The 115,343-nt window shown below is 73.1% G+C and carries 83 protein-coding genes and 7 pseudogenes (1 of these 90 running past the window's edge); 42 read left to right on the forward strand and 48 right to left on the reverse strand.

Annotation, left to right across the window (positions count from 1 at the left end; translation table 11 throughout):
* The first annotated feature begins 105 nt into the window (after positions 1-105).
* Entirely contained in the window at positions 106-630 is a 525-nt protein-coding gene (locus AC0VYN_RS21900; protein WP_475532336.1) for a PadR family transcriptional regulator, read from the forward strand.
* Here the strand turns inward: AC0VYN_RS21900 and AC0VYN_RS21905 are convergent.
* Positions 616-1,512, reverse strand: a complete 897-nt coding sequence (locus AC0VYN_RS21905) for an oxygenase MpaB family protein (protein ID WP_475532337.1) — start codon at positions 1,510-1,512, stop codon at positions 616-618. The genes AC0VYN_RS21900 and AC0VYN_RS21905 overlap by 15 nt on opposite strands.
* 97 nt (positions 1,513-1,609) lie before the next feature.
* Here AC0VYN_RS21905 and AC0VYN_RS21910 point away from each other — a divergent pair.
* From AC0VYN_RS21910 to AC0VYN_RS21920, 3 genes and pseudogenes are all read left to right on the forward strand, one after another.
* Positions 1,610-1,907, forward strand: a pseudogene (locus AC0VYN_RS21910) (hypothetical protein).
* 139 nt (positions 1,908-2,046) lie between these two features.
* The gene (locus tag AC0VYN_RS21915; protein WP_475532338.1) at positions 2,047-2,940 is read left to right on the forward strand and encodes a hypothetical protein; all 894 of its coding nucleotides are present in this window, start codon (positions 2,047-2,049) and stop codon (positions 2,938-2,940) included.
* Positions 2,941-3,086: 146 nt separating this feature from the next.
* Entirely contained in the window at positions 3,087-4,475 is a 1,389-nt protein-coding gene (locus tag AC0VYN_RS21920) for a tannase/feruloyl esterase family alpha/beta hydrolase (RefSeq protein WP_475532339.1), read from the forward strand.
* A gap of 4 nt (positions 4,476-4,479) precedes the next feature.
* On the opposite strand, the gene AC0VYN_RS21925 is transcribed toward AC0VYN_RS21920, so the two are convergent.
* A complete protein-coding gene (locus AC0VYN_RS21925) occupies positions 4,480-4,662 on the reverse strand; it encodes a hypothetical protein (protein WP_385465909.1) in 183 nt (60 codons plus the stop codon).
* Between the two features lie 257 nt (positions 4,663-4,919).
* Here AC0VYN_RS21925 and AC0VYN_RS21930 point away from each other — a divergent pair.
* Positions 4,920-7,794 (forward strand): annotated as a pseudogene (locus tag AC0VYN_RS21930) (DEAD/DEAH box helicase).
* Positions 7,791-9,080, forward strand: coding sequence for an SWIM zinc finger family protein (locus tag AC0VYN_RS21935; RefSeq protein WP_475532340.1), 1,290 nt, complete (start codon positions 7,791-7,793; stop codon positions 9,078-9,080). The pseudogene AC0VYN_RS21930 and the gene AC0VYN_RS21935 overlap by 4 nt, the downstream one beginning before the upstream one ends.
* Positions 9,081-9,215: 135 nt before the next feature.
* On the opposite strand, the gene xylA is transcribed toward AC0VYN_RS21935, so the two are convergent.
* Positions 9,216-10,379 (reverse strand): xylose isomerase, encoded by a 1,164-nt coding sequence (gene xylA / locus AC0VYN_RS21940; RefSeq protein WP_451690793.1) that lies wholly within the window; start codon positions 10,377-10,379, stop codon positions 9,216-9,218.
* A 197-nt stretch (positions 10,380-10,576) separates the two neighbouring features.
* Between xylA and xylB the strand changes: the two genes are divergently transcribed.
* From xylB to exaC, 5 genes are all read left to right on the forward strand, one after another.
* Entirely contained in the window at positions 10,577-12,022 is a 1,446-nt protein-coding gene (xylB, locus tag AC0VYN_RS21945) for a xylulokinase (protein ID WP_475532341.1), read from the forward strand.
* Positions 12,023-12,302: 280 nt separating this feature from the next.
* Positions 12,303-13,514: an ROK family protein gene (locus tag AC0VYN_RS21950; RefSeq protein ID WP_475532342.1), complete on the forward strand. Its 1,212-nt coding sequence runs from the start codon at positions 12,303-12,305 to the stop codon at positions 13,512-13,514.
* 342 nt (positions 13,515-13,856) lie between these two features.
* Complete coding sequence (locus AC0VYN_RS21955) at positions 13,857-14,465, forward strand: N-acetylmuramoyl-L-alanine amidase (protein WP_475532343.1); 609 nt, start codon at positions 13,857-13,859, stop codon at positions 14,463-14,465.
* A 108-nt stretch (positions 14,466-14,573) separates the two neighbouring features.
* Positions 14,574-15,845: a GAF domain-containing protein gene (locus AC0VYN_RS21960; RefSeq protein WP_475532344.1), complete on the forward strand. Its 1,272-nt coding sequence runs from the start codon at positions 14,574-14,576 to the stop codon at positions 15,843-15,845.
* Between the two features lie 120 nt (positions 15,846-15,965).
* Complete coding sequence (gene exaC, locus AC0VYN_RS21965; protein ID WP_475532345.1) at positions 15,966-17,489, forward strand: acetaldehyde dehydrogenase ExaC; 1,524 nt, start codon at positions 15,966-15,968, stop codon at positions 17,487-17,489.
* 360 nt (positions 17,490-17,849) lie between these two features.
* On the opposite strand, the gene AC0VYN_RS21970 is transcribed toward exaC, so the two are convergent.
* From AC0VYN_RS21970 to paaA, 9 genes and pseudogenes are all read right to left on the reverse strand, one after another.
* Positions 17,850-19,109 carry a kynureninase gene (locus AC0VYN_RS21970; protein WP_475532346.1) on the reverse strand — a complete coding sequence of 420 codons (1,260 nt, stop codon included), beginning with the start codon at positions 19,107-19,109 and terminating at the stop codon, positions 17,850-17,852.
* Complete coding sequence (locus AC0VYN_RS21975) at positions 19,106-19,954, reverse strand: alpha/beta hydrolase (protein ID WP_475532347.1); 849 nt, start codon at positions 19,952-19,954, stop codon at positions 19,106-19,108. The genes AC0VYN_RS21970 and AC0VYN_RS21975 overlap by 4 nt, the downstream gene beginning before the upstream one ends.
* Positions 19,944-20,792 carry a tryptophan 2,3-dioxygenase gene (locus AC0VYN_RS21980; protein WP_475532348.1) on the reverse strand — a complete coding sequence of 283 codons (849 nt, stop codon included), beginning with the start codon at positions 20,790-20,792 and terminating at the stop codon, positions 19,944-19,946. Before AC0VYN_RS21980 ends, AC0VYN_RS21975 begins: the two co-directional genes overlap by 11 nt.
* Positions 20,793-20,817: 25 nt before the next feature.
* Positions 20,818-21,594, reverse strand: a complete 777-nt coding sequence (locus tag AC0VYN_RS21985) for an SDR family oxidoreductase (protein WP_398366743.1) — start codon at positions 21,592-21,594, stop codon at positions 20,818-20,820.
* A 72-nt stretch (positions 21,595-21,666) separates the two neighbouring features.
* On the reverse strand, positions 21,667-22,800 hold the full coding sequence (locus AC0VYN_RS21990) for a 2Fe-2S iron-sulfur cluster-binding protein (RefSeq protein WP_475532349.1): 1,134 nt from the start codon (positions 22,798-22,800) through the stop codon (positions 21,667-21,669).
* Positions 22,801-22,808: 8 nt separating this feature from the next.
* On the reverse strand, positions 22,809-23,330 hold the full coding sequence (paaD, locus tag AC0VYN_RS21995) for a 1,2-phenylacetyl-CoA epoxidase subunit PaaD (protein WP_475536955.1): 522 nt from the start codon (positions 23,328-23,330) through the stop codon (positions 22,809-22,811).
* Positions 23,324-24,116 (reverse strand): annotated as a pseudogene (gene paaC / locus AC0VYN_RS22000) (1,2-phenylacetyl-CoA epoxidase subunit PaaC). Before paaC ends, paaD begins: the two are co-directional and overlap by 7 nt.
* A gap of 10 nt (positions 24,117-24,126) precedes the next feature.
* On the reverse strand, positions 24,127-24,438 hold the full coding sequence (paaB, locus tag AC0VYN_RS22005; RefSeq protein WP_125188764.1) for a 1,2-phenylacetyl-CoA epoxidase subunit PaaB: 312 nt from the start codon (positions 24,436-24,438) through the stop codon (positions 24,127-24,129).
* Positions 24,435-25,460: a 1,2-phenylacetyl-CoA epoxidase subunit PaaA gene (gene paaA / locus AC0VYN_RS22010; protein ID WP_475532350.1), complete on the reverse strand. Its 1,026-nt coding sequence runs from the start codon at positions 25,458-25,460 to the stop codon at positions 24,435-24,437. The genes paaB and paaA overlap by 4 nt, the downstream gene beginning before the upstream one ends.
* A 421-nt stretch (positions 25,461-25,881) precedes the next feature.
* Between paaA and AC0VYN_RS22015 the strand changes: the two genes are divergently transcribed.
* The 3 genes from AC0VYN_RS22015 to AC0VYN_RS22025 all read left to right on the forward strand — a co-directional run bounded on the left by AC0VYN_RS22015 (position 25,882) and on the right by AC0VYN_RS22025 (position 28,425).
* Entirely contained in the window at positions 25,882-26,130 is a 249-nt protein-coding gene (locus AC0VYN_RS22015; RefSeq protein ID WP_077799511.1) for an acyl carrier protein, read from the forward strand.
* Positions 26,130-27,614 (forward strand): class I adenylate-forming enzyme family protein, encoded by a 1,485-nt coding sequence (locus AC0VYN_RS22020; RefSeq protein WP_475532351.1) that lies wholly within the window; start codon positions 26,130-26,132, stop codon positions 27,612-27,614. The genes AC0VYN_RS22015 and AC0VYN_RS22020 overlap by 1 nt, the downstream gene beginning before the upstream one ends.
* A 181-nt stretch (positions 27,615-27,795) precedes the next feature.
* Positions 27,796-28,425 carry a 4'-phosphopantetheinyl transferase gene (locus tag AC0VYN_RS22025; protein ID WP_475532352.1) on the forward strand — a complete coding sequence of 210 codons (630 nt, stop codon included), beginning with the start codon at positions 27,796-27,798 and terminating at the stop codon, positions 28,423-28,425.
* A gap of 49 nt (positions 28,426-28,474) precedes the next feature.
* On the opposite strand, the gene AC0VYN_RS22030 is transcribed toward AC0VYN_RS22025, so the two are convergent.
* The 4 genes from AC0VYN_RS22030 to AC0VYN_RS22045 all read right to left on the reverse strand — a co-directional run bounded on the left by AC0VYN_RS22030 (position 28,475) and on the right by AC0VYN_RS22045 (position 42,517).
* Positions 28,475-28,672, reverse strand: coding sequence for an antitoxin (locus tag AC0VYN_RS22030; protein WP_475532353.1), 198 nt, complete (start codon positions 28,670-28,672; stop codon positions 28,475-28,477).
* A gap of 67 nt (positions 28,673-28,739) precedes the next feature.
* Positions 28,740-29,969: a crotonyl-CoA carboxylase/reductase gene (ccrA, locus tag AC0VYN_RS22035; protein WP_475532354.1), complete on the reverse strand. Its 1,230-nt coding sequence runs from the start codon at positions 29,967-29,969 to the stop codon at positions 28,740-28,742.
* The gene (locus tag AC0VYN_RS22040) at positions 29,935-33,882 is read right to left on the reverse strand and encodes a type I polyketide synthase (protein WP_475532355.1); all 3,948 of its coding nucleotides are present in this window, start codon (positions 33,880-33,882) and stop codon (positions 29,935-29,937) included. The genes ccrA and AC0VYN_RS22040 overlap by 35 nt, the downstream gene beginning before the upstream one ends.
* On the reverse strand, positions 33,875-42,517 hold the full coding sequence (locus AC0VYN_RS22045) for an amino acid adenylation domain-containing protein (protein WP_475532356.1): 8,643 nt from the start codon (positions 42,515-42,517) through the stop codon (positions 33,875-33,877). The genes AC0VYN_RS22040 and AC0VYN_RS22045 overlap by 8 nt, the downstream gene beginning before the upstream one ends.
* 474 nt (positions 42,518-42,991) lie before the next feature.
* On the opposite strand from AC0VYN_RS22045, the gene AC0VYN_RS22050 reads away from it, so the two are divergent.
* Together AC0VYN_RS22050 and AC0VYN_RS22055 are read left to right on the forward strand one after the other, a co-directional pair.
* Positions 42,992-44,299 (forward strand): phthiocerol/phthiodiolone dimycocerosyl transferase family protein, encoded by a 1,308-nt coding sequence (locus AC0VYN_RS22050; RefSeq protein WP_475532357.1) that lies wholly within the window; start codon positions 42,992-42,994, stop codon positions 44,297-44,299.
* A 62-nt stretch (positions 44,300-44,361) separates the two neighbouring features.
* Positions 44,362-44,880: an RNA polymerase sigma factor gene (locus AC0VYN_RS22055; protein WP_475532358.1), complete on the forward strand. Its 519-nt coding sequence runs from the start codon at positions 44,362-44,364 to the stop codon at positions 44,878-44,880.
* Between the two features lie 100 nt (positions 44,881-44,980).
* Here the strand turns inward: AC0VYN_RS22055 and AC0VYN_RS22060 are convergent, their stop codons facing one another.
* Positions 44,981-45,661 carry a PAS domain-containing protein gene (locus AC0VYN_RS22060; RefSeq protein WP_475532359.1) on the reverse strand — a complete coding sequence of 227 codons (681 nt, stop codon included), beginning with the start codon at positions 45,659-45,661 and terminating at the stop codon, positions 44,981-44,983.
* Between the two features lie 689 nt (positions 45,662-46,350).
* Between AC0VYN_RS22060 and AC0VYN_RS22065 the strand changes: the two genes are divergently transcribed.
* Both AC0VYN_RS22065 and AC0VYN_RS22070 read left to right on the forward strand, forming a co-directional pair.
* On the forward strand, positions 46,351-47,697 hold the full coding sequence (locus tag AC0VYN_RS22065) for a helix-turn-helix domain-containing protein (RefSeq protein WP_475532360.1): 1,347 nt from the start codon (positions 46,351-46,353) through the stop codon (positions 47,695-47,697).
* A gap of 243 nt (positions 47,698-47,940) precedes the next feature.
* On the forward strand, positions 47,941-48,216 hold the full coding sequence (locus AC0VYN_RS22070) for a DUF3253 domain-containing protein (RefSeq protein ID WP_451690782.1): 276 nt from the start codon (positions 47,941-47,943) through the stop codon (positions 48,214-48,216).
* Positions 48,217-48,305: 89 nt separating this feature from the next.
* On the opposite strand, the gene AC0VYN_RS22075 is transcribed toward AC0VYN_RS22070, so the two are convergent.
* Positions 48,306-49,445, reverse strand: coding sequence for a PucR family transcriptional regulator (locus tag AC0VYN_RS22075; protein ID WP_475532361.1), 1,140 nt, complete (start codon positions 49,443-49,445; stop codon positions 48,306-48,308).
* 86 nt (positions 49,446-49,531) lie between these two features.
* On the opposite strand from AC0VYN_RS22075, the gene AC0VYN_RS22080 reads away from it, so the two are divergent.
* Both AC0VYN_RS22080 and AC0VYN_RS22085 read left to right on the forward strand, forming a co-directional pair.
* Positions 49,532-50,587, forward strand: a complete 1,056-nt coding sequence (locus AC0VYN_RS22080) for a ferredoxin reductase (protein WP_475532362.1) — start codon at positions 49,532-49,534, stop codon at positions 50,585-50,587.
* Between the two features lie 7 nt (positions 50,588-50,594).
* On the forward strand, positions 50,595-51,716 hold the full coding sequence (locus AC0VYN_RS22085) for a fatty acid desaturase family protein (protein WP_475532363.1): 1,122 nt from the start codon (positions 50,595-50,597) through the stop codon (positions 51,714-51,716).
* A gap of 952 nt (positions 51,717-52,668) precedes the next feature.
* On the opposite strand, the pseudogene AC0VYN_RS22090 reads toward AC0VYN_RS22085, so the two are convergent.
* Positions 52,669-53,161, reverse strand: a pseudogene (locus tag AC0VYN_RS22090) (IS5 family transposase); the annotation flags it as partial.
* Between the two features lie 261 nt (positions 53,162-53,422).
* Positions 53,423-53,719 (reverse strand): DUF7489 domain-containing protein, encoded by a 297-nt coding sequence (locus AC0VYN_RS22095; protein WP_475532364.1) that lies wholly within the window; start codon positions 53,717-53,719, stop codon positions 53,423-53,425.
* 1,197 nt (positions 53,720-54,916) lie between these two features.
* On the opposite strand from AC0VYN_RS22095, the gene AC0VYN_RS22100 reads away from it, so the two are divergent.
* The 3 genes from AC0VYN_RS22100 to AC0VYN_RS22110 all read left to right on the forward strand — a co-directional run bounded on the left by AC0VYN_RS22100 (position 54,917) and on the right by AC0VYN_RS22110 (position 63,006).
* The gene (locus AC0VYN_RS22100) at positions 54,917-59,530 is read left to right on the forward strand and encodes a tetratricopeptide repeat protein (RefSeq protein ID WP_475532365.1); all 4,614 of its coding nucleotides are present in this window, start codon (positions 54,917-54,919) and stop codon (positions 59,528-59,530) included.
* Positions 59,531-59,534: 4 nt separating this feature from the next.
* Positions 59,535-61,079 (forward strand): AAA family ATPase, encoded by a 1,545-nt coding sequence (locus AC0VYN_RS22105; protein ID WP_475532366.1) that lies wholly within the window; start codon positions 59,535-59,537, stop codon positions 61,077-61,079.
* 241 nt (positions 61,080-61,320) lie between these two features.
* Complete coding sequence (locus AC0VYN_RS22110) at positions 61,321-63,006, forward strand: ribonuclease J (RefSeq protein ID WP_475532367.1); 1,686 nt, start codon at positions 61,321-61,323, stop codon at positions 63,004-63,006.
* 119 nt (positions 63,007-63,125) lie between these two features.
* Here AC0VYN_RS22110 and AC0VYN_RS22115 read toward each other — a convergent pair whose 3' ends face one another.
* The 4 genes from AC0VYN_RS22115 to AC0VYN_RS22130 form a co-directional block, all read right to left on the reverse strand.
* Positions 63,126-63,614 (reverse strand): GNAT family N-acetyltransferase, encoded by a 489-nt coding sequence (locus AC0VYN_RS22115; RefSeq protein WP_475532368.1) that lies wholly within the window; start codon positions 63,612-63,614, stop codon positions 63,126-63,128.
* A gap of 140 nt (positions 63,615-63,754) precedes the next feature.
* Positions 63,755-64,162 (reverse strand): (R)-mandelonitrile lyase, encoded by a 408-nt coding sequence (locus AC0VYN_RS22120; RefSeq protein WP_475532369.1) that lies wholly within the window; start codon positions 64,160-64,162, stop codon positions 63,755-63,757.
* A gap of 53 nt (positions 64,163-64,215) precedes the next feature.
* Positions 64,216-64,983 carry a glucose 1-dehydrogenase gene (locus AC0VYN_RS22125; RefSeq protein ID WP_475532370.1) on the reverse strand — a complete coding sequence of 256 codons (768 nt, stop codon included), beginning with the start codon at positions 64,981-64,983 and terminating at the stop codon, positions 64,216-64,218.
* Positions 64,984-65,038: 55 nt separating this feature from the next.
* Positions 65,039-66,055 carry a zinc-dependent alcohol dehydrogenase family protein gene (locus AC0VYN_RS22130; protein ID WP_475532371.1) on the reverse strand — a complete coding sequence of 339 codons (1,017 nt, stop codon included), beginning with the start codon at positions 66,053-66,055 and terminating at the stop codon, positions 65,039-65,041.
* A gap of 234 nt (positions 66,056-66,289) precedes the next feature.
* Between AC0VYN_RS22130 and AC0VYN_RS22135 the strand changes: the two genes are divergently transcribed.
* A complete protein-coding gene (locus AC0VYN_RS22135) occupies positions 66,290-67,177 on the forward strand; it encodes a helix-turn-helix transcriptional regulator (RefSeq protein WP_475532372.1) in 888 nt (295 codons plus the stop codon).
* Positions 67,178-67,268: 91 nt separating this feature from the next.
* On the opposite strand, the gene AC0VYN_RS22140 is transcribed toward AC0VYN_RS22135, so the two are convergent.
* From AC0VYN_RS22140 to AC0VYN_RS22205, 14 genes are all read right to left on the reverse strand, one after another.
* Entirely contained in the window at positions 67,269-68,501 is a 1,233-nt protein-coding gene (locus AC0VYN_RS22140; protein WP_475532373.1) for a lytic transglycosylase domain-containing protein, read from the reverse strand.
* A gap of 36 nt (positions 68,502-68,537) precedes the next feature.
* Positions 68,538-69,293, reverse strand: a complete 756-nt coding sequence (locus tag AC0VYN_RS22145; protein WP_475532374.1) for a hypothetical protein — start codon at positions 69,291-69,293, stop codon at positions 68,538-68,540.
* A 26-nt stretch (positions 69,294-69,319) separates the two neighbouring features.
* Positions 69,320-69,862: a nuclear transport factor 2 family protein gene (locus AC0VYN_RS22150; RefSeq protein ID WP_475532375.1), complete on the reverse strand. Its 543-nt coding sequence runs from the start codon at positions 69,860-69,862 to the stop codon at positions 69,320-69,322.
* 26 nt (positions 69,863-69,888) lie between these two features.
* A complete protein-coding gene (locus AC0VYN_RS22155) occupies positions 69,889-70,677 on the reverse strand; it encodes a hypothetical protein (protein WP_475532376.1) in 789 nt (262 codons plus the stop codon).
* Positions 70,674-71,192: a hypothetical protein gene (locus tag AC0VYN_RS22160; protein WP_475532377.1), complete on the reverse strand. Its 519-nt coding sequence runs from the start codon at positions 71,190-71,192 to the stop codon at positions 70,674-70,676. Before AC0VYN_RS22160 ends, AC0VYN_RS22155 begins: the two co-directional genes overlap by 4 nt.
* Positions 71,189-72,478, reverse strand: a complete 1,290-nt coding sequence (locus AC0VYN_RS22165) for an MCE family protein (protein ID WP_475532378.1) — start codon at positions 72,476-72,478, stop codon at positions 71,189-71,191. Before AC0VYN_RS22165 ends, AC0VYN_RS22160 begins: the two co-directional genes overlap by 4 nt.
* A complete protein-coding gene (locus AC0VYN_RS22170; protein WP_475536956.1) occupies positions 72,475-73,698 on the reverse strand; it encodes an MCE family protein in 1,224 nt (407 codons plus the stop codon). Before AC0VYN_RS22170 ends, AC0VYN_RS22165 begins: the two co-directional genes overlap by 4 nt.
* Positions 73,699-73,817: 119 nt before the next feature.
* Entirely contained in the window at positions 73,818-74,849 is a 1,032-nt protein-coding gene (locus AC0VYN_RS22175) for an MCE family protein (protein ID WP_475532379.1), read from the reverse strand.
* On the reverse strand, positions 74,849-75,943 hold the full coding sequence (locus tag AC0VYN_RS22180) for an MCE family protein (protein ID WP_475532380.1): 1,095 nt from the start codon (positions 75,941-75,943) through the stop codon (positions 74,849-74,851). The genes AC0VYN_RS22175 and AC0VYN_RS22180 overlap by 1 nt, the downstream gene beginning before the upstream one ends.
* The gene (locus AC0VYN_RS22185) at positions 75,940-76,998 is read right to left on the reverse strand and encodes an MCE family protein (protein WP_475532381.1); all 1,059 of its coding nucleotides are present in this window, start codon (positions 76,996-76,998) and stop codon (positions 75,940-75,942) included. Before AC0VYN_RS22185 ends, AC0VYN_RS22180 begins: the two co-directional genes overlap by 4 nt.
* Positions 76,995-78,248, reverse strand: coding sequence for an MCE family protein (locus AC0VYN_RS22190; RefSeq protein WP_475532382.1), 1,254 nt, complete (start codon positions 78,246-78,248; stop codon positions 76,995-76,997). Before AC0VYN_RS22190 ends, AC0VYN_RS22185 begins: the two co-directional genes overlap by 4 nt.
* A 1-nt stretch (position 78,249) precedes the next feature.
* Positions 78,250-79,056, reverse strand: coding sequence for an MlaE family ABC transporter permease (locus AC0VYN_RS22195; RefSeq protein ID WP_475532383.1), 807 nt, complete (start codon positions 79,054-79,056; stop codon positions 78,250-78,252).
* A 5-nt stretch (positions 79,057-79,061) separates the two neighbouring features.
* Positions 79,062-79,826 carry an MlaE family ABC transporter permease gene (locus AC0VYN_RS22200; RefSeq protein ID WP_385466115.1) on the reverse strand — a complete coding sequence of 255 codons (765 nt, stop codon included), beginning with the start codon at positions 79,824-79,826 and terminating at the stop codon, positions 79,062-79,064.
* On the reverse strand, positions 79,823-80,848 hold the full coding sequence (locus tag AC0VYN_RS22205; protein ID WP_475532384.1) for an ABC transporter ATP-binding protein: 1,026 nt from the start codon (positions 80,846-80,848) through the stop codon (positions 79,823-79,825). Before AC0VYN_RS22205 ends, AC0VYN_RS22200 begins: the two co-directional genes overlap by 4 nt.
* A gap of 736 nt (positions 80,849-81,584) precedes the next feature.
* Between AC0VYN_RS22205 and AC0VYN_RS22210 the strand changes: the two genes are divergently transcribed.
* The 5 genes from AC0VYN_RS22210 to AC0VYN_RS22230 all read left to right on the forward strand — a co-directional run bounded on the left by AC0VYN_RS22210 (position 81,585) and on the right by AC0VYN_RS22230 (position 87,117).
* Entirely contained in the window at positions 81,585-82,217 is a 633-nt protein-coding gene (locus AC0VYN_RS22210; protein ID WP_475532385.1) for a hypothetical protein, read from the forward strand.
* Between the two features lie 115 nt (positions 82,218-82,332).
* On the forward strand, positions 82,333-83,919 hold the full coding sequence (locus AC0VYN_RS22215; protein ID WP_475532386.1) for a DUF6801 domain-containing protein: 1,587 nt from the start codon (positions 82,333-82,335) through the stop codon (positions 83,917-83,919).
* A 44-nt stretch (positions 83,920-83,963) separates the two neighbouring features.
* Positions 83,964-84,914, forward strand: coding sequence for a hypothetical protein (locus AC0VYN_RS22220; RefSeq protein WP_475532387.1), 951 nt, complete (start codon positions 83,964-83,966; stop codon positions 84,912-84,914).
* Positions 84,915-85,126: 212 nt separating this feature from the next.
* A complete protein-coding gene (locus tag AC0VYN_RS22225) occupies positions 85,127-86,335 on the forward strand; it encodes a PucR-like N-terminal domain-containing protein (protein WP_475532388.1) in 1,209 nt (402 codons plus the stop codon).
* Positions 86,336-86,613: 278 nt separating this feature from the next.
* Positions 86,614-87,117, forward strand: a complete 504-nt coding sequence (locus AC0VYN_RS22230) for a MarR family winged helix-turn-helix transcriptional regulator (RefSeq protein WP_475532389.1) — start codon at positions 86,614-86,616, stop codon at positions 87,115-87,117.
* A 71-nt stretch (positions 87,118-87,188) separates the two neighbouring features.
* On the opposite strand, the pseudogene AC0VYN_RS22235 reads toward AC0VYN_RS22230, so the two are convergent.
* The 4 genes and pseudogenes from AC0VYN_RS22235 to AC0VYN_RS22250 form a co-directional block, all read right to left on the reverse strand.
* Positions 87,189-87,614, reverse strand: a pseudogene (locus AC0VYN_RS22235) (ATP-binding protein); the annotation flags it as partial.
* A pseudogene (locus tag AC0VYN_RS22240) lies at positions 87,614-88,020 on the reverse strand (STAS domain-containing protein). The pseudogenes AC0VYN_RS22240 and AC0VYN_RS22235, both read right to left, overlap by 1 nt.
* On the reverse strand, positions 88,017-88,913 hold the full coding sequence (locus tag AC0VYN_RS22245; RefSeq protein ID WP_475532390.1) for an STAS domain-containing protein: 897 nt from the start codon (positions 88,911-88,913) through the stop codon (positions 88,017-88,019). The pseudogene AC0VYN_RS22240 and the gene AC0VYN_RS22245 overlap by 4 nt, the downstream one beginning before the upstream one ends.
* A 139-nt stretch (positions 88,914-89,052) precedes the next feature.
* Entirely contained in the window at positions 89,053-90,216 is a 1,164-nt protein-coding gene (locus AC0VYN_RS22250) for a PP2C family protein-serine/threonine phosphatase (protein ID WP_475532391.1), read from the reverse strand.
* A gap of 184 nt (positions 90,217-90,400) precedes the next feature.
* Here AC0VYN_RS22250 and AC0VYN_RS22255 point away from each other — a divergent pair, with 184 nt between their 5' ends.
* Both AC0VYN_RS22255 and AC0VYN_RS22260 read left to right on the forward strand, forming a co-directional pair.
* Positions 90,401-90,835: a MarR family transcriptional regulator gene (locus AC0VYN_RS22255; RefSeq protein ID WP_475536957.1), complete on the forward strand. Its 435-nt coding sequence runs from the start codon at positions 90,401-90,403 to the stop codon at positions 90,833-90,835.
* 339 nt (positions 90,836-91,174) lie between these two features.
* Positions 91,175-91,309, forward strand: coding sequence for a hypothetical protein (locus AC0VYN_RS22260; RefSeq protein ID WP_475532392.1), 135 nt, complete (start codon positions 91,175-91,177; stop codon positions 91,307-91,309).
* Between the two features lie 36 nt (positions 91,310-91,345).
* On the opposite strand, the gene AC0VYN_RS22265 is transcribed toward AC0VYN_RS22260, so the two are convergent.
* A complete protein-coding gene (locus AC0VYN_RS22265; RefSeq protein ID WP_451690732.1) occupies positions 91,346-91,876 on the reverse strand; it encodes an SRPBCC family protein in 531 nt (176 codons plus the stop codon).
* A 180-nt stretch (positions 91,877-92,056) separates the two neighbouring features.
* Here AC0VYN_RS22265 and AC0VYN_RS22270 point away from each other — a divergent pair, with 180 nt between their 5' ends.
* From AC0VYN_RS22270 to AC0VYN_RS22320, 11 genes and pseudogenes are all read left to right on the forward strand, one after another.
* Positions 92,057-93,274: a phospholipase D-like domain-containing protein gene (locus AC0VYN_RS22270; RefSeq protein ID WP_475532393.1), complete on the forward strand. Its 1,218-nt coding sequence runs from the start codon at positions 92,057-92,059 to the stop codon at positions 93,272-93,274.
* Between the two features lie 82 nt (positions 93,275-93,356).
* Positions 93,357-94,439, forward strand: coding sequence for a DNA polymerase III subunit beta family protein (locus AC0VYN_RS22275; RefSeq protein ID WP_475532394.1), 1,083 nt, complete (start codon positions 93,357-93,359; stop codon positions 94,437-94,439).
* Positions 94,440-94,513: 74 nt separating this feature from the next.
* On the forward strand, positions 94,514-95,368 hold the full coding sequence (locus AC0VYN_RS22280; protein WP_475532395.1) for a DUF4132 domain-containing protein: 855 nt from the start codon (positions 94,514-94,516) through the stop codon (positions 95,366-95,368).
* A complete protein-coding gene (locus AC0VYN_RS22285) occupies positions 95,365-100,584 on the forward strand; it encodes a hypothetical protein (protein ID WP_475532396.1) in 5,220 nt (1,739 codons plus the stop codon). Before AC0VYN_RS22280 ends, AC0VYN_RS22285 begins: the two co-directional genes overlap by 4 nt.
* Positions 100,585-100,616: 32 nt before the next feature.
* Entirely contained in the window at positions 100,617-101,786 is a 1,170-nt protein-coding gene (locus tag AC0VYN_RS22290; protein ID WP_385470696.1) for an ATP-binding protein, read from the forward strand.
* A 5-nt stretch (positions 101,787-101,791) separates the two neighbouring features.
* A complete protein-coding gene (locus AC0VYN_RS22295) occupies positions 101,792-105,511 on the forward strand; it encodes a vWA domain-containing protein (protein ID WP_475532397.1) in 3,720 nt (1,239 codons plus the stop codon).
* Positions 105,508-107,427 (forward strand): hypothetical protein, encoded by a 1,920-nt coding sequence (locus AC0VYN_RS22300; RefSeq protein WP_475532398.1) that lies wholly within the window; start codon positions 105,508-105,510, stop codon positions 107,425-107,427. Before AC0VYN_RS22295 ends, AC0VYN_RS22300 begins: the two co-directional genes overlap by 4 nt.
* A 176-nt stretch (positions 107,428-107,603) precedes the next feature.
* A pseudogene (locus AC0VYN_RS22305) lies at positions 107,604-108,745 on the forward strand (glycoside hydrolase family 12 protein).
* Positions 108,746-108,924: 179 nt separating this feature from the next.
* On the forward strand, positions 108,925-110,004 hold the full coding sequence (locus AC0VYN_RS22310) for a lytic polysaccharide monooxygenase auxiliary activity family 9 protein (protein WP_475532399.1): 1,080 nt from the start codon (positions 108,925-108,927) through the stop codon (positions 110,002-110,004).
* A 133-nt stretch (positions 110,005-110,137) separates the two neighbouring features.
* Complete coding sequence (locus AC0VYN_RS22315; RefSeq protein WP_475532400.1) at positions 110,138-110,530, forward strand: luciferase domain-containing protein; 393 nt, start codon at positions 110,138-110,140, stop codon at positions 110,528-110,530.
* Between the two features lie 89 nt (positions 110,531-110,619).
* Complete coding sequence (locus AC0VYN_RS22320; protein WP_385466278.1) at positions 110,620-110,988, forward strand: DUF779 domain-containing protein; 369 nt, start codon at positions 110,620-110,622, stop codon at positions 110,986-110,988.
* Between the two features lie 49 nt (positions 110,989-111,037).
* On the opposite strand, the gene AC0VYN_RS22325 is transcribed toward AC0VYN_RS22320, so the two are convergent.
* From AC0VYN_RS22325 to AC0VYN_RS22345, 5 genes are all read right to left on the reverse strand, one after another.
* Positions 111,038-111,232 carry a hypothetical protein gene (locus AC0VYN_RS22325; RefSeq protein ID WP_385466275.1) on the reverse strand — a complete coding sequence of 65 codons (195 nt, stop codon included), beginning with the start codon at positions 111,230-111,232 and terminating at the stop codon, positions 111,038-111,040.
* A 114-nt stretch (positions 111,233-111,346) separates the two neighbouring features.
* Positions 111,347-112,210 carry a phosphatidylinositol-specific phospholipase C/glycerophosphodiester phosphodiesterase family protein gene (locus tag AC0VYN_RS22330; protein ID WP_475532401.1) on the reverse strand — a complete coding sequence of 288 codons (864 nt, stop codon included), beginning with the start codon at positions 112,208-112,210 and terminating at the stop codon, positions 111,347-111,349.
* 184 nt (positions 112,211-112,394) lie between these two features.
* Positions 112,395-113,474: an acyl-CoA dehydrogenase family protein gene (locus tag AC0VYN_RS22335; protein ID WP_475532402.1), complete on the reverse strand. Its 1,080-nt coding sequence runs from the start codon at positions 113,472-113,474 to the stop codon at positions 112,395-112,397.
* Positions 113,471-114,652, reverse strand: coding sequence for an acyl-CoA dehydrogenase family protein (locus AC0VYN_RS22340; protein ID WP_475532403.1), 1,182 nt, complete (start codon positions 114,650-114,652; stop codon positions 113,471-113,473). The genes AC0VYN_RS22335 and AC0VYN_RS22340 overlap by 4 nt, the downstream gene beginning before the upstream one ends.
* A protein-coding gene (locus AC0VYN_RS22345; protein ID WP_475532404.1) for an NADPH:quinone oxidoreductase family protein crosses the window boundary here: on the reverse strand, positions 114,649-115,343 show its 3' portion. Its footprint extends 277 nt past the window's final position; 695 of the gene's 972 nt are visible here — the last part of the coding sequence; its start codon lies off the right edge, out of view — the gene reads right to left on this strand; it ends in the stop codon at positions 114,649-114,651. Before AC0VYN_RS22345 ends, AC0VYN_RS22340 begins: the two co-directional genes overlap by 4 nt.

The raw sequence follows: 115,343 nt of genomic DNA on the forward strand, positions 1-115,343 counted from the left end.
ATCGTTCCCGATGTATGAGTCAGTCGAGGTATCCGTGAGTGGGGGTACGCGTGGACCGAGGCAGGAGATGGCCGATGTACAGCGGACGTGCGCGAGAATGCTGGCATGCTCGAGCTCGCCATCCTCGGTTTCCTCCACGACGCCCCGCTGCACGGCTACGAGCTGCGCAAGCGCATCAGCGCACTGACCGGACACGTGCGTCCCGTCGCCGAGAGCACGCTCTATCCGGCGATCAAGCGGCTGGAGAAGGCGGGGCTGCTCGCGCGCACCACGCAGCCCGGCTCGGTCGCCGCCCCACGGCACGTCCTGACGCTCACCGAGGAGGGCGGACGTGAACTGCGCCGCCGGCTAGCCGACCCCGAGCGGCGGGACATCACCGACGAGAACCGCTGGTTCACGGTGCTCGCCTTCCTCAGGCACCTGGACGACGCCGCCTCCCAGGCGGCCGTCCTGCGCCGCAGGCTGGCCTTCCTGGAGGAGCCTGCCAGCTTCTTCTACGACGGCGACCGGCCGCTGCGCGCGGAGGAGCTGGACGATCCGTTCCGGCGCGGCGTGCTGACCATCGCGCGGGCGACCTCGCGTACCGAACTGGCCTGGCTGCGGGAGACGCTCGGTTCACTCGACGGCTGACGTACCGATGTGGCGTACGGGGCAGCCCGCCACACCGGGGACCGGGCGCGTGCCCAGGTCCGCCAGCCGGTAGCCGTCGGGGTACCCCTTGACCTCCCGGTTCTGCCGGGCGTGGTGCGGGACGCGCCGCGGTGGCATCAGGCGGACCGCGCGCCCCCGCAGCCGTAGCGCACGGCGCACGGCCGCACGGGCGGCGGGGCCCGGCGGGGCGTAGCGGAAGGCCCGCAGGAGGGGCTCGTCGAGCAGGGCCAGCGTGCCGGTCCGCAGCAGGGGCGCGAGGGGGCGCGGGTACCAGGAGGCCATGAGGTCGAGCGTGGCGTCGGAGACCCGGCGCGCGCCCTCGTCCCACGCGAAGTGCGCCTGCTCGTAGGCGTCGAGGCAGGCCTCGAACTCCTCGTAGGACTCCGGGATGTCCTTGATGCCCATATACCGCCCGAGGGTGCGGTAGTGGACGGCGCAGGCGACGGTCTCGTGGCCGGACATCCGGCGCCATCCGTAGGCGTCGATCCAGCGCTTGGGCATCACGACGAAGGTGCACAGGACGTATCGCATGTCGTCGGCACTGATGTCGTAACTGCGGTGCATCCGGTTGATGCGGCGGATCGCCGTGCGCCCCTCCTCGCCGGCGAAGCCGTGCTCGACGACGGCGTCGAGGAGCAGCACGGTGTCGTCGTACCGCTTCTGGGGACGGTCCGTGAGCTCCGCCGTCTCCGCCAGCAGCCGGCCGATGCTCGGCACGGCGTAGGTGCGGTACAGGGCGAGTTCCAGCGCGCGGGTGTAGTCCCACGGGAACTCGTAGGCGGAGGACAGCCGATAGATCTCCGACGCGTCCCGGTACGGGTCCATCCGCCGGATCTCCTCGAGCCGTTCGAAGCGCTTCACCGTGGGTGTCCCCTTCTGCCGTCGACACTTCAACTCTACTTTGAGTAGCGGGAGATGCACGATCAGCCATGACGTTTGCAGGGGGAGGGCGGTCAGCATGTTCGGCAGGATCCGCAAGGCATGGGGCGGACGGGGCGGCACCCGGCGCACGGAGGGGGGGAGCGGAGCGGGACACACGCTCGCACAATCTGTTCGAGGCCGCCGCCGCGTACGTCTCGGCATGCGCGGACGACGACCGGGACGGCATCGACGAGGCTGCGGGCTGGGTTTCGCCGGAGGCCCTTTCCTTCGGGGTGAACGAGCTGGCGTGCCGGGCGGTCGTCGCGCTCGCACGGGAACGCGGCATGTCGCCGCGGGAGGTGGCCCGTGCGCTGCTCGGGCTTCCGGCGGGGTGACCCGCACGGCCCTCCGAGGTGGTCGATTCGCCCCCGTCCAGCCGGAAAACTGCAGCTCGGCCGGGTCCGGGGCTCGTGACAAGGGCCTCCTGGTCGCACTAGGGTGCGCGCCGTTGGACGAACCGATGGGGAGGCTGGGATGGCAGGGACGGAAGAGGACACCGTCGCCGCCGCGGACGATGCGCTCTACGTGCTCACGGCGGTGCTGCTGACACCGGCGAAGTTCCCGAGTGTGCTGGGCGACGACTATCCGGAGGCGTGCGCCGCGCTCGGTCTCCCCCCGCTGGCCGAGGGCTACGGCCTGGTGCTCGGTCAGGACGGGGACGGCGCCCGGTGGACCGTCGTCGTCGACGACGTCTCGCTGGTCGCCGTCGCCGTGGCCTCCTGGGACTGCGGGATGGAGTACGACCTGTCGCCGGACGAGCGCACGGTCGTCACCGCCCTGCCCGGCTGGCCCCTCGCCGTCGCCGTGGCGGCCCCGGACGTGCCCGCGCCGCACGACCCCGGCCCCGAGTCCGCCGACCGGCCCCCGCTGGCGCCGCCGGACACCTCGGTGTGGGGGCCCGCCCAGCGGCGTCTGGGGGCCGACGAGATCGCGCTCCAGTGGACGCAGTGGCGGGAACAGGTCGACGACGCCGACTTCCCGGCGCCGGCCGGTGAGTCCGGCCCAAAGGACGACGCGAAGCGGGAGGGCGGGACAAGCTCCGCGGACGCGGACGCCTCCCCGGTGTCCGCCGGCGCGACCGCCGCGGCCGGGGTCCCGGGACACGGTGGTGTCCGGAGGGTGCTCGCGGAAGCCCGCGCCTATGTCGGCACGCCACCGCCGCTCGGCCGGGTCCGGTCGTCGTTCGCGCCCGGCGACGCGCGGACCCTGCGCGCCGACGGCCCCGGCTGGTCCCTGGTGGCCAGAACCGACGACATCGCCTTCGTACTGCTCGACGACGAACCCGGCGAGGTGCTGCCGGTGGGCCGGGGGACCGAGCTGCCCGGCCTTCTGGACGCCCTCGACAAGATGGCCGTCCGGCCCAGCTGACCCGGGGGCCGACGCCCCCGCTGTATTCAACCTCTATGCGCAGCTCTCCTTCCATGTGGCTCCAACCCATGGAGGAGCACGGGGTGGGCCATCACGATGGGGCGGCCATCGGCTTCACTACCCCGTCGCGCCCCTGGAGGTCTTCCATGCGTCTGTCCCGTGCCGTCCCGTTGCTCGCCGCCGCGATGACGGCGGCGGCGCTCACCGGGCCGTCGCCCGCCACCGCCGCCGAGGGCGGCGGGCACTGCGGCCGCCAGGAGCGCGTGCGGGTGCCGGGCGCCGCCCTGGAGCGGAGCGCCTGCCTGGCCGACCTGACGACCACCGGACTGGCCGGCACCGTGTACACGGACATGGCCGACCAGGCCGGCCTGACGGCCGCGGGCACCCTCACGCCGTCCGGGGTCCCGGGCATCCAGATCGACGGCTACTTCCCGGACTCCTCGCGCTTCAACACCACGCACGGCTGGCAGCACGACGCCCAGTTCGTGATCCGGCTGCCCGACCACTGGAACGGCGGCCTCGTCGTGACGGGCGCGCCGGGCACCCGCAAGCAGTACGCGACGGACACGGCGATCTCCGACCGGGCCCTCGCCCAGGGATACGCCTACGCGGCGACCGACAAGGGCAACAGCGGGCCGGACTTCTACCGGGACGGCAAGCGGCCCGGGGACGCGGTCGCCGAGTGGAACACCCGGACCACCCAGCTCACCCGGGCCGCACGGCGCGTGGTGGCGCAGCGCTACGGACACGCGCCGCGCCGCACGTACATCGCCGGCATCTCCAACGGCGGATACCTCACCCGCTGGCAGCTGGAGAACCACCCGGAGCTGTACGACGGCGGCGTGGACTGGGAGGGCGCGCTGTGGACGGCGGACGGCCCCAGCCTGCTCACGTCGCTGCCCACGGCGGTGGCCCACGGCCTCGGCGCGGCACGGGACGAGGACATGTACGCTGCGGGGTTCGCCCGCGGCTCCGAGTTCCTGTGGCCGTACCACGAGAAGGCCTACTGGGGTCTGACCCAGAAGGTCTACCGCGCCGAGTTCGACCCGGCCTACGATCCCGCCTGCCCCGGCCCGTCCGCCGGATCCTCACTGGAGGAGATCCTGGCGCCGTGCTCCTCCGACGCGGCCTACGACTACGCGGCACGTCCCGCGTCCGTCCACCGCGCCGTGGCCCGGGTGGCGCTGACGGGGCGCATCGGGAAGCCGATGATCACCCTGCACGGCGACCTCGACGCGCTGCTGCCCCGAACGGCCGACTCCGACGTGTACGCGCGCATGATCGACGCGAGCGGGCGGGGCCGGCTGCACCGTTACTACACGGTCGAGGGCGGCACTCACGTCGACGGGCTCCACGACACCCATCCGACGAGGCTGCGCCCGATCCTGCCCTGCTTCCGGTCCGCGTTCGACGCTCTGACCGGATGGGTGGAGCGGGGCACCACGCCGCCCGCCGACCACGCGATCGGCAGGCCGGCGGACGGCGACGTGGTCAACTCCTGCGCCCTGGCCGAGCGCACCTCGGCGCGGCGTTAGCGGGTCAGCGACCGAGCTCCTTGCGCGTGGCGCGGCGCAGCCTGCGCCGCTGCGAGGGGTCCAGCGTGAGGTACGCGGCGGCCGGGACTCCGAGGACGATCAGCAGGGCGGCCCACCAGGGCAGCCAGATGAGCAGGACGAGTCCGGCCGCCACACCCCCCGCGGCGATCTTGGCGTTCTTCGACATGATGCGCCTCCACTTCGCGGCCACTGCCGCTCTCTGTCCTGGGAACGGGCCCGCGCTTCCCGCAGTTCCGCACTCCGCCCCTGAGAGGACCCCGAGATCCGACCCCGGCACGACCCCGAGACGCCGCGGGTGACGGCGCCCGGAGCACCCTCGGCCGGGCAGTGACCCATTGCACAGCATTGTCGCACCTCGCGGTGTCTTCGTACCTGTACAATCGGCGACCGCATCCCAAACTAGTCAAATTTGAGGACTTCGCCATCGCTGCGCAGACGACCCTCCCGGCAACCGCCCTCCCCGTGCCTGAACTCGCCCGGTGCCGCGCCGTGTTCCTGCCCGGCGATCCCGCCCGTGCCGGCGCGGTCGCCTTCTGGCGCCCCGCCGGCGAGGACCCGCCGCCGGTCCCGTCGGCGTCGGCCGTGGACCTGACGGTCGTGGTCCCGGACGGCGACGGAGTGAAGCCGGCTCGCGTGCCGGCCGTCCTGCTGCCGGTTCGGGAGGCGCTGCCGGTCCTCACGCGCGCGCGTGCCCACCCGGACGGGCACCCGACGGCGGTGTTCTGGGGCGCCGTCGCCCTTGAGGCCCTGCACCTGGTGGCGCGGGGGCTGTTGCTGCCCGGTCTGTCCGGGACCGACCACGACGCATGGCGTGCGGGGCCGCTGGACGCACGGGAGACCGAGCGGATCCGCCACCTCGCGGCCGCCATGCCCCCCGAGGCGCACGCGGTACCGGTGGACGGCACCGGACCGCTGCGGCTCCCCGACCCGGAACGGCTGGTGCGCGCCTTCCTGGACGCCGTCGCCGACGCCCTGCCCCGCTCCCCCGCCGCCGCGCTGGTCACGGGCGGGCCCGCATACGCGGCGGTGGAGCCCCGGAGACTGCCCGAGCTGCGTGGCTGGGCCGCCGACGTCGCCGCGGGGCACGACATGGGCGTACGCCTGTCGCTACGCGTCGAGGTGCTCGACCTGCCGGCCGCCTCCGAGGACGCGTCGCCGCTGTTCCGGGCCGTGCCGCAGGTGCACAGCGTGAGCGACCCCGCGCTCGTCGCGGATGCCGCCGAGGTGTGGTCGAACGCCGTGGGCGACGCGTTCGGCACGCGCGCGCGGACGGACACCCTGCTCGCGCTGCGCCGTGCGGCACGGGCCTGGCCGCCGCTCGCCCCGCTGCTGTCGGCCGCCGTGCCGGAGGCCGTCGAACTGGCCGACGAGGAGATCACCGAGCTTCCTCGGGGCGGGCGCCCGCGCCCTGTCCGGCGCCGGCGTCGACGTGCACTGGCCACGGGAACTGTCCCGCGACCTGACCACCCGGGTGGAGGTGGGGCCGTCCGACGGCGAACCGGTGCCGGGCGGCGCGTCCGGGGACGCCGGGCCGTCGTTCCTGTCCGCCGACGCGCTGCTCGCCTTCGACTGGTGGATCGCCCTGGGCGACGAGCGGCTCACGCGCGAGGAGCTCGACCGGCTCGCCGAGGCCGGACGGCCCGTGGTGCGGCTGCGCGACCGGTGGGTCCTCGTTGACCCCGAGGAGGTCCGCCGGGCCCGCGCGCGACAGGACCGCAAGGTCACGCCCGTCGACGCGCTCGCCGCGGCCCTGACGGGCTCCACGGAGGTCGACGGACGCCGCGTCGAGGTGCGGCCCACCGGATGGCTCGCGGCCCTGCGGGAGCGGATCGCCGATCCCGAGGGACAGGACGCCGTCGCCCAGCCGGCCGCCCTGGCCGCCACCCTGCGCGACTACCAGCGGCGGGGCCTGAACTGGCTGGCCCGCATGACGTCCCTGGGTCTGGGCTGCTGCCTCGCCGACGACATGGGCCTCGGCAAGACGATCACGCTGATCGCCCTGCACCTGCACCGGCAGACCGACGCCTCGGCCGCCGGTCCCACCCTGGTCGTCTGCCCGACGTCCCTCATGGGCAACTGGCAGCGCGAGATCGAGCGGTTCGCGCCCGGCACGCCCGTGCGGCGCTTCCACGGCCCCCGGCGCGACCTCGCGGACCTGGCCGACGGCGAGTTCGTGCTCACCACCTACGGCACCATGCGTCTGGACGCGGAACGGCTGGCCGCGGCGGAGTGGGGCATGGTCGTGGCGGACGAGGCCCAGCATGTGAAGAACCCCTACTCGGACACCGCGCGGCAGCTGCGTTCCATCGGCGCACGCGCGCGCGTGGCGCTCACGGGCACGCCGGTGGAGAACAACCTCTCGGAGCTGTGGGCCGTCCTGGACTGGGCCACCCCGGGGCTGCTGGGCCGGCTCGGCACCTTCCGCAGGCGTTACGCGGAGGCCGTCGAGAGCGGCCAGGACCCGGCCGCGGCGGAGCGGCTGGCCCGGCTCGTGCGCCCCTTCCTGCTCCGGCGCCGCAAGTCTGACCCGGGGATCGCGCCCGAACTGCCTCCGAAGACCGAGACGGACCATCCCGTGTCGCTGACCGCGGAGCAGACGGGCCTGTACGAGGCGGTGGTGCGCGAGGCGCTGGCGGAGATCGCCGGGGCCGACAGCATGGCGCGGCGGGGACTGATCGTGAAACTGCTGACGAGTCTGAAGCAGATCTGCAACCACCCGGCGCAGTACCTCAAGGAGGAGCGCCCCGGCGGGCCGGTGATCGCGGGCCGCTCCGGGAAGCTGGAGCTCCTGGACGAGCTGCTCGACACGATCCTCGCCGAGGAGGCGAGTGTGCTCGTGTTCACCCAGTACGTGCGGATGGCACGGTTGCTCGAGCAGCATCTGGCGGCCCGCGGCGTGCCGGCGCTCCTCCTGCACGGCGGTACGTCCGTCGCCGGACGGGAGTCGCTGGTACGGCGGTTCCAGGACGGCGAGGTCCCCGTCTTCCTGCTGTCCCTCAAGGCCGCGGGCACCGGACTGAACCTCACGCGTGCGGAGCACGTCGTGCACTACGACCGCTGGTGGAATCCGGCCGTCGAGGCCCAGGCCACCGACCGTGCCCACCGCATCGGCCAGACCCGGCCGGTACAGGTGCACCGGCTGATCGCCGAGGGAACCGTGGAGGACCGCATCGCGGCCCTGCTGAGCCGCAAGAGCGCGCTGGCCGACGCCGTGCTGGGTGCGGGCGAGGCGGCGCTCACGGAGCTGACGGACGCCGAACTGTCCGATCTGGTCGACCTGCGAGGGGGTGTCCGATGACCCGGCACGACGGTGACTGCGCGTTCGAGGGCGGGAACGGCGACGAGGAGCGGACCTTCGCCCCGCTGCCGCCCGCGCACGGCAGGGGGTTCGCGCGGACCTGGTGGGGACAGGCCTGGCTGAAGGCCCTGGAGGACGCGGCCCTGGACGGGTCGCAGGTGAAGGCGGGGCGACGTCTCGCGCGCGCGGGAGCGGTGGGAGCGGTCTCGGTGCGGCCGGGCCGCATCACGGCGGTGGTCCAGGACCGGGACCGTACGGCACACCGCGCCGACGTCCTGCTGGAGGAGCTGCCACCCGAGCAGTGGGATCGCTTTGTCGACATGACGGTCGAGCGGTCCGGGCATGTCGCGGCGTTGCTGGACGGGGAGATGCCCCCGCATCTCGTCGAGGACGCGGCGTCGGCCGGCATCGACCTGCTGCCGGGACTGGGTGACCTGGAACCGGAGTGCGACTGCGGCGCCTGGGACCACTGCGGGCACACCGCGGCGCTCTGCTACCAGGTGGCGCGGCTGCTGGACCAGGATCCCCTCGTCCTCCTGCTGATGCGCGGGCGCGGCGAGAGTGCCGTGCTGTCCGCCCTGCAGGCGCACGACGGCACGCCCGCCGAAGCGCCGGCCGCACGGCCGGAAGGGGTGGACGCCGCCGAGGCGTACGCGGCCGGACAGATACTGCCCCCGCTGCCACCGCCGCCCCTTCTGCCGGACGGACCGGGAGAGCCGCCCGCCCTGGACACCGAGACGGCGCCCCCGTCCGGCGTCGACCCGGCGGCGCTGGTCTTCCTGGCCTCCCGTACCGCGGCGGAGGCGCACCGTCTGCTCGGCGACGCCCTGCGCCCCGGGCACGACCGGCAGCCGCACGGCCCGGAGCCGACGGCCGCGCAGGACGCGGTCCGGCTCGCCGCGGGCGGCCCCGGGGCGGCCGTGCGGGACCGGCTCGGCGACGGCTCGGGGCGCGGCCCCGAGGCGCTGGCCGCCGCCGTGCGCGCGTGGCGGCTGGGGGGCGGGGCGGCGCTGTCGGTGCTCGAGGAGGAGTGGACGGTGCGGGGCGACGCGCTGGCACGCGCGCGTGCGGCACTGGACTCGGCGTGGGACGGGGAGGAACGGCCGGCCCTGCGGGCGCGGGCGAACCGGTGGACCGCCGTCGGTTCTCCGCACCAGCTCCGCCTGGACCGCGCCGGCCGCTGGTGGCCGTTCCGCGAGGAAGGCGGCCGCTGGGTTCCGGTGGGCGGTCCGGCGCAGGACCCGGCGACGGCCCTGGCCTCGGCGGCGGCCGGGGACGAGCCGTGACGCCGTGACCACCCGCGGCGGCGGGGGCGTCGGATCCGGCACCCGCGCGTCGCGGGGCGGGTGCCCCACGACGGCCGCTCCGGCCTCGTCCGGTGGAGACGGACGAGGCCGGAGCGGTCCTTTCGGGCGCAGCGCTCAGCGGGCGCCGAGGAGGTGGTCCATGGCGAGCTGGTCGAGGTGCTCGAAGGCCATGCCGCGGGCGGCGGCGGCGTCGACGTCGAACGTGTCGAAGGCCGCGGTGTCCTCGAGGAGGCCCTTGAGCCCGTCGGGGGCGGTGGGCTGGGCGAGTTCGTCCAGGCGGGCCGCGGCGAGCGCCTCCTGCACGGCGGGATCGGCGCGGAAGGCGGCGGCCCGGTCCTTGAGGATGAGGTAGTTGCGCATGCAGCCGGCCGCCGACGCCCACACACCGTCGAAGTCCTCGGTCCGCGGCGGCTTGAAGTCGAAGTGCCGCGGCCCCGCGTACCCGGCGCGCTCCAGCAGGTCGACGAGCCAGAACGCGGCGCGCAGGTCACCGGCGCCGAAGCGGAGGTCCTGGTCGTACTTGATGCCCGACTGACCGTTGAGGTCGATGTGGAACAGCTTGCCCGCCCAGAGGGCCTGCGCGATGCCGTGCGGGAAGTTCAGTCCGGCCATCTGCTCGTGGCCGACCTCGGGGTTCACGCCGTACAGCTCGGGGCGCTCCAGCCGCTCGATGAACGCGAGCGCGTGTCCGACGGTGGGCAGCAGGATGTCGCCGCGCGGCTCGTTCGGCTTCGGCTCGATGGCGAACCTGATGTCGTAGCCCTGACCGGTGACGTACTCACCCAGCAGGTCGAAGGCCTCCTTCATGCGGTCGAGCGCGTCCCGCACGTCCTTGGCGGCCCCGGACTCGGCGCCCTCGCGGCCGCCCCAGGCCACGTACACCGACGCGCCCAGCTCCACCGCGAGGTCGATGTTGCGGATCGTCTTGCGCAGCGCGTAGCGGCGCACGTCGCGGTCGTTCGCCGTGAAGGCGCCGTCCTTGAACACCGGGTGCGTGAACAGGTTCGTCGTCGCCATCGGCACCTTCATGCCGGTCGCGTCCAGCGCCTGGCGGAACCGCTTGACCGTGGCCTGCCGCTCCGTGTCGCTCGAGCCGAACGGGATCAGGTCGTCGTCGTGGAACGTGACCCCGTACGCGCCCAGCTCGGCCAGCCGCTGCACCGACTCGACCGGATCGAGGGCCGGACGGGTGGCGTCACCGAACGGGTCCCGGCCCTGCCAGCCGACCGTCCACAGACCGAAGGTGAACTTGTCCTCGGGAGTGGGCTGGTAGTTCATTCCACGGCTCCTTGCTCGCTGGCGACTATTTCGTCATGGCGGTTTACAAATTAGTATGCACACGCGGTCCGGGGAAGGGAACCAGGTGCCCCCGACGGATCGTGTCCGGGTCCCCGCGACCCGGTCCCGCCACAGAACCCCAGCTCAGGCCGCCCTGAGCCAACAGAGCCGCAAGCCCCGGAAGAGGGAGTAGCCCGATGTCAGCAGCCGAGGGTCCGCTCGTCGTCGGCGTGGACACGTCCACCCAGTCCACGAAGGCGCTGGTCGTCGACGCGGCCACCGGCCGGGTCGTCGCGAGCGGCCAGGCACCCCACACGGTGTCGTCCGGGGCCGGCCGCGAGAGCGACCCGCGGCAGTGGTGGGACGCCCTGCGCACGGCCCTGGACCAGTGCGGCGACGCGGCCCGCGAGGCCGCCGCCGTGTCGATCGGGGGCCAGCAGCACGGACTCGTCACGCTGGACGCCGACGGCGAACCGGTGCGCCCGGCCCTGCTGTGGAACGACGTGCGCTCGGCGCCGCAGGCCCGCCGGCTGATCGAGGAGCTGGGCGGCGCCAAGGCCTGGGCGGAGCGCACCGGCAGCGTGCCCGGCGCCTCCTTCACCGTCACCAAGTGGGCCTGGCTGGCCGAGAACGAGCCGGAGGCGGTCCGCGCCGTCAAGGCCGTGCGCCTCCCCCACGACTACCTCACCGAGCGGCTCACCGGCGAGGGGACCACCGACCGCGGCGACGCCTCCGGCACCGGCTGGTGGGCGTCCGGGACCGAGTCGTACGACGAGGAGACCCTCGCGCACGTGGGGCTCGATCCGGCGCTGCTGCCCCGGCCGGTCGGGCCCGGTGAGGTGGCCGGCACCGTGCGCGACAGCCACGACCTGCCGTTCAGCAAGGGCACCCTGGTCGCCGCGGGCACCGGCGACAACGCGGCCGCCGCGCTCGGCCTCGGGGTGCGCCCCGGAGTGCCGGTGATGAGCCTCGGCACCTCCGGCACGGTGTACGCCGTGTCGCGGCGGCGGCCGGCCGACCCGACGGGCACCGTGGCGGGCTTCGCCGACGCCCGCGGCGACTGGCTGCCGCTGGCCTGCACCCTGAACTGCACGCTCGCCGTCGACCGCGTGGCGGCCCTGCTGGGCCTGGACCGGGAGGCCGTCGAACCCGGCACGGACGTCACGCTCCTGCCCTACCTGGACGGCGAGCGCACCCCGAACCTGCCGCACTCCTCCGGCCTGCTGTACGGACTGCGCCACGACACGACCGCCGGCCAGCTGCTCCAGGCCGCGTACGACGGCGCCGTCCACTCGCTGCTCGGCGCGCTCGACCTGGTCCTCGACGCGGACGCGGACCCCTCCTCGCCGCTGCTGCTGATCGGCGGCGGTGCGCGCGGAGCGGCGTGGCAGCAGACCGTGCGGCGCCTCTCCGGGCGTCCCGTCCAGATCCCCGAGGCCAGGGAGCTGGTGGCGCTCGGAGCCGCGGCCCAGGCGGCCGGCCTGCTCACCGGCGAGGATCCGGCGGCCGTCGCCCGGCGCTGGGACACGGCGGCCGGGCCGGTGCTCGATGCCGTGGAACGGGACGAGGCGACGCTGGCCCGGATCGCCGGGGTAGTCTCCGACGCGGCGCCGCTCCTGGGGCGGAACGGGGGCACCCGCTGACGACGTGTCCGCGCGGGGCGGCGGCGCCACCGCCGGACACGGTCACGCGCCGCCCCGCCGGTCGCCTCCGGGCGTCCCACCGACGGAGCCGGTGGGACGCTGGGACTGCCCCGGTCACCGGCCGAGGCCGCCGGCCCTGCCCGGACCCGGGCAGGTGCGTGGCCGGGGGCGGACGCGTGGCCGGGGGCGGACGCGTGGCCGGGGGCGGGTGAGGCCGCCCCGAGGACCGACGAGCACCGACCGAGCAGCGCATACGTACCGACCGAGGACTGACGGAGGCATGACCGCACCCCCGCACGAAGCGCGACCGGCCCGCCGCGGCCGTGCGCTGCCGGACACCCAGCAGGGCATGCGCCGCCGCAACCTCTCGCGGGTGATGCACACCGTCGGCGCCGAGGGGCCGCTGTCCCGGGCGGCCGTCGCCTCCCGGATCGGGCTGACCCGCGCCGCCGTGTCGACCCTCGTGGACGAACTGATCCGCTCGGGCCTGCTGGAGGAGCTGGGCCCCGAACGTCCCGGCCGGGTGGGCAGGCCCGGATCCGCGCTCGCCGTCAGCGCGAAGGGCCCGGCCGGGATCGGCGCGGAGGTCGGCGTCGACCACCTCGCGGTCTGCGCGGTCGACCTGCGCGGCCGAGTACGGGCGCGGGCCGTGCGCTACGGCAGCAATCGCGGCCGCTCGCTCGAGCCGGTCGTCGAGCAGCTCACCGGCCTGGTGCGGGCGGTCGCCGCGGAGGCGGAGGCCGAGGGCTTGTGGCCGGCCGGGCTGGCCGTGGCCGTGCCGGGTCTCGTGGCGCGGGACGGGCGGACCGTCGTACGCGCCCCGAACCTCGACTGGCACGACGCCGACCTCGGCGCGCTGCTGCCCTCCGACGTGCCGCTGGCCGTGGACAACGAGGCCAACTTCGGCGCGCTCGCCGAGCTCTGGCTCGGGGACGGCGCCCCGCGGGACTTCCTCCACGTCTCCGCCGAGATCGGCATCGGCGCGGCCGTGGTCGTCGACGGGCGCCTGCTGCGCGGGACCCGGGGCTTCGCGGGCGAGCTGGGACACATGCCGGTGCATCCGGACGGGCCGGAGTGCGCCTGCGGGGGCCGCGGCTGCCTGGAGCAGTACGCCGGTGAGAAGGCGGTGCTGCGCGCGGCCGGTGTGGAACCGGGCGAGGACCGGGTCGGGCTGCTCGCGGGACGCGCCGCCGACGGGGACGAGGGCGTACGACGCGCCCTGTGCGAGGCGGGGACCGCGCTGGGCATCGCACTGACCGGGGCCGTCAACCTGCTGGATCCCGAGAGTGTGGTGCTGGGCGGGGCACTGGCCGGGCTCGCACCCTGGCTGCTGCCGTCCCTGCGGGAGGAGCTGGCCAGGCGCACGGCCGGCCCGGCCTGTCCCGTGTCCGTGTCGGAACTCGGCCCGCAGGGACCGCTGCTCGGCGCGGCGCACTCGGTGATCCGGGGCGTGCTGGACGATCCCGCGGCCGCGGTGGCCGACCGGGTATGAGACCGGCGGGCCGGCCGGGCCGGAGTCCGGGAGCAGCACCCGGCATCCCACCGCCCTCACTCGTTCGAGTGAGGGCGGTATCCACAACACCGCCGTCGTCCACCGGACCACGACGCACTCTTATGCCCAACCCGCGTCCCTCGTACGGTGGTTCACGCGGAGCCCCGCGTGACCGCAGCGCAGGGGCCTCGTGACGTCCAGACCGCTCCTCGGCGTTCGGCCCCGGTCCTCGCAACCAAGCCGTCGCAGCACCGTTGGCCACCGTGTGCGGCACGGCGCCGCGCCGTGGAACCGCGCACCCCCACCCGCGCACCACCCCCACCCACGAAAGGCGGTCCTCCCGTGGAAACGGAAAGGGCAACACCTTCCCCGACCAGACGACGCCTCCTCCAGGGCGCCGCACTCGCCACCGTCTCCTCCGCGCTGCTGTCGGGCACGCGGGCCGCCGCACGGCCCCTGGCCGCCGTCGACTACCCGTCGACCGAGTGGCAGCCGGCGAGCACGTCGAACTACAGCCGGTCCAGCCGCCCCGCCACCTACCCCGTCGACTACGTGGTCGTCCACGTCACGCAGGAGACGTACGCCGACACGCTCTCCATCTTCGGCAACCCCGACAGGCAGGTGTCCGCCCACTACGTCGTCCGGTCCGCCGACGGACACGTCGCGCAGTGCGTCCGGGAGGCCGACATCGCCTGGCACGCCGGGAACTGGGACTACAACACCCGCAGCATCGGCATCGAGCACGAGGCCTGGGTGGACCGGCCGGAGTACCTCACCGACGCGCTGTACGAGCAGTCGGCGCGGCTCACCGCGGCGATCTGCGCCACGTACGGCATCCCCATGGACCGGGCGCACATCATCGGGCACTACGAGGTGCCGGGCAGCGACCACACCGATCCGGGTCCGCTGTGGGACTGGACCCGGTACATCAGGCTGGTCAATTTCGCCTGACGCGTGGCGGACGGCCACGTTCGGGTGATCGGGCCGGTCGAAGTGGTTGTCCGAGCCCATCCGCGGAGTGACGATGTCCCCGTCGTATCGCTCTCCGGGGAGGCCGAGTTGACCGATTCATGGCTGGCTCTGGAACCTGGGGCCGATCCCGTCGAACGCGCGCGGACGCTGCGCCGCGCGCACGCGACGTTCACCGAGGCGGGCACGGTGCCGCGGCCCGTGCGCGCCGTGGTGGCCGAGTCGTGGCGGCGGTCCGTCCGGGCGGGTGTCGGCCCGGACGGCACCGCGAGCGTCGAGCTCATGGACGGTGACCTCGGCTCCTACCGCGCCGAGCACCCGCTGGCACGGGTGATGCCGCTGTTCCGCGAGCTCCTGGGCGCGTTCGCGGCCGACGGCGAGCATCTGCTGGCGGTGTGCGACGCGCACGGCAGGCTGCTGTGGGTCGAGGGTGATCCGGCCACCCGGCGCCGGGCGGGGCGGATGAACTTCGTGCCGGGAGCCCGGTGGGCGGAGTCCGCGGTGGGGACTAACGCGCCGGGCACGGCGGTGGCCGTCGGCCGGCCGGTCCAGGTCTTCGCGGCCGAGCACTTCATCCGGCGGGTGCAGCCGTGGACGTGCGCCGCGGCTCCGGTGCACGATCCGCGCACCGGGCGGGTGCTGGGCGCCGTGGACATCACGGGCGGGAACGGGCTCGCGCATCCGCACAGCCTGGGCTTCGTCCAGGCGGTGGCCCGTGCCGCGGAGTCCCAGCTGGCACTGCTGACGCCGGAGCGGCCCGCCGCAGGCACCGCCGAGCTGACCGCGCTGGGCCGTGACGAGGCGCTGCTCGGCCGCGGCGGCGAAAGGATCCGGCTCAGCCGACGGCACAGCGAGATCGTGGTGCTGCTGGCACAGCACCCGGAGGGTCTGACCGGCGACGAGCTGCTGTGCGCGCTGTACGAGGACGAGACGGTGCCGCCGGTGACCCTGCGTGCCGAGCTGGCTCGGCTGCGCGGGGTTCTGGGGCCTGGGGTGCTGGCGTCCCGCCCCTACCGGCTGACGCTGCCCGTCGAGTCCGACGTCGCCGTGGTCGAGCGCCGGCTGCGGGCGGGGGGCGTGACGGCGGCCTCGGCGGCGTACGCCGGTCCGCTGCTGCCCGGTTCGCAGGCCCCGGCGGTGGCACGGCACCGGCGCCGGCTCGCCGACGGCCTGCGCACCGCGCTGATCGCCTGCCGTGACCCCGACCTCCTGGCCGACTGGGCGCACGCGCCGTGGGGCGAGGACGACCTGGACGTCTGGCGTGCGCTGGCCGCGGTCCGGCCCACCGCGGCGGTGGTGTCCCGGCTCGCCGCGCTGGAGTCCGAGCTGGCGGCGCCGCGCGCGGTGACGTCCCGAAGGTGAACGGCCGGCGCGCGTGCGGGGCGGCCGCCCCGCACGCAACGTCCCCGCAACGTCGCGCTCCCTAGCGTCCTGGGGAGCTGTCCAACGGCGGGCAGCGCACGCTGAGGGAGGCAGACCACGATGACCCGTTACGCGGCGCCCGGTACCGAGGGCGCGATCGTCTCCTACGAGTCGCGCTACGACCACTTCATCGGTGGGGAGTACGTGCCGCCGGTGCGCGGGCAGTACTTCGAGAACCCGTCCCCGGTGAACGGGCAGCCGTTCACGGAGATCGCGCGCGGTACGGCGGAGGACGTGGAGCGGGCGCTCGACGCGGCGCACGGGGCCGCCCCGGGCTGGGGCCGCACGTCGGTGACCGAACGGTCCGGGATCCTGCTGAAGATCGCCGACCGCATGGAGGCGAACCTCGAACGCCTGGCGGTCGCCGAGAGCTGGGAGAACGGCAAGCCGGTACGCGAGACGCTGGCGGCCGACGTCCCGCTGGCCATCGACCACTTCCGTTACTTCGCGGGCGCGATCCGCGCGCAGGAGGGCTCGATCGGCGAGGTCGACGACGACACCGTCGCCTACCACTTCCACGAGCCGCTGGGCGTGGTCGCGCAGATCATCCCGTGGAACTTCCCGATCCTGATGGCCACCTGGAAGCTCGCCCCCGCTCTCGCCGCCGGCAACGCGGTGGTCCTGAAGCCCGCCGAGCAGACCCCGGCCTCGATCCACTACTGGCTGAGCCTGGTCGCGGACCTGCTGCCGCCGGGTGTCGTCAACGTCGTCAACGGCTTCGGGGCGGAGGCGGGCAAGCCGCTGGCATCCAGCCCGCGGGTGGCGAAGGTGGCGTTCACCGGAGAGACCACCACCGGGCGGCTGATCATGCAGTACGCCTCGGAGAACATCAAACCGGTCACCCTGGAGCTCGGCGGCAAGTCGCCGAACATCTTCTTCGACGACGTCTGGGCGCGGGACGACGACTTCCGCGACAAGGCGCTCGAGGGCTTCACGATGTTCGCGCTCAACCAGGGCGAGGTGTGCACCTGCCCGTCCCGGGCCCTGATCCAGCGCGGCCACTACGCCGAGTTCATGGAGGCCGCGGTCGCCCGCACCGAGCTGATCACCCCGGGCCACCCGCTGGACACCGACACGATGATCGGCGCCCAGGCGTCCAACGACCAGCTGGAGAAGATCCTTGCCTACCTGGACATCGGCCGGCAGGAGGGCGCCAAGGTGCTCACCGGCGGCGAGCGCTTCGAGCACGAGGGCGAGCTGAAGGGCGGCTACTACGTCCAGCCCACGATCTTCGAGGGCCACAACCGCATGCGGATCTTCCAGGAGGAGATCTTCGGCCCGGTCGTGTCGGTCACGTCGTTCGACGACTTCGACGACGCGATCAGGACCGCCAACGACACGCTGTACGGTCTCGGCGCCGGGGTGTGGACCCGCGACATGAACACCGCCTACCGCGCGGGCCGGGCGATCCAGGCGGGACGCGTCTGGACGAACTGCTACCACGCCTACCCGGCACACGCCGCGTTCGGCGGCTACAAGCAGTCGGGGATCGGCCGGGAGAACCACCGGATGATGCTGGATCACTACCAGCAGACGAAGAACATTCTTTGTTCTTACAGCCCTCGGAAGCTTGGCTTCTTCTAGAGCCTGAAGTCGGGTTGCCTGGAGGCAATCTTGCGCTCCGGGCAACCAAGCTTGCGGCACCAAATGTAATCAATTGAACTTGTCAAGATCGAAGAGCTATAGGCCGCACAGCCCACGTCGCACGACATCCCACCTCTACCACCATCCCCGATGCGAAGTCGCCCGTGCTCGCGCCGTCGCGGCCGGACCACCGACGCCGTCAACCGTCGCACCTCGTCCACCTGACGTGCCCGTGGCGGGAGCAGCGCCCGCCTGGCGGACGTCGGTCGGCGCCCTGGTCGGTCCGGGCGCCGGTCTGGCACTGGAATCGCTCCTGCGCGGCGACGCCGAGGGTGCTGACCACACGTCCGGACCGCCCGTTCAGGTCACCGGGCCCGGGGTGGGCGGTGCCGGATCGTAGTCGGCCTTTTCGGTGAGGTCGCGCAGGCGCGTCGCGGCGGTGAGCATGTCCCGGTGGCTGGTGTAGAGGGCGTTGACGCCGAAGCGGAGCAGGTCGGGCGCGCGCATGTCCGCGATGACCCCGACCTCCGCGAGGGCGACGGCCAGACCGCGGGCGTGGGCGTGGCGGAGGGTGACCTGACTGCCGCGGCGGCCGGGTTCGGCCGGGGTGGCGGGGGCGAAGCCCAGAGGGGTCAGGAGTTCGTCCGCGCAGCGCAGGAAGAAGCCTGTCAGCGACAGGCTCTTGGTACGGAGCCGGGCCAGGTCGACGCCGTCGAAGGCGGTGAGGGCAGCTTCCAGGGCGAGCAGGGAGAGGATCGGCGGGGTGCCGATGCGGGCGCGGGCGATGCCGGCGGCAGGCGTGTAGGAGTCGGCCAGGGCGAAAGGATCGGTGTGGCCGGTCCAGCCCGGCAACGGGGTTTCCAGCGTGGTGTGGTGGCGTCGGGCGACGTAGAGGAAGGCGGGAGCGCCGGGGCCGCCGGAGAGGAACTTGTAGCCGCAGCCGACCGCCAGGTCCACGCCCAGGCCGTCGACGTCCAGGGGCAGGGCACCGGCGGCGTGGCACAGATCCCACAGCGCCAGGGCCCCGGCGTCGTGCGCGGCCCGGGTCAGCATACGCATGTCGTACAGCTCGCCGGTGCGGTAGTCGACGGGCGAGTAGCTGACGACGGCGACCCGTTCGCCCTCGGCGGCGAGGAGGTCCGGAAGGTCCCCCGGGCGCACGTGCCGTACCTCAAGGTCGCGGCGGCGGGCGACCGCGTCGGCGAGGTAGCGGTCGGTCGGGAAGTGCCCGGGATCGGTGACCAGCAGCGGGCGGTCCGGGCGGAGGGCGGCGGCGGCGTCGAGGGCGGTGAAGAGCTGCACGCTGGTGGAGTCGCCCGCGATCGTCTGCCCCGGCGCCGCCCCGATGAGCCTCCCGACGGCATCGCCGACGCGCAGCGGCGCCTCCCACCAGCCGGCCGCGTTCCAGGAGCCGATGAGTCCGGTCGCCCACTGGCGCCGTACGACGTCGTCCAGGGCCGCCGGCACGGCGGCGGGCAGCGGGCCCAGGGAGTTGCCGTCGAGGTACACGACGTCCGGCGGGAGCAGGAAGCGTGCCCGGAGGTCGGCCAGGGTGTCGTCGACGTCCAGCCGTGCGGCCTGCTCGTGGAGGGTGTCGGTTGCGGAGAGTGCGGTGGTCATCGGTGTGCGGCCTCCTCGTCCGCGCGGCCGGCGTCCGCCGGGAAGTGGGCGGCCGCCATGTCCCGGAGGGTGTCGGCGACCGCGCGGGCGCCGGGTGCCCCGGGTTCGATGAGGGTGTAGTGGCCGGTGCCGGGCAGGACGACCGTCCTGAGGTCCTGGTGCACGGCCGCGTAATCGCTGAACTGCGTGAGGGGGACCTCCTCGTCCGCGGCGCCGTGCAGGAGCACGGTGGCCACGCCCGTGGCCCCTGTGCCGCGCAGCAGGGTGAGGGGGTCGACCTCGGGCAGACGGGCCGTGAAGTGCTCCTCGCCGCCGAGGAGTTGCAAGGCGGCGTCATCGCTGAGGCGGTCGCGGCGGGTGGCGGTGAGGTCGGTGATCGGGGCGAGGGCGAGCACACTCGTCGGCAGGGTGCGGGTGTACCAGCGGGAGGCGGGCGGCAGCAGGCCCCGGGCGGCGCACCACAGGGCCAGGTGGCCGCCGGAGCAGTGGCCTGCCAGGACGTAGGGGCGGCCTTCGGGCAGCGTGTCGACGATGCGGGCGATGTCGTCGAAGGTCTCGGGGTAGCCGCCCGCACCGCCGGACCGTCTGAAGCCCGGGAGCAGCACATCGAACCCCTGCGTGGACAGCCAGTCGGCGAAGGGGGTCAGGTGCATCCGGTCGTAGCGCCAGTAGCCGCCGTGCAGGAGGATCACCAGCGGGGCGTCCGGGTCCTCGGACGGCCAGGCGTCGTAGGACTGGTGGGGGTGGTCGCCGTAGCGGCCGTGCACCGGGGCCAGGACCGGCTTCAGGCTCAGGACCCGTCGCTCCTCCTCGGCCGCGAAGGCGGAGATCGGCCTAGACGTCACCGCGCACCTCCCACAGTTCGGGGAAGACCGGCCGGGCCGCGCGCTGTTCGAGCCAGGCGAGCCCGGCGGATCCGGCGCTGCCCGGTTTGGCTCCCATGGCGCGGCGGACCACCAGGACGTGGTCGAACCGCCAGCGGGTGACGAGTTCGGCGATGTCCGTGAGCAGTTCGCCCAGGGCGAGGTGGGGGTGGTGCTGCGGACCGGCGTAGACGTGCCTCCACGCCTCCACCACGCCGGGGTCTCCGTCGTAGGGGCGGATCACGTCCCGTTCGCGGACATGGGCCGGGACCGGCAGGCCCTGGCGGTGGAGGTAGGCCAGCACGTCGTCGTACAGGGACGGTTCGCGGTAGGTCTCGGCGAGCGCCTCGTGGACGGCCGGGTCGCCGCGGTGGGAGCGCAGCAGTCCGGCGGACTTGTCGCCGAGGAGGAACTCCATATGCCGGTACATCGCCGACTGGAAACCCGAGGCCCGGCCGAACGCGGCCCTGAAGCCGTTGAACTGGGCAGGCGTCAGGGCGGCGATGGGCTCCCAGGCGCCGCTCAGAGCGGTCAGCGCGCGGCGGCTGCGCACCAGCGCGTCCATGGCGGCGGGCAGGTCGTCCTTGGCGAAGGCGACCTTGGCGGTGCGCCACTCGTGCACGATCAGGGTGAACCACAGCTCCATCACCTGGGTGGTGACGAGGAAGCCCATCTCGTCCGGGGCCTCGGTGAGCGGGTGCTGCAGCGTGTTGAGGACCGAGGCGTGCACATACGTGTCGTAGGGGCTGGCGCCCTCGAAGGGGCAGGTCAGGGTGTCGTCGGTGGCCGGTGCGTCGAGGGTGGTCGTTCGGTCGTTCATCACATCTCCCAGGAGTGCGTAGGGGTCACACACCGAGGTGGGCGCCGCCGGAGGCGTCGATCCACTGACCGGTCACCCAGCGGGCGTCGTCGCTCGCGACGAAGGAGACGACGTCCGCGATGTCCACCGGGTCGCCGAGCCGGCCGAACGTGGAGGCCTCGGAGTAGCGGCGGCGGATCTCCGGGACGGCGAGGGTGGGGTTGATCTCCGTCTCGGTGTAACCGGGTGCGACGGCGTTGACGGTGATGCCCCGCGGGCCGAGCTCCTGGGCCAGGGAGAGGGTGAGGTAGTCGAGGGCGGCCTTGGTCATGGTGTAGGAGACGATCGCCGGGAAGGCGACGCGGGTCGCGACGGAGGAGATGTTGACGATCCTGCCGCCGTCCCGCAGGCGGTCCAATCCGCGCTGGATGATGAAGAACGGCGCCTTGGCGTTGATGGCGAAGACACGGTCGTAGTCGGCCTCCGTCACCTGGGCGATGGGGCGGGGTACGGTGATGCCCGCGTTGTTGACGAGGATGTCCAGGTCCGCCGGGGCGTCCTGCTGCGCCAGGGCGTCGTCGAAGGCGGACCACAGGGTGTCGGCGTCGCCGGGGACGCCGAGTTCGGCGTGGACGGGGAAGGCGCGGCCGCCGTCGGCCTGGATCTCCTTGACGGTCCGCTCGGCTGCCGTCGGGTCGTGGCCGTAGTGGACCGCGACGAGGGCGCCTTCGCGGGCGAGGCGGTGACTGATGGCTCTGCCGATGCCCCGGCTGCCTCCGGTGACCAGGGCGGTTTTCCCCGTGTGGCGGGCGGTGGCGGTCATCGTGGGTCTCCTTCGCTGAGGGGTGGCGCTGACGGACCAGGCGTCGAAGTCGAACGTGCTCGGGATGGCCGATCAGGCGTCGAAGTCGAGGGTGATCTCGGGAGTGCGGGGCCTGGCGCGGCAGACGAGCGTGTAGCCGGCGGCGCGGTCGCGTTCGTCCAGGGCGTGCTGGCCGTCCGCCGTCACCTGTCCGGACACGACCTTCGCGCGGCAGCTGCCGCAGACGCCCTCCCGGCAGGCGTAGGGCACGTCGGGGTGGCTGCGCAGCAGTGCGTCGAGCAGGACCGGGTCGTCCGGCAGGACGGTGGCGGCACGGCGGCGCCCGTCGAGCAGGGCCGTGACCCGGTACTCCCCCGCCCTCGGCGCCTGCCCGAGCGGCTCCGGCTCTGGTGGCTGCCTGTCCTCGGCGGTGAACAGCTCCCAGCGGACGAGCGAGGGATCCGCGCCGAGGCCTGCCAGCACGTGCCGGGCGGTGGCGACGAGGCCGGGCGGTCCGCACAGGGCGAACGTGGTGTCCGGGCCAGGCCGGGCGTCCACGGCGGCCAGCAGCCGGCGCACTCCGGACGCGTCCAGCCGCCGTGCGAGCGGACCGCCCCCGCTCCCCCGGTCCTCCCGCGTCAGCACGTACAGGACGGTGAAACGGTCGACGAACTCGTCCTTGACCTGCGCCAGTTCATCGGCCAGCACGGCGTCGGCGGAGGTGCGCACCGAGTGGACCAGACTGACGCGGCAGGTCGGGTCCCGGCGCAGCGCGTGGGCGGCCATCGGGGCCAGGGGGGTGATGCCGGTGCCGCCCGCGAGGAGCACATGATGGGCGCCCGGCAGCCGCGGCAGGGCGAAGACGCCGGTGGGAGCGGAGAGTTCCAGACGCGCGCCCGGTACGAGCCGGGTGGTGGCGTACTCGCCGAAGCCGCCCGGGCCGGAGCGTTTTATCACCAGGCGGAGCGCCGAGGGGGCGTGCGGTGGTGGGCAGAGCGAGTAACTGCGGCGCAGTTCGGTGCCGGAGGCCTGCCGGTGCCGGACGACGACGTGCCGGCCGGGGTGGTGGGCGAAGACATCGCGCAGGTTGGTGGGCACGTGCAGGGTGACGGCAACCGTGTCGGCGCTCAGGTGACGGACCTCGCGGACGTCCAACGTGTGCCAGCCGAAGCGGCGGGGCGGGCCGGCCGGTGCCTCGTCGAGGAGGGCGGGCGGGGCGGTGTTCACGGTGTGCCTCACAACGCGGTCAGGTGGGGAAAGGGCTCGCGGCACGCGGTGCACCACAGCACCGACTGACAGCGGGCGGGGCCGAAGGCGCTGTGCGGCCGGGTGGCCCTTGATCCGCAGTGCGGGCAGGGCACGGCGCCCAGCGCGACGGGGACCGGGCTGTCGGGTGCCGGGGTCACGGGTGGCGCGATGCCGTGCGCGGCGAGCGCGCGCCGCCCCTCGGGGGTGATGCGGTCCGTCGTCCAGGGGGGCCTCAGGACGTGCCGGACGCGGCCGTCCGGGTGGCCGCAGAAGGTCAGGACCTCCCGCACGGCGGCGGTGATCTCGGGCAGCGCGGGGCAGCCGAGGTAGGTGGGCGTGATCTCCACCTCCAGCACGCCGTCGGCGCCGGGGGCGACACGGCCCACCACGCCGAGGTCGCCGAGGCCGATCACCGGCAGTTCCGGGTCCGGGAGCGCGGCCACCCGCTCGCGCACCTCCTGGGCGGAGCGGCGGGCTGTGACCGGTGCGGGCGTGGGTGCGTTCACCAGGTACCCCCGGGGAACTGCCTGCGCACGGACTGCAGTTCGGCGATCAGTGGCCCGAACTCCTCGGTGTGCAGGCCCGCGCGGCCGCCGGTGGCCGACCAGGTGGGAGCGGGCACGGCGATGCCTGCCTCGGTGACGACGCCGGTGACCCGCCCGAGCCACGTGTCACGCAGGCGTGCCGGGGAGGGCACGGTGCCGGACGCGGCCAGGCGGCGCAGGAGGTCGTCCTCCTCGAAGAGTTCGCCGGTGTAGGGCCACACCCGCTCCAGGGCGTGTCGCATGCGGCGCGCGCTCTCGGCGGTGCCGCGCCCCAGGGTCTCCGTCCAGCGGTCGGCGTGCAGCCGGTGGAAGGCGACCTCCTTGGCGGCCCGGGCCCCGAACGCGGCGAAGCTCGGGGTCGGCGCAGTGCGCGAGGTTCTCGTAGTGGAGGACGGCGTAGTGGGTGTAGGCGAGTTGCCGGGCCACCGTCACGGCGAAGTCGCCGTTGGGCAGCTCGGTCAGCAGGGCGTTGGTGAACTCGCGCTCCGAGCGGGTGTAGGCGAAGTCGTCCTCGGTGCGGCCGGTTCCGTCGAGGCGGCCGGCGCGGGTCAGCAGCGCGCGGGCGTGGCCGATCAGGTCGAGGGCGATGTTGGACAGGGCCAGGTCCTCGTCGATGGTCGGCGCACGGGTGATCCACTGGCACAGCCGCTGTCCGAGGATGAGCGCGTCGTCGCCGAGGCGCGTCGCGTACCGGGCCAGATCGGGGTGGGCGGCGGACGGCGGCACGTCCGGCAGGGTGCCGGGGTGCACTGCCACAACGTCACTCGTCGTGCTCACCTTCGGGGCCCTTCTCGGTCAGCGGTGCGTAGTGCTCGGGGTAGCGGTACGGCTTGTGGCGGGCGCCCGCGAAGTACGGGTCGCGTTCGTCCGGGGAGGCCGTGTGCACGGCGTCGGAGCGGACCACCCACAACGACAGGGGTTCGCCCCGGCGCGTGTACAGGTCGCGGGCGGCGGCCAGTGCCGCGTCCGGGCCGGCGGCACGCACCGACCCCACGTGCTGGTGCGCCAGGCCCCTGCGGGCGCGCAGGAACACCTCCCAGGACGCCGGCGCGCCCTGTCGTGCCGCGCTCATGCGGCCGCTCCCCGCGGCTCGTCCGTCCTCGCGGCGTACGCGACGGCGGCCTCCCTGACCCAGGCGCCGTCCTCGTGCGCGGCCAGGCGGCTCGCGATGCGCTGCCGCGCCCAGTGGGTGTCGTCGCCCAGGGCCGTGCGGTAGGTGTCCCAGTCGACGGGCGTGAAGTCGTAGTGCCCGCGCTCCTCGTTCCAGCGGATCGCCGGGTCGGGCAGCGTCAGGCCGAGGCGCTCGGCCTGCGGGACGCAGGTGTCGACGAAACGCTGGCGCAGCTCGTCGTTGGTATGGCGCTTGATGCCCCAGGCCATCGCGCGGCGGGAGACCGCGGCCCCCAGCGCAGCGGTCCGCGCGTCGGCGCCGCCCACCTCCGTGTCGGGCGGTCCGAACATCAGCGCCACCGCCGGCAGCCACCAGCGGTTCACCGCGTCCTGCGCCATCTCCTTCTGCTCCGGGGTCCCCTCGCACAGGGTGCGCATCAGGTCGTAGCCCTGACGCACGTGGAAGGCCTCCTCCTGGCAGACGCGGCGCATCGCCCGGGCATAGGGCCCGTAGGACGTACGGCACAGGGGTGCCTGGTTGATGACGGCGGCGCCGTCCGTCAACCAGGCGATGGCGCCGGTGTCCGCCCAGGTCAGCGCGGGATGGTTGAAGGTGGCCGAGGCGCGCTGCCGGCCGTGGTGCAGGGCGTCCAGCAGGTCGGCGCGGTCCACGCCGAGTGTCTCGGCCGCGGAGTACAGGTACAGGCCGTGGCCCGCCTCGTCCTGCACCTTGGCGAGCAGGACCGACTTGCGATGCAGGGACGGGGCTCGGGTGAGCCAGGCGCCCTCGGGCTGCATGCCGATGATCTCGGAGTGGGCGTGCTGGGCGATTTGACGGACCAGCATGCGGCGGTAGCCGTCGGGCATCCAGTCGCGCGGTTCGATCGTCTCGCCGTCGGCGATGAGCGCGTCGAAGTGGGCGAGCAGGTCGGCCTCGTCCGCGGTGGCGGAGTCCGTGGTGGTGGCGGTGGTCGACGCGGTCACCGGACACCGCCCGGACGTGCGGCGACCGTCGCGGCGGTGCCGTGCTCCCGGACATCCGCGGGACGTGCGGCGGCCCTCGTCGCGGTGCTGTGCTCCCGGTCACCGCCCGGGCGTGCGGTGACCGTCGCGGCGGTGTCGTGCTGCGGGCACCGTCGCGGGGACCGGACCCGTACCGGCTGCCTGGGCACGCACATCACTCCTTCGGTTCGACGACCGCCCGCGCGGGGTGCCGGGCGGAGCGGGTTGCTTCGTTGCGATAAGAGGCCGGGCGTGCGGCCCGGCTATCCCCGGCCCGCGAGGTTCGGGTGCGTGACAAAGCTCACGCCGCGGTCCGGGGAGTGCGGCCGGGCCGCGGCGGCCTCTTGAGGAGGTGACAGTCGTGGACCGCGGCGGCCGGCACGCCGAGGCGAAAGGGGAAACCATGAGCACCATCAGGGAGTTGCTGGTCGAACTCACCGGCACCGTCGAGTACGCCGACCGGATCGGCGACGACGCCGACCTGGCCGCCAGCGGCATCGACTCCGGGGACCTGGTGCGCCTGGTCCTGCTGGTCGAGCAGCGGCTCGGGGTCGAAATCACCGCCGAGGACATGGAGGAGCTGCGCACGATCGGTGACTACGAGCGTTTCGTGGCCGAGCGCGCGGGCGCCGGCGCGAGCGGCGGTGCGTGATGTGGCTGACGCAGCTACTGGAACGCAACCGCCAGTGCCGGCCCGGCCGGATCGCGCTGGTGGACGACGCACGCAGCGTCACCTGGTCCGAGCTGCACGACCGTACGCGGCAACTGGCCCACGGCCTCGCGGAATTGGGTATCGGGCGGGGTGACCGGGTGGCCGTGCTCTCCAAGGACCGGATCGAGGTCCTGGAGAGCTACTTCGCGCTGGCCCGCCTCGGCGCGCTGTTCGTGCCGCTCAATCACAGCCTGACCGAGCTCGAGGTCGCCGGGATCGTCGAGCGCGTCGGCGCGGTGGCCGTCCTCGGCGAGTCCGAACTGCTCGACCGCCACGCCGAACTGCCGAAGTCGGTGCGCCTCCGGGTCGCCTTCGACAAGCCCGCCTTCGCGGCGCTGGGCACCCTGGCCGAAGAGCGGGAGCTGCCGGACGTCGCCGACACCGACCCCATCGCCGTACTGCACACCTCGGCGACCACCGGGCAGGCCAAGGGCGTGACGGTCGACAGCGCGTCCTTCCGCGCGATCGCCCTCGGCTGGCTCGTGATGGCCCGCCCCACCGACGACATCGTCATGGTCAACTGCTGCCCGCTGTACCACGGCAGCATGGTCGTTTCCCTCACCTACCTGGCGGCCGGAGCGACGATCGTGCTGATGCCCGGATTCACTCCGCAGCGGGCGCTGTCGGCGGTGGAGCGGCACCGCGCCACGCACATGTGGCTGGTGCCTCAGATGCTGCGCTTCATGCTCCAGGCGAAGGCGTCCGGGCACACCGACCTGTCCTCCCTGCGGGAGGTGCTGTACGGGGCCGCCCCCATGCCGCTCGACGTCTACGCCGACGCGGTCGAACGGCTCGGGTGCGGCTTCCGGCAGGTGTACGGCATGACCGAGGTGGGGGGCCCGTTCGTCACGCTCGGTCCCGACGAGCACCCCGTGCCCGGGGACGTGACCGCCCGCATCCCGTGCGGACGGGTCGTGCCGGGCATGTCCGCCCGCGCTGTCGACGAGGCAGGCCGGGAACTGCCGCCCGGCGAGATCGGCGAGATCGTGGTGCGCGGGCCGGGCGTCATGCAGGGCTACTGGAACGACCCGGAGGCCACCCGCGAGATCACCCGCGACGGCTGGATCAGGACAGGTGACCTCGGCTTCATGGACGACGAGGGCCGCATCAGCCTGGTGGACCGCACCAAGGACGTGATCATCCGCGCGGGTCAGAACGTCTACCCCTCCGAGATCGAGCGCGCCCTGATGACCCACCCGGCGGTCCGGGACGCGGCGGTCGTCGGCATGCCCGACGAGGACTACGGCGAGGTGCCGCTGGCCTACGTGACCCTGGAGGCGGACGCGGAGCCGAGCACCGCGGAGTTGCTCGCACACGTGACGGGGCTGCTCGCGCCGTACAAGCGGCCGCGACGGGTGGAGTTCGTCGAACAGGTGCCGCGCAATCCCGCCGGCAAGATCATCAAGAAGCTGCTGCGGGTATGAGGGCGCGCGAGGGCGGACGGCGATGAGTGAACGCCCGACACGCCCCGGGCCGGCCACGACGCGGACGCCGTGGCCGGCCCGAGCCGGTGCGGAGCTTGTGCCGGCGGTCCGGGGCTGCGGGAGACCCCTGTGGTGGGGCCGGGCTGAAGAGGGGCCGCACCGTGGCAAGCTGTTGCCGTGGGTGCGCGATGACCTGGCCGCGCTGCGTCCGCTCCTTCTCGCCGCCGGACTAGGGCTCGGTGTCGCGGCCGCATCCGAACCGGGTGGGGAACCGGCCGGGCCCGCCGAGGCGGCCGCCGCGGCGTCGATGCCGGAGCAGCGGCGGCGGGAGTTCCTGGCCGGCCGGCGGGCCGCCCGCCGGGCCCTGTGGGCGGTGGGGCTGGACTGCGGTGAGATCCCCCGGTCGGGGCGCCTGCCGGTGTTCCCGCCGGGCCGGGCCGCGTCGATCTCGCACAGTGCGGGGATCGCCGTCGCCGTGACGCGCGGTGCCGACGGGGAATTGCCTCTCGGCTGTGACCTGGAGCTGCGGCCCCTCCCCCGCGCAGCGGCCCGTCTGGTGCTGCGTGCGGACGAGGAGCCGCTGCTCGTGGTCTGGTCGGTGACCGCATTGTTCTCCGCCAAGGAATCCGCGTGGAAGGCCCTCGCCGTGGCGGACGGGGGCCTGCGGGACCTGCGGGCCTCGTCCTGCGGGGACGAACTGCGTGTCTGCCTTCGCGTGGATCCCGCGCGTGCCGTGCGGGTGCGGGTCGTGCACGTCGGGGCGGCGGGAGTCTTCAGCTACGTGACCGGCTGGGATGCCGTCCCCGGCTGACAGAAGCCGCCCGTCCCCGGGTGCGCCGGGGGACGGGCGGGGCGACGGGTCAGCGCTCCGGTGTCGTGCCGCCGTCCCGGTAGGAACGCCGCACCGCGCCGGCCGCCTTGTCGGTCCGGGCGTCGTACTTGTCGCCCGTGCGCTCGTCGACCATGCGCTCGGCGCCCGAGACGCCCTTGTCCGCCTGGTCGGGGTGGCCCTTGGCCATCTCCTTGGCCTTGTTCATCATGTCGCCCAGCTTGCCCATGGGGGTACCTCCAAGAGGTGCGCGTGCGTCGTACCCCGCCGCAGGTACCCCTCGGGCCGCGGGCGAATCACCCCAGGTCGCCCACCCGGGCCGCCATGTTGCCCGCCGGGTGCCGGTTGTCGTGGATGAGCTGGTGGGCGAGGCCGATCTCGTCGAAGTCGAAGGTCCGGGACAGGCACGGATCGATGATCCCCTGGTCGATCAGCCGGGTGACCTCACGTGCTTCTCGTGCCGTGGCGACGTGCGAGCCCTGCAACCGCTTCTGCCGCATCCACAGGAACCGCAGGTCGACGTCGCCGTTGTAGCCGGTGGTGCCGCCGCACAGCACGACCATGCCGCCGTTGTCGCACAGGTACAGGGAGGTGGGGATGGTGTCGGCGCCGGAGTGTTCCAGCACGATGCGCGGGCTGCGGCGTTCGCCCAGCACCTCCCAGAAGGCCCGTCCGAAGGCTCTGGCTCCCGACAGCCAGCGTGCCATCGCCGCTTCGTCGGAGGTGTCCGGGAGCCTCCCCCAGTGGTCGAACGTCCGCCGGTCGATGAAGCCCTCGGCGCCCAGCTTGAGGCAGAACTCGCCCCGTTCCTCGCTGGAGACGACCGCGACGGGGATGCCGCCGACGTGCCGGACGAGCTGGATGGCGATGCAGCCCAGTCCGCCCGCGCCACCCCAGATCAGTACCGGGTCGCCGGGGCGGACCGTGTGCGGCGGCCAGCCGAAGAGCTGGCGGTAGGCGGTGGCGGCGGTCGCCATGTAGCAGGCGGCCTCTGCCCAGGGCAGCCGTGCGGGCTTGGGGTGGCACATGTAGTCGTCGACGACGGCGAACTGGGCGAACGAGCCGTAGTTCTCCTCGTAGCCCCACACCCGCTGGGTGGCGGACCACGTGGGGTCGCCGCCGAGACGGATGTCCTCGGCCTTCTCGTCCCAGCGGTTGGCGAGGACGACGACCTCGTCGCCGAGCTCCACCCCGCGTACGTCCTCGCCGACCGCCCACACGATCCCGGACAGGTCGGAGCCGCCGATGTGGAAGTCCTCGGTGGCGCCCGCCTTCTGCCGTGCGGCGATCACGTCGAGCGGCGAACCGAGCGCCGCCCAGACGTTGTTGTAGTTGATGCCGGCCGCCATCACCTTCACCAGGACCTGGCCGCGCCCCACGGGCGGCACGTCGACCACCTCGGTACGGAAGGCGTCGACGGGCTGTCCGTAGCGCTCACGGCGGATGAGCGAGGCGTACATCTTCTTCGGGGCGGTGCCCATCTCGGGGGCGTCACCGAGTTCGTAGAGGTCCTGGGTCGCTTGCACGCTGGTTCTCCTCGTCGCGGGTTTCACGGGGAAGGGGTGTACAGGCGCGGTCGCCGAGGGTGCGCAGTGCCTTCGTCACCGCTTCGCCGATGCGGGCGATGGGTTCGGGTTCGGTCATCTCGTAGTGGCCGCAGGGCACGCGGTGGTCGTGGAGGGTTCCGTCGACGTGGGGCCGCCAGCTGTCGGCCTTGCCGGGCAGCACCGCCAAATCCGCCGGGTGTTCGGTGTGCTGCTCCTCGGCGGCGCTGAAGAACAGCACGTCACCGCGGTAGGTGCCAGGGGTGAATTGGGGCGCGATGCGCAGGTTGTTGCGCATGACGGCGGCGATGGCGGCGGCCTCGGCGCCGCTGACGGGGACGCTCGCCGGGTCGGCCGCGACGCGGGCGTCGATCTGGTCCAGGACCGCCTCCACGGAGGCCTGTGCGTCGACGGGGAGGCCGGCCACCCTGGACAGCAGGGCGGCGACCTGACGTTCTGTGGCGTCGGCGTCGTGTGCCGTGCCGTGCGGCTGGGGCGCGTCGAGCATGGCGAGGAGTTCGACCCGCTCGCCGTCGCGTTGCAGGGCGCAGGCCATGGCGTGGGCGACGAATCCGCCGTAGGACCAGCCCAGCAGCCGGTAGGGGCCGCGGGGTTGCACCCGGCGTACCAGGTCGAGGTAGTGGGTGACCATGGCGGCGGCGTCCGGGGCGGGCGGCCGGGTGCCGTCGAGGCCGGCGGCCTGGATGCCGTAGACGGGCTGGTCGCCGCCGAGGTGGGGCAGCAGGCCCGTGTAGCGCCAGGCGACGCCCGCGCCGGGGTGGACGCAGAACAGGGGGGCGGCGCTGCCCTCGGCACGCAGCGGCAGCAGCGGGCCGAGCGCGGAAGAGGTGATCTCCGGGGTCGGCCCGTCCGGCCGGCCGGCCGCGGCGAGGACTCCGGCCACGGTGGGCGCGGCCAGCAGGGTCGCCGCCGGGACGTGGAGGACGCCGGTCTGGCGCAGCCGTCCCGCCAGCAGCACGGCGCGCATCGAGTCGCCACCGAGGTCGAAGAAGTTGTCGTGCACCCCGATGCCGCCGATGCCGAGGGTCTCCTCCCAGAGCCGGGTGACCTCCCGTTCGCGGTCGTCGCGGGGCGGTACGTGTTCGGTCGTCAGCCGGGGCCGGGGGGCGAGGCCGGGGCCTGCCGCCGTCGTGGTGCCGTCGGAGGGGGCGGGCTCCGTCCGGGCGCCGGGCGCGTCGATCCAGTGACGGTGGCGCTCGAAGGCGTACGGGGGCAGCGGCACCCGCCGGGGCGCGCCCGGCACCGGGGGCAGCGCGCGGTCCACGCCCGCGCTCCACAGCCGTCCCAGCGCTTCGGCGAGGACGAAACCGTCGGACGCCTCGGCCTTGGCGTGGCGCATGGTGGTCACCGTCACCGGCGTCCGGTCGGTGAGGCGGCCGGCGGCGAGCTTGCTCAGGGTGTCGCCCGGCCCGATCTCCACGAGGACGGGGTGCAGCCGCTCCCACAGGGCGGTGATGCCGTCGGCGAACCGCACGGTGTCGCGGGTGTGGGCGAGCCAGTGCTGGACGGAGGTGGCCTGGGCGTCGGTGACCCAGGTGCCGGTGACGTTGGTGACGTACGGGATGCGGGGCGGGCGCAGGGTGACCTGGCGCAGGTGGGTCTCGTAGGCCGGCAGGACCGGGTCCAGGACGTGCGAGTGGGCCGCGACGGGGATGCGCAGGCGGCGGAACGGGATGCCGTGCCGGGTGAGTCCGGCCTCGAAGCGGGTGACGGCGCCGAGGTGTCCGGCGACCGTGCAGGCGGTGGGGCCGTTGACAGCGGCGAGGGACAGGTCGGCGTCGAGCAGCGGCCGGATCCGTTCGGCCGGAGCGGCGACGCCGACGGTGGCTCCGCCGGCGGAGCTGATGAGCCGGATGCGTTCGGTGACCAGGGGCAGCATGTCGGCGAGGTCGATGACGCCGGCCAGGCAGGCGGCCGTGTACTCGCCGAGCGAGTGGCCGATCAGCGCATCGGGGCGCACGCCCGACTCGATGAGCGTACGGGCCAGGGCGTACTCGGTGACGACGAGCCCGAGGAAGGCGGAGGTGTCGTCGGGCCGTTGCTCCTCGAAGAGGGCGGTGCGCAGGTCGGCGTCGAGGACGGGCCGCAGGATGCGGGCGCACTCGTCGAGGGTGTCGCGGTAGACGGCCTGGTCGCGGTACAGCTCCTTGCCCATGCCCGGGTACTGGGTGCCGCCGCCGGGCAGCAGGAACGCCACGCGGGCCGGGTCGTCGGCGAGCGGAGGGATGGCCGGGGTCGCGGAGCGCAGTGCGTCCAGGGCCTCCTCGCGGGTGGCCGCCGTGACGGTGAGCCGGTGGCGCAGTGCGGGCCGGTCGGTGCGCAGGGAGTGGGCCACGTCGTCCAGGCGCAGGTCGGGCCGGCGTTCGAGGTGCCGGGCGAGTGCGGTGGCCTGGCCGCGCAGGGCGCCGGCGGTGCGCGCGGACAGCGGCAGCACCAGGCGGCGGCCGTCGTGGGGCGGGCGGGGCGGGGCGGGGGGCGTGCGGGGGGCTTCCTCCAGGATGACGTGGGCGTTGGTGCCGCCGATTCCGAAGGCGCTGACGGCCGCCCGGCGGGGGTGGTCGCCCTCGGGCCACTCCTCCAGCGCGGTCGGCACGCGGAAGGGGTTCGCGTCGAAGTCGATGAGCGGGTTGGGCCGGTCGAAGTGCAGGCTCGGTGGGATCTGCCGGTGCTCCAGGGCCAGGACCGCCTTGATGAGTCCGGCGATGCCGGCGGCGGCTCCTAGGTGGCCGATGTTGGTCTTGACCGAGCCGAGCGCGCAGAACCCGGTGCGATTCGTGCTGTGCCGGAAGGCTTCCGTCAGGGCGGACACCTCGATGGGGTCGCCGAGTTTGGTGGCGGTGCCGTGCGCCTCGATCAGGCCGATGGTGGCGGCGTCGACCTCGGCCTGGGCCTGCGCGGCGAGGATGACCTCGGTCTGTCCGGCGGCGCTGGGCGCGCTGAAGCCCACCTTGCGCCGGCCGTCGTTGTTGACGGCGCTGCCGCGGATGACGGCGCGGATGCGGTCGCCGTCGGCGAGGGCGTCCTCGAGCCGCTTGAGTACGACGGCGCCCACACCGTCGCCGGAGGAGGTGCCGGCGGCGTCCGCGGCGAAGGCGCGGCAGTGCCCGTCGGGCGAGAAGGGCCCGTCGGGTACGTGGCGGTAGCCCAGTACTGCGGAGGGGTTGAGGGAAACGGCGGCGGCGAGCGCGGTGTCGCAGCGGTGGTCGAGCAGGTCCTGGCAGGCGGTGTGCACGGCGACCAGCGCGGTGGAGCAGGCGGTCTGCAGGGACACGCTGGGCCCGGTGAGGCCCAGTTCGTAGGACACGCGAGTGGCGAGCGTGCCGAGGGAGTTGGCGGTGGCGGCGTGGACGAGCGCCACCGAGCCGGGCTGTCCGGCGTAGCGGGGGTGGACGTGGGCGGGGTAGTAGCGGCTGTCGCCGGCCCCCGCGTACACGGCGAACGCCTCCCCCGCACGGTCGCCGCCGAGGCAGCCGGCGTCCTCCAGGGCGTGGTAGGCCGTCTCCAGCAGCAGCCGCTGCTGGGGGTCGACGACGGCGGCCTCGGCGGGGCTGTAGCCGAAGAAGCCGGAGTCGAAGCGGTCGATGCCCTCGACCACCGACGCCATGCGGATCAGGGCCGGGTCGTCGAGGTCTCGCGGGTCGCCGCCGGCGGCGAGGAACTCCTCGTCGGTGACGGGCCGTACGGACTCCCGGCCGGCCGCGAGGTTGTCCCAGAAGGCGTCGAGATCGTCGGCGCCGGGGAAGCGGCCCGCCATGCCGATGACGGCGACGGCGGGCAGGTCGTCGTCGTGGGGTGCGGTGGTGTTGTGCACGGCCTGTGCCTCGTCCTCTCCCGGTTCGGTGGTGTGCGCAGTGCGGTCGGTCCGCTCAGACATGGCCGCGGTCCTTGCCCTGACGGGCGGAGCGGCGGGCGCGGGCCGCGCGTTGCCGGCGGGCCTTTTCCCTGGCGCGGTCCAGGCCGTCGCCGCTCTCCGGCCGGGAGGCCGCTTCGACCTCGGCCACCGGGCCCGCACTGGTGGCCGACAGGTGGCGGGCCAGGTCCCGGACTGTGGGGTGTGCGAAGAGGTCGACGACGGACAGCTCGCTGCCGATGGCGCGGTTGACGGCGCTCTGCGCGGTGACCAGGAGCAGCGAGTTGCCGCCCAGGTCGAAGAAGTTGTCGTCCAGGCCCACCCGGTCGCGGTCCAGGACCTCGCGCCACACCTGGGCGAGCCGGCCCTCCAGGCGCCGCAGGTCTTCTTCCGTCTCGGGCTCGTTCGGGCGGGCGCCGGTGCCCGCCGAGGCAAGCGTCCACGCGTCGTCGGACAGGCCGGCCGCCCGGGCGCCGGCCGCCGCGGCGCGGTACAGGGCTCCCAGGTCGGTGCCGTCCTCCAGGCCGACGCGGGCGGCCAGGCGCCGGGTCTGGCGCGCGGGTGCCACGACGTGGCTGCCCACCCAGGGGGCGGTGCGGTCGGCGCCGATCAGCAGGTGCGGTTCGTCCAGGGTGCGGGCGAAGTCGAACGAGCGCAGCGCGGCGGGCGGGTCGAGCAGCCGGTAGCCCCGGGCCTCGGTGAGGGCGGTGAGACCGTAGCCGCGGCTCAGGCCACGGTTGCGCCACATGCTCCAGGCCAGCGACTGCGCGGGCAGGTCGAGGCTGCGGCGGTACTCGGCGAGGGCGTCCAGGTAGGCGTTGGCGGCGGCGTAGGCGGCGTTCATGGCGCCGCCGAAGAAGCCGTTGACCGTGGAGAAGGTGACGAACGAGACGTGCGGGTGGTCGGCGGTGAGCCGGTGCAGCGTCCACGCGCCGCGCACCTTCGCCTCCAGCGCCCGGCGCCAGGTGGTGGTGTCCAGGTCGCCCACGGGGCGTTCCACGAGCGTGCCCGCCAGATGCAGCACTGACGTCAAGGGCACGCCCCAGGTCTCGGCGGCGGCCTCGACGGCGGCCCGCACCTGGTGTTCGTCGGTGACGTCGGCGCGGGCGTAGCGGACCTCTCCCCGCCCACGCAGCCCCGGCAGGGCGCGGGCCTCGTCTTCGGGGGTGCGGCCGAGGACGAGCAGCCGGGTGCCGGGGGTGCGCAGCAGGTGGGCGGCGATCTCGACCCCGACACCGCCGAGGCCGCCGGTGATCAGGGTGAAGCCACCGTGCGCGGGGGGTTCGGCGCGGGAGGGGTTTTCGGGCAGGGGGGCGAGGCGGCGTACGTAGCGGTGTCCGTCGCGGTGGGCGACGTCCGCGCCGTCGACGGTGTGCGCCGCCTCGGCCGCGAGGACGGTCAACGGGTCCGCGGTGTCGTCGGCGGGCAGGTCGAGGTGGCGGGCCCGCAGCGCGGCGGACTCCTCGGCCAGCGACTTCAGCAGGGCCGCGGCCATGGCGTGCGCCGGTGTGGGCCGGTCACCGGGGCGCACGACCTGGGCGCCCGCCGAGACGTACACCAGGTCCACGGGACGCTGCGGGCCGGGCCGGCCGGCGAGGGCCCGGGCGAGCGCCAGCAGCCGCTCCACGCCCGTCGTGTCGTCCGGCGCCACCGGCGGCTCTCCGGTGCCGCGGAGCCCGCCGAGGTACAGGACGGCGTCGACGGGCCGCTCGTCGTCCGCCAACTGGCCCAGCAATGCGACGTAGTCGGCGGTCTCCAAGGGCCGGACCCGGTAGTGGGCGGCGTCCACCCGCTCGTACGCGGCCGCCTCCTCGACCACCGTGCACAGGCCGCCCGCCGAGCGCAGCGCGTCGGCGAGCCGCTTGGCGAGTGCGCCGACCCGAGGGTCGGCGCCCGCCAGGACGAGGGTGTGCCGGCCCGGCGCCACGGCGGGGGCGTCGGGGCGTTGCGTCCGCTGCCACACCGGGCGCAGGAACCAGTCGGGGACGGTGGCCGCGGTGCCCAGCAGCACCTGGGTGCGGCGCACCTCGTCGTCGAAGTCGCCCGCCTCGAAGCTCTTGCGCAGCTTGGTGCGCTGGATCTTGCCGATCTCCGTCTTGGGGACGGCGTCCCGCGCCACCGGGACGAGGAAGGCCGGGCTGACGCCGATCTCCCGGGTGACCTTGCCGGCGATCTCACGCAGGGCGCGGGCCGGGTCGGCGCCGGCCTCGGGGGTGAGGTGCAGGAACAGGGCGAGTTCGTCGGTGGGCGAGGAGGGGTCGGTGCGTACCGCGACCGCGGCGGTGAAACTCCGCTCCGCGTGAGGGAGTTCCTCCACGCAGGCTTCGATCTCGTGGCTGTAGTGGTTGACGCCGTTGACGATGATGACGTCCTTGGCACGGCCGGTGATGTAGAGCTCTCCGTCACGCAGGAACGCCAGGTCGCCGGTGTCGAACCAGCCGTCGTCGGTGAACGCCTCCGCGGTGGCGGCCGGATTGTCGTGGTAGCCGCCGGTCACCGAGGTGCCGCGGACCTGGAAGCGGCCCGCCTCGCCCTCGGGCAGGACAGCGCCCTGTTCGTCGACGACCCGCATGGCGAAGCCCGGGTAGGGGCGGCCGCAGCTCACGAACGTGCCCTCGCCCGGGACCGGTTCGGCGGGCAGGACGGCGTCGGTGACCACCGAGCAGGTCTCGGACATGCCCCAGCCGGGATGCATCACGTCCTGCGGCAGGCCGAAGGGCCTCAGCGCGTGCAGGAAGCCCCGGGCCGCGGACGCGACGACGACCTCGCCTGCGTTCATCACCAGCCGCATCGGCGACAGGTCCCAGTCACGGCCGGTGAAGCGGTGGGACTGTTCGGCCAGGAGCCCGAAGGCGAAGTTGGGCGCCCAGGTGACGGTGACCCCATGCCGGTCGGCGAGGTCCATCCAGCGCAGCGGGTCCTGCAGGATCCAGGGGGTGGGGGCGTGGATCTGGCGGCAGCCCAGGTACACGTCGCGCAGGTGGAACATGACGACGCCGGTGACGTGGTCGAGCGGGATCCAGTTCAGGGAGACGTCGTCGGCGCCGAGGCCGTTGAGCTGCTCGGTGGCCGCCGAGCGGGTCAGCACGTTGCGGTGGGTGAGCCGTACCGCCTTGGGCAGGCCGGTGCTGCCGGACGTCATCAGCATCAGCATCAGGTCGTCGGACCGGGCGGGGTACCAGTCGTGGTCCTCGGGCGCGGCGCGCAGGGCGTCGGCCGTGGTGACGCGCGGCCCAAGCCCGTCCTGCCGGGCGGCGACCGCACGCAGCCCGGCCTCGCGCCCGGCGGAGCAGACGATCCAGGGCCGGCCGAGCATCCGCCAGATGCCCTCCAGCTTGGTCAGCGCCGCGGAGGGGCTCTCGTAGGAGGCGGGGACGGTCAGCGGGACGGCGACGAAGCCGCCGAGGACGCAGCCCCACAGAACGGCGAGGAAGTCCTCGGTGACGTCGCACTGGAGGATGACCCGGTCGCCCGGGCGCAGGCCGGCCCGGCGCAGCCCGGCCAGGACGCGGGATGCCTCGGGGATCAGGGATGCGTAGGTGCGCCGGTGCTCGCTGCCGTCGTCGTGGACGTGGACGATGTCGCCCTTCTCGCGTGCGGCGGCACGGCGCAGGGCCTCGGCCCAGCTCGGCACGGACGGTTCGGTCAGGGCGGGGCCCTCGCTGACGGCGGGGACGGCGCGGGCCGGCTCGGGGCGGGTGGTGGGGGCGGCCTGGGCGGGGCGGTCGGGCAGACCGGTGTGGCGGTGTTCCAGTTCCTCGGGGGCGTTCTCCACCGCCACGTCGACGGCTGTGACGCCGGGCAGCTCGGCCAGCCGCTGCCGCCAGGTCCTGGCCGCGGTCGTGTCGACGGCGGGCAGGGCCCGCAGCGCCGCGCTGTCGACGCCGCCGTCCTCGGTCCGGGGCAGGGCGTTCACCGCCGTGACACGAACCGTGCCGTTGCCCGCGCGGGCCAGGACCTCCTCGACGCGTTCGGCGGCGTCGGACCGCCCGGTCACCACGTACAGGCGGGCGGGGGCGTCGCCGTGGCCGGGCAGCACGTGGGCCTCGCGGATGCCGGGCACGGACCGGGCCGCGTCCGCGAGCTCGGCCGTGTCGACCGTGGCCGGGACGGCGGTGCGCTCGGGAAGCGCGGGCAGCTGCCCGAGGTGGACGGCGGGGTCGGTGCTCACCGTGCGCAGGACGTCGTGCAGGGACCGGGTGAACGCCTCGGCGGTCCGGGCGTCGTAGAGGTCGGTGGCGTACTCGACTTGCAGGGTCAGGCCGTCGGGGGCGCCCGCGGCATCGTGGCGCTGAAGGACGTCGACGAACAGGTCGAACTTGGCGGTGCCGGTGGCGGTGGGCCGCAACCGGGTGCGGGTGCCGTCGAGTTCGAGGACGGCGGGTGCGTTGTTCTGCAGGGCCAGCATCACCTGGAACAGGGGGTGCCGGCCGGGCGTGCGGGGCGGGTTGAGGTCCTCCACCAGCCGGTCGAAGGGCAGGTCCTGGTGGTCCAGGGCGGCCAGGTCGGCGGTGCGCAGCCGGGCGAGGAGGTCGAGGAAGGCGGGGTCGCCGGAGGTGTCGGCGCGCAGTACGAGGGTGTTGGTGATCAGGCCGATCAGGGGGTCGAGGCCGGGTTCGGTGCGACCGGCGACGGGGGTGCCGAGGACGATGTCCTCGCCGGCGCCGCAGCGGGTGAGCAGGGCACTGACGGCGGCGTGCAGCACCATGAACAGGCTGGCGCCCTCGCGGTCGGCCAGACGCAGCAGCGCACGGTGCAGGTCGGCGTCGACGGCGACTTCGACGTGCGCGCCCGCGCCCCGCGGTGCGCTGGGCCGGGGCCGGTCACCGGGCAGGGTGCACTCCTCGGGCAGACCGTCCAGCGCGCCGCGCCAGTGGGTGGTGAGCCGCTCCAGGCGGCCGGGACTGTCCGGACCGGACGCGAGCAGGGCGCGCTGCCACAGCGCGTAGTCGGCGTACTGGACCGTCAGCGGGGGCCACTCCGGTGCCCGGCCCGCCCGGCGGGCGGCGTAGGCGACGGACAGGTCGGAGGCGAAGGGGGCGAGCGACCAGCCATCGGCGGCGCTGTGGTGCAGTACGAACAGCAGGACCCGGTCGCTGCCGGTGCCCAACAGCCAGGCCGCCAGGGGGCTTTCCGCCGTCAGGTCGAAGGGACGGCGCGAGGCGGCACGGACGTGGGCGGCGATCTCCGCGGCGGGGCAGTCGACGCGCCGCAGCACCGTGCGCAGCTCTCCGGGCGCCAGGATGCGCTGGGAGGCCGTCCCGTCCTGTTCGGCGATCACCGTGCGCAGGCTCTCGTGCCGGTCGGCCAGGTCCCCGAGCGCGGCCTGGAGCGCCCCGGTGTCCAGGTCGGATCCGACGGGAACCAGGAGCGGGATGTGGTACGTGGCCGCGCCCTCGTCGAGCCGGTTCAGGAACCACATGCGTTCCTGGGCGAAGGACAGCGGCACCCGCTGCGGGCGAACGACGGCGCCGAGGACGGGCCGGGCCGGGGCGCCCTGCGTGCCCGCGGCGAGCCGTTCGGCGAGCGCCGCCGGGGTCGGCTCCTCGAACAGGGCGGTGATGGAGATCTCCGCACCGGTCCGCTGCCGCAGCCGGGCCAGCAGCCGGGTGGCGAGCAGGGAGTCGCCGCCCAGGTCGAAGAAGCGGGCGTCCACGCCCACGGACTCGCGTGGCAGGTCCAGCACGTCCTCGAACAGGGCGCACACCAGGCGCTGGTGCGCAGTCGCCGGCCGGGTGCCGGACGCGGCGGCGGTGAAGTCGGGATCGGGCAGGGTCTGCACGTCGAGTTTGCCGTTCGCGGTCAGCGGCAGGGCGTCCACGGGGACGCAGGCGGCCGGGACCATGTGCTCGGGCAGGTGCGTGGCCGCGTGGGTGCGCAGGTCGGCGGGGTCCGCAGGGGTGTCACCGGAGGGGACGGTGTAGGCGATGAGGTGCAGGGCGCCGTTGCCGGTGCGGCGGGGCACGACGGCGGCGCGGGCGACGCCCGGGTGGGCGGTGAGGACGGCCTCGATCTCGCCGGGCTCGACGCGGAAGCCGCGCAGCTGTATCTGGGCGTCGGCGCGGCCGACGTAGTCGAGGGTGCCGTCGGGACGGCGCCGGGCCAGGTCGCCCGAGCGGTACATGCGGGTGCCGGGCGGGCCGTAGGGGTCGTCGAGGAAACGTTCCGCGGTCTGCTCGGGGCGGTTGAGGTAGCCGGGGGCGACGCCGGCACCGGAGACGTACATCTCCCCTGTCGCGCCGGGCGGTACCGGCCGTCCCTCGGGGTCCAGCAGGTACACCCGCAGGTCGGCGAGCGGTCGGCCGATGACGCTGACGCGGCGCGGGTCGTCCAGGTCGGCTTCGGTGAGGCGGTGGTGGGTGACGTGCACGGTGGTCTCGGTGATGCCGTACATGTTCACCAGAGCCGGTCGGTCGAGGCCGTGCCGGTCGGCCCAGGGGCGCAGCCGCGCCGGGCGCAGGGCCTCCCCGCCGAAGATGACATAGCGCAACGCCCCACTGCCGCGGCCGTGTTCGAGGTCGACGTCGATGAGCTGCTCGAACGCGGACGGTGTCTGGTTGAGGACGGTCACGCCCTCGCGGTGCAGCAGGTCGAGGAAGTCGCGCGGCGCGCGGCTGACGGCGTAGGGCACGACGACGATCCGGCCACCGTGCAGCAGGGCGCCCCAGATCTCCCACACGGAGAAGTCGAAGGCGTAGGAGTGGAACAGCGTCCACACGTCGTCGGCCCGGAAGTCGAAGTGCTCGGCCGCGGCGGCGAAGAGGCGTACGACGTTGGCGTGCGGCACGGGTACGCCCTTGGGGCGGCCGGTGGAGCCGGAGGTGTGGATGATGTACGCGGTGTCGGACGGGCTGAGCGGGCCGTGCCGTTCGGTGTCGGTCAGGTCGGTGCCGGAGCGGCGGGCGAGATCTGCGGCCACCTGGGGGTCGTCCAGCAGCAGGGTGGGGACGGCGTCCTGGGCGAGGTGGGCGTGGGCGTGTTCGGTGACGAGGACGACGGGGGCCGCGTCCTCGACGACCAACCGCAGCCGCCCGGCCGGCTGACCCGGGTCCAGGGGCAGGTAGGCGGCGCCGGTCTTCAGGACGGCCAGCAGGGCGGGCAGCAGCCGGATGCCGCGCTCAAGGGCGAGCGCCACGACCCGGCCGGGGCCCGCGCCGTGCTCGGTCAGCAGCCGGGCGATCCGGTTTGCCTCGGCGTTGAGACCGGCGTAGGTGAGCCGCTCGTCCCCGTGGCTGACGGCCGTGCGCTCGGGCCCGGCCGCGGCCCGCTCCTCGAACAGCTGCGTCAGGGTCCGCCCGACCGGATACGTGTGCGCGGGTGTGTCGCGGGGGTGTTCGCCCGGCAGCAGGATGTCCAGGTCACCCAGCGGCGTCGCCGGGCCGGTCTCGGCCAGCAGGCGCAGCAGCGTGCAGAACCGGTCGCGGTGCAACGCGAGTTCGTCCTCGCCGTACAGGGCGGGGTTGGCGTCGAGGGCCAGCCACAGTCCGCCGCCGCGCTGTCCGGGACGCACCGAGATCTGCAAGTCGTCGACGGCCCCGCCGGACAGGTGGTGCCAGGTGGTGGGGTGACCGCCGAAGACCGGGGACTCGTCGAACGGCACGATGTTCAGCACCGGCCCGTACAGTCGACGTCCGGTGCCCAGCAGGCCCAGGTCGCGGCGGAGGAACTCGCCGCGGTAGCGCTGGTGGCGGCGCAGGGCCTGCAGTTCGCCGGCGACGGCCCGGGCGAGTTCCGCGACGCTCGTCGCGGGGGCGGCGGCCACGCGCAGCGGCAGGACGTCCGAGGCGGTGCCGGGGGTGCGCAGGGCGGCGCTGCCCAGCCGGCTCATCGTGGCCATGCCCAGCACCAGGTCGTGGGCGCCGGTCATCCGGTGCAGGTAGACGGCGGTCGCGGCGGTCAGCAGGTCGGTGCGCCGGACACCGAGGCGGGCGGCCGCGGTGTCCAGGGCATCGGTCTCGGCGGGCGTCAGTTCGGCGGTGCGGCGCAGGAAGGGCGCGGCGGGCGGCGCCGTGCGGGCAGTGAGCCGGGCGGGTTCGGGCAGGCCGGCCAGACGCTGCGCCCAGTGGTCACGGTCGCGGGCAAAGCGCTCGGAGGCGAGGTAGACCGCCTCCTCCTCCTGGAGCCGGCGCACCGGCGCGAAGGCGCACGGCTCCGGTTCGCGGTCCTCGGCCAGCGCGTTGTACGTCTCGGCCAGGCGGCGCCCGAGGAGCTTGTAGCTGTAGCCGTCCAGGAGCAGGTGATGGGCCCTCAGCAGCCACAGGTGCCGGTCCTCGGCGAGGGTGAGCAGGGTGTGCGCGAACAGGGGACCCTTCTCCGGGTCCACCGGGGTCGCGAGGTCGGCGCGGACGTACTCCCATGCGGTGGCCTCCGGATCGGCGGCACCGCTGACGTCGGCCCGGTTCAGACTCCAGTCGTCCGCGTCCGGAGCAGGGTGGCAGCGCGGACCCTCGTCGGTGTCGGCGAACCGCAGGGCGAAGGTGTCGGCCTCGGCCACGACGCGCCGCAACGCGGTCTCGAACAGGGTGCTGTCGAGGGGTCCGTGGATCTCCACGGCCTCCGCGGTGTTGTACGCGGCGCTGTCCGGTGCGAGCCGTCCGGCGTACCAGAGGCCCTCCTGGGCTCCGGACAGCGGTCGACGTGCGTCGTCCTGGAGTGACATAGCGCAAACCTCACGTGGCAAACCGAAGATGTCCCGGACGGCGAGGCCCGGCCGGATCGGACGGGTGCGGCCACCCCCGTGCCGCCCACGCGCGGCGTACGGCCGCACACCGGGCGCGGCCCACAGGGGGATGCAAAGGCCGCGACACCCGGGGTCAGGGCGATCACGCCGTCTGCCCCGGTTTCACGTCACAGCACGGTGAGGCACCCGCACGGGCCGGGTCAAGGCGAACCGGCCCGCCGGCCGGCGATTCAGGGATTTCCCTGAAATCCGCCGGGCCAGGGAGTGCGGACCGCTGTTCAACTTCTAGGGAATTCACGCGACTTCTCCGCCCGGGGGCCTCTGGGCTGGATTCCGCCGTGCTCCGCCGTGCACCCTCGAAAAGCCCCCGACCTCCCCGCGGACCACCGCGGTGGCAGACCCGTCCCGGGGCCGTGGACTTCCGGAACGAACGACGGAAAGAAGGCTGACGGCATGCACCGTGCGCTGTGTCCGGTCGAGACGCTCTACGTGGGCCAGAGAAGCAGGGCCGTGCTGTCCTGCACCCTGCGTGGACCGGTGGACGTCGCGGCACTGTCGGCCGCGTTCGACGCCACGGCCGAGGCGAACCCGCCACTGCGCTCCCGCATCGGACAGGACGGGGCGGGGCACCTGTTGCGCGTCCTCGATGCCGACGAGCGGCCCCGGCTGATCACCCGGACCGGCGACGGGGCCGAGGCCTACGCGGCGGAGCTGAACAGGCCACTGCCGCTCGGAGGTCCCCTCAGCCGCGCCGTCCTGGTCAGCGCACCGGGCGGGGACCGCCACCTCTTCGTGCTGGTGATCGACCACACCATCACCGACGGCCACAGCAGCATCGCGCTGCACAACGCCCTGTGGGACCGCTACCGGCAGTTGGTCGAGGGGGGCACCGGCGAGAGCGCCGATCCGGAGGGCCCCCGCTGGCCGGAGCCGGTGAGCCGGCTGCTGCCTGCCGTCGACGACGCCGACACGGCGAAGTACCTGGACGGCCGCCTGGAGGAGATACGGCGCCACCCGGTCGAACTGGTCCCCTACGACGCCGCCCCCGGCGAGGGGACCGACGCCGGCGGGCACATCGAGGTCCGCAGGATGACCCTGGACGCGGACCTCACCTCACGGCTGCGCCGGACGGCGCGCGCCTCGGGCGTTTCGGTGCACGCTCTGATCTCCGCGACCCTTCTGGTGACGGCGAGACGGCGGCTGCCGGGGGACGACGGAGCCCGCACGCTCGGCTGTCTCTCCCCCGTCGACCTGCGCTCGCGGCTGTCCCCGCCGCTGCCCGCCTCCGCCCCGGTCCCCGCGGTCACCACCCACCTGCAGACCCTTCAGGTGTCCGCGAACTCCGAGCCGTTGGAGGTGGCCCGTGCCGTGCACGCCCGTCTCAGCGACTTCCTCTCCCGAGGCGACCACGTGCACGAGATGCGCATCACGCCGGAGATCCGCCGCAACCCCGCCCTGCAACTGGCCACGGTGATCGCCACCAACATGGGCGTGGTCCCGGGCCCGCGCCTGCCCGGCGGGCTGCGGGCCGTCGACGTACGGCTGGTCCCAGGCCGCGAGCACTACTTCCCGCAGGCCGGTCGCAGCCCCGTCATGGCCTGCGTCGTCTCCTTCGAGGGCCGGCTCAGTATCGAGTTCCCGCACTTCACCGCCTGCTACAGCCCTGACTTCATGAGGGCATTCCGCGACGACGTGCGCGCCGGACTCCTGGCGTTCACGGATGCGTCCGAGACCGGGCACGCCCTGGCCGCCACCGGCTGAGTACGCCGCGCGTTCGCCCCTTCCGACCTCGCCCGCCCGGCCGTAAGGAACCTGTGTCCGTCATGAAGACCGTCAGCGAACTCCCCTCCCCCCTCACGCTGCTCCCCCGAGCCCAGTCGGGCGACGAGCACGCGATGAACCACCTGCTGACCGCCATCACGCCCTTCGTGGCGCGTATCTGCCGGTCCATCGCCCACGACGACGGCGCCGACGCCACGCAGGAGGCACTGCTCGCCGTCTACCGCGGCCTGGGATCCCTGCGCGAACCGGCGGCGTTCTACGGCTGGGTGCGCTCCGTGTCGGTCCGGGAGGCCGTCCGCACCGCCAAGCGCTACGGCACGGAGAGCTGGTGCTCCGAGGTGGAATCTCAGCAGGAGACCAATCCCATGGACGCGGTGTACATCAGCGACGTGCTGGAACGCCTGTCGCAGGCGCACCGGCAGGTCCTCACCCTGCGTGCCTACGGGCTCAACGAGGAGGAGATGGCCGAGGTGCTCGCCCTGCCCGTGGGCACCGTCCGTTCCCGTCTCTTCCGTGCCCGCCGCCGGTTCCAGGAAGCCTGGCAGCCCTCGGCAGCGTGAGGCCGGTCCGGCCACTGCGGGGGCCGGGCCGTCACGACGGCGGCCGTGGCGGTGTTTCCGCCACGGCCGCCGCGCGGGGCCCGGCAGGCCCCGTTCCGCACTACCGCACGCATTCCGGAAGGACACGCGGGGGCCACTGCCCCGCGGCGAACATCCCGAGGGCGTGTGCCCGCGCCACGAGGGCGGGCCGGTTGGGCGCGTCGAAACGACGCAGCATCTGTCCGACGCGGTACTCGATGCCCTGGCGGCTCAGATACAGACGGGAGGCCAACTGCACCGTGGAATCGCCACTCGCCACACCCTCCAGAACCTGCGCGTCGAGGGCGCTGAGCACGGGCCCGCCGGTGACCGCTTCCGCCGTCCGGCGCAGGAGGACGACGACACCGACCATCTCACCAGAGGGCTGCCTGACGGCGATGGCGGTGATATCGGCATGGAAACTACTACCGTCACCGTCCCGGCCCGTCACCTTCTGCTTGAATCTCCGGCTACGCCCCGAGGAGAGCGCGGCACATTGTTCCCGCAAATGGCCCGGGGTCGGGGAACGGAACAGTTCGAGGAGCCCCCGTCCGCAGATCTCTTCGGCACTCAGGCCGAAATGGCGGGCGAATTCGGGTTCCGCGGCCGTGACCGCGAGGTCCCGCGGGGAGAGGTGGGCCGTACAGGTGGCCGCCGGGGTCACGTGGTCCTGCGCGGCGATCAGGTCGCGGCGGGCGGGAACAGCTGTGGCTGCGGTCTTCTTCTTGCTGGGCGAGGCGTCGGGGAAACTCGTGGTGGCCACGGACGTACCGTCCTTCTTCCTGCACGTGGGGGGGCTGGGAAGGGTGTCACGGACGCGGAGCGGACCGATGCGCTGTACCTGGGTGTCGACGAGCGCCCGGTGACGGCACGCGCCACCTCTTCGGTGGCCGGGGCCGGAGTTCCGCGTCGTTCCCGGCCGGCGGCGGGCCATGGAGCCGGGATCGGGTCAGGCGAGCGGAAAGAGCGGTGCCGAGGCGACCGTCATCCGGGTCTGCTGGGCAACGTTGTCATCACTGCTGTTCGAGCCCGGGGTGCGGTCCCGTCGACGGGCCGCCCAAGGGCCGGGCGGGCGACACGTAAGCCCTGCCGAGACGAGAAGCGCGTTCGGCCAAGGGGAGCACGAGAACCTCCACGAGACGAAGAGGGGATCGCTTGGGGGAAGCCTCCTTCGAGGCTAAGGGGAGACAACCCTTGAGACAAGAGTTTGCCAGGTGACCTGGGCAACGCGTCAACTCGCGTGCGAATGGGCCCAGTTCGGGCCCCGCGAACCCCCCTCACCAACAATCCCGCCGGCCCGGGACGCTGCCCACTGGAATGCGCTTACCCGCCACGCCAAACGGCTTGTCGCCCCTTGCCGCGCTCCTTAAAGTGCTGGCAACTCACCTGCCCGATCGGGCAAGCGGAACCATGGATACCGCGCCGACCGGGCCACCTGACCCGAGGAGGGAGATGCTCGACCAGCCGCAGTTCGGCCGTCGACTCAAAAGACTCCGGACCGCACGCGGCCTGAGCCAGGCCGACGTCGTCGGCGACGGCATGTCGACGGGACACCTGTCACGCCTGGAGTCCGGCGACCGGCGACCCACCGAGCGCACCGTGGCCTACCTCGCCCAGCGACTCGGCGTCGACGCTTCGGCCCTGACCGGCCCGCAGGACGACAGGTCCCTGAGCGGAGTGCTGGCCGCCGTGGCCTCGGCGCCGCCCGGGACGGACAGCACCGCGGCGCTCAGCCGCGCGGTCGAGGACGACCCCGGCGAGGACCCCGCCGCCCGCTGGCAGGCCCTGTGGCTGCTCAGCCAAGCCGCCGATCGCGACGGCGACCACCAATCGGAGCGCACACGCCTGCTGGAACTCCTGGCGCTGAGCCGCTCGTTGGGCGCCCCCGACCTCCACACCCGCTCGCTCGTCCGCTACGCGCGCTGCACACGGGCCATCGGCGACCTGGACACGGCGGAATCGGCGGCGACGGAGGCGCTCTCCCTCGCCCGCACCGCGCACCTGTGCGTGCCCGACACCCTGGCCGCCCTGCTGGAGCTGATCAACAGTGAGACGGAACTCGGCCGGTGGGAGGCGGCCTCGCAGCACGTCGAAGAGTTGGACCGCGATCTGCTGCCCGGGGCCTCTGCCGTACAGGCAGCCGAGGCCCTGTGGACGGCCGCCGTGGTCAGCAGCCGCAAGGGCGACGACGCGGCCGCCATGGCCCGGCTGAACAAGGCCCTGGGTCTACTCAAAGGCGGACGGGAGGACCTGACCGCGTGGGCCCGGCTGCGAACCGCCGCCGCCGCTGCGGCCCTGCAGATGTCACCGCCTCGGGTGGCCGCCGCGGAGGAGTGGCTGACGGAGGCCGCCTCCGTCCTCGATCTGACCGGCACGCCCGCGCAGCTCCAGGAACTGCACGCCCTCCAGGCTCATCTCGCCTTCGCACAGGGCCGGTTGGAGGACGCCGCCCTGCTCAGTCGGACCGTGCTGTCCGAGGAGGGCCTGCGTCTCCCCTACCGTGACCGGGTACGGCTGTCGGTCCTCGACGGCCGGCTGGCGATCCACGCGGGCCGGGTCGAGGAGGGCGTCGCCGCGCTCCAACAGCTCGCACGACAGGCCACGCAGTCCAGGTACGTCGGCCTCGCCGCCGACGTGTGGCAAGCGCTGGCCACCGCTCTGGCTGCCCGCATCCACCCCTCCGGGGCGGCCCCCGGCCAAACTCGCCCCGGCCGGTCGGGCGGACCGCGGTCCGTCCGCCGGCTGGGCACTCGCGCCGGCGGGGCGGACGGCCTCGCAGAGAGCAGAGGGAAGCCGTGACGACGGCGCGATGGCCCACCGGCACCAAGAACCTGGGCCTCGCGCCGAGCGGGCACTGACCGGCCGGAGAGCCGCCCACGCGCGGGCGCGGGTACGACGGGACCGCAGGCGTGCGGGTGAGCGCTCAGCCTCCAGCGGATCGCGCGGAGCGGATCCGGAAGCGCTTCGGTCGAGCCGGGCCGCCACGGTGCGGACGGCGACTCGTCCTGCCGTCCGCACAGGCCCTCCGGCACACTGGATCGCATGGAAGAGACGGACCGGCAGCTCGGTCAACGGCTGGAGAAGGCCATCATGAGCCTGCTGGAGCGCCGTGCCGACACCGCGTCGATCTGTCCGTCCGACGCGGCGCGCGCGGTCTACGAGGGTGACGACGACGGCTGGCGGGCCCTGATGGAACCGGCCCGCCGCGCGGCATGGCGTCTGGTGAACGACGGCGAGGTCGAGGTGACGCAGGGCGGCCGGCCCGTCGTGGAGACGGAGACGCGCGGGCCCGTACGTATTCGGCGCGCGCGTCGGTAGCGGCAGCGGGGCACCTCCAGGGGCGGACACGGCCGAGGCAGGATTCCTGGACCGCCCCCGGATGTGGCCGTGGACGGTCGAGGAACGCGTCACCTGCCCCGAAGACCGACCGCCAGCGTCAGTTCAAGGACCCGGTGCGGTGACGCGAGATCCGGGAACAGCTCCCGCACCTGCGACATCCGGTACCGGACGGTCTGGGGATGGACGAACAACGCCGCCGCCACCTCGTCCCGCCTGCCCTGGTGCAGCAGCCACGCCCGCAGCGTCTCCTCCAGCCGCCGCGCGGTCCCGTCGGGCAAGGTCCGCAACGGTGCGAGGGCTCGGGCACGCAGGTCCACGAAAGCGTCCATGTCGGCGCTCAGCACCAGCTCGGACAGGTGCTCCTCGGTGTCACGAATGCCGGAGGAGAGGGAGCGCGCGCGTACGGCTCGTGCGTACGAGGCCGACACACGCGTCCACGGCCGGGCCGGGCCCACCACGGCGGTGCGGTCGGTCAGCTGTCGCATGAGACGTGATCGGTCGGCATCGGGGACGAGCAGCACACCGGTGGCGTCCGGCAGATCGTCGAGGACGAGGGTGCTCGGGTCGAGCACGCGGTAGGCAGGCCGGGCCTGGGCGGCGGGCAGCAGGACCGCGGTCAGCGAAACCGGAGGCTGCCACCCGGCCCGCTGAGCAGAGACAAGCAGCACGTCCGGGCTCGCGCCGGCGAGGAGGTCGCGGGCCAGTTGTTCCAGGTGGCGCTCCTGGGCCCGGCCCTGGGCGGCCAGTTCGTCGGCATGGCCCGCGGCGCTGGCGGCGGAGAGCTCGTCGATGTAGGCGAAGGTCAGCTCGGCGAACTTGGCGACCTCGGCGGCGGGCAGACCTGCGGGTACGGCACCTGCTGCCAGGCATCGCCAGGCCACGCGGGCACCGACGCGGTAGGCGCTGAGCAGAGCGTCCATCGAACGGCCGTCGCGCACCTCGCCCCGGCCCAGCTCGTAGGCGGCGCCACCGGCGTCGCCGCCGGTGGCGTTCCCGCTCGCGAGGTCCAGGTAGTGCCCCAGCGCGGTGCGGACGGCTCGGCGGATGGTGCCGCCCATGCTGCCCGAAAGGGCATTGGCGTAGGGAGGGACCTCGTCGATGATCGCCTGGACGACCTCGTCGGCGGTGGTCCTCAGCGCGGCCCGCAGTGCGGTGACCGTTCTCTCGTCCAGGGCCAGTTCGCTGGCCCTCTGGACTGCATGGCTCATTTCTTGTTCCCTGCGAACAATTCGGGCGACCAGATTCACGTCCTGCGGTCAGGACTTTACGCCTTTGGGCACACCAAGCTGGGGTCATGACGAGTACAGCCCTCCGCAGCAGGGCGTGGAAACTACTGGAGATGGTCACGACGCCGCTGCTGCCGTCGGACTACCTCGACCTGGTCAGCCCGCTGCGAGCGGGCGCCGACCTGCGTGGGCGCATCGAGGCCGTGCATCCCGAGACGGATGACGCCGCGACCATCGTGATCAGGCCGGGACGGGGCTGGCGTGGACACACCGCCGGCCAGTACGTGCGGATCGGCGTCGACGTCGACGGTGTGCGCCTGTGGCGTGCCTACTCGGTCACCTCCCCGACGGACCGGCGCGACGGCCGCGTCACGATCACCGTGAAGGCGATCCCGGACGGCAAGCTCAGCAACCACCTCGTCCGCAGGGCGAAGCCGGGCACGCTGATCCAGCTCGACCAGGCGACCGGTGACTTCGTGCTGCCGAAGACCAAGCCCGCCAAGGTGCTGTACCTGACGGCCGGAAGCGGCATCACGCCGGTCATGGGCATGCTGCGCGACACCGAGTTCGCCGACGTCGTCATGGTCCACTGCGCGCCACGGCCGCAGGACGTGATCTTCCGCAACGAACTGCACGGCCTGGTCGCGGACAAGAAGCTGCGGCTCACCGAGGTGCACACCGACACCGACGGCATACTGGACATCGCCCGTCTCGACGAAGTCGTGCCCGACTGGGCCGAGCGCGAGACCTGGGCCTGCGGGCCCGCGGGCCTGCTCGACGCCGCCGAAAAGCACTGGAGCGAGCACGGCGTACCGGAGCGCCTGCACACCGAACGCTTCCGCCCCGGCATCGTCGTCGCCGGTGACGGCGGCGAGGTCACCTTCAGCACGACCGGCAAGACCGTTGCCGCGGACGGCGCCACGCCGTTGCTGGACATCGGCGAGGAGGCCGGGGTGCTCATGCCCTCCGGTTGCCGTATGGGCATCTGCTTCGGCTGCGTCACACCGCTCAAGGCGGGTGCCGTCCGCGACCTGCGCACCGGCGAGATCACCGAGGCCGAGCCGGGCGTCCTCATCCAGACCTGCGTGTCCGCCGCGGCGGGCCCCTGCGACATCGAACGGTAGGAGCACCTTGACCGCCATCGACCCCACCGCCCACCTGACCGCGGAGCAGATCGAGGAGCTCGGCCGCGAGCTGGACGCGATCCGCGACGAGGTGATCGCCGGCCGCGGCGAGAAGGACGCCGCCTACATCCGGAAGGTCATCTCCGCCCAGCGCAAGCTGGAGCTGGTCAGCAGGGGCGTGCTGCTGTTCTCGATGTTCCCGCCCGCGTGGCTGATCGGCACCGCCGGTCTGTCCGTGGCGAAGATCATGGACAACATGGAGATCGGGCACAACATCCTGCACGGCCAGTGGGACTGGATGCGGGACCCGAAGATCCACTCCACCACCTGGGAATGGGATCACGTCTCGCCGGCGGACCAGTGGAAGCACTCGCACAACGAGCTGCACCACACGTACACCAACGTGATCGGCAAGGACAACGACCTCGGCTACGGCATCATGCGCGTCGACGAGGACCAGAAGTGGCATCCCTTCCACCTCGGCCAGCCGCTGTGGAACTTCCTCAACGCCTGCTTCTTCGAGTACGGCATCGCAGCGTACGACCTGGAGCTCGGCAAGAACCTGAGCAGGCGCCGCCGCAAGAACCCGGAGTTCCGCGCGCGGGCCAAGGCCGTGGGCCGCAAGATCCGCAAGCAGGTGCTCAAGGACTACGTGATCCACCCGCTGCTGTCAGGTCCGTCGTTCCTCCCCACACTCGCCGCCACGTTCACCGCCAACCTGGTCCGCAACCTCTGGTCCCACTCGGTGATCATGTGCGGGCACTTCCCCGAGGGCGTGCAGGTCTTCGAGCGCCGGTCGATCAAGGGCGAGACGCGCGGCCAGTGGTACCTGCGTCAGATGATGGGCTCGGCGAACATCAGCGGCAGCAAGGCCATGCACTTCATGACCGGCAACCTGTCCCACCAGATCGAGCACCACCTGTTCCCGGATCTGCCGAGCAACCGCTACGCCGAGGTCGCGGTGAAGGTGCGCGCGCTGTTCGAGAAGTACGAGCTGGAGTACGTCACCGGGCCGCTGCCCCAGCAGGTGTTCTCCGCCTGGCGCAAGGTCTTCCGGCTCTCGCTGCCGAACAAGAAGAAGCCCACGGTCCAGACGCCGGCCCGCGAGCAGGAGCTCGTCGCGGCCTGATACCCGGTGTGGCGGGGAACGACGAGACTCGCGGCGCCCTTCGCGGCCCGTACTGTCGGCCTTGCCGGGCCCGGCGCACCGGAGGCCCCAGCTCTTCCGCCCGCGGCCACCTTGATTCCTCACGCCTCGTCGAAGGCCTCGAGCAAGCGCTCGTACGCCGGCTTCGGCCGCAGGGCCGCATCCCACGGCAGGGAATCGGCCGTGCGCGGAGGATAGATCTTGGTGTCGGCGGTGGAACCGTACCGGTCGGTGAATCCCCATGTGGAAGCCGCCGCCCGTCGGCTTTCACGCGGAAGGTGCCACCGATGCTCGACACGGCGAGCGTCACCGTCCCGGAGCAGCCGCAGTCGAAATCCTTGGAGGTGGCTGGCTCATCGCCCTCGCCGTCCCATATCTGTACCTTCACCTGTCCGTCAGCGGTCACGCCGACGCGGAGTGAGGGCCGCTCCTGCCGCCACTCGTCGTAGACGACCGGTACACGTCCGTACAGCCGCAGCCATGAGTCGCCGTCACCGTCACCCACACCGGACATGCGCGCGGTGACGGTGAAGTCGCCATCGGACCTGAGATGCGGGCCGGCCAGGTTCAGCGGGGGGTTGGGCTGGCCGCCGGAGGAGTCCTGCTCCACGATGTGCCGATCCAATGCGCTGACCCGCAGGATGTCGTTCCGCGCGGTGGTGCCCGGCATCTGCGTCCAGTCGTGGTTTCGCAGCAGGTCTTCGTCGTTTCCGCCGCCCGCGCCTTCGCCCTGCCCCGTGCACCCGGCCGCCACCGCCATGACGAGCACCACGGCGGTCAGTCGATGCCACGTCCCCCCCCACCAAGGCCCACGGTCCCTCCCACTCTCTGGTTCGAGACGAGATCAACGTCTCGACACCGGGCCACAGTTCATCACACGTGAGGTACGGCGGCCTTGTGTGGCACGTCCCAGCTCGTGTGGCGGAGCGGGCCCGAGGGTCCAGCGGTGGCGGCCCAGCTGCTGTGAGGTCTCGACGCCCTTGCGGGCGATGCGGTGCCGGATGCCTCGCTGCGACAGCCATTGCCGCAGGTGGCGGTAGTCGTAGCCCTTGTCGGCGTGGAGCTTGCCGGGCCTGCGCCGGCGAGGGCCCCGGCGGGACCGGATCGGCGGTATGCCCTTAACGAGCGGGACCAGGGCCTGGCTGTCGTGGACGTTGGCACCCGAGATTCCGACGGACAGGGGCAGACCGGTCCGCGCGGTGATCAGGTGGATCTTCGAGCCGTACTTGCCCCGGTCGACAGGATTCGGACCTTTCAGGTCCCCCTTTTCAGGGCCCGCATGCTCACCGAGTCGATCGCACACCTCTCCCGTCCAACTCACCGCGGGAGCCGAGTTCATCGAGGACCAGGCGGTGCAGCCTGGCCCACACCCGGGCCCGCGTCCACTCGGTGAGCCTGCGGTGAGCCGTCGCCCCGGACGGCCCGAACAACACTGCGGGAAGCTGGAGGGGATGGGTGTGGGGCGCGTAGGAGACCTCGCGCAGGCCAGCCGCGATGCTGCGGTCCTGGCAAGACGGAGGGTGTCGGTGCGCGAGCCCCGCGCGGTCTGCGGTGTCCCGGTGCGACCCGCGGGCCTTCGGGCCTTCGGGCCTTCGGGCCTTCGGGCAAGCCGAGTGCCTGGTACGGGGCCGTGAGATGGTCGGGACGGCGAGGGCGTGCCGGACGGTGCGGCAGAGTTGTTCGCGCCGTTACTCCGACCGCTCCGGCCAGCGCCTACCCCACTCCTTGACCACCCGGTCGCCGACGGCGAGCGACCGATACGTCCGGCCGTTCACCTCGATGCTGAACTCCCGCCCCTCGTCGGTGCGGATGTGCATCATGTAGTGGCCCATCGGGCCGTAGGTACCGGTCGAACTGCTCACCCCCCGGCCGGTGACCTCCCCGGTGTAGGCGTCCTTGCTCTCGCCCAACCCGTGCGCGGCGATCATCGCCAGGACCATGGCGAGCGGGCCGAAGGAGAGGAGCAGGACCATGGTGTTCGACATGTGCGCCCCCCTGCATCGACGACGGCACAGGCCATCTACGGCAGCGTAGCGGTCTTGTGGGCATCGGCCCAGAAGGCATATCGAGATGGGCTGTGCGGCCCCGGTCCGGGGGCAGGGCTGACTCATCGTCCCGGTGGTGGGCGTCGTGCAGGTCAACGGAGGGTGACGGGACCGGCCAGGCCGTCACGAACGCAAGGAGGCTCCGGTTGACGGGGCGACCGACTGAAGTCGGTCTGCATCACCGGCCCGATCGCGCCGGGAGGGAAACGCACCCCTCATACGGACGCATGAGCAGGTGCGATCGCAAATCAGATACCTGAGAGAGTCACAGGCACACGGACCGCCCGAGTCACCGATCGCATCGTGCGCGCCAGCGCATTCGATCTCACGGCGAAGCCGCACCGGAGTGCTCCGATGCGGCTTCGCCGTCTCATGGACCCGCGCAGAGATCCCGTCAGAACGGGACCGGGACCTGGGTGGGGTCTCGCCGTATCACCCGCGTATCACACAGCCATCACCGACTGGGCAGACTCTCCCGGGCCAAGAGGCTCTGACCTGCAATTCCATGCCCGCCCACTGGAATGGCATGGACGCCCTTGGACGGTCTCCACAGCCTGTGCCATGTCGTACCGCAGGACTCGCACACCAACACCACAGATCACGCATCAAGATCCGGACCAGGTGCGGACCGAATCAGCTCATAAGCAGATGTTTCCATCCTTTGCCGCAGGTCAGAGGCGATGGTGAGCGCGTACCATCAGCAGACGAAGAACCTCCTGGTGTCCTACTCGCCGAAGAAGCTGGGCTTCTTCTAGACCCTGAGGCCGCTTGCCCGGAGGCGGCGTCGCGTTCCGGGCAACCCAGCAAAGGGGCCGGCCAGTCAGGCGGTCGGCCCACTCATCTCGTCCCCCCGGATTCCGTCGACCCACTCCAGCACAATGAGGTACTGCTCCAGCCCATCCGCGTGCTCTCCTCGTCGCCACGCCACCTGAGCAGCTTCACCGCCGTGTACACACCCAGCCGGGCTCAAGCACGCACACGCCGTGAATCACGCGCGGCGGTTTCGGCGCTGATCGCTCTCCCACCCATCCCTGCTCCGGAGCTTTCCAGGCCACCCCGGCATGTGACCGTGTGCTGTCGAAGCGCCCTCATGCATGCGAAGTTCGAGTGTCAAAAGCATCCTTACCAGGCGTCATCATGGGCTACGGTTTTGATGTGGACTCGGGGAAGATCCAGCAGTACTACAGGGTGGGCATGGATGTGGTCGTCCACCTAGGAGGTGGCCGTTCCGCGCGAGGGTTACTCGTCGAGGTCGGCGACGGCAGTGTGGTGCTGGCGACGGAGCGTGGGCCGTCACTGGTGAACGCCGAGGCCATCGAACTCATCGAGGTGGTAGGCACCGCTCCCCCCTCCGTCGGCCCACCGGGTGTCGCGCCCGGGGGCGCCGAGACAGGCGCACCGGGGACAACGGGAGCGCCGGTCCCACCCGGCACCAGGTCCGACGACCGCCTTGGCTCCGTGCCGGACCTGCCCGATGCCGCGCCTGCGGCTCAGCCCAGCGTTGCCCCTACTACCCCTCTCTGGCCGGAGCTGGACTCCGAGTTCGCCCCCGGCGAGACCGAGCTGCAGCTCAGCAACCCTTCCTTCAAATGGGATTCGGTGGTCGACCTCGGCTACACCCTCCGGAAGGAGGTCGAGCAGCATCTGGCTCGCGCAAAGAACCGGCTGGAATCGGCTCGCGTCGCACGCGACGTGGCCAAAGCCGGAGGTGCCATACGCGATCTCGCTGCCGCATCGCAGGCCAGCGGCTACCCGCCGGGCCTCCACCTGGCCGCGCTGATGCTGCTGGAGTGGCGGGAGGGCGATGCGACCCGGCGGCAGGCCGAGGCATGGATGGAGCAGGCCGCCCACCTCGGCGGCCGATACGTGTGGGACCTCGCGGCGCTGCGGGCTCAGGGCGGACGTACCGGGGACGCGATGGCCGCGCTCAGCGAGGCCCTGCGTACGGCCCCAGTGAAGAACGCAGACGACCGGCTGATGCGCGCCTTCCTGGACCTTGCTCTGCAAACGGGAAACGTCATCGAGGCCGCGTACACCCTCGGGGGCGCGGTGGAGGCAGAACCCGGGCCGAGGCGCGTCGCGGCCCGGGCCGCGCTGTACCTCGTGGCACGGCTGCTCCCCGAGCGGGCCGGCCCTCTGGAGCCCTACCTGGAGCGGCAGGTCATCGCCCCGGGTGACCTGTGCCGCATCCTGGACGTGCTCAGCCCCGGTACGTCGGAACGGCTCAGCCTAGCGGTCGGGACCGGCACCCCCGCGGCAACGGTCCCGCAACCCGCACCGGTCCTCCCGCCCGCGTCCCGCAACGGCAGCCCTTCAGCCTCGGCACACGTTCCGCACCACTCGACCGGATCGGCCGCCGCCAACGGTCGCCCCACCCCCTCCCCGCCGCCGGTGCCGGCACCGGTCGCACCCCACACGCCCGGGAAGGATCTCCAGCGGCAGAAGGAGACGGCCAGGCGGCAATTCCAGCAGGGCAACTTCAACGCGGCGATCGCCATCGCCCGGGGTGCGCTCGCGGAATTCCCGTCCGATCCGGACCTACCTGAGATCGTCGCCCATGCCGAGGCGGAGCTGACCGCCCGGGTGACCGAGCGCGGTGGTGCTCTCGCATCCCCGAAGGCCGCCCCTCCGCTGAAGCCGCTCAAAGCGCAGCCACCACGCCCTCGCACCACGCTGTACGCCCGGGCCCAGTTCGCCGACACCCAGGCGAAGGACTGGAAGAAGGCTGAAGCCCTGTACCGTCAGGCGATCGCCGAGGACCCGGGGCACGAACGCGCGCGACGTGCCCTCGCCTGGGGCCTGCACCGCTACCAGCGCAGTGATGAGGCCCTGGACGTGTTACGCGAGCCCGGCGCGGTCGTCCAGGAAACCCTGCAGCACCAGAACATGATCATCACGATCCTCACCGACCGCAAGCGTCTCCCCGAGGCGGCCCGCCTCCTGGAGGAACTGTTGCGCGGCGAGCATCCCAACCAGACCCGCACCGGCCTGCTCAAGCGGCTGGTCGCCGTCTACCAGCGGCAGCGCGACAAGCAGCGTGCCACGGACGCCGCCGAACGGCTCCTCGCGCACGGGCCCCGCAACCCCGAGTTTCGCTCCATCCACGACGCGGTGACCAAGGCGGTGCGCACCGGGGTGTGGGACAAGCTCGACGAACTCCTCGCCAGAAGCGAGTGGCAGCCCGAACTGTCCGAGTCTCTGAGTCCCGTCGTCCGGATGCACCTCAACCGCTGCGAGTACGCCGGTGTCGCCGCTGTCCGCATCCAGGAGGGCTCGCTCGGCGAGCAGGATGTGCTGGAGCTGATCAAGCTCATTGAACGACTGGGCACTTCACGGCCCGCCGACCGTGCCGAGTTCAACCTGTCCGCGGCCCGCATCCTGCGCGACATCAGCCAGACAACCGACCCACGCTTCCTGCGCTCCCTGCGTGCCTTCGGCGCCGCGATGGGCGACCTGTGCGCGGCCGAGCGCCGGCCCTCCGACGTCACCCGCGCCTACTACACGGAGGCAGTGGCGCTCGGTGGCGGCTGGGACAACATGGCCGAGCTGAAGGTCAAGCAGTTCGTCACCTCCTACCTGGACCCCGGCTGGGAGGAGCCCAAGAGTCGGTCCACCTTCGCGGAGTGCGTGCACTGGGTCCTGGAGGACAAGAGCCGCCACAAGCCCCTCGCGATGGGCCTCGTCGGACTTCTCTCGGTGTCCCCGGTGCGGGTCCGCCGCGAGATCATGTCAATGACGTATCGGGACAACCAGATCCGCGACGTGCTGTTCCGGGAGTTGCGCGACTTTCTCAACGACAGTTCGGTGTCGACCAGTCAGGACGCTTACCGACAGTTGTGGGACGAGGCACTTCGCAACCACGTCCGCCTCGTGGACCAGCAGCGCACGATGCTTCAGGCGCTGCTGCAACGCACCGACCCGCTCGACACGCTCACCGAGGACCGCAACGCGCTGGAGAGCACCGCCGACACCGCGTACACCGCGCCGCTGGACCGGGACCGGCTGATCAAGGCGGCCGGCGTGCTGGCGGAGCTGCGCGCTTATCTGGAACAGCCCTCGTACCTGGAGCGGGAACGGCTGTCCTCACGCATCGGTACGTCGATCCGCGAACTCGTCGCGACCATCGAGCGGTTGCCGACCCGGCTCAGCGTCGAGTACCTCGTACCCTTGCTGACCGACCTCGACCAGGCGCTGACCGCGCACTTCGCGCAGGTGCAGCGCGCCGCCGAGCCCACCGATCTCGCGGTCAAGGAAGTTCTGTCGGCGTACACCCCCGACGCGGCGAACGTCATCCAAGTGCAACTGTCCGTCACCAATCCCCCGCAACGCTCCCCGGCGGGCGGAGTGCAGTTACGGGTGCTGCCGAACGACGATGACTACGAGCGTGTGGACAGCCCCGTCTCCGTGGCGCACACATTGCGTGACGAGCAGACCGAGACCTGCACGGTGTCACTCACGGTGACCCCAAAGGCGATCCGCGAACAGTTCGCGACGCTGCGGTTCCGTCTGGAGTACTCCTCTCGGTCCGAGCGCATGCTGGCGAGCGATCCGAGCACCCTGTCACTGCAGCTCAGCGACGTCCAGCAGTGGGAGGCGATCCTCAATCCGTATGCCGAGGGCGCCCCCGTCAGGGACCGTCGGATGTTCTTCGGGCGGGACGCGCTGCTCGGGATCCTCGTGGACACCTTCCACCGCAACGACGCAACCTGCGTGGTGATCTACGGCCAGAAGCGTGTCGGCAAGTCATCCGTCCTCCACCACCTGCAGGAGGAGCTCAAGCCCCCCGTGCTCGCGGCGAAGTTGAGCCTTCTGGAGATTGCCACCAAGATCGATCACGGTGGGCTGCTGTACCTCATCGCGACCGCGTTCCATCGCAGGCTCGAGGAGCTGGAGGATGCTGGTCACCCACCTCTGGACCTGGACCGACCCAACCTCACCGCGTTCACGGACAGTGACACCCCGAATCTGCACTTCGACGCGTACATGTACGAGATGCGGCAGCGGATGCGGCGCAGCGAAGCCTACAGGGACTGGCGGCTCGTACTGCTGCTCGACGAGTTCACGGTGTTGTACTCCGCGATTGAGCGGGGCACGCTGCCGCGGGAGTTCATGAAGTCATGGAAGGCGATGCTGGAAGGAAAGATGTTCTCCAGCGTCGTCGTGGGCAATGATCTGATGCCCCGCTTCCTCAAGGCGTTTCCCAACGAGTTCCAGGTGGCACGCCAGGAGCCCGTCTCCTATCTCGACCAGGAGTCCGCAGAGGCGCTCATCACCGAGCCCATCGCTCTGCCCGGTGGCGAGAGTCGCTACCGGGGCGACTCCGTGCAGCGTGTCATCGAACTGACCGCGCGCAGCCCGTACTACATACAACTCTTCTGCAACCGTCTCGTGCAACACATGAACAGGCTGCGCCAGCCCCTGATCGGTCCCGCCCATGTCGACGCGGTCGCCGCTTCCCTGGTGAAGGGCGAGCGTGCGCTGCCGCAGGAGCAGTTCGACAACCTCCTCACCCCGGGCGACGCCGATGTCAGCGAGCTGCGGGACAACGTGGTGCTCTCCGTACTGAAGGGCGCCTTGGAGGGGTTCGGCAAGGATGTGTACCTGGACGACCGCAAGTCACGTGAACTCATCGACGGGCCAAGGGTGATAGAGGATCTGCTGCGACGCGACGTGATCGAGCTGGCGGCCGAGGGCCGGTACCGCATCAAGGTCGGACTGTTCGCCGAGTGGCTGTCCCACAGGAGGGCCTGAGCACATGATGGACCAGTCACACGTCCCCCTTCCCGACCAGGAGCACGCCAATCCGTTCGCCACGGTCGGACACCCAGTGCACGGAGACGCGCACGTGGGCCGCGCGGAGCAGCTGCGTATCGTACGGGAACGAGTCCTGGAGCAGCCTGTATCCGGCGCGACGGCGATCATCGGGCCACCGCGCATCGGCAAGTCCTCGCTCGCCTATCACCTGTTCATGCGTCCCGACGCCCGCGCCATGTACCCGCGGATGTTGCCGGTGTGGATGAACGTCCGTACCCAGGGCGGCATCGAGCAGGTGCTGCGCCGGCTCGTCGAGGACATCTGGGAGCTCATCGAAGAGGCGGCTCCCGACTCCGTCGACGATCGGCGTCTCGTCCGTGCCCGCGACCGCGCCCTCGCCGAGGCCGCCCCATGGATGGAAGTCCAGGTGGAAACACAGGAGTTCCTCCGTCTGGTACGACGCCGCGACTGGCGCGTGGTATTGGTGCTTGACGAATTCGACGCGGCACGTGAGGTGTTCCGCGACCGGCCGGGCACTTTCCAGGCCCTGCGTGAGATGGCGTACAACCTGGACTGGAACATCGGCCTCGTCACCACATCGCGCCGTGAACTGCGCGACATTGTGGACATGGCCGATCCCGACGAGTCGACCTTCGCCGGCATCTTCCGCTCGGTCTTCCTCACCTGCTTCGACGACGGCGACCTCACCCGGCTGGCGGCCCGCGCTGCCGATCCCCCCGGCCCCGTGGACCGACTGGCCGAACTGACTGGCGGGCACCCCTACCTGGCCAGCATCCTCCTGGACCGGGTGTGCTCCTCCGATCTGCCCAAGAGCCCTCTCGCGGAGGCCCTCGAGCGTCACGCGAGCCCACTCCCGGCCGAGTTCCACTACTACTACCGGGACCTCGAAGGCCTTCTGAGGGCAGACGGGCGACTGCGGGCCATCCTTGAAGTCGTGCTCGGCCCGCAGCTGGAGGTCACCCCCGAGGATGCCCAAGTCTTGCTCCAACAGGGCCTGTTGGTCGTACGCGGAGACACCTATCAGGCGTTCTCTCCGAGCTTCCAGCACTACCTGAACACGATCGGGCGCGGCCTCGGACATTGGGACAACTGGATGACCGTCGAGCGTCGTGTCCGCGATCTCATCGAGAAGGGATTAACCGAACGATACGGCGAGGACTGGGAAGGCGGTCTGCGCAAGGCACGCGGTCCCAAGGTCGCTCCACTGCTCGACAAGTGTTCCGAGCTTCGCGACCGCGAGTCGCACGCCTACGGCAACCGTGCCTCCGGCCGGCTTCTCGACTTCACCTACCCGCGCGATCTCTACGACCTGATGGCCTCCCACTGGGACGTCTTCGGCAAGCTCCTAGGCCGCGACAAGGCGTACTGGGAATCACGGTTCGCCTTGCTCGCGAAAGTGCGCAACCCCATGGTGCACAACCGTATGGGCGTGGTGACGCCGCTGGAGCAGTCCATGTTCCGCACCTACTGCGACGAGCTGATGGCGGTCCTGGACCGGATCGACGGCATACCGGCGGTGGGCTGAGCCGGCCGGCGCAGGAAGCAGACCGGCGTCGCAGTCGTCGTCCTGCCAGTCGTTCTGCGAGGAGTGAGGCTCCCACTGCAACCAAGGTCCGGAACGTTCCCGAACCACCCGGCCTCGGCTACGCCCACTTGCCCATGCGGGCCTGAGCGCCAGTACGTCTTCGGCGGCGCTCTTGTCGAGCGCTCGTTGGACGACGCAGTCGATGAAGCACCCTGCCCCGGTCTCCGGGTACCGTCAGGGTATGAGTCATCCGCATCCCGAGTTGAAAGCCGCACCGCCCCTTCCCGAAGGAGGTCTGCGGGTCGTCGCCCTGGGCGGCCTCGGTGAGATCGGCCGCAACATGACCGTCTTCGAGCACGCGGGCAAGCTGCTCATCGTCGACTGCGGCGTGCTGTTCCCCGAGGAGACCCAGCCCGGCGTGGACGTGATCCTGCCGGACTTCACGTCGATCCGCGACCGGCTGGACGACATCGTGGGCATCGTCCTCACCCACGGCCACGAGGACCACATCGGCGGCGTACCGTACCTTCTGCGTGAACGGCGAGACATCCCCGTCGTCGGCTCCAAGCTGACGCTGGCCTTCCTGGAGGCCAAGCTCAAGGAGCACGGCATCCGCCCGCGCACGGTGCGGGTACGGGAGGGCGACCGGCGCGGCTTCGGGCCCTTCGACTGCGAATTCGTGGCGGTCAACCACTCCATCCCCGACAGCCTCGCGGTCGCCATCCGTACCCGGGCCGGGATGGTGCTGCACACCGGCGACTTCAAGATGGACCAGTTCCCTCTCGACGACCGCATCACCGATCTGCGCGCCTTCGCCCGCCTCGGCGAGGAGGGCGTGGACCTGTTCCTCACCGACTCCACCAACGCCGAGGTGCCCGGCTTCACGACTTCCGAGCGTGAGCTGAATCCGGCGATCGAGCAGGTGATGCGCACCGCGCCGCGCCGGGTCATCGTCTCCAGCTTCGCCAGCCACGTGCATCGCATCCAGCAGGTCCTGGACGCCGCCCACCAGCACGGCCGCAAGGTCGCCTTCGTCGGCAGGTCGATGGTCCGCAACATGGGCATCGCCCGTGACCTGGGCTATCTGAAGGTCCCCTCCGGTCTGGTCGTGAGCACGAAGGAACTGGAGAAGCTCCCGGACCACAAGATCACCCTGGTGTGCACGGGCTCCCAGGGCGAGCCGATGGCCGCGCTGTCACGGATCGCCAACCGCGACCACATGATCCGCGTCGGCAAGGGCGACACCGTCCTGCTCGCCAGTTCCCTCATCCCCGGCAACGAGAACGCCATCTACCGGGTGATCAACGGACTCACCCGGTGGGGCGCCCACGTGGTCCACAAGGGCAATGCCAAGGTGCACGTCTCCGGGCACGCCAGCGCCGGCGAACTGGTCTACTGCTACAACATCGTCAAGCCCCGCAACGTCATGCCCGTGCACGGCGAGTGGCGCCACCTGCGGGCCAACGGCGACCTCGCCATCCGTACGGGGGTCGACCCCGAGCGGGTCGTCATCGCCGAGGACGGCGTCGTCGTCGACCTGGTCGACGGGCGTGCGTCCATCACCGGCAAGGTCCCCGCCGGCAACGTCTACGTGGACGGCATGGAAGTAGGCGGCGCGACCGAGGCGTCCCTGAAGGACCGCCTCACCCTCGCTGCCGAAGGCGTGGTCACGGTGGTGGCGATCGTCGACGCGGACACCGGCGCCCTCGCCGAGGCCCCCGACTTCCTGGCCCGGGGCTTCGTGCACGACGACGCCACCTTCGAGCCGGTCATCCCCGTCATCGAGAAGACCCTGGCCACCGCGGCCGAGGAAGGTGTCGGGGACGCGCGCCAACTCGAACAACTCGTCGCCCGCGCCGTGGCGAACTGGGCGTTCCGCACCCACCGCCGCCGGCCCCTCATCATCCCCGTCATCATCGACGCCTGAGGCGCATCGGGGCCCTGGCGCCTTACCGGCACCAGGGCCCCGAAGGGATTACCTCGGCAGGCACCGGCCACCACACCACCCCCCGCGCGGAGCCGGTGCCCCGCGAACCGGCACCCGTGTCATTCCGAGGGAATGCGGAACTCGAATTCGGGGCGGTCCCACGGCACGGCGGGCGGGTTCGCGAGCGCGGTCCCGCTCCGCACCGCACCGACGCGGTGGTAGAAGCCCTCGGCGGGAAGATGTGACACGACCTTGACACGGTCGAGCCCGGCGGCACGGGCCTCGGACCGCATGTGCGCGACGAGCAGTCGTCCGATGCCCCGTCCCTGCGCTTCGTCGGCGACGAACAGCAGGTCGAGCTCCGGTGGAGCGAGGACGAGCGAGTAGAACCCGAGGACCCTGTCTCCGGGCTCGTCGGAGCCGACGGCTACGAAGGCGCGGTGGGCTTCGATGTAGTCGGGACCGACCCGGTAGCCCGCGACCGCGGCCGCGTACTTGCCCTCGTAGGCGCCTGAGCCGCGCACGAGCCGCGTGAGCCGTTTGGCATCCCGCGCGACGGCCCTCCGTATGGTGACCGGCCGGCTGATCGGGGAAGTGCGTGAACCCATCGGGGGAGTATGGCGCACGGGGAGGTGCCTTCGTGCGGCGGGTCGGCGGGTCGGCGGCCCGGGCGGGCGTCCCGCACCGCTCCCGGGAACCACCTGACCGGGCCACGGCCGGCCAGTCACTGCCGCGTCGCCCGCCGGGCTCAGACGGTGGCGAGCGCCTCGGCGTACTGCTCGTCGGTCACCGGCTCCAGCCAGGTGGTGCCGTCGCCGTCGGCATCGCCGACGACCATGGCGATGTGCGCCATCAGGGTGGTGTCGGTGCCGCCGTGCCAGTGCTCCTCACCGGGCGGGCACTTGACGGTCTGGCCGGCGCTGACGCGGACGACGTCGCCGTCACGGGTGCCGACGAGGCCGACACCGTCGGTGATGTGGAGGATCTGGCCGTTGGCGTGGGAGTGCCAGTGGGTGCGGGCCCCGGGGGTGAAGCGGACCAGGGCGGTCGCCAGCCTGGCCGGCTCGGCGGGGGTCTCGATCATGTTGAGGTAGACGTCGCCGGTGAAGCGCTCGGCGGGGGCCTTGACGGTCGGGGTCTGCGGGACGAGTTCCACGGGAGTCGCTCCTTGTCGTGGGGCTGGGGGGAAGTGGTGTGCGGGGTCGGGTGTCACTGGGCGACGTAGCCGCCGTCGACGGGCAGCGCGACGCCGACGACGAAGCCGGCGCCGGGGCTGCACAGCCACAGGACGGCCTGCGCGATCTCTTCGGCGGTGCCGAGACGGCCGACGGGCTGGTTCGCCTCGGCCTCGGCCCGGTCGAGCTCTCCCTTGGCGATCATGTCGCTCACCATGGGGGTGTCGATGGTGCCGGGGCAGATCGCGTTGATCCGGATGCCCCGCGGGGCGTACTCCAGGGCGGCGCTGCCGGTCAGACCGATGACGCCGTGCTTGCCGGCGTGGTACGAGGCGCGGCCGGGGATGCCGACCAGGCCTCCCAGGGAGGAGCAGTTGACGATCGCTCCGCTGCCCTGGGTCCGCATGTGACGCAGCTCGTGCTTCATGCTCGCCCAGATGCCGCGCAGGTTGACGGCGTGGACGCGGTCGAAGGTCTCGGCCGCCTCCTCGGCGGCGTCGGCGGGCGGGATCTGGATGCCGGCGTTGTTGTAGGCCATGTCCAGGCGTCCGAAGGTCTCCACCGTGCGGTCGACGGCGGCGGCGACCTGTGACTCGTCGCTGACGTCGCAGGTGAGGGCGAGCACCCTGTGGCCTTCGTCGGTGAGCTGCCGTGCCACCGTGTCGAGGGCGGCCTCGTCGATGTCGGCGAGGCCTACGGCGGCGCCCGCTTCGGCGAAGGCGCGCGCCGTGGCCAGTCCCATGCCGGACGAGGCTCCGGTGACGAAGGCGACCTGGCCGGTGAAGTCGTACGCGGGGTTCAACGGGCTTCGTTCCTTCCGTGCGGTGCGTGGGGCGGCGGTATGCCGGGGGCGCCGGTCAGGGCCTGAGGAGTGCCTTGACGGCCCGGCGCTCGTCCATGGCCCGGTAGCCCTCGGCGACCTGGTCGAGGGGCAGGGTGAGGTCGAAGACCTTGCCGGGGTCGATCCGGCCGGTCACGACGCGTTCGACGAGGTCGGGCAGGTAGCGGCGCACGGGGGCGGGGCCGCCGCGCAGGCCGACGTGGGAGAAGAACAGTTCCTGCCCGTCGACGGCGACGTCGTGCGGGACGCCGACGAAGCCGACGCTGCCGCCTGGGCGGGCGGAGTGCAGCGCCTGCCGCATGGCTTGCGCGGTGCCCACGCACTCCAGCACGCTGTCGGCGCCGATGCCGTCGGTGAGGTCCTTGATCCGGGCGATGCCCTCGTCGCCGCGCTCGGTGACGATGTGGGTGGCGCCGAACTCGCGGGCCAGCTTCTGCCGGGACTCATGGCGGCTCATGGCGATGATCCGCTCCGCGCCCCGCTCCTTGGCGGCGATCACCGCGCACAGGCCGACCGCCCCGTCGCCCACGACCACGGCGGTGGATCCGGGCTTCACCTCGGCGGCTTCGGCGGCCCACCAGCCGGTGCCCATGACGTCGGAGACGGCCAGCAGACCGGGCCACAGCTCCTCGCCCGGCACCTCGTCCGTGGCGACCAGGGTGCCCTGGGCGTTGGGGATGCGGACGTAGTCGGCCTGGCAGGTGCTCATGAACTCGCGGTGCAGGCAGTTCGACGGGAAGCCGTTGCGGCAGTTGGCGCAGGTGTTGTCCGAGGTCGCGAACGAGCCGACGACGAACTGGCCCGGCTTCACCGCCGTGACCTCGGAGCCGACCTCCTCGACGAAGCCGACGTACTCGTGCCCCATCGGATGGGCGTCGCCGATCGGCTCCAGGCCGCGCCAGGGCCACAGGTCGGAGCCGCACACGCAGGTGACGGCCGTGCGGATGATCGCGTCGGTGGGGTGGAGGATCTTCGGGTCGTCCAGCGTCTCGAAGCGGATGTCACCGGGGGCGTGGATCACTGCGCCGCGCATGCGGGGTTCCTTTGCTCACATGCAGTCGGACCGCTGAAACGGTCCGCGTACGACCGTCCCCGGGCGCGGGACGACCGCGCGCCGAGGTCGGGCGGCCCCGTCCCGGCCGGCGGACGGCCGGGGACAGCGCCTCGTCCTCCAGGTAACCGCCCGTGGCGGCGGCCGGCCAGTCACCGTCGATGGGTGTACCGGCAGTACACCCCTCATGCGGCCCGCCGCACGTACGGTCGAAGGGTGGACAACCAACAGGAGGTCCGCGAGTTCCTCACCTCGCGGCGAGCCAAGATCACCCCCGAGCAGGCCGGGCTGCCCTCCGGGACCCGGCGTCGCGTCCCCGGGCTGCGCCGCAGCGAGGTCGCGGCCCTGGCCGACATGAGCGTGGAGTACTACGCCAAGCTCGAACGCGGCAACCTCGCCGGTGCCTCCCCCGCCGTCCTCGAGTCCGTCGCCCGTGCCCTGCGGCTCGACGACGCCGAACGTGCCCACCTCCTCCATCTGGCCCAGGCCGCCGACGGCTCCGACGCTCTCGTCCGGCCCCGGCGCCGGCGCCCCGCCCGGCAGTGGGCCCCGCACCGCAGCCTGCAGTGGACGCTCGACGCGATCACCGCGGGCCCCGCCTTCGTCCGCAACGGCCGCATGGACATCCTGGGCGCCAACGCCCTCGCCCGCGCCTTCTACAGCGACGTCTACGCGAACCCGCACAACCAGGCGAACCTCGCGCGCTTCACCTTCCTGGACCCCGCGTCGCGCCGCTTCTACCCCGAGTGGGGCCCGGCCGCCGACGTCACCGTCGCGATCCTGCGCACCGAGGCCGGCCGCAACCCGCACGACAAGGAGCTGCACGACCTCGTCGGCGAGCTCTCCACCCGCAGCGACGACTTCCGCACCCGCTGGGGCGCCCACAACGTCCGCCACCACGGCACCGGCACCAAGCACTTCCACCACGAGGCGGTCGGACGTATCACCCTCGCCTACGAGGGTCTGGAGATGGCGGCCGAGCCCGGCCTCACCGTCACCATCTACACGGCCGAACCCGGCTCACCCTCCGAAGAGGCGCTGCGCCTGCTCGCCTCCTGGGCCGCGACACGGGAAGCCCTCGCCGGGCGTCCGGGCGAGCGCTGAGCTCCCTCCGGGAACGCCTCCGGTCGCACCCCGGTGCGCAGGCCGGTGATCGCCGGGGCGCACGGCTCGCCGGCCGCGGCGAGCGGCCGGCTCAGGCCGGGCAGGCCGGTTCCGTCCCGGGAGCCGACGGGTCGGTGGTGGGCGACGCGCCGGGGTCCGGGGACGGGCTCGCCGAATCGGAGGGGCAGTCCTCCGGGCTGGAGGGTTCGGCGGTCGGCGTGGGCGGGTCGGTGGGGGTGGGTGTGGGCGAGGGGTCCGGTGACGTGGAGCCGGACGGGGAGGGATCCGGTGACGGGGAGGGGCCGGGGCCCGTCGTGGACGGGGACGGCCGGGGCGACGGCGAGGCCGGCACCGGGTGCGAGGGGGACGGGGCGGGCGTGCCGGGGTCGGGACCGATGACGATGCCGCCGCCCCGACCGCCGCCGCCCCCGCGTCCGCCCTGGTCGGCCGGCTTCGTCGCGGGGGTGTCGCCGCCCGCTCCGGGCGACCGGGGGATGACGCCCTTGCCGTCGGGCACGGTGTGCACGCCGCTGCGGTAGAAGTCCAGCCAGTGCCGGACCAGCTCGAGGTAGGACCGCGAGTGGTTGTAGCTGAGGATCGCCCGGTCGAGGTCGGCGGCCCGGCGCAGGTCACGGTCCCCGGCGCACAGGTAGTGCCCGGCGGCGAGGGCCGCGTCGAAGACGTTGTTGGGGTCGCCGCGGCCGTCGCCGTTGCCGTCCGCGCCCCACCGCGCCCACGTCGACGGCAGGAACTGCATCGGCCCCACCGCCCGGTCGTACACGGTGTCGCCGTCGTGGACGCCGCCGTCGCTGTCCAGGATCAGGGCGAAGTTCCGGCCGTCCAGCGCCGGTCCCGTGATCCGGCCGAGCGTGGTGCCGTGCCGGTCTACCGCACCGCCGCGCGCCTGTCCGGACTCCACCTTGCCGATGGCGGCGAGCAGTTGCCAGGGCAGTGCGCACCCCGGGTCCGTGCGGCCGACGGACGTCTCCGCGGCGCGGTAGGCGCGCAGCACGGTGCCCGGGATGCCGGACTCGGCCCGGGCCCGGACGACCTGCCCGGCGCGGGGCGGGACGTCGGGGCTGACCAGCGGCGGGAGTTCGGTGTGGTACGAGCCGTCGTCGGGCGGGGCGAGTTCGGCGTACGGGGGGTCCGGCGCCGGGGCCGGGGCCGGGCGGTCGTCGGCGGCCGGCCGGGCGCTCTCCCTGTGCGGGAGTCCGGGCCCCTGGGAGGCGGTGAGCGCCGCCACCGCGGTCACGGCGATGGCGGTGGCGCGCAGACCCTGCCGGGTCCGGACGGACACACGACGGGCGCGGCGTTGGGGCATGGTCTGTCACTCCCTGGTGGTGAGACTCGTACGGGTTCAGCGGCCGAAGGTGTCGATGCCCGAGACGAGCCAACGGCCGTCGTGCCGCTCGACGTCGACGGCGAACATCGCCCCGGCGTAGGCGCCCTCGTCCTCGGCCTTCTTGTCGCCGGAGGTGCTGACGCTGCTCTGGTCGGCGTAGACCAGGACGCGGGCCAGGTCGCCGTCGACGCGCTCGACCGCGCTGTCGGTGACCATGGTGGTGATCACCGCCTTCTGCTGGTCGGCCTGCTTGCGGATGTCGCCGAACAGGTCCCGGTGCTGGGCGACCGCGCGTCCCGTCAGCCATTGCCCGGCGGCCTTGTCGAAGGCGTCGGGGTGGGCGTGGTCGTACGAGAAGAGCGCGGCGACGGCCCTGGTGGACTGGCCCTTGATCTCGCTGGTGCGGGCGGTGTCGGCGAGGGCGGTGTTGCGTGCCGCCGGGGTGTCTCGGAGGGCCTCCGCGCGGGCGTGCGCCCAGCCGGCGAAGCCGCCGAGGACCAGGGTCAGCAGGAAGAGGGCCACGAGGGTGCGGCGGGCGCCGGACGGGTGCGGGGTCGCGCCGTCCGGCCGGTCCGCGTCCTCGCCTCCCGGGGGCGGGCCGTTCCGGGCGACCGCCCGTTCGCCGGGGGGCGCGGTCCGGATGCGGGCCGGCCGTGGCCGGTCGCGCGGTTCCCCGCGTCCCTGGACGGCGTCCGTGCCGGCCGGGGGACGGAGGGCCTCGCGGGCCTGGCGGCGGCGTGCGTTGTTCAGGTGGTGGCGGGTCGTCGGCATGGTGTGTCGTCCTCTCCTGCGGCCGGTCAGCCGGCCGGTGTGCCGCCGACCGGGGCCTGGCCCAGGGCGCTGAGCTTCCAGTGGCCGTCGGTGCGGGTCAGTTCGCCGAGCATGCGGCTGTCCTTGTCGGTGCTTGCGTCACCGGGCGCCTTCACCGTCACCCGCAGGGCCACCAGCACCCGGGCGCGGCCGGCCCGGTCGTCGAGTTCGGTGAGCGCGCCGGAGAGCACCTTGGCCGTGGTCACGGTCCTGGCGGTCTTCACCTGGGTGGCGAACTCGTCCCGCCCTGAAACCAGTTGCTCGTGCAGCTCGCCGGTGGTGGAGGACTCCCAGAGGTCCAGGCCGCGGTCGATGCTGCGGTGGTCGAGCGTGTTGAGGTTCTGGACGGCCTGTTCGCCGGCGGCGAGGGCCGCGTCGCGCTGCTCGGCGTAACCCACGGAGTCGTCGTGGGCCGCGTCGTACCAGTCCCAGCCCGCCCAGGCGGCGAAGCCGCCCGCCGACAGGGCGAGGGCGAGGGCCGTGGCCGTCAGCGCGCGGAGCCGGGCCGGTCCGCTGGTCCCGCGTTTCATGGTGTCCGCCTCTCCCCCGCGCCCGCTCAGCGGGTCTTGATGTCGACGATGCGCCACTGGTCCTTCTCCCATCGCGCGGTCACCGTGAGCTGGGCCGCGGCGGAGGTGGTGCCGCCCTTGCCGCGGTGCGAGATCTGGTCGAGGAAGACCAGCAACCGCGCGTCGTCGCCGTCGAGTTCGATCACTCCGGTGCGCACGGCCTGGGTGCTCAGGGTGACGCGCTGTTCGGCGAGGTCCGCGCGGATCCGGCCCATGAGCTCCGTGTACTGGCGGTCCGCCCGCCCCGCGAGGACGGACCGCGCCGCCCGCTCGGTGGATTCCAGGCCGTCCGGCGTGTACGAGAAGATCCGCGCGAGGGCGTTGCCGACGTCACCGGCGACGCGGGTGGTGGCCTCGGCGTCGGTCAGCGCGTGGTTCCCGGCGGACGGGGTCGACCTCAGCTGGTGGGCGCCGTAGAAGAAGAGACTGCCGGCGAGAACGAGCAGCGCGGCCCCCGCCGCGGGGGCGAGGCGTCTGACGAGGGCACGCGGGCGCCGGCCTCCGCGGGCCTGCGACGGCTCCTCCCGCGTGGTCTCCGCGCCCGGCCCGGCGTCCGCGTCGGCGTCCGCGTCGGCGTCGGCGTCGGCGTCGGCGTCGGCGTCGGTGCCGGTGCCGGACTCCGCGTCCGCGCTCCCGGACTCCACATCCACGCTGTCGTGCTCCGCGTCCGTGCCGGGGGCGTCGTCGGCGTTCCCCTCGGCGGCGGTCGCGCTCTCCGTCCCGTCGCCCGGGCCCGTGGCGTCCCGGGACCGTCCGAGGTGCAGCAGCCGTGTCATCGGCTCTCGTCCTCCTCATCCGTCCGCGCGAGCGGTACCGCGCTCAGTGCCTTGACCTTCCACTCCCCCGCGTCCGTGCGGGCCAGGACCGCCTCGAGGCGCTTGCGGTCGGTGGTCGGCGACTTCGATCCGGCGGGCGTGACGTCGACGCGCACGGTGGCGACGAGCTTGGCGGTGCCCGCGCGCGTGTCGAGGGCGGTGAGCGCGGCCTCCGTGACCGTGCCCCGTGCCGAAGCGCCCTGTTCGGGAGCGGTGCCGCCCAGTTCGTCCCGCAGCGGCCCGGTCGAGGCGGCACGCCAGTCCTCGATGCCCGCCCGCGCCCGTTCCCGGGTCGAGGCGTCGAGTGTGTTGAGGACGGCGAGCCGCTCGCGCCCGTCGGCCAGCGCCTCGTCGCGTTCACGGCCGTAGGCGAGCGAGTCGTCGCCCCGTGCCTGGACGTACGTCCACGCCCCGGTGCCGCAGAACGCCAGCGTCAGCGCCAGTCCCGCCCCGGTGAGGACGCGCGCGCGGCTCATCGGCCCGCCTCCGGGTCCGCGCCGAGCAGCCCCGGCAGGCCGTTCACCGCGGAGCCGCCCGTGTCCGGCAGGGCCAGCGCGCCCGGCAGGGGGGCGGCGGACTTCGACGGGGCCGGCCCGGCGGCGCCCGTGCTGCCCGAGGGCAGGGAGCCGGGCCTGGCCGGGTCGGGCACCGCGCCGCCCCGGGGCGCGTGGGCGGAGCCTCGTACGTTGACGCCGCTCGCGGCCGGTGCCGTGCAGAAGGCGCCGGTGTTGAGGGCGGGGGCGGTACCGAGGTCCAGGCCGGTGCGGTACCGGGTGCCGCCGTAGCCGTCGGTGCAGGGCAGGGGCTGGAAGAAGGTGACGGCCAGGCCGAGTTTCATCGTTCCCCCGTCGACGGCGGTGGCACCGGCCGAGACGGCCGCCGGGTACCTCACGAGCAGTTCCTCGATGCCGCGCTGCCGGGTGACGGCGACCTCGGAGGTGGTGAGCAGGTTGGCGAGGACCACGCCCAGGCTGGGGTCGAGGTCCCGCAGCAGCCCGCTGACCTGGGTGGCGGCGTCCGGCGTGACGGCGAGGAGCCGACGCAGGTCGGCGTCGGAGCCCTTGAGGGAGCGGGCGAGTTCCGTGGCGCCGTCGGCGAAGCCGCGGATGGCCTCCCCCTCCTCGGCCTGGGTGCGCAGCACGGTCTCTCCGTCGGTGAGCAGGCGGGTGGTTGAGGGCAGGTTGCGGTCGGCGGCCTCGATGAAGGCGCTGCCGTTGTCCAGCAGCACCTCGAGGTCGTCGCCGTGCCCCTCGAAGGCCCTGCCGAACTCGTCGACGACCGTGCGCAGGTCCTCCAGCGGCACGGACCGGGTGAGGTTGTCGACGCTGGTGAGGACGTCGGTGACGGGCGCGGGCACTTCGGTGTCCGGCTCTTCGATCCGGGCGCCCTCGGCGAGGTAGGGACCGTCGTCGCTCTCGGGCCGCAGATCGATGTACTGCTCGCCGACCGCGGAGAGTCCGGCCACCACGGCTCGCGTGTCGGCGGGGATGCGGGGGGCGGACTTCTTGATGCGCAGCTCCGCCACGACTCCGTCCGCGGTGAGCCCGATCGGGCCGACCCGGCCCACCGACACGCCTCGGTAGGTGACGTCGGAGTGGGTGAACAGGCCACCGGTGCGCGGGAGTTCGACCTTCACGGTGTAGTAGTCGGCGATGCCGACGTACCGGCCGAGGTCGGCGTACCGGATGCCGAGGAAGGCGAGGACGAGTACGGCGATGACAAGGAAGGCGAGGTTCTTCAGGCGTACGGCGAGGGTGATCATCCCTGCGTGCCTCCGTCCCCGGGGTTGCCGGTGGGTGCCGATACCGAGGGCAGGGGCAACGGTGCCGACGGGGAGGTCGCGGCGCCGGTGCCGCCGGGCCGGGTGCCCGCCCGCTTCCCGGGTGCGGCGCCCCGCTCGCTCTGCGCCGTGGCGGTGGGCGAGGGGGTGGTGCTCCGGGGCACCAGGGGCGGGATGACCTGGGTGCCGGGGGTGGCGGTCATGTTCAGGTACACGTTGAGGTAGTCGCCCTTGACGCCGTTGAGCACCTCGTCGGTGAACGGGTAGGTGAGCAGGACCTGGAGGGAGTCGGGCAGGTCGGTCCCCGCGTCGGCGAGGGCCTTGAGGGTGGGGGCGATGGCCTTGAGGTCGGCGACCATGTCGTCCTTGCTCGCTTCGACGGTGGAGACGGCGACCCCGGACAGCGTGTCCAGGGAGCGCAGCATGGTCAGCAGTGAGCCGCGCTGTTCGTGCAGGGTCTTCAGGCCGGGCGAGAGGTCGGTCAGGACGGTGCGGACGTCGTCCTTGCGGCCGGCGAGGGTCGCGGCGAGCCGGTTGACGCCGTCGAGGGCGTCGGTGATGTCGCCGCGGTGGTCGTCGAGGTTCGCCACGAGTTCCTCGACCCGTGTCAGCATGGAGCGGACCTCGGGTTCGCGTCCGCCGAGGGCCTTGTTGAGTTCCTGCGTGATGGTCTTGAGCTGGTTGACGCCGCCGCCGTTGAGCAGCAGGGACAGGGCGCCGAACACCTCCTCGACCTCACTGTTGCGGCCGGTGCGGGCGAGCGGGATGACACCGCCGTCACCGAGCCGTTCCGTGCCGGCGGACTCGGCGGGCGCGACGAGCTGGAGGTACTTCTCGCCGAGCAGGCCGGACTGCTCCAGGCGGGCGCCGGCGTCGCGGGGCAGCCGGACGTCTCCGTTGATCTTCATGGTGACGCGGGCGGACCACGCGTCGCCGTCCAGGCGGATGTCGGTGACCCGGCCGACGGCGACGTCGTTCACCTTGACCGCGGCCTGCGGCACCAGGCTGAGGGCGTCGTCCAGCTCGGCGGTCACGGTGTAGGGGTGGGAGCCGAGGTCGGCGCCGCCCGGCAGGGGCAGGTCCTCGATGCCGTCGAAGCGCGGGGCGGTGACGGAGAACGCGCCGAGGGCCAGCGCGAAGCCGAGGCCGAGGGCGAGGAGTCCGCCGATCCCGACGCCGGTGACGGCGCCGGTGGCGAGCACCCGCCGTCGTACCGTGCCGTGCGGGACCTCGACGCGGGGGGCCTCGGCGGTCTCCACCTGGTCCGCGGCCGTGGCGTCCACCGGGTCGGACGCCCTTCCCCGGCGTCGTACGACGCGCTTCACCGCTCCCCCTTCCCCGGGGCCGATGCCGACGACGCGGAGCCGCCGGTCGCCGGCAGGGGCAGCAACGGGCCGCCCGTGCTGATCTCGTTGAGGTTCGCGCGGCCGTCGATCATGCCGGTGCCGGGGTCGTAGGCGCCGACGAGGTTGTCCGCGGCGAGCGGTGCGACGTCCAGGGCCTCGGCCAGCGAGGTGCGCTGTCGGACGAGGGTCTGGGTGATCGGGACGAGCCGTTCGACGTTCTTCTTCAATTCGCCCCGGTTGTCCTTGATGAAGGTCTTCACCTGGCCGAGTGCGGTGCCGAGTTCCTCCAGCGCGCCCGCGAGGTCGTCCTTGTTGTCGGCGAAGTAGCCGACGACCGTGTCCAGTCGCTCCTGGGCGGTGCGTACGCCGGTGTCCTTGTCCTTGAGCATCGTGGTGAAGGTCTGGAGGCTGCTGAGGGTGGCGAACAGGTCGTCGCTCGACCCGTCGAGGGTCTTGGTGGCCTTGCCGAACTCCTCGATGCCCTCGCCGATGGCCTCGCCGTTGCCGTCGAGGTTGGCGGCGCCGGTTCTCAGCAGGTCGGACAGGGCCCCGTCCGCGTTGGCCCCGTCCGGCCCCAGTGCCTCGCCGAGGTCGGTGATCGAGGCATAGAGCTGGTCGATCTCGACCGGGGTGCGGTTGCGGGAGGCGGGCAGCACGGCGCCGTCGGCGAGGGCGGCCCCGGAGGTGTAGGCGGGGGTGAGCTGGACGTAGCGGTCGGCGACGACGCTGGGCGCGACCACCAGGGCCCGCGCCGACGCCGGCACGCGTACGCCCTCGTCCAGCGCCAGCTCGACCCGCACCCGGGTGCCCTGGGGGTGGACCGACTCGACCTCGCCGACCCGGATGCCGAGGATGCGCAGGTCGGAGCCGGCGTAGATGCCGACGGCGCGGTCGAAGTAGGCCGTGATGCGGGTGCCGTCGGAGCCCAGGGCGCGCACCGTGGCGAGTCCGGCGGCGACCACGGCGAGCGCGATCGCGGCCGCGAGGAGTCTTCTGCGTCTGCTCATCACTCACCGCTCCCCTCGGCCGCCGCCGGCTGCTTGGGCGGCATGCACGACGTCTTGGGCTGGGACTGGGCGGGCAGGTAGTCGCGAGGCACCACCCCGCACAGATAGCTGTCGAACCAGCGGCCGTTGCCGAGGGTGTTGCCGACGAGCCGGTAGTAGGGGCCGACCAGGGCGAGCGTCCGGTCCAGTTGGGTGCTGTTCTCCTCCAGGACGGTGGTGACCCGGCCGAGCGCCTTCAGCGTGGGGCCGAGCTGCTTCTCGTTGTCGTCCACCAGGCCGGTCAGTTCGGTGCCGAGGTCGCGGCTGCCCTTCAGCAGGGCGGTGATGGCGTCCCGCCGGTCCTGGAGTTCGCCGAGCAGCGGCCCGGCGTCCTCGATGAGGGTCTCGAAGCTGGACTTCTTGTCCTTCAGCGTCTTGGTGAACTGGACGCTGCCGCCGAGGAGTTCGGACAGTTCACGGTCGCGCTTGGAGACGGAGCGCGACAGGTCGGACAGTCCGGTGGCGGCCTTGCGGACGTGTGGCGGCGAGTTCTCGAAGGTCTCCGAGATCGTCTCGAAGCTCTCGGCGAGCTGCCGGGTGTCGATGGCGTCGACGGTGGAACCGAGGTCCTGGAACGCCTGGGTGACGTCGTACGGCGAGGTGGTCCGGGTCCGCGGGATGCGGTCGCCGGGGTCCTGTTCCGCGGCGCCGAGCGGGTCGAGGGCCAGGTACTTGTCGCCGAGCAGGGTCTTGATGGCGATGGCGGCGGTGGTCCGGTCGCCGATCCAGACGTCCTCGACCTCGAAGGTGACCTTCACCCGGTCGCCGTCGAGCCGGACCGAGCTGACCTCGCCGACCTTGACGCCGGCCACGCGCACCTCGTCGCCCTCGTCCAGTCCCGCCGCCTCGGTGAAGTCGGCGCTGTAGGTGGTGCCGCCGCCGGTGAGGGAGATGCGGTCGGCGTTGTAGGCGAGGACGGTGAGCAGGGCCAGCAGGAGCAGGCCGACCAGGGCCACGGCGACCGGGTCGCGGTCCTTGACCGGCTTCAGGCGCGGTGGGCGGCGGCGTGCGGGGGCGGGGGTGTCGCGGTGCTCGGGCCGCAGCGGCAGGGTCATGCGCCGCACCTCGCTTCGGTGACCGCGATACCGGTCGGCGGCTTGGCGCCGGTGGAGGTCGTCACGCCGCCCACGCGGGCCTCGCAGAGGTAGAGGTTGAACCAGGAGCCGTAGGAGGACAGGCGGCCCAGGGCGGTCAGCTTGGCGGGGGTGCGGTCGAGGAAGTCCTCGATCTGCGGGGTGGCGTCGCCAAGGTTCCCGGAGAGCCGGCCCAGTTCGCGGACGTCCTGCTTCAGGGGCGCGCGGCCCTCTTCGAGGAGGTCGGCGGTCACGGTGGTCAGGTCGCCCATGGCGGCGACGGCCTTGCCCAGGGGCTTGCGGTCGTCGTTGAAGCCGGTGACGAGTTTCTGGAGGGTGTCCACGAGGTCGTCGAAGTCGGCCTCGCGGTCGTTGAGGGTGGTCAGGACCGTGTTGAGGTTCTTCACCACCTCGCCGATGACCTTGTCCTTGGCGGCGACCGTCGTGCTGACGGAGCCGATGTGCCGGACGAGGCTGTCGACGGTGCCGCCCTCGCCCTGGAGGACCTGCACGATGGAGCCGGCGAGTTCGTTGACGTCCTTCGGGGAGAGGCCCTCGAAGAGCGGCTTGAAGCCGTTGAAGAGCAGGGTCAGGTCGAGTGCGGGGGCGGTGCGTTCGAGCGGGATGGTCTCGCCGGCGTCGAGGGTGCCGGTGAGGTCGCCGCTGCCGCGGTCCAGGGCGATGTAGCGCTGCCCGACCATGTTGAGGTACTTCACGGCGGCGGTGGTCGACGCGGGCAGGGTGCGGTCGCCGCGGACGCTGAAGGTGACCTGGGCGGTGCGCCGGTCGACGACGCGGACGTCGGTCACCTCGCCGACCTCGACCCCGGAGATCCGTACGCTGTCGCCGTCGGTGACTCCGGTGGCATCGGTGAACAGTGCCTTGTAGGAGAGGCTGTGGTCGCCGATGCCGGTGCCGGAGACGCTCAGCCCGAGGACGGTCGTGGCCAGCACGGTGACCACCAGGAAGGCGAGGGACTTCAGCACCGGGCCGGTCAGCGGACGGCGCCGGGTGTGGCTGGTGCTCCGGGATGTCATCGCAGGGTCACCTCCGTGCCGCGCAGTGCCGGTCCCGCGAGGAGGCTGCTCCACTCGGGGAGGTCGGCGGGGGCCTTGCCGGTGGCGGGCGCGAGGAGTTCGTTGACGAGGTCGTTCTCCTGCGGGGAGTTGGCCGGGCCGAGGTCCTGACCGGCCGCCGCGGGCATCTGTACGGCCGGTTTCGCGGAGACGCCGAGGTAGGGCACGGGGTAGCAGCGGGGGCCGCCGCCGGCGCCGTAGGAGGGGGTGTCGCTGCCGGGGCGGTAGGCGCCGCGGGAGGGCACGGTGGTGACGTCGACGCGCAGGCCGGGCCGGTCGGTGCCCTTGCCGAGGGCCTTGTCCATGGCCGGGACGAAGTCGGCGAGGGTCCGCAGGGTGCAGGGGAAGGCCGAGGAGTACTCGGCGAGCAGTTCCAGGGTGGGCCTGGAGGATGCGGAGAGGCGGATGATGTTGTCCTTGTTCTGCCTCAGGAAGGCGGTCATGTCCTCGGCCGTCGCGGTGGTGGCGCCGAGGGTGCCGGCCAGCTCGCTCTCCTTCTCGGCCAGGGTGCCGCTGGTGGTGGTGAAGTCGGTGAGGGCCGTGAGGATGTCGGGGGCGGCGTCGGCGTAGACGTGGCTGACCTTCACGAGCTCTTTCAGGTCGCGGTTGAGAGTGGGCAGTTGGGGGTTGAACTCACGCAGGTGGGAGTCGAGGAGCGTGAGGGTCTCGCCGAGCCGGTCACCGCGTCCCTCCAGGGCCTGGGAGACGGCGGAGAGCGTGGCGGAGAGCTTCTGCGGCTGGACGGCGGTGAGCACGGGCAGCACGTTGTCCAGTACCTGCTGGAGTTCGACGGCGCTCGCGGAGCGGTCCTGCGGTATGACGGCACCGGCGGCCAGCGGCCGGGCGGAGGGCGACGCGGGCGGGACCAGGGCTACGAAGCGTTCGCCGAACAGGGTGGTGGGCAGCATCTGGGCGCGCACGTCGGCCGGTATGCGGTCGAGGGCACCGGGCCGCAGGGCGAGGGTGAGCCGGGCGCCGTCGGCGGTGGTGTCGATCTCGCGCACCTCGCCGACGACGACGCCGCGCAGCTTCACCTCGGCGCCCAGGTGCATCTCGTTGCCGACGCTGCCGGTCTCCACGACCACGGGGGCGGAGTCGGTGAACTGCTTGTCGTAGACGGCGACCGCGAGCCACACCAGCAGGACCGGGACCACCAGGAAGGCCACTCCGGCGAGCCGGCGGCGCACCGTCGCGCCTCGTGCTCCGTTCATGTCAGCCCGCCACCTTCACGGTCGTGGTGGCGCCCCACAGGGCCAGGGACAGGAAGAAGTCGGTGACGCTGATCAGCACGATGGCGTTGCGCACCGACCGGCCGACGGCCACGCCGACCCCCGCCGGGCCGCCGGAGGCGCGGTAGCCGTAGTAGCAGTGGGCGACGATCACCATCACGCTGAAGATCAGCACCTTCAGGACGGAGAGCAGCACGTCCGTGGGTGAGAGGAACAGGTTGAAGTAGTGGTCGTACGTGCCCCGCGACTGGCCGTTGAAGAGGACCGTGACGTAGCGGGAGGCCAGGTAGGAGGAGAGCAGCCCGATCGCGTAGAGGGGGATGATGGCGACGACGCCGGCGATGATGCGGGTGGTGACCAGGTAGGGCAGGGAGCGGATGCCCATGCCTTCGAGGGCGTCGACCTCCTCGTTGATGCGCATGGCGCCGAGCTGGGCGGTGAAGCCGGCGCCGACGGTCGCGGAGAGGGCGAGGCCGGCGACGAGCGGGGCGATCTCGCGGGTGTTGAAGTAGGCGGAGACGAAGCCGGTGAAGGCGGCGGTGCCGATCTGGTCGAGGGCCGCGTATCCCTGGAGGCCCACGACCGTACCCGTGAACAGGGTCATCGCGATCATCACGCCGATGGTGCCCCCGACGACCCCGAGGCCGCCGGTGCCGAAGGCGACCTCGGCGAGCAGCCGCTGCACCTCTCTGAGGTAGCGGTGCAGGGTGCGCGGGATCCAGAGCAGGGCGCGCACGTAGAACAGGAGTTGGTCGCCGGAGCGGTCGAGCCAGACGAGCGGGGAGGCCACGGACCTCAGCCTCCCTTCGGCGGGACGAGTTGGAGGTAGACGCCCGTCATCACCATGTTGACGAAGAAGAGCAGCAGGAAGGTGATGACGACGGACTGGTTGACGGCGTCACCGACGCCCTTGGGGCCGCCGCGCGGGTTCAGGCCGCGGTAGGCGGCGACGATGCCCGCGATGAACCCGAAGACCAGGGCCTTGAGTTCGCTGATGTAGAGGTCGGGCAGCTGGGCGAGCGCGGAGAAGCTGGAGAGGTAGGCGCCGGGGGTGCCGTCCTGGAGGAAGACGTTGAAGACGTAGCCGCCGAGGATGCCGACCGCGGAGACCAGGCCGTTGAGCAGGACCGCGACGCCCATGGTGGCCAGGACGCGGGGCACCACCAGGCGTTGCACGGGCGAGACGCCCATGACCTCCATGGCGTCCAGCTCCTCGCGGATGGTGCGCGAGCCGAGGTCGGCGCAGATCGCGGAGCCGGCCGCGCCCGCGATCAGCAGGGCGACGATCAGCGGGCTGGCCTGCTGCACGACGGCCAGCACGCTGGCGCCGCCGGTGAAGGACTGGGCGCCGAGCTGCTGGGTGAGCGAGCCGACCTGGAGGGCGATCACGGCGCCGAACGGGATGGAGACGAGGGCCGCGGGCAGGATTGTGACGCCGGCGATGAACCAGAACTGCTCCACGAACTCCCGGAACTGGAAGGGCCGTCGGAAGATCGCGCGGGCCACTTCGGCGGCGAGCGCGAAGAGCCGGCCGGTCTGCCGCAGGGCACCGGTGATCATGTGCCGCTCCCGGCGGCCGGCAGCGGCAGCGTCGTGGCCGCGGTGCCGTGAGCGCCGGCTGCGCCCCCGGCGTAGGTGCGCTCGATGGCGGCACGGGCGGCGGGCGGCAGCCGGTCGAGCATGCCCAGGACCCGCTCACGGCGCCGGGTGACGGCGCGGCGCGGCGGCAGGCCGGGGGACGGTTCCAGTTGAGGGATGATCTCGCGCGGACCGTCCGCGCCCCGCGGTTCCGCGGCCTCGGCGGCGAGGGTGGCGGCGTCCTTCTCCTCCGACATCCCGATCGGTCCCTCGCGGCGGCCGGCCAGGAACTGCGCGACGACCGGCTCCTCGCTGGTGAGAAGCACCTCGCGCGGACCGAAGGTGACCAGTTCGCGCCGGAAGAGCATGCCCATGTTGTCGGGGACCGTGGCGGCGATGTCGAGGTTGTGGGTGACGATCAGCATCGTCGCGTCGATCTGCGCGTTCAGGTCGATCAGCAGTTGGGAGAGGTAGGCGGTGCGGACGGGGTCGAGCCCCGAGTCGGGTTCGTCGCACAGGATGATCTGCGGGTCGAGCACGAGCGCGCGGGCGAGTCCGGCCCGCTTGCGCATGCCGCCGCTGATCTCCCCCGGCAGCTTGCCCTCGGCGCCCAGCAGTCCGACGACGTCGATCCGCTCCATGACGATGCGGCGGATCTCCGACTCCTTCTTCCGGGTGTGTTCGCGCAACGGAAAAGCGATGTTGTCGAAGAGCGACATGGAACCGAAAAGGGCGCCGTCCTGGAACATGAGGCCGAATTTCTTACGGGTCTCGTATATATCCCGTTCGGGGCTGTTCACCATGTCGACGCCGTCGATGAGGACGCGGCCACGCTCCGGCTTCAGCAGTCCGATGAGCGACTTGAGGAAAACTGTCTTTCCGGTTCCGGACGGACCGAGCATGACACTGACCTCTCCCGCAGGGAGCGTGAGGCTCACGTCCTGCCAGATCTTCTGCCTGCCGAAGGACTTGGTGAGACCCTCGACCACCACTTCGATTCCCATATCACCTCCAAAGTGGGTGAGGCCGGTGCGCACCGGGGAGCGCACATTAAGCCGGTGCACGGTTCACTGACAACAACTGGTGCGCCGGACTCGGCCGGCCTCTCCGTTCTTTGTCACCGCGGAGACAAATCACGCCGTCGCCTTTGTCTGCCGGGTGCGGGGCAGGTCCGCGCGGCTCCCGGGGGGACGGGCTCCGCACGGTCCTGCCGACGGATGTCCGCACCTGAAGGAGGGCAAGGCCGGAAGTCATCCGTCGCGCCTCCGCGGCAGGGGGCCCCACCAGGAGATCAGCGCCGTGTCCGGCACGCTACGGCTGAGTAACCTGAGGGGCAAGAGAAGGATCCGACTTTCCCGAGGGATTCGGTTCGGCCATCCCGACTTTGTCAGCGCGGCGACAAGTACCCGCCTCGTTCTTGTCATTCAGTGAGCAATACCCCGCCCGAACGGAGCCGGGGGAACGCCTCCCACCTGCCCGGAGCGGTCCGGCGCCGACCCCGGCACGGATGCGTCCTTAGCAGCGGATGACTAAGCCGGACAGCGGACTGCTCACCTGGAGAACAGGTATTTCCCTTCTCCAAAGAATCATGGTCGGCGCCATTGTTCGCCTAAGTTTCCCGCGAGTAACGTCGTGGCTCGCGGTCGAGGATTTCCGAGCCGCGGACCGTCCGTTCACCCACTCCACAGGTACGGGCGCGATCCCCCTCTGCCGGTCAATCCACAAGGGAGTCCCCAAGTCATGAAGAAGCCTCTGACAAGAATGGCCGTCGTGGCGGGCGCGGGCGCCGCCGCCTTCGCCATGGCCGTCGCCCCCGCCTCGGCCGTCCCCTCCACGGTCTGGACCGTCACCCCGTCGCCGGCCAACTTCTCGGCGACCAACAGCGGGAACATCGTGCTGACCGCCAACATCCCGATGACGTGCACGACGTCCAGCGCGTCGGGCACGATGGCCAGTGCCACCGGCAACCCGGCGACGGTGGCCGGCATCAACGCCATCAACTTCGGTACCAGCACGTCGCCGTGCACCAGCGTCCTGGGCAACGTCACCACCATCGCGACCACGCCCTGGACCGTCGTCGCCCAGGACTACACCGCCTCCACCGGTGTGACCAGGGGCTACGTCGGCAACGTCAAGGCGAAGGTGACCGCGGGCGCCTGCGTGTTCAACGTGCAGGGCAAGGCAACCGCCACCTACACCAACTCGACCGGCATCCTCGCGGTCGCCAGCGTCAGCGGTGACCTGAGCGTCACCTCGGCCTCCGGCTGCGGCACCGTGGTCACCACCGCCACCAAGCCCACCTTCAAGGGCAACTACGCGGTCAAGGTCACGGGCACCACCACCATCCCGAAGATCGTCGGCTCCAACCCGTAACAGGGCGCGGCTCGCCGCCGCCCGGCCGGTGATCCCGGCCGGGCGTGGCGGGCCGCCCGCACGCGGCGGCCGCCGTCGGCCGTCCGGACCGTGACCGACCCGAGCGGAGTGAGAGATGACAGCCCCCCGTACCGCCGTCCGGCGGACGGCCCGCAGCCGCGCCCGGAGCGCGGCGATCGCCGCGTTCGTCGTGCTGGGCGCCACCGTGCCCGCGGCGGCCGGGGCGGCCGGTACGCACGAGGTCGTCGCCGCGCTGCCCTACGTGTGCCTGTTCCCCTCCGGCGAACAGGCCGCGACGGTGAGGGTCGAGGCGGCCCTCCCGGAACGCGTGGCGATCGGTGAGCCGATCGAGCCGGCGGACGTGACCACGACCGTCGAGCTGCCGGAGCCGGCGGTGGCGGACCTGGCGGCACTCGGCGCGTCCGGCGTCCGGGCGGCGACCCGGCTCGCGGTCGGCGTCACCCAGGGCGAGGTCACCGCCGAGGCGACCTGGCGCGGCGGCACGGAACCCACGGCCCTGCCCGCGACCGGACCGCTGACACTGACCGCCACGGGGGACGTCCCCTCGGTGACCGGGCAGAGCGGGGGTCGACTGACCATGACGGCAGGGGACTTCGCCCTGGACCTGAGTCCGACCACCGCGGAGGGCGGCGCCACCGACCCCGCCGCGGTGACCGTCGACTGCACCCTCGCCGAAGGCGCCCCGGACGGGGGCCGGCTGGCCGGCGTCCTGGTCGGGACGGACGAGCCGGGCGGGGGAAGCGGCACGGACACGCCGAGCGGATCGCCGTCCGGAACGCCCTCCGCCTCCGGCACGCCGCGGCAGCCCGAGGAGGACCCGGCGAACCGGCAGGACGAGCGGGCCCCGAAGGTCGCGGATCCCGTGCCGGGCCGTGCCGCCGCCGGGCGGAACGCGCCGACCTGCAAGTACGACGCGAAGTACCCGGCCGGACCGATGTCGCTGAACGCGTACCTCACCGGCTACGCCAACGTGAACAAGCTCGACGGCGCCGCGCTGGTGCCACCGTTCTGCACGCTGATCACCCAGGGCGAGCCCCAGTTCGAGTTCTTCCCGGACTTCAGCGGCGCCACCATCACCCAGCACTCCACCGCGGACCTGTACTACCAGCAGCGCAAGCAGACCCCGCCCTTCCAAGCGACCTTCCTGACCTTCGACTTCACCCCGACGACGGCCACGATGGTGCTGGAGCAGACGGGGCCGATGACCATCGACTCGCACGGCACCACCGACTTCTTGTTCACCAGCACGGACACCTACGTCCGGGCACCGGTCGTGCTCCGGGTGACCTCCCTGAAGGTCAACGGCACCCCGCTGGACGTGGGGACGACGTGCCGGACGAAGACGTCCCTCGCCTCCCCGGACCCCGAGCCGGCGAAGTATCCCGGCGACCACCTGGTCCTGCACGGCCGGGGCGAACAGGTCACCGGCGAGCCCGCCACCGGCTACCTGCTGCTGTCCGGCGGCCCGCTGACCGGCGAGGTGAGCATCCCCGCCTTCACGGGCTGCGGCACCGCGGCCGGCGAGAACCTCGACCGCCTGCTCACGGCCTCGGTCTCCGGCCCCGGCAACTACGTCAAGCAGATCCAGGGCCAGGCCTGCTTCGTCTCGGCCGAGGTGCCCAACCCGGACGAGTGCACCCCCGACCTGCAACCCCTCAAGGTCCCCGTAGCCGAACGCTGATTCCTCTCCGTCCGTTCCTCTCCCACCCCTGACCGGAAGGCCACATGATGCGGTTCTCCCTCGGCGCCAGAGTCGCCACCACCGCCACCGCCCTCGGCACCGCGCTGGGCGCCTTCGCCTCCATGGGCACCGCGACCGCGGCGACCGCCGTACCGAACGGCGAGTGGGCGCCCTTCACCCGGTGCCCCGTGGACGCCCCGGCGATGCTGGCCGCCGACGGCCTGACCCGCACCCCGCAGTGCGTGGTCTCCACCTCGGCGAGCGGCTCCATCAAGCTCGGCAACACCACCGTGACCACGGGCCGGACCAACCTCCAGATCGGGGTCATCCAGAACTCCGACGGGAGCAGCTCCGTGGTGGCCCCGGCCGGCGGCGCCCTCGTCGCCGACTCCGCGACCGTCCCGGGCGGACTGCTGGGGCTGATGTGCCCGAGCAGCATCCCCGGCATCACGGCGATCTGCGAGCAGCTCAACAACAGCTCCCTCAACAAGATCACGGCGACGGTGGAGTCCGTCGGCGCGCCCTACGACTTCGACCAGACCGCCGGCATCCTCACCGACCTGCCGATCGTCGCCATACCGGTCCGCATCCACCTGGAGAACCCGTTCCTCGGCAGCAAGTGCTACATCGGCACCGCCGCCAACCCCATCGTGCTGCGCCCGAGGAACCTGGAGTTCCCCGAGTTCGGCATGTCGTTCTTCCAGGGTGACGGAACGGTCGCCGACGACGGCGAGATGAGCCGCATCAACCTCACCGGGGCGACGCAGAACGACAGCACCTTCGCCGTGCCCGGCGCCAGCGGCTGCGGGCTGGGCCTGTTCGGCCTGATCGACGCGGCGGTCAACGCCAAGACCGGGCTGCCCTCCGCCGCCGGGAAGAACAGCGTGACGCTCGGCAACAGCCAGACCCACCTCGCCGGTCTGAACGCCCCCGGCACCGTCGCTCCCGACGCGGGCAAGCGCCTCTCGCAGAACTGGCACTCGGCCGTCAACTAATGGCCGCGCGACGGCGATTCTCAGCCGTCCCGGCAGTCCTGTCCCGTCCCACAGCACCGAAATGTGCACGGACTGTGTACGTCCCATCGAACTTGATTTAGCTTCAGCAGCCCAGACACGCATCACCTCATGTCCGGTCGTGTGCCTCCCTGTGAAGGACCCGGGCACACGACCGGCACACCGTGGGCACCGGAGAGCAAGGGACGGCACTCATGCCTTCAACCACGCGGCCGCCGGAGGTCGGTGAACCGCTCGAACCACTACCCAAGGAGTTCGCCGCCTTCATGCGGCCGGAGTTACCCGGCCTCATGAAGGAGATCGGCGCCGAGGTCACCCGGGCCTATCCCGTCTACGGGCGGCTGCTCAACGGCCCCAACGCCGACGCCATCCGGCAGGGCGTCGAGCAGGCCCTGTACGCCTTCGTGGACCGCGTCGCCGACCCCGGCAAGAACGCGGTGCTCCGCGACGAACTGCTCCGCAGGTTCGGCCGCGTCGAAGCCTACGAGGGCCGCGAACTGGACACCCTCCAGGGGGCGTACCGGCTCGGCGCCCGCATCGCGCTGCGCCGAGCCAAGGCCCTCGGCCGGCAGCACCGCCTCTCCCCCGCCCTGATCCTCGCCTTCGCCGACGCCCTGTTCGCCTACGTCGACGAACTGGAGCAGATCTCCCGCGAGGGCTACGCCGAGGTGCAGTCGCGGGCCTTCTCCGAGGTACCGGCGCGACGCAGACGGCTGCTCCACCTCGTCCTGGCCGCTCCCCCGCTGCCCCAGGCGCTCCCCGGGCTCTGCGACGCCGCCGCCTGGCGCCTGCCCACCGACGTCACCATGGTCGCCCTGCGCTCACCGGTGCCCGAGCACCTGGAGGCGGGGCTGGCCGACGACGTCCTCTTCGACCTGGACGTCCCCCAGCCGCACCTGCTGGTGCCCGGGGCCCTCACCCCGGAGCGCCTGGCGATGCTCGACGCGGCCCTGGCGGGCTCGCACGCCGTGGTCGGGCTCACCGTGCCCCTGACCCAGGCGGCCGACTCCGTCCGCTGGGCGCGCCGTGTGCTCCAGCTGATCGACGAAGGTGTGGTCGCCGACGCTCCCGTGGTCCGCTGCGAGGACCACCTGGTGACGCTGTGGCTGCTCTCGGACCCGGCTCTCGTGGCCCATCTCGCGGCCGGCGAGCTGGCCCCGATCGACCACCTGCCGGCCGGCCGCCGCGACCGGCTCGTGGAGACCCTGCGGGTGCACGTCTCCACCCGGGCGTCGGCGGAGCAGGTCGGCGCGCTGCTGGGCGTGCACGCCCAGACCGTCCGCTACCGTCTGCGGAACCTGGACGCCCTGCTGGGCGACCGTCTCGCCCACCCCGACCACCGGTTCGCCCTGGAGGCGTCGCTGCGGGCCCTGCACCTGCTCTCCCGCGACACCGGGGAGTAGGAGCGGCACGTTTCGGAGGGGGCCCGGCCGGCCGCCGCGCCGTCCGGGCCCGCCCGACGGGGCGTCCCGCCGCTGGGGCCGGAACAGGTGGCGTCGCGGTCGGCGAGCCTGGTCACTCATGTGACCTGTCGCGTGCTGCCCCGACCCGGCCCCGCCGTCGCACTGCCCCGTCGTGCACACGGCGGGGCCGGCGGTGCGTGCCCGGCGGCTCTTCGGGTACCGCGTGGAGGTGAACACGGTATCCGTACCGACGAGTGATGACTGAAAGTGATGCGTTCGTGACTCGCCTCAGTGGCCCCGGGGATGAATCGGCCGGCGGATCGGTCGACGGCCCCCTGGCTCTCGCACTGGAGATCGCCGATGCCGTCGAGGCCCTGACACACCTGTGGACCGTGGCCGCCCAGGGGGCGAGCCTGCGCCTGTCCCCGCACCAGTTGCGCGCCCTGCGGATCCTGGAGTCGGAGCCGGGGCTCAATCTGACCGCGCTGGCGCACCGCATGGAGATGGGACTGCCGACCGGCAGCCGGCTGTGCGACAGGCTCGAGGCGGCCGGTCTTCTGGAGCGCGTCCTGCATCCGCGCAAGCGGCGCGAGCTGCAACTGCGTCTCACCGGGCACGGCCGGCAGGTGCTGGAAGAGGTGGCCGCACGCCGGTCGCAGGCCCTGGCCGCCGTGCTCGCGGCCATGGAACCGGCCGCCCGGGAGGCGCTGCACCACGGCCTGCCCGGGTTCCTGGCCGCACGCAACCGCGGCGTCCTCGGCCCAGGCGCCCCCCGGTCCTGACCGCAACGGGTCAGCCGCTCCGGCCGGCGGTCCTCCGCGCCGGTCGGGTCCGGCTCACGGCGTGGCCGAGCGGGCCGGGGGAAGCCGGCCACCCAGTCGGTGACGGTGACGGTGGTGCCCTGCCCGGGGTCGCTCTCCAGAGTGAACTCCTGGACGAGTCGCTCGGCCCCGCTCAGGCCGAGCCCGAGGCCGCCGCCCGAGGTGTAGCCGTCGGTCATGGCCAGCTCGACGTCCCGGATGCCCGGACCGGTGTCGACGAAGGACAGCCGCAGCCCGCGGGCCGCGCCGTCCTCGAGCCGCGTCATGTCCACGTGACCGCCCCCGCCGTGCACCAGGGTGTTCCGGGCCAGTTCGCTGGCCGCGGTCACCAGTTTCGTCTGCTGCACCAGGCCGAAACCGAGGTCCGCGGCGGCCTGGCGCACCTGCTGGCGCACCCGGCCCAGATCGACGTCCGAGCCGATGAGCAGGCGGGTGGTCGCGGCGAGTGGAGCTTGCATCACGCGCCCTCTTCCGGGTGAGCGGGCGGGGCCGGTGCTCGGCCCAGCAAGGACAGCGCCCTGTTCACGTCCAGGGCCGTCACCTGGCCGGGCAGGGTGAGGCCGGGCTCGACGAGGGTGATGGCCACCGCGGGGCGCATGCCGGCCGGCACGGTACGGGTGGCCGGCAGCCGCGCGCTCGCCGCGCTCTCGGCCAGGACGCGGCCGAGGAAGGAGTCGACGACGTCCACGCCGGAGATGTCGATCACGACACCGCCCGCCGGTGCGGGACTGCTGGCGATGCGGTGGGCGGCGTCGTGCCGCAGTCGCTCTGCCGCCCGTCGTGCGGTTCTCCCTGGAGGGTGACCAGCAGGACGTTTCCCAGCGCGAGCACCGGCACCGGGTGGGTGGCGAAGGCACTGGTCACCGCTGACTCGCTCCCAGGACCGGGCGCGGCGAGACGACTGTGTCGTGCTGGTTGAGCGCGTGGGCCAGGGCGTCGGCCAGGGTGGCCCGCGTGACGACGGTCCCCAGGTCGATGCCGAGATGGACGATGGTCTGGGCGATGGCCGGCCGGATGCCGGAGACTATGCACTCCGCGCCCATCAGGCGGGCCGCGGCGACCGTCTTCATCAGGTGCTGCGCGACGAGCGAGTCGACGGTCGGCACGCCGGTGATGTCGAGGATGGCGTACCGGGCCCGCTCGGCCACGATCGCCTCCAGCAGGTTCTCCATGACGATCTGACTGCGGGCGCTGTCCAGCGTGCCGATCAGCGGCACGGCGACGATGCCCTCACACAGCTTGATGACCGGGGTGGCCACCTCGAGCAGTTGTTCGCGCTGGCGCGCGATCAGTTCCTCCCCGGCGCTGACCGTCGTCTGCATGACCACCAGCCGGAGCGTTCCCATCAGTACCGTCAGCGCCAGCAGGCACGCGTGCGCCCGCTCGCCGGCCGGCTCCTCGTACTCGGCCCGCAGCAGCGCGCCGACCGGCTCGCGCAGGCCGGCGACCTCGTCGGCGATCCGCGACGGGGCCGTCCCGGCGCGGCTCCGGGAGGCGGACATCCGGCCGAGCTGGTCCCGCACGGCGGCGAACCCGGGAGCCCCGACGTCCTCCAGCCGCCCGGTGCGGGCCACGTCGGCCAGGGCGTCGACCACGGCCTTGCACGCCTCGACCGCCTCGTCCCTCGAAACGGTGAAGACCGTGCGGAACAGCGCGGCGTCCGCCCATCGCTGGGCAATCTGTTCCCGGCGCTCCTGGAAGAAATCCGCGAACTCCTGCGCCACGTCGGGGGCCGTGTCGTGCTCCGTCACCTGCATCGTCTCCCTGCTGTGCCTCTTGGCCGGCCGGATGGCGGACCACGAGGCAATTATTGCCGAATGACAAACATCAACGCGCCGGAGTGAGGCGAACTGCACGCGATCGTCACGATCGGGCGCCTCCCGGCCGTCGGCCGCCCTACGGCCTCCCGTGCCAGTCCAGGCACATGACCAGGGCGTCGTCCTCCGGCGCGGCCTCGCCCCGGTGACCGGTGAGCTCACGCAGGACCGCGCCGGGCACCTCGGCGGCGGGCAGCAGGCGGGTCGCGTGGATGGCCCGGACCAGGGCCGCCTCCCCGTACCTCTCGCCCTTCGGAGAGGCCACGGCGTGCACGCCGTCACTGACGAGGACGAGCCGGTCACCGGGCTCGAGGTCGAGGTCCTGCACCACGTAGTCGGTCTCCTCGAACATTCCCAGCGGCAGCTGGGCGTCGAAGGAGACATGTTCCACGGTGCCGCCGCGCAGGCGGAAGAGCTGCGGGGAGCCCGCGTCCACGACGCTCGCCCGGCCCGCGGCCAGATCGAAGTCGAACATGAGCACGGACAGGTAGCAGCGCCCCTGGTAGTGGGCGTAGACGGCCTGGTCGGCCAGGGCGGCCTGGTCGGCCAGGGGGATGCCGGCGCGGCGGGCGTTGCGCAGGGCGTTGATGGCGAGGTTGGTCAGCAGGGACGCCTCCATGCCCTCGCCCATGCCGTTGGTCACGTACAGCATCAGGTGGTCGGCGGAGGCGGACCAGTCGAAGTTGTCGCCGAAGATGGCGTAGGCGGGCTCCAGCTGAGCGCCCAGCTCGTACTCCGGGCGGGCGCAGGAACGGCCGGGCAGGAGCTGCCACTGCATCTCGGCGGCCAGGGTCAGCCGGTCCTTGCGGCGCGTCTGCAGATACAGGTCCGTGTCACGCTCCGCCACCACCACCTCGCGCCCCAGCACGTCGGCGATCTCGGCGAGTTCGGACTCCCACTCCTGCGCGTCACCGGCCCCCGGCAGGGTGAGGGACAGCACACCGAGCCGGTCGCCGCGCACACTGACCGGCAGGTGCAGGCGCGCCCGTCCGTCCCGCACCTCCTCGCAGTACGGCTTCTGCGAGCCGAAGGCCCGGCCCGCCGGGCTGCTGTGCACCGACACCGGCTCGAGGGTGTGCGGCAGCACGGAGACCGGCTGGAGCACGGTCAGGCCGTAGTCGGCCATGAAGAGCTCGACGTCCTCCGCGCCGTACTGGTCCGTCAGTACGGCACGGACGGCGTCGAGCAACTCGTGGGGAGCCGCTGTGCGCAGAGCGCGCGCAGCGACCTCGAATCTGTTCATGACGGGAAATACACCATTCTTTCGCCGGACAACGGGCGCGGTCCGCTGGCGGAGCCACATCGGTCGCCCCAAGTCATCTGTGACCAGCACGCGCGCCTAGTACGCTGGCAGGCACCCCAGTGCCTGCGAAAGTGTGACCGTGACTGCCTTCCGCCGCCGCCCGGAGCCCGACGAGGTCGCGCGTGTGACCACGACGGCCGTTGAGCTGCTGGAAGTCGTGTGGGGCCGGGCTTCCACGGCGCCCACGTCAGCCTCCCAGCTGCGCGTGCTGCACATCCTCGAGCACCACGACGGCATCAACCTGCGCACGCTCGCCGAGTCCCTGGCCTCCACGCCACCCTCCACCAGCCGACTGTGCGACCGGCTGCACGCGGCCGGATTCGTCGAGCGGGCACCGGGGCCGCAGGACAGGCGCGAGGTGCGCCTGCACCTCAGCGGCCGGGGCCGCGCGTTCCTCGCCGACCTGCGGACACGCAGGGAGCGGGAGCTGCGGAAGGTACTGGCGGACATGCCCGCGGCCAAGCGGGTCGCCCTGCTGGAGGGACTGGAGGCGTTCTGCGCCACCGCGGCGGCGCAGACGCACGACGACGCCTCGCGCTCCGACAGCCGGACCGCCTGAACCACCGCCCGCCTCGCCGGAGTCACTGCCGCCCTCGGGCGAGCGTGACCAGCGCACGGACAGATCTCCGTCCACCGGAGCATTCCAGGTCCTTCCCAGCAGTCCGACACGGTTACTTTGTTGCCTCACGGCCATTGTTGTCAAACGACAACAATGCTCCTCGGCAACCCTTTCCGTCGCTCCATTACCCGCTGAGGGGCAGATTTTGCACGGTTGTGCGGAGATCTAGAAACGACGGGCACCTGCTCGCCGGGTGTAGGCGGAAGCCGCCGGGGAATGCGGGCGCTGGCCGACCGGACGTCCGGGAGCGTCGGCCGTCGTGAGGAGAGAGGGACATCGATGGGAAGCAGGGGGATGAAGGCGGGCGTGGTCGCGCCGGCCGTCGTCACGGGGAGCGCCGCCCTCACGGGCTGCGGTGGCGACGGCGAAGCGGAGACGCACCGGGCGGCGCGGGGCGACCGGGTGCGGGCATGACCGCCGGGGTGCCGGGCAGGCTGCCGCGAACTTGTCCTAGGCGGACCGCTCGGCGAGCTCCCTGATGCCGCGCAGTGTGCTCTCGATGCCGGTACGGAGCTCGTCGAGGCGCCGGGCCACGATCTCCTCCTTACGCTCCGGCCGGTGCTCGACGGCGAGCGTGACGCCGTTGCGTCCGGGACCGAGGACGGCCGTCTGGCGCAGCCGGGTGCCGTCGCCGTCGGCGTCGAGTTCGTAAGCCCAGGAGGCCAGCGCCTTCCCGGGGTCCCGGACCGGTTCCCCGAAACGGCCGTCCTCGTCCAGGACGGCCCAGGCGAACACCCGGTGCTCGTCCAGCCGCACCACGTGGGAGACGGTGCGCCACTCGCCCAGCAAGGGGTGCCGGTTGTGTCCCTCGAAGCGCGCGCCGACCGCGGGGGCCAGAGCGCCGTCGAGCCAGGCCACCCGCCGGAGCTCCGGGCTGAGCCGGGCCGGCAGGTGGATGTCGGTCACCAGGTCCCAGACGCGCGGCACGGCCGCCCGCACCCGTACGTCGCACCGCACCCGAGGAAGCTCCGCAGCGCCCATGCCGTCCCCTCCGTGTCCGTCGGGCACCGCCCCGCGACGGCCGGCGCCCCTACCGATCCGAGTTCGCAGACTAGTGGAGGCCGCCCTGCGTGATGCCGGTGACCAGGGGTACGCGGGCGGTTTGAGCCTCCGTGGCCCCGGCAGCGCAGGGACGGCCACGAAACAGAAGGTGAAGAACCGATGCCAGAGCAGGTTTCAGCGCCCGGGCGCGCGACCACGACAGACCCCCGGCCCGGTGCCGGTACGGACGGTGTCCAGCGCCTCCGGCGCCGGCTGGAGCGGCTCATCGGCGTGGCCGCCACCGAGGGGAACGAACTCACCGCGCTGCGCAACGGCGACGAGATCTTCCCGGCCATGCTGGAGGCGATCCGGTCGGCCCGGCACACGGTCGACATGATGACGTTCGTGTACTGGCGGGGCAGCATCGCCCACGACTTCGCCGGCGCCCTCGCTGAACGGGCCCGGGCCGGGGTCCGGGTGCGGCTGCTGCTGGACGGGTTCGGCGCCAAGGAGATCGAGCCGGAGCTGCTCGACAGCATGGACACCGCCGGTGTGCAGGTGGCCTGGTTCCGCAAGCCGCTGTGGCTGTCCCCGTTCAAGCAGAACCACCGCTGCCACCGCAAGGCGCTGGTGATCGACGAGGACACGGCGTTCACCGGCGGGGTCGGCATAGCGCAGGAGTGGTGCGGCGACGCCCGCACCCCGGACGAGTGGCGCGACACGCACGTCAAGGTGCGGGGCCCGGCAGTGGACGGCATCGCCGCGGCGTTCGCCCAGAACTGGGCCGAGTGCCACGACGACCTCTACGACGACCGCGACCGGTTCACCGAGCACACGCAGCCCGGCACCTCGGTGGTCCAGGTGGTGCGCGGCTCGGCCAGCTTCGGCTGGCAGGACATGCAGACCCTGATCCGGGTCATGCTCACCTCCGCCGAGCACCGGTTCCGCCTGGCCACCGCCTACTTCGCGCCCGACACCTACTTCATCGACCTGCTGTGCGCCACCGCACGGCGCGGGGTGACCGTCGAGATACTCCTGCCCGGCCCGCACACCGACCAGCGGGCCTGCCAGCTGGCCGGCCAGTACCACTACGCCCGGCTGCTCGACGCGGGCGTGTCGATCCGCCAGTACCAGCCGACCATGATGCACGCCAAGATCATCACGGTCGACGGGGTGGCCTCGCTGATCGGCTCCACCAACTTCAACCGGCGTTCCATGGACCACGACGAGGAGGTCATGCTCGCCGTCCTCGACGAGGAGTTCACCGCCGGTCTGGACCGGGACTTCGACGCGGACCTCGAGCGCAGCGTCGCGATCGACCGGGCCCGCTGGAAGCGCCGCGCCGCGCTCCAGAGGGTGAGGGAGGCCGCGGTCCTGCCCGTCCGCCGCTTCCTGTAGACCGGCCGGCCCGCGCGGGCCCGGGCCGGGGTTTGACCCTCGACCTGGTCAAGGGCCCAGAGTCGTCGGTGTGGAGAGCGAGATGCGCAGCATTGGTGAGACGGCCCGCGACAGCGGCCTGGGCGTGAGCGCCCTGCGGTTCTACGACCGTGCCGGTGTGCTGGTTCCGGCCCGGGTGGACCCGGTGAGCGGCTACCGCTGGTACGCGCCGGAGCAGGTGGAAGAGGCACGGGTGCTGGTCCGGCTGCGGCGGGCGGGCATGCCACTGGCGGACGTCCGGCTGGTCCTGGCCGGCTGGTCCGGCGCGGACCGGGACCTGGTGCGCACGCTGCTCGAGGCGCATCTGCACCGTCTGGAACAGGGCCTGTCCGAGGCCCGCGACGAGTTCTCCACGCTCCGCGCCCTACTCGACCACAGGGAGAACCCCATGACGTCGCTGCGTACCGGTACCGTCCGGCTTTCCGTCCCCGCGCCCGAACTGGCCGCCGCGTTGGACGCCGTCCGCTTCGCGGCCGGCACCGACCCCGCGCTGCCGATGCTCGGCGGGGTCCTGTTCGACCTGGAGGACGGCGCACTGCGCGTGGTGGCCACCGACCGGTACCGGCTCGCCGTGGGACGCCTCGACGCCGCCGGGTACGACGGACCCCGTGTACAGGTCGTCGTGCCCACCCCGCTCGTCGACGCGATGCGGGCCCTGCTGACCGGCCCGGAGGACGTCCGGCTCACCGTGGACGGCGGCCGGGTGACGCTCGAGAGCGGGGACCGGCAGACGGCCGGTCAGTGTCTCGCGCACGACTTCCCCGACTACCGCCGTCTCGTCCACCTGCCGTCCGGGTGCCGGGCCGACGTCGACGTGCCGGCCTTCCGGCGGTCCCTCGAGACCCGTCCCTTCCGCCCGGACGAGGCCGGCGGGCAGGACGGCACCGGGAGCATCCTCAGCGTGCTGCGCGTCGCGGACGACGGCACGGTGACGGTCTGCGACGACGGCGACGAGGCCCCGGACCGCATGGCCGTGAACCGCGCGTACCTGCTGCACGCGCTCGACGCCGGCTCCCGGGACCGGCTGGTCCTGGAGTTCGGCGCCCCCACCGCGCCGCTCGTGATCCGCCGGCCCGACGACGAGGACACGTTCTCGCTGCTGATGCCGGTCCGCCTGGAGAGCTGACCGCCCCGCGGCGTTGTCAGTGGCCTGTCCTAGAGTTCCCTGCACTTGATCACTGCGGGTGCGGGGAGGCACGTATGGGGTGGGTGACGGCCGGGGACTACGAGGTCGCCCTGGACGGCGGGAAGGTGGTGTGCCGCAACGCGGCCGGCCGGCGGCTGAAGTCGGTGCCCGCCAAGCTCGCGGACGATCCGGCCGTGGTCGGGCTGCGGCAGCTCGCCGAGTGGCTGGAGCGGCACGAACGCCAGTGCCTGACCGACGTGGAGCGGTGGATGGTCCGGTCACTGCCCGTGCCCCTCGACGTCCTCACCCGGGTGTGGCCCGATCCCGCCTGGCGGTCCGCCCTGCGCGACCTCGTGGTCACCGGGGCGGACGGCGAGGTCGCGGGGTTCCTGCGGGACGCCGACCCCGAGCGCGGGCTCGGTCTCGTGGACCTCGACGGGGACACCGTGCGCATCGCCCCCGCCCTCGTCCGCCTTCCCCACCCGGTGCTCCTGGAGGACCTGGAGGAGTTGCGGGAGTTCGCCGTCGAACTCGGCGTCGAGCAGCGGGCCCAGCAGCTCTTCCGCGAGGTCTGGCACCGGCCCGCGGCGCCGGACGCCGAGGCCACCTCCGTCGAGGAGTACGCGGGTGGCGCCTTCAGGGAACTGCGTTTCCTGCACGGGCGGGTCACCCAGCTCGGCTACCGCGTGCGCGGCGGATACGCCGTCTGCTCCGTGCGCGAGGAGGGGCACGGCGTCGAGGCCCGCGTCTGGGTCGGCGACTACGAGGGTTACGAGGAGACGGAGACCGGTCCCCTGGTGTGGACCGACGCCGCCGGGCAGGTGCTGAAGCTCGGCCGGGTCGGGCCCGTGGCCTGGTCGGAGGGCATGCGCATGGCCGCGGCGCTGTACGCCGGACGCGACATCGAGGACGAGGAGCGGGCGGCATGAGCAGCACGCACAGGACGAACACCGCCGGCGGCAGGCACTCCCTCGACGCCGCCACCGCCGCCGCTTTGCTCGAGGCCGGCGCCGTGCTGCCGGCGGGGAGCACCGGCCGCGAGGACGCCGACACCCTCACCGTCCGCACCTACACGCACCCCGCCCTCGACGGCCGCAGTGTCGTCCGGCTCGTGCCGGGCACCCTCGGCGAGGCCGAGGACCTCGCGCTGGACTTCCTCGGACTGGCCCGGGAGCCGGAGACGCCCGAGGTCGGCCAGGTCCTGCGGGAGACCCTGGGCTTCCCCGCCTGGGCCCTGGTCAACGACCCGGCCAACGGGCACCACGCCCTGGCCCTCGTCAAGGACGTCGAGCGGCTCGCCCGGCAGGCCAAGTCCCGTCCCGGCACCGCCAAGGAGGGCTTCGAGGAGCTCGGCGAACGGCTCGGCCGGGCCGTGCCGCACTTCCTGCCCACCTTCTACGAGCAGGCCGCCCGCGTCTTCCTCCAGCACGACAACACCACGTACGCGGCCGCCTTCTTCGGCAAGGCGCGGCAGGCCGAGCGGGTGCACGCGCTCACCGTCGACGAGGAGCGGCAGCGCGCCGTCTTCCTGGAGTTCGCCTTCGCCGGGGCACTGACGGTCAAGGCGCTCAAGGAGCACGTGAAGGACCTCGCCGCGCGGCTCGACGGCGCCCGGGCGTGGGACCAGTTCCGGCAGCTGACCGTGGAGCGCTGCGCGGCCGGCATGCCGCCGTACGCGTCACTGCCGCAGGACGCACGGTCCCTCATCAAGGCCGCGGGGCTGCCCCGGGTCGAGGCGGAGTGCGCCCTGGTCGCCGACCTGATCGCCTCGCCCGCCGCCGTGCGGGCGCCCGCCTCCTTCTGGACCGCCTACCGGGCCACCCTGCCCGTCCTCGCCGGACGGCACCCCGGGGCACGGGCCCGGCTGCTGGAGATCATGCCGGCCGGACTGGGCCGCGCTCCGGAGGACGACGAGTTCTGGCTGACGCTGCTGGCCGAGTGCGGCGCCGACCGGCTGCTCACCGGCGAGACCGACGGCTCCGGCGGGGACCGCGCGGCGGACGGCGACGGCAAGGACGGCGATGCGCCGGAGGGTCCCGGCGCGTCGGACGGCGGCGGCGCTGCGGACTGGCTCGGCCGGTGGGCCGCGCACCGCAAGCACGGCGCCGCGGTGTGCGACCGCTCCCAGGCCACCCTCGACCTCGTCGCGCGCATGGCCCCGCGCCTGCGGGCCGGCGGACGGCCGGTCGACCTGTTCACGGGCCGTCGGCACGCGGGCGCCGACCTCGACCTGCTCGACCTGTGCGTGGCGGAGGGCATACCCCTCTCCCTCCCGGACCCCGGCACCGAGGTCCACCTGGGCCTGGACCGCTGGGTGCTCGACACCCGGCCCGGGCGGCGGGACCTGGCCGCCGTCGCGGCGGACCCGCGGCTGCGTCCCCTGCTGCTGCGCGCCGTCGGTTCCGTGGGCCGCGAGCGCCACACGGCCAAGGTGCTGGAGCACCTCGCCGGGCATCCCGTTCTCGGCGGCGTGCTGCACGAGTGGCTGGACGGCGCGGTCGCGGAACTGGAGGGCGCGGTGGGCCTGCCCGGGGCCCGCGAGGCGCTGCACCGGCTGACCCCCTACCGTCCCGTGGCCCCCCGCGTCCATCCCGAGGCCGTCGCCCGCGTCGCCCGGTACGAGACCGCTCCCCTGCTCGGGCGCACCCTGCGGGCCGGCATCCTGGACGAGCTGGGCTGGCCCGCGCTCGACGAGGCGCTGCGGCTGCTGGACGCCGAGACGTACCAGGACCGCGACAACACGCTGAGCGTGAACGAGGCCTGGCCCTGCCTCATCCTGAGCCGGGGGAAGAGGGCGGTCGTCGTCGGTCCGGACGGCATCGTGCTGCAGCACGAACTGCGGCTGCCGGTCGACCTGGGCCGCTGGCAGCGCCCGCAGTTCCGCTACACCGACGGTGAACTGCTGGTGGTGTGGTGGCACGACGGCAAACAGCGCGGCTACTGGTCGGGCCGGCCGGCCGAGGTGATCACGCTCACCGGTGAGCAGGTGGTCCACGCGTGGCACAGCGACAGCACCGGCGCTCCGTCCATCCCGCTGCCCGCAGGCGGCCGGGCCACCGGCGGTCGCACCCTGCACGCCGGTGACACGGTCCTGCCCGCCGGCCGCCCCCTCCTCGGGGACGGCACGCTGCTGTGGCGCCAGGGCAGGCAGGGACGGCAGCGGGTGTGGCTGGAGTACGACCCGGAGACGGACACGCACGGACGCGCCTCCCTGCCCGCCTTCCTGCGCTCCGGCATCCGGGACGACGCGACGCTCTTGCAGGACCAGTGCGAGACCCTGCCCCTGCAACCGGGCCTGGAAGGAAGCCCGTTCGGTACCGACGGAGCCGTCCTCGGCCGCTGGGTGCGTGCCGAGGACGAGGCCGACGAGGCCCGCACGACCACCGGGACGCCCGACGGGCGCACCGTCACGCTGCGGACGCCGCGGCGCGCGGCACGGGCCGTTCCGCTCGGTGCGCTGCGGCTGCCCGGTGGTGCCGAGCCGGTCGTCGCCCGCCGGTACCGCCGGATCGACCTGTTCTCGCCGGACGACGGCACCGCGGCCGGCGAGCTCGGCGGGGTGACGCCGAACGAGCGGGGCGGGACGTACGCCGCGGGCACCCGGCTCGTGCCGCCGCTCGCCTTCTGGCACGCCTTGCGTCCGCGGGACGAGGCCGCCTCGGCGGTGCTGCGCGCCCTCACCGACGAGCAGGCGGCCGGGATAATGCGCGACGCGGCCCGGGCTCTGGCCGAACGTCAGGCCCAGGTGGCCGCGGCCGCCGCCGCCGGCGGAGATGCCGGCGGCTCCACCGGGCAGGCGGGTGGCGCGAGGGGGTCGGCCCGCCGTCCCGGCCGCATGGGCGGCCCCCGCACGGGCGTCGGCGCATCCGGTGGCGCCGGCGCGACGGTGGACGGCGACGGCAAGCCCGCGGTGCCGACCGCGGACGAGGTCGTCCGGCGCGTGGTGTCCCGGTCGCTGCCCGGCGTGACCGACGAGCGGCTCCTGACCGGCGTGGCGTCCCTGGTGCGCGCGGCGCTCCAGCTCGCCGACACCGCGACCACGTTCGTGACACCGCCCGTCGAACAGCCGAAGCGGGATCTCGCGGCGACCGAGGGCATGTTCCCGGACTACCGCCCCGAGCACGGCGACGACCAGACGGTGCGCGAGGCCACCGCCGGCCTCGCCGGTCTGTGGGGAGGCTGGCGCGGCAAGGACGAGTGGAACACGCTCCGTCAGATCCGGGCGGTGAACCACGTGCTGTCCGGAAAGCCCGCCGGCGGGACGAAGCTGCCCGACAGCGCCCGCCTCGCGGCCTCCGGCGACGGATGGGACAGCGACGAGCACACGATCCCCGGCATCGGCATGGTCTGGCCGCCGCTGCTGGGCGTACTGCGGCCGCTCGCCTACCGTGCCGCCTCGCCGACCCTGCCGGACGCCGGACGGGAAGCGCTGGCGCTGCTGTTCGAGGCGCTCGCCGAAGGACCCCTCGCCGTGCCCGGCGGCGTCCTGCGCGAGACCGTGCTGAGCGAACCGGGCGACGACCGCAAACGTGTGGGGCAGGTGCTGCGCCGGGACGGCCGGACCGTGGTGATCCTCGGTTGCCAGAACGTCGACTACCACCGGGGGCTAGTCAACTGGCTCGCCCTCGACCACGATCCCACGGGCGCGTTCGGCGCCGTCGCCCACTTCGTCCTGCAGCGTGAGACCCGGTACGCGTCGGCGTTCACGGCCGACGGACTCGCCTCGATCGCCCGGCTGGTCCGGGAGAAGGGCGCCGCTCCCTGGCAGCCCGAGGCACCCGCCGCGCTCGCGGCGGCGACGCACGGGGGCGTGGGGCCGCTCCAGGCCACGGTGCTCCTCGCCGGGCAGCCGACGGAACTCACCGCCGACGCACTCGCCGCGACCGGACTGAAGCCCCGCCAGTTCGAGGCGGCCCGGGGCATGCTGAACTCCCTGGATGCCGAGGACCGCGCCGCGCTCACCGGTGCGCTGCTGCCCGAGGACCCCTCCGACCTGTGGACCCGCGGGCCCGACACGGAGGCGGCCGGCCGGGTGTGGGCCGAGCGCCTCGCCTCCCTGGTGCGGGTGCCGGAGGACACGGCCGACTGCCTCGGCGGGCTGCCGGCCGGCCACGCCGAGGAGGTCCTCAACCCGGCCCGCACGCCGTGGCTCGGCCGCACCACAGTCCAACGGCCCGACAAGGACGGCCGGCTGGTCGCGGAGGACCCCTCCGCGCTGCCCGGCGGCCGCGACCTGACCGGCGCCCTGGCCGCGCTCGGCGCGCTCGCCTACGCCCTGCCCTACGGCCACCCGCTGCGGGCCGCGCTGCCGGACGGCCTGGCCGCCCTGCGGCGCCGCGTCGCCGATCCCGGGCTGCTGCTGGGCCTGGACGTGGATTGGACGGAGAAGGGCGCGTCCACCGCCGTCGAGCTGCGCAAGGCGTACGGGCTGCCCGCGGCCGGCGGGGCCGACGCGGACGGCACGACCTGGCTCGGCGAGGCGCTGGCGCTGCGTCCCTCGCACGGCGACATGGAGACCGTGCTGGTCCGCCCGGCCGGCCTCACCGGTCCGGACGACGCCGTCTTCGGACTGCTCGAAGGACTCGTGGGCCCCGGTCGCGGCAGGGCCCTGCGGGCACTGCGGACCCTGCTCGGCGACGAACCGGCCCGGGTCGTCGCCGCCGGCTCGGACGCCGCGGGCCCCGTCGGCTTCGCCCAGGATCCCACGGTCGGCGCGCCGAAGCTCGTCGCCGAGGTCGCCGCGGCCCACGGCCTGGGCGAGGACGCCGCGGTGCTCTACCTCCAGCTGCTCGCCCTGCCCGATCCGACGGACCGCAACGTGGCCCGCTGGACCGGCTGGAAGCCCGCCCGGCTGAAGAAGGCCCGCGCCGAACTCGTCGCTACGGAGCTGGTCGTGGAGGCCAAGCGGTCCCGGGCCGGCCGCTCGCTCTTCCTGCCCTGCGGCTGGCTCGACCTCAGGTCCCCCGCCCTGCCGGTGGAGACGTGGAAGGAGGGCCTCTACCCGGTGCGCGAAGGACTGCGGGCCGTGCCGCTGCTGCCGGTGCCCGAGCTGTTCGCCCGTGCGTGGGAGCGGGTCCGCGCCGGCGACGCGCCCGCCTACGAGGAACTCGTCACCCGCGCCCCGCGCAGGGGCCGCCGCCGATGACCGCCGTCCCGAGCCCAACGGAAGATCCGTCGATGACCACCACCCTGTCCCCCGACACAACCCGCCAGATCGTGCCGCCGGAGGACCGGTACGCCACCGAACTGGCCTTCCTCGCCGCGTACGACGCGGGACCGCGTCCGCCCGCCTGGCGGCTCACGCCCCGGGCGGTCGTCACCTTCGTCATGGGCAGCGACGGCCTCGCCCTGCGCCTGCCCGACGACGCCGAGGCGCCCGAGGGCGTGCCGCGCCGGCTGGAGGTGGCGGGCAAGTTCGTCGGCGACCGGGCGCTGGTCGAGCGGTGTGTCGTCACCCTGGCCGGGGAGCGGGGCCTGCTGCTGGTGGGCGAGCCGGGCACCGCCAAGTCCATGCTGTCCGAGCTGCTGTCCGCCGCCGTCTGCGGCACCAGCGGCCTGGTGGTGCAGGGCACGGCGGGCACGACCGAGGACCAGCTGAAGTACGGCTGGAACTACTCGCTGCTGCTGGCCCAGGGGCCCAGCCCGCAGGCGCTCGTCCCCTCGCCCGTCCTGACCGCGATGCGCCGCGGCGGCATCGCCCGCGTGGAGGAGGTCACCCGCTGTCTGCCGGAGGTGCAGGACTCCCTGGTCTCCCTGCTCTCCGAGCGGCGCATCGCCGTGCCCGAGCTGGCGGGCACCGATGGCTCCCTGGCGCACGCGGCACCGGGGTTCAATCTCATCGCCACCGCCAACCTGCGTGACAAGGGCGTCTCCGAGATGTCCGCCGCGCTCAAGCGCCGCTTCAACTTCGAGACGGTCGGCCCGATCCCCGACCTCGATGCGGAGACGGCCCTGGTCCGCAGCCAGGCGCGGGCCTCGGTCGAGCGGGCCGGGGCGCCGTTCCGGGTCGACGACGCGGTACTGGAGGCGCTGGTCACCGCGTTCCGCGACCTGCGCGAGGGACGGTCGGCGGAGGGCTGGGAGGTCGAGCGGCCGTCCACCGTGATGAGCACCGCGGAAGCCGTGTCCGTCGCGGGCGCGCTGGGGCTGGCCGCGGCCTACTTCCCCGGCGACCGCGACGTGCTGGGGCTGCTGCCCGGCCATCTCCTCGGCGTCGTGCGCAAGGACGACCCCGCCGACGCGGCCCGGCTGCGCGGCTACTGGGACGGTCCGGTGCGGCGCCGCGCGGAGCAGGGTTCGGCCACCTGGCGCACCCTGTGGGACCTGCGCACGGTCCTGGAGGCCTGACCGCCGTGTCCCTCTCCCCGCCCTCCTCGCCCTCACCGTCCCTGTCGCCCGGCGAGGCGGCCGACGCCCTCACGGACCCGGCGGTGCCGTATCTCATCGGCGTCCGGCACCACGCGCCGTCCCTGGCCGCGGCCGTGCCGGTACTGCTGGACGGAGCCGCTCCGGACGTCCTGCTGGTCGAACTCCCCGCCGAGATGCAGGAGTGGCTGCCCTGGCTCGGCCACGAGGAGACCCGGGCGCCGGTCGCGCTCGCCGCGGCGCCCACCGAGGGGGGCGGGGGGCCGGCGTTCTATCCCTTCGCCGACTTCTCGCCCGAACTCGCCGCCGTACGCTGGGCGGCCCGGCGCGGGGTCCCGGTCGTCGCGTGCGATCTGCCGCTGGCCGACCGGGCGTGGGGCGCGGGCCGGAGCCCCGGCCCCACGCGCACCGGCCCGGAGTCCGGCCGGCGGGATCTCACCACCGCGCTGCGGGCCCGGCTCACCGGCCGTCCCGGTGAGGACCTCTGGGACCGTCTGGTCGAGGCGACGGCTCCCGGCTCCGCACCCGAGGCGCTGCGCCGTGCCGCGCTGCTGACCGGGTGGGCCCTGCGCGAGGAGGCGGCCTCCTCGGGCGGTGTGCCCGAGCTGGATCTGCGCCGCGAGCAGTGGATGCGGGACCGGCTGGCCGCCGCCACCGCGCACGGCGAGCGGGCCGCCCTGGTCGTCGGCGCGTTCCACGCCCCGGCCCTGGCGTTCCCCGCCGGGAAGACGGCGAACGGGACCGTCGCGGCCGCCGGGACCGCAGCCGCGACGGGCACCCGGACCGGAGCCAAGGCGGGGGCCGGGCGCGGCGCCGGGACGGGAGCCGGAACGGAGGCCGACGCCCCGCGGGGGTCGGGCGCCGGAACAGGACACGAACCGGGGGCCGGGACCGTACGGGAAACGGGCACCGGCACCGGGCGGCCGGTGTGGACGACCTCGCTCATCCCGTACACCTACGCGCTCCTGGACGAGCGGTCGGGCTATCCGGCCGGTATCCGGGACCCGGAGTGGCAGCACCAGGTCCTGGGCGCGGCGGGCGATCCGGTCGCCCTGGAGGAGGCACTGACCCGGACGGCCGTGCGGGTGTGCGCGGGCCTGCGTGCCCTGGGGCACCCGTCGGGGCCCGCCGACGCGCGTGAGATCACCCGGTTCGCCTCGGACCTCGCACGGCTGCGGGGGCTGCCGGCGGCGGGCCGGGGGGAGCTGGTCGAGGCGGTGCAGTCGGTCCTCGCGCAGGGCGAGCCGTACGGCAGGGGGCGGGCCGTCGCGCGGGCGATGGAAGAGGTGCTCGTCGGCACGCGAGAGGGCCGTCCCGCGCCGGGGGCGCCGCGCAGCGGCCTCGCCCCGGCGGTCGAGGCGGAGGTGTCGGCCCTGGGCCTGCCGGGTCCCGGGTCCGGCGTCCCGGGCGGCGCGAACGCCCGGGACCTGCGCCTCGATCCGCTGCGGTCCGACCTCGACCGGCGGCGAGACCTGCTGCTGCGCCGGCTGACCGTGTGCGGTGTGCCGTACGCCGAGCCGCGGGACGTGGTCGGCGCGGGCGGTGCCGAGGCCCTGACGACCCGGTGGGAGGTGCGCTGGACACCGGCGACCGAGGCCATGCTGTCCGCGGCCGGGGTGCGCGGTGTCACGCCCGCGCAGGCCGCCGAAGGGGTACTGCGGGAGCGGTGGCGGGCGGAGCGGGACGAGGGCGGGCCCACGCCCGCGCAGACGCTGGAGGGGCTGCGGCAGGCGGCGGAGTGCGGCCTGCCGGAGCTGGCGGACGCGCGGCTCGCGGAGGCCGCCGAGGTGCTGCCCGGCGCCGCGAAACTGTCCGAGCTCCTGACCGGTCTGGGACTGCTCGACCGGTTGCGCGCGGGGCATTTCGCCGGGCTCGGCGCCGACGAGGACCGTACCGCCCGGGCCGCCGCCGTGGCCGGGCTGCTGACCGCCGCGGCGGTGCGGCAGGTGGACGGCATGGCCGGCTGCGAGGACCCGGCGGACGCGCACGCCCTGCTGGAGCTCGCCCATCGGGCGGACCTCCTCGGCGGCGTCCGGCTGACCGACGCCCTGGCCCGGCTGGCCCGGGACGGCTCGCCCCTGATGCTCGGCGCCGCCGGAGCCGTCCGGGTGCTCCTCGGGCACGATGACCCACGCTTGTTCGGCGAGCGTGTCGCCGCATGGGTCGACACGGCGAACGACCCGGCGTCCCGGTCCGCGCTCACCGCGCGGCTGACCGGTCTGCTGACGGCCGCCGGCCCGCTCCTGGAGTCAGCGGCCCCGGCACTGGAACCACTTCTGAACCGGGTGTCCGAACTGCCCGACCGGGATTTCCTCGACCGCCTGCCCGCGCTGCGCGGCGGCTTCGACGCCCTCAGTCCGGCGGCCCGCGACCGGCTGCTCACCACCGTCGAGGAGCGGCTGGCCGTCGGTCACCTGGGGGACACGGGCACCGTGGATCCCGTCGCCCTCGCCCGGTGGACGGGCGCGGATCTCGCCGCCCGAGCCACTCTCGGCGCACTCGGTCTGCTGCCCCCGCCACCGGCCGACGAGGCCGGAGCAACCGGGTCCGCCGCCGCGCACGGGCACGCGACGCCCGCCACCCCGGCCGAGGAGCGCCGGCCGGCCCCGGCCGACCGCTGGCGGCTCGTGCTGGGCCGCCGGACCGACCGGCTGTCCCCGTCGGCGGCCGCCCTGGCCACGGCCCTGGACGAGCTGTACGGCAGCGGGCGGGGCGAGGGCAGCCGCGGTGGCCCGGGCGGAGCCGGCCGCGGCAAGGGGGGCCGGGAGGCTCCCTACCCCGGCGTGCGGGAGTGGTCGGAGGACCTGGCGGCGCTCTTCGGTCCGGGCATCCGCGAAGAGGTGCTGGCGGCCGCGGCCGCGTCGGGCCGGCCGGACGTCCTGTCCGAGCTGCACCCGGACAGCGCACGGCCCTCCGTCGACCTGCTGCGGACCGTGCTGCGCCACGCGGGCGGCCTGCCGGAGGCGCGCCTGGCCGCGCTGCGGCCGCTCGTCCGGCGGCTGGTCGACGCGCTGACCCTGCAGCTGGCCACCCGGCTGCGTCCCGCGCTGCACGGCACGGTCCTGCCCCGCCCGAGCCGCCGGCCGGGCGGCGGCCTGGACCTGGCCCGCACGCTGCGGGCCAACCTGGCGTCCGCCCGCCGCGGCCCGGACGGCACCGTCCGGGTCGTCCCCGAGCGGCCCGTCTTCCGCACCCGTGCCCGGCGCGCCGCCGACTGGCGGCTGATCCTGGTGACCGACGTGTCGGGGTCCATGGAGGCGTCCACGATCTGGTCCGCGCTCACGGCCTCGGTGCTGGCGGGGGTGCCCACCCTGTCCACGCACTTCCTGGCCTTCTCCACGGAGGTCATCGACCTCACGGACCACGTGGACGACCCGCTGTCCCTGCTGCTCGAGGTCAGCGTGGGCGGTGGCACCCACATCGCGGCGGGCCTGCGGCACGCCCGAGAGCTCGTCACCGTGCCGTCGCGCACCCTCGTCGTGGTCGTCAGCGACTTCGAGGAGGGCTACCCGGTGGGCGGCCTGCTCGCCGAGGTACGCGCCCTGGTCGGAGCCGGCTGCCACGTCCTGGGCTGCGCGAGCCTCGACGACGCGGGACGGCCCCGGTACTCCACCGGCGTCGCGGGCCGGCTCGTCGCGGCGGGCATGCCGGTCGCCGCCCTCAGTCCGCTCGAACTCGCCCGCTGGGTAGGGGAGAAGATCTCGTGAACGCGCAGCTTCCGCCGGTCGACCCGGCGGTGACCGCCGAGCTCGTCGCGGCGCTGACACCCCGGCTGCGCAAGCGGCTGGACGCGGGGGTCGCCAAGGTGGCGGGTCGGCCGGCGGTCCGCGACGGCGACGTCGTGCGCGTCGCCGTGGACGACGACACCGACCTCGAACTGCACGCCCCCGCGGGCGTGGTGGCCAGTGCGGACGCGATCCGCTGCGGGTGCCTGCTCGCGCCCGGCTGCCTGCACCGCGCCGCCGCGGCCTCGGCCGCACCGGTCGCCGACCCGGCACAGTCGCCGCCCGCCGCCCCGGCCGAACCACCCACCCCGGACCCGGCACAGCCACCGGGCGCCGACACGGCCGCACCGCCCACCACGGACCATGCACGGCCACCCGCCGCCGTGGCGGCCGCACCACGTGCCCAGGGCCCGGCGGAGCCCTCGGACACGGATCCGGCGCAGCCGCCACCGGCCGCCCCGCGCCCCTCCCCCACCGCTCCGCCACCGCCTTCCACCGTTCCGCAGCCGGCCCCCGGCGCGGCCACCCCCGAGCAGCGCGCCGCCGCGGCCGACCTGCGGGACGCCGCCGCCGCGGTGCTGGAGGCCGGGACGGACGGCGCCGGCGCCGTGGTCCAGGCCGAGCTGCTGCGCGCGGCGCACACCGCGCGGCTCGCGGGTCTCCCCCGGGCGGCGGGCCGCGCGGTCTCCGTCGTCACGGCGTTGCGCGCCGCCCGGAGCGCCGACCCCGCCTACCGCCTCACCGACCTCGCCGCCGCCCTCCGCGACGTCCTGGCGACCGCCCACCGCCTCCCGGACGCCGTCGGGCAGGAGCTCTCCGCGCTGCGCGGCAGCGTGCGGCAGCCGTACACCCCGAACGGTTCGCTGCGCCTGTACGGGCTGTTCTCGGAGCCCGTCCTCACGGCGACCGGGTACGCGGGCGCCGTCACCTGGACCGCCGACGCGACGGGCACGCTGTACACCGTCTCCGACGTCGCGCCGGGCGGTGCCGGCCGGGCCACGGGCGCCGCGGACCGCGGTGTACGCATCGGCGACACGACCCTGACCCACCGTGAACTGTCGCGCGCCGGGCTCGTCGTGTCCGGCGCGACGGTCTCCCCGACGGGCCGCCTGGGCGCGGGGGCGGGCGTCCGGGCGGTGCGCGCCTCCGGCGCCGCGTGGCACGCCGAGCCGCTCGACCGCCTGTGGGCGGTTCCGGTGGCCGAGCAGGTGTCCCGTGCGCTGACGACCGACCAGGACCTGCTGTTCCTCGACGTCACGCTCACCGGCACGGTGCGCGAGGCGGCGGGCGAGTGCCTGCTCGCCGACTGCGCCGGGCTGACGCTGCGTCTCGCCGCCGCCCATGACGACCCCGCCCTGCCCCACCGCGACAACCTCCGCCTCCTGGCGGACGCCCCGGGGGCGCGGCTGCGTCTCGTCGCCCGTCTCACGCCGGCCCCGTTCCCCCGCGCCCTGCTCCTGGCCGTCAGCCACCCCACCGACCCCGGCGCCCGGGTCGACCTGGGCCTGGACCGGCTCCGCCGCGCGGACCTGCCCGCGCCCGTACCGCCGGCCGCCGTGCCGGCGCCCGACATCGACGAGGCCCCGGTGCATCTGCTGCGCAGGCGGGTCCACCAGGCCGCCTCCGGCGGGCGCCGCGTGCTGGCGTTCCCCGGCGGCGGTGCCGCCGACGGCCCGCGGCTGCGCCGGCACGGCCTGGCGACGGCCGGTGAACTCCTGGACGCGCTGCACGCCGCCGCCACCGACCGCGGCCGGGACCCGTTCGGCCGGCTCCTCCCGGCGGACGCCGGCCGCTTCGCCCGCGCCTGGCTCGCCGCCGCCGTCTACACGGAGGAGATCGACCGGCCCCTATGCGCCGCCGCGTGGGGCGCCCGGCCCCAGGGACCCGCCACCCGCTGACCTGGGTCTTCGAGATTCGTTCGACGGCATCGGTGCGCACAGCCTTGTCAGGGACATGAGCTACTCCTACAGTCCTGAGCACACCGGTAAGTGGGAGCGCTCCCACCCGTGGGGAGGTGGGAGCGCTCCCGCACCGGCTCCCCCACGTCCCCGCACTCTCCCGGAAAGGCCCCCACATGCGACCGTCATGGCACCAGGTCCGCCCCTTCCGACGCTTGTCGGGCGCTCTTCTCGCGGCTTTCGCCGTGGTGGTGTCCCTCGTCACCACGGCCGCGCCGGCCCAGGCGGACACCGCGATCTGCGAGGCGTTCGGCACGGCGACGATCCAGGGCCGCTACGTCGTCCAGAACAACCGCTGGGGCACCAGCGCGACACAGTGCGTCACCGTCACCGACTCGGGCTTCCGGGTCGACCGGGCCGACGGCTCCGTGCCCACCAACGGCGCCCCGAAGTCGTACCCGTCCGTCTTCGACGGCTGCCACTACACCGTCTGCGCGCCGGGCACGCGCCTTCCGGCCCGGCTGAGCGACATCGCCGAGGCGCCCACCAGCGTGTCCTTCGGCTACGTCGACAACGCGGTCTACGACGCCGCCTACGACATCTGGCTCGACCCGACGCCCCGGACCGACGGGGTGAACCGGACCGAGATCATGGTCTGGTTCCATCACACGGGCCCGGTCCAGCCGGTGGGCGCCAAGGTGGGCACGGCCACCGTGGCGGGACGCTCGTGGGAGGTGTGGTCGGGCAGCAACGGCTCCAACGACGTGCTGTCCTTCGTCGCCCCCTCGGCGATCACCAGCTGGAGCTTCGACGTCATGGACTTCGCCCGGCAGGCCGTCTCGCGCGGACTCGCCGCGAACGACTGGTACCTGACGAGCGTCCAGGCGGGCTTCGAGCCGTGGCAGGGCGGCGCAGGGCTGGCGGTGACCTCCTTCTCCTCGGAGACCGACACGGACGGCGGCCCCTCCGGGCCCGGCGAGCCGGGCGACCCCGGCGATCCCGCGGCGTGCGAGGTCGCGTACGCCACGAACGCCTGGCCGGGCGGCTTCACCGCGAACGTCACCGTCACCAACACCTCCGCCTCCCCCGTCGACGGCTGGCAGCTCGCCTTCACGCTGCCCTCCGGGCAGCGCGTCACGAACGCCTGGAATGCCTCGGTGACCCCCTCAACGGGCGCCGTCAGGCGACCGGCCTGGGCCACAACGCCCGGATCGCCCCCGGCGGCAGCCTGACGTTCGGCTTCCAGGGGACCTACGGCGGCTCCTTCTCCGAGCCGGACGCCTACCGCCTCAACGGCACCGCCTGCGCGACCGCGTAACGCCGAGCGGCCGTCTACCGGCCGTACGGCAGTGTCATCCCCTCCCCCCACTCCCCCGCCCGTCCGGTCGGTTCCTCCCCCGGACGGGCGGGGGCTCCAGCACAGGGCAGAACACCCACCTCCTGATGGTCACGAACGGATCGTCGACATCGTCCACTGAGCGAAACAGGAGACCCCCCATGGTTCGACGGAACAGATACCTGTCCCTGGCGGCGGTGCTCGCCACCCTGCTCGGCGCGCTCGGCGTGACCGTCCTGTTCGGGCAGGGCCGCGCCGAGGCGCACGGCGTGGCGATGATGCCCGGCTCGCGCACGTACCTGTGCCAACTGGACGCCGTCACCGGCACCGGTGCCCTGGACCCGACCAACCCGGCGTGCCGGGACGCACTCGACCGCAGCGGGGCGACGGCGCTGTACAACTGGTTCGCCGTGCTCGACTCCAACGCGGGCGGCCGCGGGGCCGGTTACGTGCCGGACGGCACGCTGTGCAGCGCCGGCGACCGTTCCCCGTACGACTTCTCCGCCTACAACGCCGCCCGCTCGGACTGGCCCCGCACGCATCTGACGTCGGGCGCGACGATGAAGGTGCAGTACAGCAACTGGGCGGCACACCCCGGCGACTTCCGCGTCTACCTGACCAAGCCCGGCTGGTCGCCCGCCTCCGAGCTGGGCTGGGACGACCTCCAGCTGATCCAGACCGTGACCAACCCGCCCCAGCAGGGCTCGCCCGGCACGTCGGGGGGCCACTACTACTGGGACCTGGCGCTGCCCTCGGGCCGTTCGGGCGATGCGCTGATCTTCATGCAGTGGGTGCGTTCGGACAGTCAGGAGAACTTCTTCTCCTGCTCCGACGTCGTCTTCGACGGCGGCAACGGCGAGGTGACCGGCATCCGCGGCTCGGGCGGCACGCCGACCACGCCGCCCCCGACCACGCCGCCGCCCACGCACTCCGGCGACTGCATGGCCATCTACTCCGTGGTGAACTCCTGGAGCGGCGGCTTCCAGGGTTCCGTCGAGGTGATGAACCACGGCACCCAGCCGCTGAACGGCTGGGCCGTGCAGTGGCGGCCCGGGGCGGGGACCACGCTGGGCGGGGTGTGGAACGGCTCCCTGTCGAACGGTGACGGCGGAACGGTCACGGTGCGCAACGTGGACCACAACCGCGTCGTCCCGCCGGACGGCAGCGTGTCCTTCGGCTTCACCGCCACCTCCACCGGAAACAACCTCCCCACGGGGACGATCGGCTGCGTGGCGCCGTAGTACGGCGAAGGCGGGCGCCGCGCGACCCCGCGCGGCGCCCGCCCGGACCTCCGGCCCGCCCGCCGACCTCACGTGCCGGTTACAAATCGCTCAACCCCTGGTTGCGACGCGGTGATCCGGCGACGATGGGGGCATGACTCTGGCCCAGCGCGCCTTCGAGCGGCTGCACGCCTGGCCCGACCTCACCACGGGTCCGGCCAGTTGCGGAACCGGGCGGGCACTGCGCTCCGCCCATGACGAGATCGTCCACTTCCACTCGGACCGGGACGTGGACCTCCACCTGACCCACCGGGCCATCCAGCGCTTCCAGTACGACCTCGGCGGTTCCAGTGCCATACACCTCGTCCCCGGCTCCCGCTGGGTGACCGTGCACCTGGACTGCGACACGGACGTCGACCTGCTGCTGAGCCTGGTGAGCATCGCCCTGAAAGCCCATCAGACGCAGCAGCAGGCCGCGGACCCGCCCTCGGGGTGCAACTTCCACCGCGTCACGGTGCTTCCCCGCTCGGCGGCCGGGGGGATCTGAGACACGCCCGCGGCGACGCCCCGCGTTCCCGCCCCGCGGCCCGGGCGCCGCAACGCACTCGCAACCTTCCCCGTGCTGGCATGCAGGGCATGGGCGACACATACGAGGAGATCCCGCGCGTCGAACTCACCGCCTCGGCGGCCGGCCTGCTGCGGCGCCTGCGGGCCGCGCACGGGCCCCTGATGTTCCACCAGTCCGGCGGCTGCTGCGACGGCAGCGCGCCCATGTGCTACCCGGCCGGCGAGTTCCGCACCGGCGCCGCGGACGTCCTGCTCGCGGAACTGGTCGTGGAGGGCGTCGAGGAGCCGGTGGCGTTCTGGATGTCACGCAGCCAGTTCGCGGTGTGGAGCCACACCCGGCTGATCGTCGACGTCGTCGAGGGACGGGGCAGCGGCTTCTCGCTGGAGGCCCCCGAGGGGGTGCGCTTCCTCATCCGCTCCCGCGTCCTCGACGCGTAGCCGCCGGGGCGCCGCCGGGACCGCGGGACCCGGCGGCGCCCCGCCCCGGTCACGGTCTGAGGCTGCCGACGATGTCCGCCGTGGCCATGAGACCGCTGTTGATGGTCGGGGCGATGCTCGTGCTCGCCAGGTAGAAGCCGAGCAGCAGGCAGACCAGCGCGTGGGAGATCTTGAGCCCCCCATTGCGCAAAAAGAGCACCGCCAGGATCGTCAGGAGCAGCACCACAGAGATGGAAATGGCCATCGTCAACCTCCTCCGCCACGTCCACTTCGCGGCGTTCGGCCGCAAGTGTGGCGCAACGGAGGGTTTATCCGGGCGGCTGACCTGTCCTCCGGACGAGTGATGTTCCGGCGGCGGCTACGCGCCGCGGCGGGCGTCGAGGAACGCCTCGAGCCCCGCTAGGTCGTCGGTGTTGAGGTGGTCGACGCCCGCGGCGAGCAGCTCGCCCCACACCGCGTCCCGGGCGGCACCCGGCTGGTCGGCGGTGGCCCAGAAGCGCACCCGCTGCCCACGCCGGTGCGCCGCGCCGACGAGGTCGCGCAGCTTGCCCCGCTCCGCCTCGGGGAAGGCGCCGACGCCCTGCCAGGTGAAGTTGAGCGTCCAGTTGTCGCTGATCAGCGGCACGAAGGAGGCGGGGGCCGTCGTGCCGAGGTCCGTGAGACGGCCGTCGTAGAAGGCCAGACGCGTACGCTGGGCGGCCATCGGCGCGCGGGCGGCGCGGTCTCCGGAGACCACCACGGTGACCGCGCCGGGGTGGACCCGGCCGTGGGCGTAGCCGGTGAACAGGTGCTTGTAGCGGCGCAGGAGACGGTCGAGCTCCAGGTACGCCGACGCCCCCTCGGTCTTGATGTCGACGAGGAGTTGCAGGGAGCGCCGGTCGCCCCGGTACACGCGGCCGTGCCGGGTGCGGACGCGGGCGGCGAGCGGGTCGAGGTAGAGGGACTCCAGGGTGCGGGCGGGGTCGAGGTCCTCGGGGTCGTGGGCGACCAGGAGCCGGCCGTCGACGAGGTAGATGTCGGCCTCGACGCTGCCGAAGCGGTGGTCGAGGGCGTCGAGAAGGGGGCGGGGGTGCTCGTAGTCGTTGTGGGCGTGCGCACGCCACAGCGGGCGGGGTCCGCGCCTGCCCTCGCCCGCCGACGCGGTGCCGGCGGGCAGGGCGACCGCGCCCGCGAGGGCGGCGCCGAGGGTGGTGAGGGCTCTGCGTCGGGTGGTGAGGGCCATGCTCTGCCTCCCTGGAGGTGCCGTACGGGACGCCTGTGAGTATGGGGGCCCGGGAGCTCAAGGAGCAGAGTCGTGCGGGGAGTTGTCCGGACGTCCGCCGGTCGTTCATGTCAGTGGAACGGCACGCACGGGCGATGCCCGTCCCCCGAGGGGGACGGGCATCGCTTCTGCCGGGCGGGCGCCGTCAGGGGGCGCGCAGGTCGGCCAGTTCGGCCAGCGCCTCCCGGTGGGCGCCCGCCGTGCCGTGGGCGATCGCGTCGGCCTTGGCCCGCTTCAGGTAGAGGTGGACCGGGTGCTCCCACGTCATGCCGATGCCGCCGTGCAGTTGCAGCGCCTCCTCGGCGACGTGGACGGCGACCTGGGCCGCGTACGCCTGGGCCACGGCGACGGCCACGTCGGCGTCCTGGCCGCTCGCCAGCGCGTCGGCCGCGTTGCGGGCGGCGGCGCGCAGACCCGCGACCTCCAGCCACAGCCGGGCGAGCCGGTGCTTGAGCGCCTGGAAGCCGCCGACCTGGCGGTTGAACTGCCTGCGCTCCCCGAGGTAGCGGACCGTCTCGGTCAGCAACCAGTCGGCGAGGCCCAGTTGCTCGGAGGCCAGCAGTCCGGCACCGGCTCGCAGGGCGCGCCGTACGGCGGGTTCCGCCGCGCCGAGCCGGCGTCCCGGCGCCCCGTCGAGGACGACCGCCGCCACCAGCCGGGTCAGGTCCAGGGAGGAGCGCGGGGTGACGGCCGCCGCGTCGGCGTCCACCGCGTACAGGGCGCCGTCGTCGGCCGGGACGAGCAGCACGTCGGCCACGGCGGCGTCGGCGATGCCGGTCAGCTCCCCGTGCAGCGTGCCGTCCTGTACCCGTACGGTCGCGTAGGCGGCGCCCGGTGCGGTGTGCAGGCCGACGGCGAGGGCGCCGATGCGGCGTCCGGCGGCCAGCTCGCCGAGCAGGTCCTCGGCGCCGCAGGCCAGCAGGGCCTCGGTGGCGACGACGGCACTCGTCAGGTACGGCACGGGTGCGACGGACCGGCCCAGCTCCTCCAGGGCGACGGCGGCCTCGCGGTACGTGGCGCCCTGGCCGCCCTGCGCCTCGGGCACCAGGAGCCCGGCCAGGCCCATGCCCTCGGCCAGCGACTTCCACAGGGCGAGGTCGTGGGGCGCGTCGGACTCGGTGCGCGCGACGACGCCCGCCGGGTCGCAGTGGCCGGTGAGCAGGTCACGGACGGCGGCGCGCAGCGCCTCTTCCTCCTCCGAGTACAGCAGATCGGGCTCGCTCATCGGGCCAGGTCCTTCCAGGCGACGTCCTTGTCGGTGCGCGGTTCGGCGGGCAGGCCGAGGACGCGCTCGGCGACGATGTTCAGCAGGACCTCGCTGGTCCCGCCCTCGATGCTGTTGCCCTTGGACCGCAGGTAGCGGTACCCGGCGTCTCGGCCGGTGAAGTCCACCAGCTCGGGGCGGCGCATGGTCCAGTCGTCGTACAGCAGGCCTTCCTCGCCGAGGAGTTCGACCTCGAGGCCGCTGATCTCCTGGTTGAGGCGGGCGAAGTTCAGCTTCATGCCGGCGCCCTCGGGGCCGGGCTGGCCGGCCGCCAGCTGCTGGCGCAGCCGTACGCCGGTGAGCCGGGCGACCTCGGCCTCGACCCACAGGCCGAGCAGCCGCTGGTGCAGGTCGTGGGTGCGCAGGCCGGGGCGGTCCCGCCAGGTCTCCGCGACCTTGCCGATCATGCCGCCCTCGCGGGGGATCGGCGTGCCGCCGATGGCGACGCGTTCGTTGTTCAGCGTGGTCTGCGCAACCCGCCAGCCGTCACCCGTCGCGCCCAGGCGCATGGCGTCGGGGATGCGGACGCCGGTGAGGAAGACCTCGTTGAACTCGGCCTCGCCGGTGATCTGGCGCAGCGGACGGACCTCCACGCCGGGGTCGGTCATGTCGCACAGGAAGTAGGTGATGCCCCGGTGCTTGGGCACGTCGGGGTCGGTGCGGGCGATGAGGATGGCCCAGCGGGCGAGGTGCGCGCTGGAGGTCCACACCTTCTGCCCGTCGACGATCCACTCGTCGCCCTCCCGCACGGCCCGCGTGCCGAGCGCGGCGAGGTCGGAGCCGGCGCCCGGCTCGCTGAACAGCTGGCACCAGACCTCCTCGCCCGTCCACAGCGGGCGCAGCAGCCGGCGCTTCTGCTCGTCGGTGCCGTAGTGGAGGATCGTCGGCGCCGCCATTCCGAGGCCGATGCCGATGCGCCGGGGGTCGTTGTCGGGGGCGCCCGCGGCGGCGAGCTCGGCGTCGACCACGGCCTGGAGGGAACGGGGGGCGTCGAGTCCGCCGAGGCCCTCCGGGTAGTGCACCCAGGCGAGGCCGGCGTCGAAGCGGGCCCGGAGGAAGTCGAGGCGGCCGGTGGCGGCCGGCGGATGGGCGGCCAGCAACTCCTGTGTGCGGCGGCGCAGTTCGTCGGCGTCGGTCATGCGGCGGCTCCCTTCTCGAGGACGACGGCGACGCGGCCGGTCGTCCGGCCGTCGGCCACCCGCTGCACGGCGTCCGCGGCCCCGTCGAGCGGCACCCGCTCGCTCACCAGCGGCTTGACGGCGCCCCGAGCGGCCAGCTCGGTGAGCTGCTCGTGGCAGTGCCGGACCAGCTCGGGGTTCTTGGTGTTGTACAGGCCCCAGTGCAGGCCGAGGACGGCGTAGTTCTTCACCAGGGCGTGGTTCAGCGCGGGGCTGGGGATGGTGCCGCTCGCGAAGCCGACGACCACGATCCGGCCCTCGAAGGCGACGGTCTTGGCGGACTGGGCGTAGGCCTGGCCGCCCACCGGGTCGTAGATCACGTCGGCGCCCCGGCCGCCGGTGGCCTCCTTGACGGCGGCGACGACGTCCTCGCTCCGCCGGTCGATCACGACGTCGCAGCCCAGTTCGCGGGCGACGGCGGCCTTCCCGGCGCCGCCGACGACACCGATGACCCTCGCCCCGGCCGCCTTGCCGAGCTGCACGGCCGCACTGCCGACCCCGCCGGCGGCGGCGTGGACGAGCAGGGTCTCACCGGCCTCCAGCCGGGCCCGGCGGTGCAGGCCGAACCAGCCCGTCTGGTAGCCGATGTGCAGGGCGGCGGCCTCGGCGTCGTCCAGGGTGTCCGGCGCGGGCAGCAGGGCGCGGGCGTCGG

This window comes from Streptomyces sp. 63XJN7_1_ISO-PGPR-S23-121, from assembly GCF_056173025.1.

What these genes read in the sequence shown, in the direction of transcription:
- AC0VYN_RS21900 (WP_475532336.1), top strand. Translation starts at nt 106, where the DNA reads ATGCTCGAGCTCGCCATCCTCGGTTTCCTCCACGACGCCCCGCTGCAC.
- AC0VYN_RS21915 (WP_475532338.1), top strand. Translation starts at nt 2,047, where the DNA reads ATGGCAGGGACGGAAGAGGACACCGTCGCCGCCGCGGACGATGCGCTC.
- AC0VYN_RS21920 (WP_475532339.1), top strand. Translation starts at nt 3,087, where the DNA reads ATGCGTCTGTCCCGTGCCGTCCCGTTGCTCGCCGCCGCGATGACGGCG.
- AC0VYN_RS21925 (WP_385465909.1), bottom strand. Translation starts at nt 4,662, where the DNA reads ATGTCGAAGAACGCCAAGATCGCCGCGGGGGGTGTGGCGGCCGGACTC.
- AC0VYN_RS21935 (WP_475532340.1), top strand. Translation starts at nt 7,791, where the DNA reads ATGACCCGGCACGACGGTGACTGCGCGTTCGAGGGCGGGAACGGCGAC.
- xylA (WP_451690793.1), bottom strand. Translation starts at nt 10,379, where the DNA reads ATGAACTACCAGCCCACTCCCGAGGACAAGTTCACCTTCGGTCTGTGG.
- xylB (WP_475532341.1), top strand. Translation starts at nt 10,577, where the DNA reads ATGTCAGCAGCCGAGGGTCCGCTCGTCGTCGGCGTGGACACGTCCACC.
- AC0VYN_RS21950 (WP_475532342.1), top strand. Translation starts at nt 12,303, where the DNA reads ATGACCGCACCCCCGCACGAAGCGCGACCGGCCCGCCGCGGCCGTGCG.
- exaC (WP_475532345.1), top strand. Translation starts at nt 15,966, where the DNA reads ATGACCCGTTACGCGGCGCCCGGTACCGAGGGCGCGATCGTCTCCTAC.
- AC0VYN_RS21970 (WP_475532346.1), bottom strand. Translation starts at nt 19,109, where the DNA reads ATGACCACCGCACTCTCCGCAACCGACACCCTCCACGAGCAGGCCGCA.
- AC0VYN_RS21980 (WP_475532348.1), bottom strand. Translation starts at nt 20,792, where the DNA reads ATGAACGACCGAACGACCACCCTCGACGCACCGGCCACCGACGACACC.
- AC0VYN_RS21985 (WP_398366743.1), bottom strand. Translation starts at nt 21,594, where the DNA reads ATGACCGCCACCGCCCGCCACACGGGGAAAACCGCCCTGGTCACCGGA.
- paaB (WP_125188764.1), bottom strand. Translation starts at nt 24,438, where the DNA reads ATGAGCGCGGCACGACAGGGCGCGCCGGCGTCCTGGGAGGTGTTCCTG.
- AC0VYN_RS22015 (WP_077799511.1), top strand. Translation starts at nt 25,882, where the DNA reads ATGAGCACCATCAGGGAGTTGCTGGTCGAACTCACCGGCACCGTCGAG.
- AC0VYN_RS22020 (WP_475532351.1), top strand. Translation starts at nt 26,130, where the DNA reads ATGTGGCTGACGCAGCTACTGGAACGCAACCGCCAGTGCCGGCCCGGC.
- AC0VYN_RS22030 (WP_475532353.1), bottom strand. Translation starts at nt 28,672, where the DNA reads ATGGGCAAGCTGGGCGACATGATGAACAAGGCCAAGGAGATGGCCAAG.
- AC0VYN_RS22040 (WP_475532355.1), bottom strand. Translation starts at nt 33,882, where the DNA reads ATGTCTGAGCGGACCGACCGCACTGCGCACACCACCGAACCGGGAGAG.
- AC0VYN_RS22045 (WP_475532356.1), bottom strand. Translation starts at nt 42,517, where the DNA reads ATGTCACTCCAGGACGACGCACGTCGACCGCTGTCCGGAGCCCAGGAG.
- AC0VYN_RS22050 (WP_475532357.1), top strand. Translation starts at nt 42,992, where the DNA reads ATGCACCGTGCGCTGTGTCCGGTCGAGACGCTCTACGTGGGCCAGAGA.
- AC0VYN_RS22055 (WP_475532358.1), top strand. Translation starts at nt 44,362, where the DNA reads ATGAAGACCGTCAGCGAACTCCCCTCCCCCCTCACGCTGCTCCCCCGA.
- AC0VYN_RS22065 (WP_475532360.1), top strand. Translation starts at nt 46,351, where the DNA reads ATGCTCGACCAGCCGCAGTTCGGCCGTCGACTCAAAAGACTCCGGACC.
- AC0VYN_RS22070 (WP_451690782.1), top strand. Translation starts at nt 47,941, where the DNA reads ATGGAAGAGACGGACCGGCAGCTCGGTCAACGGCTGGAGAAGGCCATC.
- AC0VYN_RS22075 (WP_475532361.1), bottom strand. Translation starts at nt 49,445, where the DNA reads ATGAGCCATGCAGTCCAGAGGGCCAGCGAACTGGCCCTGGACGAGAGA.
- AC0VYN_RS22080 (WP_475532362.1), top strand. Translation starts at nt 49,532, where the DNA reads ATGACGAGTACAGCCCTCCGCAGCAGGGCGTGGAAACTACTGGAGATG.
- AC0VYN_RS22095 (WP_475532364.1), bottom strand. Translation starts at nt 53,719, where the DNA reads ATGTCGAACACCATGGTCCTGCTCCTCTCCTTCGGCCCGCTCGCCATG.
- AC0VYN_RS22100 (WP_475532365.1), top strand. Translation starts at nt 54,917, where the DNA reads ATGGGCTACGGTTTTGATGTGGACTCGGGGAAGATCCAGCAGTACTAC.
- AC0VYN_RS22105 (WP_475532366.1), top strand. Translation starts at nt 59,535, where the DNA reads ATGATGGACCAGTCACACGTCCCCCTTCCCGACCAGGAGCACGCCAAT.
- AC0VYN_RS22110 (WP_475532367.1), top strand. Translation starts at nt 61,321, where the DNA reads ATGAGTCATCCGCATCCCGAGTTGAAAGCCGCACCGCCCCTTCCCGAA.
- AC0VYN_RS22115 (WP_475532368.1), bottom strand. Translation starts at nt 63,614, where the DNA reads ATGGGTTCACGCACTTCCCCGATCAGCCGGCCGGTCACCATACGGAGG.
- AC0VYN_RS22130 (WP_475532371.1), bottom strand. Translation starts at nt 66,055, where the DNA reads ATGCGCGGCGCAGTGATCCACGCCCCCGGTGACATCCGCTTCGAGACG.
- AC0VYN_RS22140 (WP_475532373.1), bottom strand. Translation starts at nt 68,501, where the DNA reads ATGCCCCAACGCCGCGCCCGTCGTGTGTCCGTCCGGACCCGGCAGGGT.
- AC0VYN_RS22145 (WP_475532374.1), bottom strand. Translation starts at nt 69,293, where the DNA reads ATGCCGACGACCCGCCACCACCTGAACAACGCACGCCGCCGCCAGGCC.
- AC0VYN_RS22150 (WP_475532375.1), bottom strand. Translation starts at nt 69,862, where the DNA reads ATGAAACGCGGGACCAGCGGACCGGCCCGGCTCCGCGCGCTGACGGCC.
- AC0VYN_RS22155 (WP_475532376.1), bottom strand. Translation starts at nt 70,677, where the DNA reads ATGACACGGCTGCTGCACCTCGGACGGTCCCGGGACGCCACGGGCCCG.
- AC0VYN_RS22160 (WP_475532377.1), bottom strand. Translation starts at nt 71,192, where the DNA reads ATGAGCCGCGCGCGCGTCCTCACCGGGGCGGGACTGGCGCTGACGCTG.
- AC0VYN_RS22165 (WP_475532378.1), bottom strand. Translation starts at nt 72,478, where the DNA reads ATGATCACCCTCGCCGTACGCCTGAAGAACCTCGCCTTCCTTGTCATC.
- AC0VYN_RS22175 (WP_475532379.1), bottom strand. Translation starts at nt 74,849, where the DNA reads ATGAGCAGACGCAGAAGACTCCTCGCGGCCGCGATCGCGCTCGCCGTG.
- AC0VYN_RS22180 (WP_475532380.1), bottom strand. Translation starts at nt 75,943, where the DNA reads ATGACCCTGCCGCTGCGGCCCGAGCACCGCGACACCCCCGCCCCCGCA.
- AC0VYN_RS22185 (WP_475532381.1), bottom strand. Translation starts at nt 76,998, where the DNA reads ATGACATCCCGGAGCACCAGCCACACCCGGCGCCGTCCGCTGACCGGC.
- AC0VYN_RS22190 (WP_475532382.1), bottom strand. Translation starts at nt 78,248, where the DNA reads ATGAACGGAGCACGAGGCGCGACGGTGCGCCGCCGGCTCGCCGGAGTG.
- AC0VYN_RS22200 (WP_385466115.1), bottom strand. Translation starts at nt 79,826, where the DNA reads ATGATCACCGGTGCCCTGCGGCAGACCGGCCGGCTCTTCGCGCTCGCC.
- AC0VYN_RS22205 (WP_475532384.1), bottom strand. Translation starts at nt 80,848, where the DNA reads ATGGGAATCGAAGTGGTGGTCGAGGGTCTCACCAAGTCCTTCGGCAGG.
- AC0VYN_RS22210 (WP_475532385.1), top strand. Translation starts at nt 81,585, where the DNA reads ATGAAGAAGCCTCTGACAAGAATGGCCGTCGTGGCGGGCGCGGGCGCC.
- AC0VYN_RS22215 (WP_475532386.1), top strand. Translation starts at nt 82,333, where the DNA reads ATGACAGCCCCCCGTACCGCCGTCCGGCGGACGGCCCGCAGCCGCGCC.
- AC0VYN_RS22220 (WP_475532387.1), top strand. Translation starts at nt 83,964, where the DNA reads ATGATGCGGTTCTCCCTCGGCGCCAGAGTCGCCACCACCGCCACCGCC.
- AC0VYN_RS22225 (WP_475532388.1), top strand. Translation starts at nt 85,127, where the DNA reads ATGCCTTCAACCACGCGGCCGCCGGAGGTCGGTGAACCGCTCGAACCA.
- AC0VYN_RS22245 (WP_475532390.1), bottom strand. Translation starts at nt 88,913, where the DNA reads ATGCAGGTGACGGAGCACGACACGGCCCCCGACGTGGCGCAGGAGTTC.
- AC0VYN_RS22250 (WP_475532391.1), bottom strand. Translation starts at nt 90,216, where the DNA reads ATGAACAGATTCGAGGTCGCTGCGCGCGCTCTGCGCACAGCGGCTCCC.
- AC0VYN_RS22260 (WP_475532392.1), top strand. Translation starts at nt 91,175, where the DNA reads ATGGGAAGCAGGGGGATGAAGGCGGGCGTGGTCGCGCCGGCCGTCGTC.
- AC0VYN_RS22265 (WP_451690732.1), bottom strand. Translation starts at nt 91,876, where the DNA reads ATGGGCGCTGCGGAGCTTCCTCGGGTGCGGTGCGACGTACGGGTGCGG.
- AC0VYN_RS22270 (WP_475532393.1), top strand. Translation starts at nt 92,057, where the DNA reads ATGCCAGAGCAGGTTTCAGCGCCCGGGCGCGCGACCACGACAGACCCC.
- AC0VYN_RS22275 (WP_475532394.1), top strand. Translation starts at nt 93,357, where the DNA reads ATGCGCAGCATTGGTGAGACGGCCCGCGACAGCGGCCTGGGCGTGAGC.
- AC0VYN_RS22280 (WP_475532395.1), top strand. Translation starts at nt 94,514, where the DNA reads ATGGGGTGGGTGACGGCCGGGGACTACGAGGTCGCCCTGGACGGCGGG.
- AC0VYN_RS22285 (WP_475532396.1), top strand. Translation starts at nt 95,365, where the DNA reads ATGAGCAGCACGCACAGGACGAACACCGCCGGCGGCAGGCACTCCCTC.
- AC0VYN_RS22290 (WP_385470696.1), top strand. Translation starts at nt 100,617, where the DNA reads ATGACCACCACCCTGTCCCCCGACACAACCCGCCAGATCGTGCCGCCG.
- AC0VYN_RS22310 (WP_475532399.1), top strand. Translation starts at nt 108,925, where the DNA reads ATGGTTCGACGGAACAGATACCTGTCCCTGGCGGCGGTGCTCGCCACC.
- AC0VYN_RS22315 (WP_475532400.1), top strand. Translation starts at nt 110,138, where the DNA reads ATGACTCTGGCCCAGCGCGCCTTCGAGCGGCTGCACGCCTGGCCCGAC.
- AC0VYN_RS22320 (WP_385466278.1), top strand. Translation starts at nt 110,620, where the DNA reads ATGGGCGACACATACGAGGAGATCCCGCGCGTCGAACTCACCGCCTCG.
- AC0VYN_RS22325 (WP_385466275.1), bottom strand. Translation starts at nt 111,232, where the DNA reads ATGGCCATTTCCATCTCTGTGGTGCTGCTCCTGACGATCCTGGCGGTG.
- AC0VYN_RS22330 (WP_475532401.1), bottom strand. Translation starts at nt 112,210, where the DNA reads ATGGCCCTCACCACCCGACGCAGAGCCCTCACCACCCTCGGCGCCGCC.
- AC0VYN_RS22335 (WP_475532402.1), bottom strand. Translation starts at nt 113,474, where the DNA reads ATGAGCGAGCCCGATCTGCTGTACTCGGAGGAGGAAGAGGCGCTGCGC.
- AC0VYN_RS22340 (WP_475532403.1), bottom strand. Translation starts at nt 114,652, where the DNA reads ATGACCGACGCCGACGAACTGCGCCGCCGCACACAGGAGTTGCTGGCC.